The 93,225-nt window shown below is 69.0% G+C and carries 94 protein-coding genes and 3 tRNA genes; 22 read left to right on the forward strand and 75 right to left on the reverse strand.

Annotation, left to right across the window (positions count from 1 at the left end):
- The first annotated feature begins 50 nt into the window (after positions 1–50).
- Complete coding sequence (locus ACFVIM_RS00380) at positions 51–845, forward strand: VOC family protein (protein ID WP_384296883.1); 795 nt, start codon at positions 51–53, stop codon at positions 843–845.
- A gap of 128 nt (positions 846–973) precedes the next feature.
- Here ACFVIM_RS00380 and ACFVIM_RS00385 read toward each other — a convergent pair whose 3' ends face one another.
- From ACFVIM_RS00385 to ACFVIM_RS00405, 5 genes are all read right to left on the reverse strand, one after another.
- A complete protein-coding gene (locus tag ACFVIM_RS00385; RefSeq protein WP_384296885.1) occupies positions 974–2,914 on the reverse strand; it encodes an ABC transporter permease in 1,941 nt (646 codons plus the stop codon).
- Between the two features lie 55 nt (positions 2,915–2,969).
- Entirely contained in the window at positions 2,970–3,749 is a 780-nt protein-coding gene (gene modA / locus ACFVIM_RS00390) for a molybdate ABC transporter substrate-binding protein (protein WP_384296886.1), read from the reverse strand.
- A gap of 136 nt (positions 3,750–3,885) precedes the next feature.
- Positions 3,886–4,281: a molybdopterin-binding protein gene (locus tag ACFVIM_RS00395; protein WP_384297021.1), complete on the reverse strand. Its 396-nt coding sequence runs from the start codon at positions 4,279–4,281 to the stop codon at positions 3,886–3,888.
- 200 nt (positions 4,282–4,481) lie between these two features.
- A complete protein-coding gene (locus ACFVIM_RS00400; RefSeq protein WP_384296887.1) occupies positions 4,482–5,831 on the reverse strand; it encodes a glycosyltransferase in 1,350 nt (449 codons plus the stop codon).
- 35 nt (positions 5,832–5,866) lie between these two features.
- On the reverse strand, positions 5,867–6,028 hold the full coding sequence (locus ACFVIM_RS00405) for a hypothetical protein (RefSeq protein WP_384296889.1): 162 nt from the start codon (positions 6,026–6,028) through the stop codon (positions 5,867–5,869).
- 221 nt (positions 6,029–6,249) lie between these two features.
- Here ACFVIM_RS00405 and ACFVIM_RS00410 point away from each other — a divergent pair, with 221 nt between their 5' ends.
- Positions 6,250–6,543: a hypothetical protein gene (locus ACFVIM_RS00410; protein ID WP_384296890.1), complete on the forward strand. Its 294-nt coding sequence runs from the start codon at positions 6,250–6,252 to the stop codon at positions 6,541–6,543.
- A gap of 504 nt (positions 6,544–7,047) precedes the next feature.
- On the opposite strand, the gene ACFVIM_RS00415 is transcribed toward ACFVIM_RS00410, so the two are convergent.
- From ACFVIM_RS00415 to ACFVIM_RS00615, 41 genes are all read right to left on the reverse strand, one after another.
- Positions 7,048–7,866 (reverse strand): hypothetical protein, encoded by an 819-nt coding sequence (locus ACFVIM_RS00415; RefSeq protein ID WP_384296892.1) that lies wholly within the window; start codon positions 7,864–7,866, stop codon positions 7,048–7,050.
- A 70-nt stretch (positions 7,867–7,936) separates the two neighbouring features.
- On the reverse strand, positions 7,937–8,125 hold the full coding sequence (locus ACFVIM_RS00420; protein ID WP_384296893.1) for a DUF4314 domain-containing protein: 189 nt from the start codon (positions 8,123–8,125) through the stop codon (positions 7,937–7,939).
- A 168-nt stretch (positions 8,126–8,293) separates the two neighbouring features.
- Positions 8,294–9,337 carry a hypothetical protein gene (locus ACFVIM_RS00425; protein WP_384296894.1) on the reverse strand — a complete coding sequence of 348 codons (1,044 nt, stop codon included), beginning with the start codon at positions 9,335–9,337 and terminating at the stop codon, positions 8,294–8,296.
- An 89-nt stretch (positions 9,338–9,426) separates the two neighbouring features.
- A complete protein-coding gene (locus ACFVIM_RS00430) occupies positions 9,427–9,720 on the reverse strand; it encodes a hypothetical protein (protein ID WP_384296896.1) in 294 nt (97 codons plus the stop codon).
- 38 nt (positions 9,721–9,758) lie between these two features.
- The gene (locus tag ACFVIM_RS00435; RefSeq protein ID WP_384296897.1) at positions 9,759–10,106 is read right to left on the reverse strand and encodes a hypothetical protein; all 348 of its coding nucleotides are present in this window, start codon (positions 10,104–10,106) and stop codon (positions 9,759–9,761) included.
- A gap of 255 nt (positions 10,107–10,361) precedes the next feature.
- On the reverse strand, positions 10,362–11,072 hold the full coding sequence (locus ACFVIM_RS00440) for a hypothetical protein (protein WP_384296899.1): 711 nt from the start codon (positions 11,070–11,072) through the stop codon (positions 10,362–10,364).
- A 182-nt stretch (positions 11,073–11,254) separates the two neighbouring features.
- The gene (locus ACFVIM_RS00445; RefSeq protein WP_384296900.1) at positions 11,255–11,608 is read right to left on the reverse strand and encodes a hypothetical protein; all 354 of its coding nucleotides are present in this window, start codon (positions 11,606–11,608) and stop codon (positions 11,255–11,257) included.
- Between the two features lie 22 nt (positions 11,609–11,630).
- Positions 11,631–12,080: a hypothetical protein gene (locus tag ACFVIM_RS00450; protein WP_384296902.1), complete on the reverse strand. Its 450-nt coding sequence runs from the start codon at positions 12,078–12,080 to the stop codon at positions 11,631–11,633.
- Positions 12,077–13,573 (reverse strand): DNA cytosine methyltransferase, encoded by a 1,497-nt coding sequence (locus ACFVIM_RS00455; RefSeq protein ID WP_384296903.1) that lies wholly within the window; start codon positions 13,571–13,573, stop codon positions 12,077–12,079. Before ACFVIM_RS00455 ends, ACFVIM_RS00450 begins: the two co-directional genes overlap by 4 nt.
- Before the next feature lie 63 nt (positions 13,574–13,636).
- The gene (locus ACFVIM_RS00460; protein ID WP_384296905.1) at positions 13,637–14,122 is read right to left on the reverse strand and encodes a hypothetical protein; all 486 of its coding nucleotides are present in this window, start codon (positions 14,120–14,122) and stop codon (positions 13,637–13,639) included.
- A gap of 207 nt (positions 14,123–14,329) precedes the next feature.
- Positions 14,330–15,166, reverse strand: coding sequence for a hypothetical protein (locus tag ACFVIM_RS00465; RefSeq protein WP_384296907.1), 837 nt, complete (start codon positions 15,164–15,166; stop codon positions 14,330–14,332).
- Positions 15,167–15,351: 185 nt separating this feature from the next.
- Positions 15,352–16,323 carry a helix-turn-helix domain-containing protein gene (locus ACFVIM_RS00470; RefSeq protein WP_384296908.1) on the reverse strand — a complete coding sequence of 324 codons (972 nt, stop codon included), beginning with the start codon at positions 16,321–16,323 and terminating at the stop codon, positions 15,352–15,354.
- 82 nt (positions 16,324–16,405) lie between these two features.
- On the reverse strand, positions 16,406–17,527 hold the full coding sequence (locus ACFVIM_RS00475; RefSeq protein WP_384296910.1) for a PD-(D/E)XK nuclease family protein: 1,122 nt from the start codon (positions 17,525–17,527) through the stop codon (positions 16,406–16,408).
- A gap of 29 nt (positions 17,528–17,556) precedes the next feature.
- Positions 17,557–18,642: an AAA family ATPase gene (locus ACFVIM_RS00480; RefSeq protein WP_384296911.1), complete on the reverse strand. Its 1,086-nt coding sequence runs from the start codon at positions 18,640–18,642 to the stop codon at positions 17,557–17,559.
- A gap of 28 nt (positions 18,643–18,670) precedes the next feature.
- Positions 18,671–19,018, reverse strand: a complete 348-nt coding sequence (locus ACFVIM_RS00485; RefSeq protein WP_384296912.1) for a hypothetical protein — start codon at positions 19,016–19,018, stop codon at positions 18,671–18,673.
- A 254-nt stretch (positions 19,019–19,272) separates the two neighbouring features.
- Positions 19,273–19,860 carry a hypothetical protein gene (locus ACFVIM_RS00490; protein WP_384296914.1) on the reverse strand — a complete coding sequence of 196 codons (588 nt, stop codon included), beginning with the start codon at positions 19,858–19,860 and terminating at the stop codon, positions 19,273–19,275.
- A gap of 210 nt (positions 19,861–20,070) precedes the next feature.
- Positions 20,071–20,955, reverse strand: a complete 885-nt coding sequence (locus tag ACFVIM_RS00495) for a peptidoglycan-binding protein (protein ID WP_384296915.1) — start codon at positions 20,953–20,955, stop codon at positions 20,071–20,073.
- A 45-nt stretch (positions 20,956–21,000) separates the two neighbouring features.
- Positions 21,001–21,321: a hypothetical protein gene (locus ACFVIM_RS00500; protein WP_384296917.1), complete on the reverse strand. Its 321-nt coding sequence runs from the start codon at positions 21,319–21,321 to the stop codon at positions 21,001–21,003.
- A gap of 54 nt (positions 21,322–21,375) precedes the next feature.
- On the reverse strand, positions 21,376–22,710 hold the full coding sequence (locus ACFVIM_RS00505; RefSeq protein WP_384296918.1) for a glycoside hydrolase family 6 protein: 1,335 nt from the start codon (positions 22,708–22,710) through the stop codon (positions 21,376–21,378).
- A 12-nt stretch (positions 22,711–22,722) separates the two neighbouring features.
- The gene (locus ACFVIM_RS00510) at positions 22,723–24,993 is read right to left on the reverse strand and encodes a hypothetical protein (protein WP_384296920.1); all 2,271 of its coding nucleotides are present in this window, start codon (positions 24,991–24,993) and stop codon (positions 22,723–22,725) included.
- Positions 24,994–24,997: 4 nt separating this feature from the next.
- The gene (locus tag ACFVIM_RS00515) at positions 24,998–26,089 is read right to left on the reverse strand and encodes a hypothetical protein (RefSeq protein ID WP_384296922.1); all 1,092 of its coding nucleotides are present in this window, start codon (positions 26,087–26,089) and stop codon (positions 24,998–25,000) included.
- A gap of 2 nt (positions 26,090–26,091) precedes the next feature.
- Entirely contained in the window at positions 26,092–27,018 is a 927-nt protein-coding gene (locus ACFVIM_RS00520; RefSeq protein WP_384296923.1) for a hypothetical protein, read from the reverse strand.
- A 15-nt stretch (positions 27,019–27,033) separates the two neighbouring features.
- On the reverse strand, positions 27,034–27,924 hold the full coding sequence (locus tag ACFVIM_RS00525) for a phage distal tail protein (protein ID WP_384296925.1): 891 nt from the start codon (positions 27,922–27,924) through the stop codon (positions 27,034–27,036).
- A complete protein-coding gene (locus ACFVIM_RS00530) occupies positions 27,924–32,744 on the reverse strand; it encodes a phage tail tape measure protein (protein ID WP_384296927.1) in 4,821 nt (1,606 codons plus the stop codon). Before ACFVIM_RS00530 ends, ACFVIM_RS00525 begins: the two co-directional genes overlap by 1 nt.
- A 336-nt stretch (positions 32,745–33,080) precedes the next feature.
- The gene (locus tag ACFVIM_RS00535; protein ID WP_384296928.1) at positions 33,081–33,683 is read right to left on the reverse strand and encodes a hypothetical protein; all 603 of its coding nucleotides are present in this window, start codon (positions 33,681–33,683) and stop codon (positions 33,081–33,083) included.
- A 14-nt stretch (positions 33,684–33,697) separates the two neighbouring features.
- A complete protein-coding gene (locus tag ACFVIM_RS00540) occupies positions 33,698–34,195 on the reverse strand; it encodes a hypothetical protein (protein WP_384296930.1) in 498 nt (165 codons plus the stop codon).
- Between the two features lie 145 nt (positions 34,196–34,340).
- Entirely contained in the window at positions 34,341–34,646 is a 306-nt protein-coding gene (locus ACFVIM_RS00545) for a hypothetical protein (protein ID WP_384296931.1), read from the reverse strand.
- A gap of 196 nt (positions 34,647–34,842) precedes the next feature.
- Positions 34,843–35,259, reverse strand: coding sequence for an HK97 gp10 family phage protein (locus tag ACFVIM_RS00550; RefSeq protein WP_384297023.1), 417 nt, complete (start codon positions 35,257–35,259; stop codon positions 34,843–34,845).
- Positions 35,243–35,659 carry a hypothetical protein gene (locus tag ACFVIM_RS00555; protein WP_384296932.1) on the reverse strand — a complete coding sequence of 139 codons (417 nt, stop codon included), beginning with the start codon at positions 35,657–35,659 and terminating at the stop codon, positions 35,243–35,245. The genes ACFVIM_RS00550 and ACFVIM_RS00555 overlap by 17 nt, the downstream gene beginning before the upstream one ends.
- A 41-nt stretch (positions 35,660–35,700) precedes the next feature.
- A complete protein-coding gene (locus tag ACFVIM_RS00560; RefSeq protein WP_384296934.1) occupies positions 35,701–36,123 on the reverse strand; it encodes a DUF6093 family protein in 423 nt (140 codons plus the stop codon).
- The gene (locus ACFVIM_RS00565; protein ID WP_384296935.1) at positions 36,120–36,557 is read right to left on the reverse strand and encodes a DUF6093 family protein; all 438 of its coding nucleotides are present in this window, start codon (positions 36,555–36,557) and stop codon (positions 36,120–36,122) included. Before ACFVIM_RS00565 ends, ACFVIM_RS00560 begins: the two co-directional genes overlap by 4 nt.
- A gap of 204 nt (positions 36,558–36,761) precedes the next feature.
- Positions 36,762–37,910 (reverse strand): glycosyltransferase, encoded by a 1,149-nt coding sequence (locus ACFVIM_RS00570; RefSeq protein ID WP_384297024.1) that lies wholly within the window; start codon positions 37,908–37,910, stop codon positions 36,762–36,764.
- Between the two features lie 50 nt (positions 37,911–37,960).
- Entirely contained in the window at positions 37,961–40,147 is a 2,187-nt protein-coding gene (locus ACFVIM_RS00575; protein ID WP_384296937.1) for a B12-binding domain-containing radical SAM protein, read from the reverse strand.
- Positions 40,144–41,061 (reverse strand): TauD/TfdA family dioxygenase, encoded by a 918-nt coding sequence (locus ACFVIM_RS00580; protein ID WP_384296938.1) that lies wholly within the window; start codon positions 41,059–41,061, stop codon positions 40,144–40,146. The genes ACFVIM_RS00575 and ACFVIM_RS00580 overlap by 4 nt, the downstream gene beginning before the upstream one ends.
- A 291-nt stretch (positions 41,062–41,352) precedes the next feature.
- The gene (locus tag ACFVIM_RS00585) at positions 41,353–42,411 is read right to left on the reverse strand and encodes an MvdC/MvdD family ATP grasp protein (protein ID WP_384296940.1); all 1,059 of its coding nucleotides are present in this window, start codon (positions 42,409–42,411) and stop codon (positions 41,353–41,355) included.
- On the reverse strand, positions 42,390–42,644 hold the full coding sequence (locus ACFVIM_RS00590) for a hypothetical protein (protein ID WP_384296941.1): 255 nt from the start codon (positions 42,642–42,644) through the stop codon (positions 42,390–42,392). The genes ACFVIM_RS00585 and ACFVIM_RS00590 overlap by 22 nt, the downstream gene beginning before the upstream one ends.
- Positions 42,645–42,677: 33 nt before the next feature.
- Positions 42,678–43,655: an endonuclease/exonuclease/phosphatase family protein gene (locus ACFVIM_RS00595; RefSeq protein WP_384296943.1), complete on the reverse strand. Its 978-nt coding sequence runs from the start codon at positions 43,653–43,655 to the stop codon at positions 42,678–42,680.
- Positions 43,656–43,863: 208 nt separating this feature from the next.
- Positions 43,864–44,457, reverse strand: coding sequence for a DUF6624 domain-containing protein (locus ACFVIM_RS00600; RefSeq protein WP_384296944.1), 594 nt, complete (start codon positions 44,455–44,457; stop codon positions 43,864–43,866).
- Complete coding sequence (locus ACFVIM_RS00605; RefSeq protein WP_384296946.1) at positions 44,454–45,038, reverse strand: hypothetical protein; 585 nt, start codon at positions 45,036–45,038, stop codon at positions 44,454–44,456. The genes ACFVIM_RS00600 and ACFVIM_RS00605 overlap by 4 nt, the downstream gene beginning before the upstream one ends.
- A 145-nt stretch (positions 45,039–45,183) precedes the next feature.
- Positions 45,184–45,660 carry a DUF6415 family natural product biosynthesis protein gene (locus ACFVIM_RS00610; protein WP_384296947.1) on the reverse strand — a complete coding sequence of 159 codons (477 nt, stop codon included), beginning with the start codon at positions 45,658–45,660 and terminating at the stop codon, positions 45,184–45,186.
- Entirely contained in the window at positions 45,657–46,091 is a 435-nt protein-coding gene (locus tag ACFVIM_RS00615; protein WP_384296949.1) for an ATP-binding protein, read from the reverse strand. The genes ACFVIM_RS00610 and ACFVIM_RS00615 overlap by 4 nt, the downstream gene beginning before the upstream one ends.
- 218 nt (positions 46,092–46,309) lie before the next feature.
- Between ACFVIM_RS00615 and ACFVIM_RS00620 the strand changes: the two genes are divergently transcribed.
- The 3 genes from ACFVIM_RS00620 (at position 46,310) to ACFVIM_RS00630 (ending at position 48,646) form a co-directional block, all read left to right on the forward strand.
- Entirely contained in the window at positions 46,310–47,095 is a 786-nt protein-coding gene (locus ACFVIM_RS00620) for an aminotransferase class IV family protein (RefSeq protein ID WP_384296950.1), read from the forward strand.
- Between the two features lie 9 nt (positions 47,096–47,104).
- On the forward strand, positions 47,105–48,016 hold the full coding sequence (locus ACFVIM_RS00625; RefSeq protein ID WP_384296952.1) for a formylglycine-generating enzyme family protein: 912 nt from the start codon (positions 47,105–47,107) through the stop codon (positions 48,014–48,016).
- Between the two features lie 318 nt (positions 48,017–48,334).
- Positions 48,335–48,646, forward strand: coding sequence for a hypothetical protein (locus tag ACFVIM_RS00630; protein WP_384296953.1), 312 nt, complete (start codon positions 48,335–48,337; stop codon positions 48,644–48,646).
- 47 nt (positions 48,647–48,693) lie between these two features.
- Here ACFVIM_RS00630 and ACFVIM_RS00635 read toward each other — a convergent pair whose 3' ends face one another.
- Entirely contained in the window at positions 48,694–49,068 is a 375-nt protein-coding gene (locus ACFVIM_RS00635) for an ATP-binding protein (protein ID WP_384296955.1), read from the reverse strand.
- Positions 49,069–49,267: 199 nt separating this feature from the next.
- Here ACFVIM_RS00635 and ACFVIM_RS00640 point away from each other — a divergent pair, with 199 nt between their 5' ends.
- The 5 genes from ACFVIM_RS00640 to tgmC all read left to right on the forward strand — a co-directional run bounded on the left by ACFVIM_RS00640 (position 49,268) and on the right by tgmC (position 53,319).
- Positions 49,268–50,023, forward strand: a complete 756-nt coding sequence (locus ACFVIM_RS00640) for a GntR family transcriptional regulator (RefSeq protein ID WP_384296957.1) — start codon at positions 49,268–49,270, stop codon at positions 50,021–50,023.
- Positions 50,024–50,549: 526 nt separating this feature from the next.
- On the forward strand, positions 50,550–50,735 hold the full coding sequence (locus ACFVIM_RS00645; RefSeq protein ID WP_384297025.1) for a DUF397 domain-containing protein: 186 nt from the start codon (positions 50,550–50,552) through the stop codon (positions 50,733–50,735).
- 168 nt (positions 50,736–50,903) lie between these two features.
- The gene (tgmA, locus tag ACFVIM_RS00650) at positions 50,904–51,176 is read left to right on the forward strand and encodes a putative ATP-grasp-modified RiPP (protein WP_384296959.1); all 273 of its coding nucleotides are present in this window, start codon (positions 50,904–50,906) and stop codon (positions 51,174–51,176) included.
- Between the two features lie 2 nt (positions 51,177–51,178).
- Positions 51,179–52,135: an ATP-grasp ribosomal peptide maturase gene (gene tgmB / locus ACFVIM_RS00655; protein WP_384296961.1), complete on the forward strand. Its 957-nt coding sequence runs from the start codon at positions 51,179–51,181 to the stop codon at positions 52,133–52,135.
- Entirely contained in the window at positions 52,132–53,319 is a 1,188-nt protein-coding gene (gene tgmC / locus ACFVIM_RS00660) for an ATP-grasp peptide maturase system methyltransferase (protein WP_384296963.1), read from the forward strand. Before tgmB ends, tgmC begins: the two co-directional genes overlap by 4 nt.
- An 89-nt stretch (positions 53,320–53,408) precedes the next feature.
- On the opposite strand, the gene ACFVIM_RS00665 is transcribed toward tgmC, so the two are convergent.
- The 10 genes from ACFVIM_RS00665 to ACFVIM_RS00710 form a co-directional block, all read right to left on the reverse strand.
- Positions 53,409–54,221, reverse strand: coding sequence for a hypothetical protein (locus ACFVIM_RS00665; protein WP_384296965.1), 813 nt, complete (start codon positions 54,219–54,221; stop codon positions 53,409–53,411).
- Between the two features lie 2 nt (positions 54,222–54,223).
- Positions 54,224–54,547 carry a hypothetical protein gene (locus tag ACFVIM_RS00670; RefSeq protein WP_384296967.1) on the reverse strand — a complete coding sequence of 108 codons (324 nt, stop codon included), beginning with the start codon at positions 54,545–54,547 and terminating at the stop codon, positions 54,224–54,226.
- A gap of 67 nt (positions 54,548–54,614) precedes the next feature.
- Complete coding sequence (locus ACFVIM_RS00675; RefSeq protein ID WP_384296969.1) at positions 54,615–54,887, reverse strand: hypothetical protein; 273 nt, start codon at positions 54,885–54,887, stop codon at positions 54,615–54,617.
- Positions 54,887–55,942 (reverse strand): major capsid protein, encoded by a 1,056-nt coding sequence (locus tag ACFVIM_RS00680; RefSeq protein WP_384296971.1) that lies wholly within the window; start codon positions 55,940–55,942, stop codon positions 54,887–54,889. Before ACFVIM_RS00680 ends, ACFVIM_RS00675 begins: the two co-directional genes overlap by 1 nt.
- Positions 55,943–55,955: 13 nt before the next feature.
- Entirely contained in the window at positions 55,956–56,375 is a 420-nt protein-coding gene (locus tag ACFVIM_RS00685; protein ID WP_384296973.1) for a head decoration protein, read from the reverse strand.
- Positions 56,376–56,522: 147 nt separating this feature from the next.
- Positions 56,523–57,143: a hypothetical protein gene (locus tag ACFVIM_RS00690; protein ID WP_384296975.1), complete on the reverse strand. Its 621-nt coding sequence runs from the start codon at positions 57,141–57,143 to the stop codon at positions 56,523–56,525.
- A gap of 103 nt (positions 57,144–57,246) precedes the next feature.
- Entirely contained in the window at positions 57,247–59,139 is a 1,893-nt protein-coding gene (locus ACFVIM_RS00695) for a hypothetical protein (RefSeq protein ID WP_384296977.1), read from the reverse strand.
- A gap of 9 nt (positions 59,140–59,148) precedes the next feature.
- Entirely contained in the window at positions 59,149–59,535 is a 387-nt protein-coding gene (locus ACFVIM_RS00700; protein WP_384296979.1) for a hypothetical protein, read from the reverse strand.
- 84 nt (positions 59,536–59,619) lie between these two features.
- Positions 59,620–61,158 carry a terminase large subunit domain-containing protein gene (locus tag ACFVIM_RS00705; protein ID WP_384296981.1) on the reverse strand — a complete coding sequence of 513 codons (1,539 nt, stop codon included), beginning with the start codon at positions 61,156–61,158 and terminating at the stop codon, positions 59,620–59,622.
- The gene (locus ACFVIM_RS00710) at positions 61,155–61,694 is read right to left on the reverse strand and encodes a hypothetical protein (protein WP_384296982.1); all 540 of its coding nucleotides are present in this window, start codon (positions 61,692–61,694) and stop codon (positions 61,155–61,157) included. The genes ACFVIM_RS00705 and ACFVIM_RS00710 overlap by 4 nt, the downstream gene beginning before the upstream one ends.
- A 431-nt stretch (positions 61,695–62,125) precedes the next feature.
- Here ACFVIM_RS00710 and ACFVIM_RS00715 point away from each other — a divergent pair, with 431 nt between their 5' ends.
- Positions 62,126–62,305, forward strand: a complete 180-nt coding sequence (locus tag ACFVIM_RS00715) for a hypothetical protein (protein ID WP_384296984.1) — start codon at positions 62,126–62,128, stop codon at positions 62,303–62,305.
- A gap of 567 nt (positions 62,306–62,872) precedes the next feature.
- Here the strand turns inward: ACFVIM_RS00715 and ACFVIM_RS00720 are convergent.
- The 8 genes from ACFVIM_RS00720 to ACFVIM_RS00755 form a co-directional block, all read right to left on the reverse strand.
- Positions 62,873–64,318, reverse strand: coding sequence for a ParB N-terminal domain-containing protein (locus ACFVIM_RS00720; RefSeq protein ID WP_384296985.1), 1,446 nt, complete (start codon positions 64,316–64,318; stop codon positions 62,873–62,875).
- Entirely contained in the window at positions 64,315–64,974 is a 660-nt protein-coding gene (locus tag ACFVIM_RS00725; protein ID WP_384296987.1) for a ParB N-terminal domain-containing protein, read from the reverse strand. The genes ACFVIM_RS00720 and ACFVIM_RS00725 overlap by 4 nt, the downstream gene beginning before the upstream one ends.
- A 200-nt stretch (positions 64,975–65,174) precedes the next feature.
- The gene (locus tag ACFVIM_RS00730) at positions 65,175–65,474 is read right to left on the reverse strand and encodes a hypothetical protein (RefSeq protein WP_384296988.1); all 300 of its coding nucleotides are present in this window, start codon (positions 65,472–65,474) and stop codon (positions 65,175–65,177) included.
- Between the two features lie 249 nt (positions 65,475–65,723).
- Positions 65,724–66,578, reverse strand: coding sequence for a class I SAM-dependent methyltransferase (locus ACFVIM_RS00735; protein WP_384296990.1), 855 nt, complete (start codon positions 66,576–66,578; stop codon positions 65,724–65,726).
- 15 nt (positions 66,579–66,593) lie between these two features.
- Positions 66,594–66,860: a hypothetical protein gene (locus ACFVIM_RS00740; RefSeq protein WP_384296991.1), complete on the reverse strand. Its 267-nt coding sequence runs from the start codon at positions 66,858–66,860 to the stop codon at positions 66,594–66,596.
- On the reverse strand, positions 66,857–67,168 hold the full coding sequence (locus ACFVIM_RS00745) for a hypothetical protein (RefSeq protein ID WP_384296992.1): 312 nt from the start codon (positions 67,166–67,168) through the stop codon (positions 66,857–66,859). The genes ACFVIM_RS00740 and ACFVIM_RS00745 overlap by 4 nt, the downstream gene beginning before the upstream one ends.
- Before the next feature lie 67 nt (positions 67,169–67,235).
- Positions 67,236–68,375, reverse strand: a complete 1,140-nt coding sequence (locus ACFVIM_RS00750) for a ParB/RepB/Spo0J family partition protein (RefSeq protein ID WP_384296994.1) — start codon at positions 68,373–68,375, stop codon at positions 67,236–67,238.
- A 166-nt stretch (positions 68,376–68,541) separates the two neighbouring features.
- Positions 68,542–68,772, reverse strand: a complete 231-nt coding sequence (locus ACFVIM_RS00755) for a hypothetical protein (protein ID WP_384296995.1) — start codon at positions 68,770–68,772, stop codon at positions 68,542–68,544.
- A gap of 230 nt (positions 68,773–69,002) precedes the next feature.
- Between ACFVIM_RS00755 and ACFVIM_RS00760 the strand changes: the two genes are divergently transcribed.
- Complete coding sequence (locus ACFVIM_RS00760) at positions 69,003–69,524, forward strand: hypothetical protein (RefSeq protein ID WP_384296996.1); 522 nt, start codon at positions 69,003–69,005, stop codon at positions 69,522–69,524.
- Between the two features lie 3 nt (positions 69,525–69,527).
- Positions 69,528–70,292 carry a hypothetical protein gene (locus tag ACFVIM_RS00765; protein ID WP_384296998.1) on the forward strand — a complete coding sequence of 255 codons (765 nt, stop codon included), beginning with the start codon at positions 69,528–69,530 and terminating at the stop codon, positions 70,290–70,292.
- Positions 70,293–70,295: 3 nt separating this feature from the next.
- On the opposite strand, the gene ACFVIM_RS00770 is transcribed toward ACFVIM_RS00765, so the two are convergent.
- Positions 70,296–71,249 carry a recombinase family protein gene (locus ACFVIM_RS00770; protein WP_384296999.1) on the reverse strand — a complete coding sequence of 318 codons (954 nt, stop codon included), beginning with the start codon at positions 71,247–71,249 and terminating at the stop codon, positions 70,296–70,298.
- 490 nt (positions 71,250–71,739) lie between these two features.
- On the opposite strand from ACFVIM_RS00770, the gene ACFVIM_RS00775 reads away from it, so the two are divergent.
- Positions 71,740–73,320 carry a tyrosine-type recombinase/integrase gene (locus ACFVIM_RS00775; protein ID WP_384297001.1) on the forward strand — a complete coding sequence of 527 codons (1,581 nt, stop codon included), beginning with the start codon at positions 71,740–71,742 and terminating at the stop codon, positions 73,318–73,320.
- 138 nt (positions 73,321–73,458) lie between these two features.
- Here the strand turns inward: ACFVIM_RS00775 and ACFVIM_RS00780 are convergent.
- The 3 genes from ACFVIM_RS00780 to ACFVIM_RS00790 all read right to left on the reverse strand — a co-directional run bounded on the left by ACFVIM_RS00780 (position 73,459) and on the right by ACFVIM_RS00790 (position 73,870).
- Positions 73,459–73,532 (reverse strand) — tRNA-Ile (locus ACFVIM_RS00780).
- Positions 73,533–73,719: 187 nt separating this feature from the next.
- Positions 73,720–73,792 (reverse strand) — tRNA-Asn (locus tag ACFVIM_RS00785).
- 5 nt (positions 73,793–73,797) lie between these two features.
- A tRNA-Asn gene (locus ACFVIM_RS00790) sits at positions 73,798–73,870 on the reverse strand.
- Positions 73,871–74,043: 173 nt separating this feature from the next.
- On the opposite strand from ACFVIM_RS00790, the gene ACFVIM_RS00795 reads away from it, so the two are divergent.
- The 4 genes from ACFVIM_RS00795 to ACFVIM_RS00810 all read left to right on the forward strand — a co-directional run bounded on the left by ACFVIM_RS00795 (position 74,044) and on the right by ACFVIM_RS00810 (position 79,982).
- Positions 74,044–74,343, forward strand: a complete 300-nt coding sequence (locus ACFVIM_RS00795) for a YtxH domain-containing protein (RefSeq protein ID WP_384297002.1) — start codon at positions 74,044–74,046, stop codon at positions 74,341–74,343.
- 68 nt (positions 74,344–74,411) lie between these two features.
- Positions 74,412–75,845 (forward strand): FGGY family carbohydrate kinase, encoded by a 1,434-nt coding sequence (locus tag ACFVIM_RS00800; RefSeq protein ID WP_384297004.1) that lies wholly within the window; start codon positions 74,412–74,414, stop codon positions 75,843–75,845.
- 457 nt (positions 75,846–76,302) lie between these two features.
- Entirely contained in the window at positions 76,303–78,036 is a 1,734-nt protein-coding gene (locus ACFVIM_RS00805; RefSeq protein WP_384297005.1) for an ABC transporter ATP-binding protein, read from the forward strand.
- Positions 78,037–78,059: 23 nt separating this feature from the next.
- Positions 78,060–79,982 (forward strand): ABC transporter ATP-binding protein, encoded by a 1,923-nt coding sequence (locus ACFVIM_RS00810; protein WP_384297027.1) that lies wholly within the window; start codon positions 78,060–78,062, stop codon positions 79,980–79,982.
- Positions 79,983–80,156: 174 nt separating this feature from the next.
- On the opposite strand, the gene ACFVIM_RS00815 is transcribed toward ACFVIM_RS00810, so the two are convergent.
- The 4 genes from ACFVIM_RS00815 to ACFVIM_RS00830 form a co-directional block, all read right to left on the reverse strand.
- Positions 80,157–81,458, reverse strand: a complete 1,302-nt coding sequence (locus tag ACFVIM_RS00815) for a sigma-70 family RNA polymerase sigma factor (protein ID WP_384297006.1) — start codon at positions 81,456–81,458, stop codon at positions 80,157–80,159.
- 111 nt (positions 81,459–81,569) lie between these two features.
- Complete coding sequence (gene dnaG, locus ACFVIM_RS00820) at positions 81,570–83,498, reverse strand: DNA primase (RefSeq protein WP_384297008.1); 1,929 nt, start codon at positions 83,496–83,498, stop codon at positions 81,570–81,572.
- Positions 83,499–83,620: 122 nt separating this feature from the next.
- The gene (locus ACFVIM_RS00825) at positions 83,621–84,883 is read right to left on the reverse strand and encodes an NAD(P)/FAD-dependent oxidoreductase (protein ID WP_384297009.1); all 1,263 of its coding nucleotides are present in this window, start codon (positions 84,881–84,883) and stop codon (positions 83,621–83,623) included.
- Between the two features lie 311 nt (positions 84,884–85,194).
- Complete coding sequence (locus ACFVIM_RS00830) at positions 85,195–86,748, reverse strand: deoxyguanosinetriphosphate triphosphohydrolase (RefSeq protein ID WP_384297011.1); 1,554 nt, start codon at positions 86,746–86,748, stop codon at positions 85,195–85,197.
- 210 nt (positions 86,749–86,958) lie between these two features.
- Between ACFVIM_RS00830 and ACFVIM_RS00835 the strand changes: the two genes are divergently transcribed.
- Positions 86,959–87,549, forward strand: coding sequence for a TIGR03086 family metal-binding protein (locus ACFVIM_RS00835; protein WP_384297012.1), 591 nt, complete (start codon positions 86,959–86,961; stop codon positions 87,547–87,549).
- Between the two features lie 120 nt (positions 87,550–87,669).
- Here ACFVIM_RS00835 and ACFVIM_RS00840 read toward each other — a convergent pair whose 3' ends face one another.
- Positions 87,670–88,269: an NADPH-dependent FMN reductase gene (locus ACFVIM_RS00840; RefSeq protein WP_384297014.1), complete on the reverse strand. Its 600-nt coding sequence runs from the start codon at positions 88,267–88,269 to the stop codon at positions 87,670–87,672.
- Between the two features lie 292 nt (positions 88,270–88,561).
- On the opposite strand from ACFVIM_RS00840, the gene ACFVIM_RS00845 reads away from it, so the two are divergent.
- Together ACFVIM_RS00845 and ACFVIM_RS00850 are read left to right on the forward strand one after the other, a co-directional pair.
- The gene (locus ACFVIM_RS00845; RefSeq protein WP_384297015.1) at positions 88,562–89,251 is read left to right on the forward strand and encodes a hypothetical protein; all 690 of its coding nucleotides are present in this window, start codon (positions 88,562–88,564) and stop codon (positions 89,249–89,251) included.
- A 190-nt stretch (positions 89,252–89,441) separates the two neighbouring features.
- Entirely contained in the window at positions 89,442–90,080 is a 639-nt protein-coding gene (locus tag ACFVIM_RS00850) for a class F sortase (RefSeq protein ID WP_384297017.1), read from the forward strand.
- Positions 90,081–90,111: 31 nt separating this feature from the next.
- Here ACFVIM_RS00850 and ACFVIM_RS00855 read toward each other — a convergent pair whose 3' ends face one another.
- On the reverse strand, positions 90,112–90,915 hold the full coding sequence (locus ACFVIM_RS00855) for a sulfite exporter TauE/SafE family protein (RefSeq protein ID WP_384297018.1): 804 nt from the start codon (positions 90,913–90,915) through the stop codon (positions 90,112–90,114).
- Positions 90,916–91,185: 270 nt separating this feature from the next.
- On the opposite strand from ACFVIM_RS00855, the gene ACFVIM_RS00860 reads away from it, so the two are divergent.
- Positions 91,186–93,150 carry an APC family permease gene (locus tag ACFVIM_RS00860; protein ID WP_384297020.1) on the forward strand — a complete coding sequence of 655 codons (1,965 nt, stop codon included), beginning with the start codon at positions 91,186–91,188 and terminating at the stop codon, positions 93,148–93,150.
- Positions 93,151–93,225 lie beyond the last annotated feature (75 nt).

Consider the following 93,225-nt stretch of genomic DNA (forward strand, 5'->3'; position numbering starts at 1 on the left):
GCGTGGGAGGGACGGGCGCACGGCCAGTCGTCCCCGGGAGGCGGTTCCCCATGCCCACAGCACCGGAAGGCACACCCTGCTGGGCGGACGCGATGTTCCCCGATTTCGAGGCCGCGAAGCGGTTCTACGGGGAGCTGTTCGGCTGGACCTTCGGCGAGGCGGCGGCGGAGTTCGGCCAGTACACCCAGGCGTACGTCGGTGACCGGGCCGTCGCCGCCCTCTCGCCCCGGCAGGAGGGCTCGGACACCCCGCCCGCCTGGAACCTCTATCTCGCCACGCCCGACGCGGCGGCGACCGCCGCGAGGATCCGGGAACACGGCGGCGAGGTGCTCGTGGACCCCATGCGGGTCGCCGACTTCGGCACGATGGTCGTCGCCCGCGACCCCAGCGGCGTCCACTTCAGCGCCTGGCAGCCCGGCACCCATGAGGGCTTCGGGGTGACGGGCCGCCCCGGCTCCTACGCCTGGGCGGATCTGTGCACCCGGGAGGTGGCGAAGGCGGACGCCTTCTTCCCGGCGGTGTTCCCGTTCGGCGTGCGGCGGCTGGACCAGGAGGAGGTGGACTTCCGGCTCTGGGACGTCGGGGGCGACCCGGTGCTCGGCCGGATGGCGATGGGGTCCGACTTCCCGCCCGATGTGCCCCCGTATCTCAACGTCCACTTCGCGGTGGGGAACGTCGACGCGGCGCTGACGACGGTCGACGGCCTCGGCGGACGGCTGCTGTACGGGCCGATGGACAGCCCGTTCGGGAGGTTCGCGACGGTCTCGGACCAGCAGGGGGCCGTCTTCACCGTGATCGACCCGGAGACCCGGGTGGGCGAGGTCCCGCCGTTCGTAACGGCGTGAGCGAACGGCGTACGGACCTCATGAGGCGTACGGGCGGCGCGGAGAGGCGTACGAGGCTGGTGAGGCGCACAAGACCGTCGCGAGCCCGGTGAGGCGTACGCGGCCGGTGCGGCATACGGGCCCCCACCTCACACCTCCACCACCCGCACCTCCGTCGCCTTCACGCTCACCCACACCCGCGAGCCCTCCCCCAGCCCCAGCTCGGCGGCGGCGCCCGGGGTGATCTCGGCGACCAGCTCGGCGCCGTCGGCCGGGTCCTGGAGCACCACCAGGACCCGGAGCCGTCCGCCGCTCGCGGTGATCTCCCGTACCCGGCCCGGCCAGTTGTTACGGGGGCTGCCGTCTGGCCGCTGCCGGTGGACGGAGACCGCCTCCGGCGGGATCACCGCGAGCCCCGGCGCGCCCTCGGGGAGCGGCTCGGCGGCGGTGACCGCCCCTCCCCCGTCCCGGATGAGACCGTCCCCGCTGGTCGTGCCGGACCAGGCGTTGTGGCCCAGCATCCGGGCCACCCAGGGGGACCGGGGATGCCGGGTGACCTCGGCGGGCGGCGCGTCCTGCACGGGCCGCCCGTCCTCCAGGACCAGTACCCGGTCCGCGAGGGAGACCGCCTCCACCGGGTCGTGGGTGACGATCAGACAGACCCCGCCGAAGCCGTCCAGATGGGTCCGCAGGGTGTGCCGCACCCGCGCCCGGGTGGTCTGGTCGAGCGCGGCGAGCGGCTCGTCCAGCAGCAGCAGCCGGGGCCGGGTGGCCAGCGCCCGCGCCAGGGCGACCCGCTGGGCCTGCCCGCCGGAGAGCCCGGACGGGCGCCGGTGGGCGAGCGCCCCCACCCCGAGCCGGTCCAGCCAGAGCTGGGCCTCCTGACGGGCCCGGGCGCGCGGGACGCCGCGCGCGCGGAGCCCGTAGGCGGTGTTGGCGAGCGCGCTCATCCCCGGGAACAGGGCACCGTCCTGGGGCACCCAGGCCACCTGGCGCCGGTGCGGTGGCAGCCCGGTCACCTCGTCCTCGCCGTGCTCCCCCAGCCGGAGTTCGGCACGGGCGCGGGGGGTGAGCCCGAGGAGCGCGCGGAGCAGGGTGGTCTTCCCGGCGCCGTTGGGCCCGACGACGGCGATGGTGGTGCCGGGCTCGGCGTCGAGGGTGAGCCGGGTGTAGCCGGTGACCCGGGCGTGGAGGGCCGAGGTCCCGGTGGGGAGGGGGGCGGCCGTCGCGTCGCCGCCCTCGTCGGGGGCGGACGCGTTCCCAGGACCCGTACCCGTACCCGTATCGGCGGTGGCACCGCCACCGGTCCACCGGCCCCGCAGCGCCACCAGGACCGCCATGGCGACGGCGAGGAGGAGCAGCGAGACGGAGGTGGCGGCCTCCGGGTCGCTCTGGAGCAGCAGATAGACCTGGAGCGGCAGGGTCTGGGTGGCGCCGGGCAGGTTCCCGGCGAAGGTGATGGTGGCGCCGAACTCACCGAGCGCCCGCGCCCAGGTCAGCGCCGCGCCCGCGAGGAGACCGGGGGCGACCATCGGCAGGGTGACGGTGGCGAAGACCCGGACCGGTGAGGCGCCGAGGGAGGCCGCGGTCTCCTCGTACCCGGGGCGCAGCCCGCGCAGCGCGCCCTCCAGGCTGAGGACGAGGAACGGCATGGCGACGAACGTCGCCGCGACCACCGCGCCCGCCGTGTGGAAGGGCAGGGTGAGGCCGAAGGTCTCCTCCAGCCAGGGCCCGAGCAGCCCGCGCCGTCCGAAGCCGAGCAGCAGCGCCACTCCGCCGACGGTCGGCGGCAGCACCATCGGCAGCAGCACCAGACAGCGCACCACCGCCTTGCCGGGGAACGGCACCCGCGCCAGCACCCAGGCCAGCGGCACCCCGAGCAGCAGCGACAGCCCGAGCGCCGAGAAGGAGACGGTGAGCGAGAGCCGCAGCGCCTCGGTCACCCGGGGGGTGCCCAGATGGGATCCGAGTTCGCCCCAGGGGGTGCGGACGAGGATCCCCGCCAGCGGCAGCGCGAGGAAGACGACGGCGAGCAGCGCGGGGAGGGCGAGCGTGAGCGGGGGGCGGGACTGCTTCACGGCCGCGGCCATCCGCCCCCGGCGCGGCGCCGCGCCGTACGAGGCCCCGGCCTGGGCGGTTCGCCGCTCACGGGCGCTGGAAGCCCGCGGCCTCAAGGATCCCGCGCGCCTGGGGCCCGGAGAGCCACGCCACGAAGTCCTTCGCCTGCTCGGCGTGCTCGGAGCCCTTCAGCGCGGCCGCCGGGTACTGGGCGACGGCGTTCTGCGCGTCGGGGATGGCCACGGCGTCGACGGCGTCCTCGGCGGTGGCGGCGTCGGTCCGGTAGACGATCCCCGCGTCGGCCTCGCCCAGCTCCACCTTGCTGAGCACGGCCCGGACGTTGGGCTCCTGGGAGACCGGCTTCACGGTGAGCTTCTGCGCTCCCAGGACCTTGGCGCTGTAGCGGCCCACGGGCACCTCGGGCGCGGCGAGGACCACCTTCAGCTTCGGGTCGGCGAGGTCGGCGAGCACGTCGACCTTCTTCGGATTGCCCTCCGGAACGGCGATGACCAGCCGGTTCTTCGCGATCACCGTGGCGGCGGCGGTCTCGGCCCGCAGTCCGTCCATGGTGGTGGTGTCGGCGGTCACCAGCACATCGGCGGGCGCGCCCTGCCGTACCTGCGCGGCCAGTTCCTGTGACCCGGCGAAGGAGAAGGTGAGGGTGGTCCCGGGGCGCGCCTTCTCATAGGCGGCACCGGCGGTCTCGAAGACGTTGGTGAGCGACGCGGCGGCGAGCACGGTCAGCTTCGCCCCGCCCTTCTTCTTCGCGTCGTCCTTCTTCTCCTCACCCCCACAGGCCGTGAGCGGTACGAGCAGCCCGGCGGCGAGTACGGCGACGACGGCACGGCGGACGGAGACGGCTCTCATCGAGAACGCTGCCCTTCTAGGAGTTCCAGGAGTTCCAGGAGTTCGAGGGGTACGGGACCGGCGGACGGCGGGCCCGGCGGCACCGACAGCGGGGACGGCGCCGGAGCGGACACCGACGGGGTCGCCGGGGGACCGCTCACGAGGGGTCGATATGGACGTTGGTCGCCTTCACCCGGGCCGTGGCCCGCATCCCGACCTCGATCCCGAGCTCCTCGACCGCCTCCCGGGTCAGCAGGGAGACCAGCCGGTGCGGCCCCGCCTGGATCTCGACCTGCGCGGCGACATCGCCGAGCTTCACGGCGGTGACGATCCCGGGGAACGCGTTGCGCACGGACGTCCGCGCGCCCTCGTCCTCCTCAGCCACCCCCTGCGCCACCTCCACCGCGAAGGCGGCGAGGTCCCGGCCGTCGACGAGTCTGCGCCCGCCCTCGTCCCGATGGGTCGCCACCCGCCCCGCGTCCGCCCAGCGGCGCGCGGTATCGGGACTGACGCCGAGCAGACGCGCGGCCTGACCAATGGTGTACGACTGCATATGCGCCACCCTAGGCACCTGAACATGGTATCTACAAGGTGCTTTCGCTCATAAACCTCGCAGATGCGAGCGATGTCCGGGTGTCGGGAGGACTCACACCACGCCGGAGAACCCGGTCGCCGCACCCGGCGACTTCGCCACCGCCGTGGCCAGGGAACACACCGGCGAGGGGCAGTCCACCGTGACCTCCGTCAACGACGTCAGAGCGCGACTTCCACGCCTCGCGCGCGGGTGCCCCAGGAGTCGATGCGCCAGAACGTCGCCAGGGCGAACAGATGCATGGGGCGTACGACGAGGGTGCGCCAGATTCCGGCCAGCGGTGTGCACAGGACCAGGGCCAGCTGATAGCCCAGGCTCTCGTCCGAGCGGCGCAGCGCGAGATAGCGCAGGGAGGTGAGCCAGTTGATGCCGAGGCCGACGAGGACGGTGGACAGCAGGAGCGAGCCCGCGGCGTCGCGTACGCGCGGGTCGGCGAGCAGGAGCACCGGAGCGCAGACGGCCAGTGCGAGTTGGATCAGCTCGATCAGCGGGATCCAGAAGACGGGCGAGAAGACGCTACGGGCGTAGCGGAACCACCAGAAGGTGCGGATGAAGGTGCCGCGCATCCAGCGCATCTGCTGGCGTCCGTACTGGCCGAGGGTGTCGGGAACCAAGGTGTACGCGACACAGGTGGGCTGGTGGACGGTGCGGCCGTGGAGCAGGCCGTAGAGCGTCATCAGGGAGTCGTCGTTCATCTGCATCGGCCGGCCCCGGAACGTCTCGTGCGCGTAGGCGTGCCGGTAGCGCCGCAGGACATCGCCGCGGTAGAGGGCGAGCGTGCCGGAGTTGATCATCACGCGGCCCAGTACGGACTGGGCGGAGCGAAATCCCCGGGTGAAGGGGATGTAGAGCATGGTGGTGAGCCGGGTGAGCCAGTTGCGACGGGTGTTGAGGACCGCGACGAGCCCGGCGACAGAGGTGGTGCGCGGGTCGGCGAAGGGCTTCAGGCCCTCCCGCAGCGCATGGCGGTCCAGGATGCTGTCGCTGTCCAGCGTCACCACGACATCCGAATCGTCGCCGGTGAGCGAGGTCATCTGGGCATGGCGCTTGCCCTGGTTGGCGGTGCGCCGCCAGCGGGCGTCGACAGCCGCGGCTCGCGCCCGGGTGAGAAAGTCGTCGCGGACGGCCTCCAGCGGGTCCGCCGAGCCGTCGTCCAGGACGCGGACGCGCTGCGGACGTCGGCTCTGGTCGAGCACGGACGCCAGACAGGCCCGCAGGGCGGCCGGGTCCTCGTTGTAGACGGGGACCTGGACCACCACCGTGAGCTGGTCGAGCCGGGCATCCTGTTCGGGTGTCGTGCGGGCGGGACGCTCCCACCAGGACAGCGGCACCCACCACAGCAGGAGGAAGGAGACGGCGAACACCACGGCCAGTCCGCCGCCGTTGCCCGCGACCGGGACGAGGACCGCGTACAGGTGCAGGCACGCCCACACGGTGAAGCCGAGGACGGGCACCGCCGCCAGGCCCGCCAGGGCCGAGCGCGGGATATGCCGGGACACCGGCGGCGCCAACGTGCCGGAGTGTGGCCTCGCGTTCTCGGACCCGCTCATTCAGCGGGGCTTCGACGGCGCCGGAAGCCGACGCGCACCAGCAGGGCCCCCAGCAGGACCGGGAGGGCGACGACCAGCAGAATCTGCCAGCCGGAGATCGCCGCACCGCCGATCGCCACGGTCAGCGCGCCCGTCTTGGCCAGATGGTGGTCATACATGCACCCACTGCTCCGCTCTCCGCCCGCATCCACAACAGATCGGCCGAAAAGTACCAAAAGCTGATAAATAGCGGCGTGATTCATGGAACGTGTCGTGTCAGCGGTGGCCGCGAACGGGCACGCCCAAGGCCCCGGCGCTCCGGCCCCGGCCCCGCGCTGATCCGGGTCGCCCGCCGGGGACACCCCCTTGGCCGCCTCAGCCTGACGCCGATCTCCCCGGCGTGATCACCCTCGCCCACCATGGGCGGGACGCCACCGCGAACGCGGCCGTGAAGTGGAGTGGAGTGGAGTGGATACGCGATCACCGCGCCGCGAACGGCCTGGCGCTGGTCCGGCCCGAGAACGTCGACGACCGGTACGCGGAGGAGCGACGAGCGGACGTCTCGCTCACCCGCTTCACGATCGCCCGCTCCGGGCTTGCCGACGACAACGGCCGACCTCCGCCGACGGACCTGACGTCCATGTCGGACAGATCACATCGTCATTCTTCCGCCAAGTGGTGGAAGGGTGTTTGAGGCTCCCGCCGCACCGTGGTCCGGCCCCGTGTGCCCGGCCCGTCACCCGGCTCTTGATCTGACCGGATGAGCGGGGGGCGCCGCCTCGGCGTGTCACCCCCCGCATCCGCGTTTCCCCAGGTAGGAACGGTTCTGTGACACGTTCTGCCTGGTGGGGCGGGTGGGACTCGAACCCACGGCCGACGGATTATGAGTCCTTTGAGGATCTTGGCGGCCCTTGTCGATCAATGCTCGTCCGGGGCGTTTTAGCAGGCCAGAAGGGGTGCCCCATGTCGGCGCCCCGTCGCCTTTGCCGACCTGTTCATGTCCTTGCGTCCCGACCGCGTCCCGACCGCGTCCCGCATGACCCGCGATTCTCCGGTTACAGCCCCATCCGCGCCAGCTCAGCGAGCCGATTCGAACTCTGCACCAGCGGATTCCCCTTCCAACGCGCAGAGGCTCTGCCCCTGAATCCGGGGCAGAGCCTCAGTGGCCTTTTCCATAGGCCAAACGCCACTGCTCAGCCTATCCGGTGGCGCTGACCTTAGGGTGGCGTTTGGTGGTGCGCTTGCGAGGTCGGCCGCTCATGACCGTGGCGGGAGGTTCGTCACCTTCTTCTGCGGTGGGTTCCTGAGCCGATTCAGACGCAACGTCGACTTCCCGGCCGACTACTTCCGAGGCGGGTTCATCCACAGGGGCGGGACTTTCCGGGGTGCCCTCATCCGTGGAGTTACCCGTCCCAGCTTCTCGCCTGGTCGACGGATCGGCTTCGAGCTCCGGCTCGGGCTGCTCCTCGGGCTCATTGCCGTTCTCCGGTTCAGCGTCATCGCCGTGAGGGCGGAGGTGGGCTTCGGGGCCACAGGCGCGCAAGGACGTGCCTGGAGTGACGTTCACCGACTCGTCGTTCAGCGCGTCGAGCGCCTCGCCGAAGGCTTCGACCCACGGGCGGTGGCCCACGTAGTGAGGCTTGCACAGGAAAGCGGGGAGGAGGTGCTCGCGGAGAGTGCGCAGGATGATGGCGTCGGGATTTTCGTCTTCTTCGGTGATGAGGGTTGTCGCTTTGTTGTATCGGCGCCCTTCGGGGAGGAACATACTTTTGCACGCTTCATAGGCGGCCCTATCAGCGGCGGTGGCGTTGCCTGGCAGAGTAGGTGCGGTTCCGGTGATCCACAGTTGGACGCTGGTTCCGCCGAAGATGGATCGGAAGCTGATGGCTCGCCCGTCGGGGTGGTTGAGGCGGGCTACGCCATCAGTGGGCAGCACCGAGTCGATGACCCAGCCTCCCCCAAGATTCTGGGCGACGGTGATCGCCGTCTCCTGGACTGCCGTGTCTGTAATAAGCATGCGCGTTTCTCCAAGAGGTCAGTTGATGAAACTGCGGTCCCGCCGCTTTCGGAGCGGGACCGCAGTTGGCTTACACGGGGTGCACCTCGTCGCCTTCGTCGAGCAGCATGGAGAGAGTGGAGCCGTCGTCCCATTCCACGGAGAGCTGGGATATGGCGGGGTTGTATCTCTTGACCGTGCCCTTGGTTCCGGGGGTGAGGTCGGTGTACTGGTCGGTGGTGTGGACGAGAACGATGCGGTCGCCCTTCTTGTAGGTCATGAGGTCTCCAGTTGCGTCGCGGTCCCGGGAGGAAGCGGTGGGCGCCTTGCGAGCAGGCGCCCTCGGCGGTGGGTCGCGGGTACCCACCCCCCTCCACCTAGTTCCATTCTATATGCATTCGATCTGTGGTCAAGATATTTTGGGTAGAATTTCTCCTATTTGAGCAGGTCAGGCCGCTATTCTCCTTATCAGGGCCTCGGTCTGCTTGATGGCTGCGAGGAAGGCAGCCTGCGAGTGGAGCCGATCACGTCGCTCGATGGACTCTCGCGCATCCTGAGCCGCCTTCGCGTAGGGGTTGGCGTCCTGGAGGGTGTCGGCGCAGGCGATCAGCACGTGCGGGCCGAGGTCCCACACGATCGCGTTGACGGCGGCCCCTGCCGCCGCGAGGGGGTCAATGTCTGTCAGGGCCCACCCGAAGTCGTGTGGGTTGCATGCGCGGTCGCGCATCGCTTGTGCGAGGGCACGATACATGGCGCCGGTCCCCCCAGTGGGCTCATCGAACCTCATACCAGGTTCGAGCTGCATATCGGCGAGCAGCATGACGGCCATCATCTCGGCGAGGTCGGGCGGCGTGTGAACCTCCGCGAGGGCGGCGGCCCTTCCGGGAGAGCGCATCACCGCGAGCAGCGAGCCCATCACGTCCGCCGTGGAGCGGAAGTACGCGTCCTCGCTGCTGGTCAGGTGGAGTAGCCCTCTGGTGAGTGCGGCTCCGACGACGGCTCGCACGGCTTTGACGCGCCTGGTGTCGAGGGTCTCTTCGTCGATCCACTTGTGAAGTGGGGTGGCACGGTCGATGAGGTCCGGGCGCATGATCCACCACCGGGCCCAGCATTCACGGAACGCTACGAGGAGCTGGTCATCGTTGAGGCTGAGCCACCAGCTGGCGGCAAGGGGGGCGTCAGGCCCTCTGAGGGGCCAGAGAGCGAGCGTGGCGACGACACCCAGGGGGACCTCGATGGCGCTTCCGCCATGAGCCTGGTGCCATGCGGAGCTGACGGCTTCGGCGATGTCGAAGGCGACGGCGCCGGGTCGGCCGATTTGGGCAGGGAAGTAGCTGCGGAGTTCGGTTTCGACGGCAGAGAGCCTGCGGCGAGGTTGCGCAGTGATTGTGACGGGTGCTGGCGCCGGGGGAAGGTGAGCGGGGAGCTCACGTGGCGGAGCGGGGGGCTCATCAGGGGTATCGGCGTCTGCGAACAGGTCGAGTTGAGCCATGCCAGGTGCTCTCCTTAGACACTGGGCCTGTGCTCGGCTCTGTGCCGATCCGCAAGCCTGCGGGTCGGCACAGAGCCGAGGGGTGGCCATCAAGAACGCTGGCTGCGCGTCCGGTTGGCGGCGAGGTGGGCATGGGCGGCAGCGACGCGCTCTGGATCAGAGAGGAAGGCCTCTGCCCAGCATCGTGCGGCCAGGTAGTACGCGATGTCCTCGTTGGGTGCGTCCGGGATGAGGATTACAGAGAGGTGCTCTGCCGCGATTTCGGCGTGGCGCCGGTCGAGAGACGCCTGATCAGCGGGAGCGGGCTCGATGGAGGCGACCCTCATCTCGGTCAGAGCTTCCTGGTAGACGACCCACCAGGGCTTTTGGTCTTGCTCGTTCACACGGATCTCCGTTGTGGTGTTGCGCCTGAGCTGAGGGCTCAGCCGAGGCGGGGCGGCGGCGGGTAGTGGGCGATGAGCTCGGCGATGAGCTCGGCGATGAAGTCCATGAGGTTGCGGATTCGCCTTCTGTCACCCCCGAGGTACAGAGCGAAGTCGAGGACGCAGGGGGCGGCGGTGTGGTCGAGGAGCTGCTGGTACTGCTCGACCGTGAGGCTCGCGAGGTCGTGGGGGCGCAGCGCCCAGGAGGCGATGGCGGCGTGCTCGGCGAGCCGGAGCGCGGCTTCGAGGGCGTCGTTGCCAGGGGCGCGGGTGATGATGATCAGCGCCATGGCTGCGAGGTGGTGCTCGGGCGGGGTGATGACGAGTGGTGAGTTGTCTTTGGGCACGGTGTCTCCGTTCTGAGTGGTCACCCTCACCTCGACGCTTCTTTTCTATGTGCAATCAAGGTAAGAGCTCCCGCTCTGTCAGGTGGAATCGAGGGGCGGCCCCAGGTTCGGCGCGAGCGCCTTGCCGACTGCCGGAGCGACCCGACCCCACGGGGTCGGGCCCTCCAGGAGGTGAGCACCCCCCGATAGTTCTATTCTATATGCATTTATGGAGGGTTCAAGATTTCCGGCGATCGTTTTTTCGCAGTAGGTGACCTAACATCGCAGGCCGGAAGCTCGCGGTAGCGCCAGTTCGCGTATATGCAGGACAAGTCGCGCACCTTTGACCACGTGCCCGATCCGCATGTCCGGGCCGACGACGCGCGTGTGGTCGTCGTCGTCGAGAACGCCCCGGTCGACGAGCCCGTCCAAGAGCGCCTTGAAGCTTGGGTACCAGTTGGCTGGATCTCTCCGCTGGCGGTCGGCGGGATGCAGTACGCCGATGATGTGAGCCCGTTCCAGTCGCGGGACGTCAGCGGAGGCTGCCCAGGCAGCCCTCCGCAGGACCTTGGTGATCTCGGCGCGGCGGAAGTGGTGTGGTCGCTGATTGGCGCTCAGCAGCGTCAGCCGGGGCGGAAGAGCCACCCTGAAGCGACGACCCGGCGCCCCCTCAAACCAGTCCGGTTCCTCTTGGACCGATTTCTCGGCATAGCGGGCGACGAGCGTCGAATCAGCGGGAGCGTATCCGCTCCTACGCCGGTCTCCAGTACCAGTGGTCGGCGACTGATAGAGGCTCGACACGAGGATAAAGCGCGGCCTGGCCCCGGTGCCGGCGTCAACGACCAGCGCACGCGCGTCCCCGCTCTTGTACGACTCGACCCTGATGCGGATGTTGTCCCGAGGATTACAGGCCACGAAGACCTTGCCCGGTTGGATGTGCGGCTCGGCCGATGCCTGACCGCGTGGGCCGGGGGGCCGGGTGCTCACAGGATGCCGCCCGGGGTGGCCTTGCGTACTGCCTCAGTCACGAGGCTTCCGGTGACTGATGACGTCATGGGTGTGCTCCAAAGCGACGTGGTGGGTGGTCCGTTCGCGCTGGGCTTCGGCGCGAGCGTGCGCCGGGGACCACTCGCTCGTGGCGGAGATGGTCCCCGGCTCGGGGAGGGCGGTCAGCTCACGGTGGCCGCGGTCGCGGCGGGGATGTCGGGAAGGTAGGCGATGACCTCGATGGGGACGCACCCGTAGGTGCCGAAAGTGCGGCGGACCACGTTGCCCGCTCCGGTTCTCAGGCGGCTGGTGTGGGAGTCGGGGTCGTCGCTGCCGACCAGGTTCGCCCATCGCTCGTAGATCCCGTCTTCGGGCCAGTGCATCTGCAGGCGTATTCCGGTGCCGAGGTCCTTCCTGTCCCGGATGATGGGCGCGACCTCGATCACGGGCGCTGGCAGGTCGGGATGAGTCTGAGCGATGAGCGCGACGGCGGCGACGGGGTTCAGGAGGTCGCGCACGGTGCGGTGGCCAGTCATGTGGGTGTCTTCTCCTTCGAGGTCAGATGGAATCGAGGAGGAGGAACTGCTCTGCCTCTTCCTCGGTCACCGGTCGGGGTACGGGGTTGCGAAAGGGGGCGCAGTTGGGACACTGCTGCTCCGAGGCCCGTCGGTGGGCGCGTGATCCCTCCGAGGAACCGCATGCCTTGCGGATGACGGGAGGTGGGAGTTCCGTCGGGTCAGCGGTCGGTAGCGCGCGGACGATCACACCGTTGAGCCAGATCCGTCCACCGCAGATTCCGGCGAACGCGCTCTTGGTCGGTACGACCTGCCTGATGCAGGCGGCCCGGTGGGGGCAGCCGCCACACACATAGAGCACGGGTTCGCAGATCTTGAGCAGGTCCTCGACCGTCTTCCAGCGGTCGTCGGCGACGGCGAAGTCGAGATCGCCGAAGCATGGTGCGTGCCCCTCGAACTCATTGGCGGAGTGCAGGGTTCTCATGCCGGTCACAGGACCTCCAGGAGGCGCTGGCCCAGCCAGGCCGCGACGTTGACGCTGACCGCGTTACCGGCTTGCATCGTCTGTTCGGCCTGGGTGCCGTAGACGACGTACTTGGCGGGGAACCGCTGCCCCGCCAGTTGCTCTCTGGGCTTGAGCATCCGGAAGTAGCAGTCGTCAATGCTGGGGGCGCTTCGTACGAGCGCGGCGGAGTCGCGGGTGGACAGGGTGTGGACCGGCGCCGCCGCCGTCTGGACTGCCGCCTTGCGGTAGGGCACGACGAGGGTGTTCCGTGCGGTGGCGGGCACGAGGCTGTGCGTGGGGAGACCCTGGTGGCCGCCCTCGTCGCGGACGGCGTCGAGCCGTTCCTTCACCGGGCTGGTAGCCGCGTTGTTCCGGAACTCGATGATGTGCGGGTCAACGGTGACGAGGGCTTCGCTCTCACGGGTCAACCGGGTCCGCAGGGGAACGTCGACCGACGCAGTGTCGGTGTTCCATGAGCCTCCCGTGGGCACGAGGAGCGCGTCGCCCTGTTTGACGGTGCGAGTGGGCAGCGGGCGATCCTCGACAGCGAAGGCCCGGTCGCTGCCGCCCTTGCCATGCGTGAGGGTGATGGAACTGGGGCGATGGGGGAACTTCCGCAGGCCGGTACGGATGCGTTCCATGGTCGTGGCCGCCAGCGGCTTCTTGCGGTCTCCGATCCTCGTACCGAGGTCGTTCCAGTTGATGATGTCGCTGGCAGGGCGGACATACGGCTCGACCATGGCATGTCGGCACCGGGTATGCGGGCAGCGGTAGATGTAGTCGCGACGGTACTTACCGATGCGCATGCCTTCGACATGCCAGGACTGCACGGCGCGTACGTCCTCACCGCACTCAACGCACGGCGCGAGAGGGCGCAGCTCCAGATCCGGTTTACGCATGGCCTTGACGGTGAGAACGATGTACAGCCGATCGCGCCACTGAGGGGCGCGGAGGTTGGCGTCGTCGCCGACATGGGCGCTGCTGACGCACACGATCTGGTGGCGGTATCCGAGCTGGGTGAAGGCGTCCAGCCAGACTGGGAAGAGCCTCCAGTCGAGGCCGAACTCGACGACGTTCTCGACGATGATCGCTTTGAACTTCTTGGCCTCCGCCGCCCGTACGACGCACCAGCCCGTGACCCGGGTCCGCTCGAAGGCGTCCTTCGTCAGGCTCTCCCATCCCTCCCCTTCCTCCAGGAGGCCGCTGAGATCCAGTTGGTTGGTCTCGCGTCGTCGCCCCCCTGCGGGACTGATCTCGGTGCAGATGACCGAGGCCGACAGCACGTCGGCGTTGGGGAGGGAGCGCATGGGGAAGCCGCTGATGTCGATGCAGGCGTGCTCGCACTCGGGGTGGTTGGCGGCGTGCGTCTCGATCGCCAGTTTCCAGTGATTGATGCCGAGGACTACGTCGTATCCGGACTCGACGAGGCCGGTGGTCATACCGCCGGCGCCGCACAGCAGGTCGATGACTTTGTTGCCCATGGTGTTCTCCAAGAGGCTCTGTGGCTGTCCGGCCCCGCTCTGCGGGGCCGGGCAGGTGACGGATCAGTGGGTGCGGAGACCGCCGTGCTCCTTTGCGCGGCGCAGGAACGCGATCCATCGCGGCCAGGTCTGATCGCCGATGGGTATCTCGGCTACGGCTGCGTGCGGGTGAGCCTCGTAGGCGGTGAGGGCGGCGGTGATCTCCGCCGCGGTCGTGAGGAAGCCCTCGTGGTGGGTCAGCTTGTAGCGCGGAATACCGGTGGGCTGCGGCTCTGCCGCGTCGAGGAATGACTGATAGGCCGACCGGAACTCGGCGACTCGGCTCGCTACGGCCAGGTCGGCTCGGTAGCCGGGCTGGAAGTGCTCAGGGCTGAGACCGTAGGCGGACGGTCCAGGCGGGGTCGGGAAGGCCAGGTCCACAAGCATCCCGAAGTTGTTCATGGCGTCGAGGTGACGCGGCATGTCGAAGTAGGGGACGTGGAAGTAGTTCACGCACTCTTCGGTGGCCCTGCGACCGTCGGTGGTTTGAATGAAGATGTCGTATCCCATGGGGATGCTCCAAGAGGCTCCACGGATGCCCGGCCCAGGTGTGGGCTGGGCATCCACTTCAGTGGTGGGGTGGACGAGGGTGTTGCTGCCGACTGCGTGTGGCGCGTCGCGGCCTGGTGCGGGCTTCCCAGCGCAGTTCGCTGATGGCGAGCGCCACGAGGGCTAAGGCGTAGACGAGGCCGAGGCCGAGGACAACGTGAAGGGCGGTCACCAGGCAGAGCGGGGCTGGTCGCGCGCCGTGCAGGGCTGCATCAGTTGCATGGCGGCGACCAGCACCCCGTGTGCGTCACCGGTCGTCAGGGCGTTGTCCAGAGCGGCAGAGACTCTGACCTTTTCGGCAGCGTTCTGCGGGTGGGCGATGACGTGGTTGCACCGGTCAGCGGGACTGTCGCGCTGGAGGGAGGGAGGCGGAGTCGGGCAGACGTGCGCGACAAACACCGTGAAGACCTCGTGCCCTCGCGCCAGGACTGCAAGGGGCCATTCTGCGCTCACCCGCTCGTGGACGCGTCGGAACCCGCTCTCCTCCAGCTCGCCGACAGCGCGGCCATACGTCGCGACAGCATCAGACCGGTCCTCGGTCACCCTGCCGCGAGATCGGGAGCGTGCCTTGTGGCCAGCATTGGCTCCGACGACCTTCACCGTGAACAGTTCGGCGGGAGCGTCTACAAAGTGGCGCTCAGTGATGAACGCGGTGATGGCCTGGATGAGCGGGACGATGGTGGAGCCGTGCTCGCGCTGCTCTCCGTCAGGGGTGGAGTCGTAGACCACCTCATCGACGGTCGGGTTGTCGTCGTGTGACCGGGTGACGCGGAAGCCCTTTGCTTGCCTCAGGTCGACGGGCAGGTCTCCGTCGGAGGTGATCCACAGGTGTGATCCGTCGGCGAGTTGCGCGACGATCGCCCCGCAGGGTTCCACGTTGGTGACGAGCGGGATGCAGCGCAGGGGTGTGATGACGGGCTCGTAGCTGTGCCACCTCTTCTGCCACAACGGATCGTTGGTGCCGTGTGCCGGTATGGGTGCCATCGGGCTGATCTGACTGCTCACGAGTCTCTCCAAGAGGTCGAGTGTTCCAACACATTACAGAGTTGGCATCTATCTTCAAGCGGCATTGGGCGGGCGCGCGGCCCGCTCGATCCCCCGCCCGACGAGAGAGACCCCCTCCGACTTCATACTTCTATTCTATATGCATTAGGTGAGGTGGCCAAATTTCCGGGCGCCTTTTTCTGGCGCTAACTCCCTTTTTCTACATGGCATTTCGCGCGCATCGCGGCCTCCCTCGCCTCCCTGCGCGCCTGCGCCGTGGCCTCGGCTCTCGCGCCCGCTTGTCGTACGCGAGCGTCCGTTCCTTCGTGCCACTCCTTCCAGAACTGACGGTTCTCGGCGCGCTGTTGGGCCTTTACGCGGTCCTCTTGAATCTTCCGCTCCGCGCGCGGATTGGTACCGCAACCCCGGCACGAGGCAGCAGGGCGCCCCCGGTGCCTCGCGCAGCCCTCTATCGACTCCGCAGCCTCCGGTGAGGGCCCTTCGTCTGGAGCGGACGCATGCTCCCCTGCGGCGTCAGCCGCGGGGGGAGGGGGGAAAGGAAGGGCAGAGGAAGAACCAGGAAAGGAAGGGGTTTCACCACTGGAACCCAGTGGGTTCCCCCCATGAAACCGATCGGGTTCCACCGGTGGAACCCTGCCTCCGTCCTCCGGGTTCCTCCCGTGGAACCCTGCCTCCTCTGGGTTCTCTTCGTGGAACCCTGCATCTACCTGCGCACTCTCCCTGCGCTGCCGCTCCGCCACGCGTGCCTCGACGTCCCGGTAGGTCATCGCGGGCCGCGCGGGAGCCGCGCGCGCGACACCGGAGCGAGCCTTGCGAGGGTTCTTGGGCCCGCTTCGACGTGCCTCTGCGGCCTCCTTAAGCTCCAGCGTGGTCGGTGTGGGCGGCACACCGAGCGGAAAAACTTTGTAGGTCGCCGACCGGCCGGCCTTGCCGGTCTGCACCCGCTCCACGAGTCCCTTGGCGATGAGCTCCGTTACGAGCGTGATCGCGCGCTTGTCGGTGACGCCGACCCACGCGGCGAGGCGTACGAGTCCGGGCCGGGACAAGCGCGTCTCGTCGTCCGCACTGTCGGCGAGCTTCATCAGCGCCAGCTTCTGGCTGGGGTTGAGCACATCGGGCGGCAGGTAGGCCGCAGCGATCATGAGCTGGATGGACACGACGTTCCTTCTGGGCGCACAGGAGGGCAGGACGGGGTGCCCCGCCCGGTCGGACCGGGCGGGGCTGTGAACGCGGGGCCGATCAGGCCGGGGAGACGCTGATCGAACGCGTTGTCTTCTTGCCGTTCTTGCGCCTCGGGATCGGCAGTCCGGCATCACTGAGGTTGCGGACCATGCGGTTCCCGTCCGGCTTCATCGGCACCGGGATTCCGGCTACCTCGTGGAGGTCGACCATGGCCTCCAGGTCGTCCTCCTCGGCGTCGTTCCCACCGTTCCAGGCCAGCTGGTTCGGGCCGTAGATACCTTCCGGGGACCGGTCGAGCTTCGCGCGCGCCATCTTCTTGATCTTGTCCCCTTCGCTGACGATCTCGTGCCCCCGGACGTAGTCGATGAGCGCCTGCTCGCGGTCCGCGTCGTTGCGGATGAGCATCGTCTGAACGGGGGCCCCGGGTTCGGTGCCCGGCCAGCACAGGCTCCGGAAGGGGCAGAAATCGCAGATCGGGTCGAGACCGGGGCCGTCGAAGTCCCGGGGCATCTCCTCAGGGGCCCCGGTCTCACTGACCCTCTGAACCCACCACCGGGCCTCGGCCGCCCGCTGTGGGTCAAACTCGATCTCCTGAACGTGTTCCTGGCCGTTGTCTCTGTTGATGAAGCGGAAACGTATCCGCGCGACCGGCAGCGGACCAATACGGGAGAGGTACCGCTGCCCGGGGACATCCTCGAACCCGGCCTCGGCGAGAAGCGCGGCGTAGAGATGCACCTGGCGCAGTTCGCCCGCCGTCGCTCCGTACCGAAGGACCCGGTCCCAGAGGTAGGTGGACTTGGTCTTCACATCCTCCACTGTCAGGGCAGGGGCAGGAACGGCAGGCCGGTGCCGCGCTGGGAGCCGGGCGGAGGTGGCTTCGTCGAGCTGGACGACATCGACGTGCCCCCGGATCATGTCGTCCTGGACGCTCCGCTCGACGAGCCATCCGTACTCGGTGCGGGCGGACTCCAGGAGGCCGGTGTGGATGTATGTGCCGAGGATCGCGGCCCGCTTGTCGCTGGTGTCGCTCGGCGCGACCCTGTGGAGGATGTACGCGGCACGTCTGCCGCAGACGGTGTCGGACGCTCCGAGCTGGGTCTGGAGGGAGCGCGGCCGACGAGCATCGACATCGTGGGCGGCCGTCCACAGCGAGGGCGCGGCCGGTGTGGTTGTGGACATGGGTGTGTGCTCCAAGGAGGTCGTACGGGTCATTGCTCGGCGTCGTCGTCCTGCTCGGCGGCCTTCCGCTTGGCGGCGGCTCTGAGCTTGTCGGCGTTGGAGAGCCCATCTCCCATGTCCTGGCGGGGGCTTTCCAGCTCGGCGGCCCGCCGTTCGGCGGCGGCCCGGATGGTCAGGATCTCCTCGTGTCCCAAGCGGTTCTCCGGACTGGGGACGGAACGCCAGAGCGCGGCGATCTTGCCCTTGTCCTCCATCTTGGCGATGCGGTTCAGCCAGGGCTGGACACGGTCACCGGCGAGGGCGGGCATGATGCGCGGCTGTGACTCGACAGAACAGCCGAGCCGGTTGAAGACCAAGTCCTCGATGCTGAAGTCGTCCAGGGTCAGCGGCCTGCGCTGCTCGACACGCATTCGCAGGGAGCGGACCTTGATGATCTGAGGGTTGGCGTTGCGCTTCATCCGCACCCAGCAGGTCGAGTCGAAGCCCAAGTCCTTCTGGGCCGCGACCTTCCACTCGCTCTTGTTCCGGATCGGCTGACCGTTGTCGTCGGTCGCGCTCACCTCCTTCCCGCGGGCCAGCACGATGGCGATGCCGGGCAGCGTGCGGAGCAGGTAGATGATCCGGTTCCACCGCTCCAGAGCGTCGTTCCAGAGGTTCCGGCCGATGTCGTAGGCGGCGTCGGGGTCACCCTGGAGCAGCGCCCGGTTCTTCGTGGTCCTTCGGCCCCGCTCGTATGTCCAGTTGGTGAGCATCCGCCACAGTGCGGACCCGGAATCAATGGCCAGAACGACGGGGGGTTCACCGGCTGCTGCCGCCCGTCGGGCCTCCGCGTGTACGGCTTCGACCTGTTCGAGGATGTCCCGGTAGGTTCCGTCGTGTTCGATGATCAGGTAGTTCGCACCCTCGATGGCCGCGTACTCGTCGGCGCTTCCCTCGTCGAGGTCCATCCAGAACATCTGACCGATGCGGTCACTGGCCGAGAACTCGGCTGCGGCGTAGGTCTTTCCGGCGCCTTCCTCGCCCTCGATGAGGAGCAGGGGCCAGGGCACGATGCCGGTGGGCTTTCGGGTTTTGAGCTTGATGGCGGGCGGCTTTGCGCCCGCAGGGGCGTTCACGATCTGTCTCCAAGAGGTCGTGAGGTGGTCAGTCCGCACGCAGGGCGCGGATCTCGAAGAACGGGGCCCACTCCGGGCGCTCGTCCAGCAGGAGCCGGACATACCGGGAGCGGTAGTCGTTGTTCAGCGCAAACTCGTCACCCGAGGTAGCCGCCCCATAGCGGTAGCGAAGAACCTCGAAGAGCATCCCGATGCCAATGCGAGCGAACCCCTGCTCCACGCAGTCGGCGGTGAGCCGGGCCAGCGCCCTGAGCACCCATGGGTTGAGGGCATGGAACGCCTCGAACCTCTGCTGGATGGTCAGGTCGCCGACGACGGCTGGGTGCCGTACGGGCTGGACAGTGCCGAACAACGGCGGCTGCTGGTGCTCGAGCAAGACTCCCCCCTCAGAAAAATACCATCACTAATGAGTGTTGGTATCTATTTTTTGATATGAGAGCGCGTCGATCAAGAGCAGCAGCGAGCCCCGAAGGGCGGGCCCCGCGAACGCGGCCCAGTCGGCTGACGTAAACCCGCACCAACCAGCGCAACTCGCCCCACGATGCCCCCATTCAGAGTGCACCCCTTCAGATGCACTCCCATTCTATAGGCATACGAGGTCACGATCAAGAAAATACCCGACCATATGCCCTACTCTGCGGCTTTACGGGCAGCCGGACCGCGCGGAATGATCTTCGAGCCAGGGCCTTCGTACGTACCGTTCCGCAGCGCAGCCAGGGCCTCCTCCTCCAGTTCCCACTTGACCTCGCGCGCTCCGGCCTGAAGGGCGGGCGCGTCCTCGACGACCGGCTCCATAAGCCAGATAGGAGATCCGGAGAGGGTGTAGTCGGGCTGGCGGAAGCGGCCTGTGCTGATCGCCTTCCGCAACAGAGCGGCCGATGGGAGCTGAAACAGCGCCACGAGCTCACTCTGCCCGACGAGTGGCGGAAGCTGGCTGACCTCCCCGACCCAGCGCCCGGGTGACTGCTCCTTGATCAGCCGCTCAAGCTCGGCCTCGTTCACATGCTTCGGGCGAGGCGTGGTCTCGCCGAACCCCTTGGCGAACTGGAGCAGCCAGTAGGGCGAGCCGCTGATGATCTTGGCGTACCGGTAGTTGAGTGTCTGGTCGCGACTGATCCACTGACTCACCTGGAGTCTCTTCACACCGTAGAGCGCGGCAAACTCCGCCCCACCGACCAGGTACGGCTTCCGTACCGCCGATGTCTCATTGCCTTCCACTCCGCCGCCTTCCACTCACAGAGTCTATGCCTATAGATTCTAACCAGCGGAGCGGTGTGGCCAGTGCAAAGTTCTCGGCCCCTTGAGGCTTGGTAGAGTGAGGACTTCCAAGAGGTCGAAGGCCCCCGCCAAGGCGGGGGCCTTCTTCCATGCTCGGCTTCCGAGGGGAACTACGGACAGCGGCTGGCCGAGTTAACGATAGGCATGATTTCAACCGAAAAGACGCCGCCAGGTATCCGGCCCCGGCAGGCCATCCGCGCCCGACCCTGTCCAGCCCTGAGCACGCTGGAACGCCTCTACGTTCCGACGATCAGCCTCACTCCAGGTCGGGGATGGCCCCACCTTGTAGTGATCACCGTAACCGCGCTTCACGAGCTGCCGCCCGAGCGTGAGCACGTGGTCGTTGACCTTCCCAGGCCCGAAGGCTCCCCTGCCTGGGAACAACGGCCGCGCAGGGACCGGCTTCCCTGCGGTCGGCGGCTTCGTCCCGCCCGGCTTGCTGTCGGCGAGGCGAGCGTGGACCCGGGCCCTGAAGTCAGCCATGCTGAAACCCTTGGGGTCAACTTTGCCGCGCTGCCATCCAAGATGGCCGATGATCGACCGTTCGCTCCATCCATGCGCCCTGCACAGGGCTGCGGCCCATCGGACCGCAGCGTCGAGCTGGGCGGCTGGCCAGGGGTCACGGCCGTCACCCCGGTTGATCAGCTCGACGCCGTAGAAGTAGCGGTTGCCATCGGTATCGATCCTCTGGGCCGCAGGTACCGGCCGCTCCGCCTTCACTGCGGCCAGGACCGCCGCGTCGCCGAGGCCAGCGTGGTTGCAGCGCCCCCAGCCCACCATGTGCGCTGTGCCGGTCTTTCCGATCACGGTGTGGCACAGCGGGCCGGGCAGGTCGGAGCGGCCGTTGTAGCAGAGGCCAACCATCCCTGCCTCGGTCGAGTACCTGCCGGTGTGGTGGATCATCACCCCGTGGGCGGGGCCCCAGGGCCCCACGTGGTTCCGATTGTGCGTGCGCCAGCCCGGGGATTCCCGGACGTTCAAGCCCTCGGAAGTGAAGGCCCGCAGCGCGACATCTGCGCTGAGTGGTGTTGCCATCGTGCGCTTCCTGCTCTCCCCCGCGCCAGATGGGTACTGCTTGGTCTACTTGGTGCCGAACTCGGCAAGCAGCACGGCGGTGATCAATACCACGAGGGTTGGGGCGACGAAAGCGGAGACGGCCAACCTCCTGTTGGTCCGGGCCTCTGCTTGCTCCTTCTCACGGTCCTGCCGCAGCTCGGCGAGGTTGGACTCCAAAGCCCGGAGCCGGACCTCGTCAGTGCGGCGATCGGCGGCGTACGACTCCTTCGTGACCGTCTCAGCCAGCCGGGCGGCGAACGCGGCGAAGTCCGCACGAAGGTCATCTCGAAGCGACTGCATCGCCCGCAGCAGCTCCCACGGGGTGGGGTCTTGGGTGGGAGACACGGTGCTCCTCGAAGTCGGCCCCGCGCCGCGTGCCTCAGTCTACGGCCCCTCCCTTCACCACCCCTCGATCAGACGCTGCGCCAGATACGGACTGAACGTTCCAGCCGGAGTGCCCGGTGGTGCGACACCGCACTGCCCGTCCGAGTCCCCGGGGGCCTTGATCCACAGCAGGTACTCGGCTCCGCCGACGCCGATGCTGGACGGCGGTCCGAGCCGTCGTCCGGCCGGGTTGCAGTAGTCGACCTGCGCCCCGTCCTGGTCCAGTCCCCCGTTGCCGTTTCGGCTGGTGTCGACGACGAACCGCGCACCAGGGACGCCTTGGCCCGCAAGGGCTTCGGCAACCTGCTGACCGTAGAGACAGGAGACATCCGTCGCGTGGAAACTGGCGACGCCCACCGCGAAGCCCCGCGCCGCCTCGACCCCGGCCGCCTTGAGACGCGCTGCCTGTTCTGCCGGGTCGGTCCAGGTCGCGTGGCCGCCGTCGAGGTACACCTGGGTGAAGGGGAGCGCCGACAGGGTCTGTGCGGCGTACGCGACTAGGCCGTACCGCTCGGTGCGCTCCTCTGGGATGGGCAGGTGTCCGATCTGTGCGAGGGAGTCGGGCTCGACGATGACGAGGGCCGGTCGTCCTCCGATCCCGGCCGCGACCGACTCGATCCAGGTGCGGTACAGGGCCGGGGTCGCGGCGCCGCCGCGAGACTCGCCTCCGAGGTCGCGGTTGACCATGTTGTAGACCGTGAGAATCGGGAGCTTCCCCACTGCGGCTGCTCCCGTCACGTGAGCGTCCACTGCTGACTGGATATCGGCCGTCCAGTCCCCGAACCACTTAGCGATGGGTCGTCGGGCCAGAGCGCCAGCGATCTGAGGGGCGCGAGGATCAGCAGGGTTGTCCGCCACCCACTTCGCCGGATTGGACGCCGGGTCTACGAAGAAGCCCTCCCGCACTGTGGAGCAGGTGAGCCGCACATCGGTGAGGTGCACGGTGACCGGGCTGGCCTGCCCAATGTGGAACGCCACCTGTCCCGCCGCAGTGTCGAGCGCCGCCGTAAACGGCAGGACGAAGTGGGTGTCGACCATGGGGAGAGACACGGTCTGCTCGATCGCGACTGTCCACGGGACGGCCCCGAGACCGACCTTGGCGCGCAGGACGGCACCGGGCTGGGAGGCGCGGGCTGTGAAGGACAGAGTGTAAGAGCATCCTGTGCGCAGGGTGACGCCGTCTTGGCCGAAGGGGGCGTCCCAAAGCTGGACGGCGTCGGTGGAGGCTGTGGCGTCCACTCCGGCGCCGGGTGCGTCGATGGTGATCATTGCCGGGTCGCCAGCCCACCAGTTGGTGAGGCCGCTGGTGAAGTCGCCGTTGGCGACGAGATCGCCGTACAGGCTGGGCATTCTGGGTTCTCCCTATTTGACGTAGGTGACGCGGAGCCTCGGGCTGTAGGTCTCTCCGACGCCTCGCGCAACCCCGTAGAAGGCCCGGTCAGCACTATCTGGATCAAGCGCGATACCGCGCCAGCGGACACTGTCGAAAACCTTGGTCACGTCGACCCATTTACCCGCATTTCTCCCCCATGTGATCATCATCGCTTCCGCGTCGGCGGTGAATCTCGCCGGTCGAGTGGCGTGCGCGTGGGCCTTGATGACCGCTCTACCCCCACCCGCCGAGTGCCAGTGATCGAAGTAGAGGTACACCTCCGCCCGCTCGATCACCGCTCCGGCCAGGTCCGTGGAGAGCGCAGCCGGGAAGCCGATCAGAGCCGCGTGGATCCCGCTCGTCGCATCGACGTACCCCTGCACCGCCTTGGGCCCGAAGTACGCATTGTGCCCGGCCCGCTTGGCGTAGGAGGCGGACCACGACGCGCTGTAGGTCTTGGTGTACGTCCGCTTGGGTGGCGCAGTGGTGCCGCCGCCGTCGTTGTAGCCGCCCGTCTGAGGGAGCTGACGGCCGATGTCCTCCACGTAGAACGTACCGAGCCGACTTGCCTGCCCGAAGAGGTCCACAGTGCCCGTCGTCGTCAAAAACGTGATCAGCAGCCTGCGCGTACCAGCCCCGATGTCCCGCCCAGCCCGAACCATCTCCATATGCAGGGTTTGATACCCAGAGAGAGCCAGCGAGTGTCTGTGCTCGTACAACTGGGGCGAGCTGATGGTGGGGGACGCCGTGCCGCCGTCCCGGACCTTCACCCGCAGCTCCCCTCCCGTCACGTCGGGGTTGGCCAGGCAGGTGAGCCCGATCCGGTACATACGAGTGGGGTCACATTCGAAAGCCAGCTCTACGAAGCCCATCTCAGTGGTGCCAGCAGTCCTGCTGCTGGAGATGTGCTGGACCGCGACCAGCCCACGAGCGTGGTCCGCCAGGAGTTCGGTGAGCGGATCTCCACCGACGGACAGCGTTCCCGCAACGGACACGTCGCCGAAGGCGGCATGACCGGCGGTGTCGATCGTGGCCACGGGGACGCCTTGGGAGCGCAGCGTCAGATACTGGGGGGCTCCCGTGACCAGCGAGACGGATTCGCCACCCGTCTCGTCGTACAGCCGCAGGCCCTGAGGTCCGACTTCCGCGCGGGAGCCTCCAGTGGCCCGGCCGAAGGTCGGTACGGCTTCGGCGTTGTCGAAGACGACCTGGCCGCGTGTCGCGGCCGACGCTTCCAGGCAGATCACCGCTCGGACCGTACCCTGCGGGGCTGTGACCTGGCCGGTGATGCGCTGCCACCTGCCAGCCACCGGTGCCGTGCTCTCAACTACCCCGTAGCCCAGGACCTCGTCAGCCACGCCCTGCCAGCGGGCGTGGATCTTGATTCCGGCAGCGGCGAGGTCGGCGGAGACAAGGATGTCAACGGCGAGCCACAGTTGCGCGGAAGGCAGCATCGGCACGGTGGCCAGGGGCAGAGTGAGGTAGGCGGGCACCTCCGAGTCGCAGTCCGCACGCACGCCGACCCCGGTACGGGCACCGGGTGCGAAGGACCACGGTGCGCCGGCCGCGGCAATGCGCTTCGCCGTGGCCGCGCCTTCGAAGGAGGGATCCGGTACCAGGTTCGTCCCCTGGCCCACTGCGAGCTGCTCTGGAGTGATCGCGCCGATAGAGATGTGCGCGGTCTCCACCGCTCCCGCTGCCAGCTTCCCGGTCGTCACGCTGGCCGCCGCCAGGTCCGACCCGGCTACCAGAGCTGGCCCGACCGGCCCGACCACGTTCGACGGCTCACCGGCAGCCCCAGAGGTGGTACGGGCTACCAAGCGCACGAACAGGGGCGTGCTGGCCCTCGTGGAAATCACCGTCGTCCCGCCCTGCGGGGATTCCATCGTCGTGCGCAGCGTGCCCCTTCCGGGGACGAAGCTGGAGGTGGGCGCGGTGTGGATCTCAACCCGGGCGATGTCGAGCGGGGCCGCGAGCGCGTCGGCCCACGTTCCGTCCCACCTGACGCCGATGCCACCGAGCACCGATGTGACGAGCGGGGCCGTCGGCCGCGGCGGCGGCGGACCGTTGACGATGTTCACGCCCGTGGTCCCATCGGGCTGGACGCCGATGATCCCGGTGAGCTGGCCAGCGTCATCATGCACCTCGATCGCCCCGTTCTCGATCGAACTGTAGGCAAGCTGCGCGGTGCGGGAGGCACGGTCGAGTCGTCGCTCGACCTGGGCTAGTCGCGCGGCGAACTGGCTGAGAGAGTGCGCCATGGCGTCAGCCTCCGTACGTGAATCGGTCGGCGCGCTGAAGTTGTACGAGGACGTGCTCCTGCTGTTCTCCGGTTGGTGGCTTGATCTGCCAGCCGACGATCCGGGCCCAGCCATCGAAGTCCACCCACTGGTCATGCAGGCGCAGCCGGACATCGTCGCCGACCTGGAAGGAGCCGATGCGGGCGGACGGGTGGTCCCGTACGACGATCTCCGAGACCTCGCCCATGACCTGGCGCGCGATCCTCTCGGTCCGGGCGCGGGCGGCGAGCCGATCGTTCCCCTTCTCTGACGGGATCTCCACGACGTGCTCCAGTCGCAGCCGGCCATCCCTCACCGCGTCCGTGGCTCGACGTCGGCCTCGACCCTCACCGGCGCCGAGAGCGATGACGACCTGGGCGAAGCCGTCCGCGTCGTACTGCACCGGCACGGACGTGGCGATGTTGACGCCGCTGGTGAAAGAGAGGTCATGCCGCCGGGTGCCGAGGCGTGGCCAGCCGAGGCGGATCCGTGCGGCCGGGAGACCGTCCTTGCCCCACGCGACGGTTTCGGTCCACTCCGGTGCGGACTCGACCGCGGTCATGTCATCGATCACGGCGCCGAGGGTCGGTGCTTCCCACCAGTCGATCGCATACGGTTCGGCTGGCGTGCCGACGGTGGCCTTGGAGGTCGTGGAGTCGACGGCCACGTGGAGGTCGCCGTCCGGCTGTTCCTGGCAGTAGTTCCACGCGTCTCGCATGATCTTGCAGGGATCCGTGTGGATGTAGGGCCCTCGGCCTCCGAGGTTCCCGTGGAGGTCGTGGCGGCGGTGGAGGTAGGAGCCGTATCCGGCTGCCTCGACGCGAAGCCTCTGTCCTTCCGGTTCGGCCCGCCAGACGATGCCGCCCCAGAGGAGGGAGCGGTCGCGCTCCACGAAGAGCAGGGTGTTGCCGGGGTCGAGCTGCTGGCGGGCCAGGTGAGCGAGGCGGGGCTCCACGACTGCGGTGAGAGATCCAGCCCCGTTCAGTTCGGGCCCGAACTCGACCTGGGACATCGGAATGTCGGGCGCGACCAGGGCGCGCGTCAGGGCGTTCTGAGCCAGATAGCGATAGGACGTCATCGTCAGATGACGCCTTCAGTGAACTCGATCTGGCAGAAAAACGACGTGCCGTCGTCGACGGTCAGGTCGCCGCTCTCTGACCTGTGCATGTAGGTCTCCAGAGAGAGGCGCTGGGTAGTACCGCGAGCGGATGCGGAGATGGAGACCGTGTCGCCGAGGACGACCGTGCTGCGCCTGATGTGGGCCTGGTCATCGTCAATCGGGGTCTCCTGGCCGACGTCGGAGCCCAAGCTTTGGCGCATTCGCGCGTAGACGTTGCCACCGATCATCCGTAGTCCGGCGACGGTCACGACGATCTTCGCGGTAGTGGCCCAGGAGGGAATGGTGATGTTCCAGGCCCCCGCCGAAGGCCACTTGTGCCATTTGTTGTCGTTGTACTTGAGCGTGCTGGATGCGGTGGGGAAGGAATTGAGGAGTGTGCTTTCTCGACGCGGGTTAGCAATTCGCCGTAGATCTCTGATCATGGCTGAGGTGATGGTGGCCGTGTTCGCGGGAATGTCGAGCCGGGCGAGTGGGATCGCAGTCATTCCGGCTGGCGTAGCGGTCATCGTGCTGGACACTCCGCTGACCACATGGAAGTAGCCGATGTCCTCGGTTGCGGGGTTCCGGTTACCTTCGTACTCGGGATCCTCCACTCGGAGGCAGATCAGATCGGAGCGGGGCTTGGCCCCGGTGGGCGCGATCGGGACCGTGGCGTCGCCGACGTTGTACTGGGTGTAGGAGCCCTGTCCCCAGGTCGCGCCTCGGATGACCGCCGACCCGTCGCCGACACGGACTCCGGCACCAGGCGTGGACAGCGGGCTGACTCGCAGATCGTTGCCTTCGGTCACGCCCGCGCTTCCACGAGCCAGGTCCCGGATCATCATGCGCATGGCGCGGGCGGGGTGGGTTCCGCCGTGGACGAGCATGGGGGGCTGGATCAGAGCCATGGTGCGTACTCCTCTTCATAGGGCGGTGTGGGCGTCGCGCCACTGGACGGTGAGTCGACAGGTGTTGGTGTAGTCGGTGGCAGTCCAGCGGAGTTCTGAGCGGCCGGATGGAATCGTGAACCGGTCGAGACGCGACGCGCCGGCCAGCGCGGAGCTCGCGTTACCTGTCCCGTTGCGCAGCACCCACCGCGTCCCCGGCCGTGTGTCGATGTCGACCCATTCGCCTTGGCCGAGGGTGATCGACAGCTCTAGCGATCGGCCCGTCTCGACGATCCAGATGCGCGGGTTGGTGATCGGCCCGGTGATGCGGAGCTTCGGGTAGGCGGGGAGATCACCGTCGTTGTGAACCCACCCGGGCCGGGTCGACGGGTTGGCCACGCCCGTGGTGAGAGGCGCGGTCAGCGGCGCTTTGAATCCCTGCCTGTCTTGCGAGATGTCGAGTGGCAGCGTGAGGGTCTGCTGCACGTCGCCGTGGAAGCGCGGATCGGCGGCGAACTCGATCTCCAGCGGTATCCACCCATAGATCGTCTGGGCGGTGGAGATGGCGTCCGCGCGTCTGACCCGGCCGTAGAGGCGGCGTGCCTCGCGCCCAGGCCACTTCAGCCGGAGGACTGCCAGAGCTCCGGCCGTCCTCCGCACGGACGGGCGCGCGGCGGCTTCATGCAGGCGGGCGAGGGCATCGGTGGCCGCCGCAGGGTCTCCGGGCGTGCGGATCGCCGCCTCGATGCGCACGAGGCGCTGGCCGTAGTAGTCGACGCCGGGGTAGGCCCCGTCGTCTACGGGGTTGTCGACGTCCTGGGTGCGCAGGGGCGGTGCGCCGAGCCCTGTCACGTCCGCGAGGACGTACGGCGAGCCAGGGCCGAGGATCAATCCGGCGACGTCGATCTGCCAGTCCTTGAGGCTCATCAGATTCGTCCGCCGCGCTGGGCGTTGCGGAGCCTGCGCATGATCTCGGTGCCGAATGCGTCCGCAGCGTCGCTTCTGCCGTCTGCGTGCACGGTGACGGGCATGTTCTCGATGAGGGACTTCGGCTGCTCGCGAACCACGACGACCTGGACGCTGGCAGTGGGCCGGGCGTCGACCATCCGGGAGGGCCCGGTCGACGCGGGTGTCAGCCGGTAGCCGAAGCGTTGGGCGACGTCGGCGAGGACTCTGGCCGCAGACCCGCGCGTCCCGGCGCCGAGAGGAATGTATGCCTCTCCCTGGGTGCTGGGCTCAGCGAAGCGGATAATGCCGTTACTCGTGGCGTAGAGGCCGGGGGTGAGGATTCCCCCTGTCTCAAAGGCGAGGCCCCGATTGGCCCGGCTCAGGTCCTCCAGGAATGTGGCTCCCTTGGCACCGAGAGCCTTCTTGATGTGCTTGAGCGCAAGGTTGGCGATCTCGATGACGCGGTCCACCTCGATGCCCGTGGAGTCGACGACCTGGTGGATACCGGTCTTGCTGCTCTTGATGGCGGAGATGATCGCGACGAGGTCGGGGAGGTCAGCATCCGGGACTGCTTGGCTCGCGGCTTTGGCTTGATCATTAGCGGCTTGCGCGCTCTTCTTGTCCTTCACTGCTGCGGCAGCCAGGGTCTCGGCGTCTGAGTCTCCCTGCTCGGCGAGCATCGTGGCGAGGTCTCCGTACCCGCTGGCGGCGAGCTGCGTGAGGTGCTGCTCGAAGGCGATCTGGTCCTTGACCGCCTGCTTCAGCTGGCTGGTGTACGAACTGAGGCTGGCTTTCGACGCTGCCGCGAGCTTGCGGAGATCAGCAGCCATGGCGTTGACGTACTTCGAGCTGCCGGTGGCCATCTTGCGGGTCAGCGCGATGCCGTCCTCGCCCATGTCGGCCAGCGCGTCCGCGACGTCCTGGCCGGCACGCCGCGCCACAGCATCCAGATCCGCGCGCCACCGGGCCGCAACGCCAGTGGACTTGTCGAGGTTCTTGGCGAACAGCGCGAGGGAGAACGTGCCCTTCTTCGTCTTGGAGTCACCGGCGATCCCGGACAGGGAGAACAGTTCCGGGGCCTCGTACTGGAAGCCGGTGAGACCACCATTCGCGTACCAGGCGACCTCGCCTCCGAAGCGGCGGACGACCTCTTCCACAATGGCCTTGGAGCGCGGCCGCTTGGCCTCGGCGAGAGGTACGTAAGCCTCCCCGTGAGTCTCCGGCTCACCCCAGATGCGCCAGCTTCCGGCCGGCGCGATCTGCGCGACGTGCTCTTCCTTGCGTATGCCCCCATTCGCGAAGAACGACAGGACTCCGCCGTCAGCCTGCCGAACCGGAGCCTGAATCAAGTCCGGAACGCCGTTGGCGTCCTTGTCGTGCGCGCTCGCCCGCCGCTGGAAGAGGATCGGCACGACGACGGGCGGTGGCTGGTTCGTGGTGACGTTCACGCTGATGTGCTTCTGACCGGGGATGGCCTGAACCGAGAGGCCGATGGAGTTGAGCATCGCCTTCACCGCCGCCATGTCGCCCGACAGCAGAGCGGACGTGAGGCTACGCGCCGCGGCGGCGCCCTTGGTGGCTGCGGTGACCTGGATGAGCGACAGGGCCCCTGCCCACTCCATATTCGCCTGGCCACCGGCCTGCTTGAACGCCGCGACGACACCGGACAGGTCGGGTGCTTCGATGGGCAGATCCGCACCGAATGTGTGCGCCAGTTGGGTTCGTACCGCCTCCAGGTTCCCCGTGAGGAGGCTGGTCTTCAGTGCCTCGGCAGCCTCCTTGCCGCCGCGGGCCGCCACGTCTGCGAGCAGCCTCATCCCTTGTTCCATCGACGATCGGGCTTCCTCTGGCAGGCGTCTGGCCACGCGTCCGAAGTCCGCGAGGGCCATGCGCTGCATCGCGGCGGCGAGCTTCCCGGGGTCGTTGGTGGACGAGGCATCAGCCCAGGCTGCGGCGATCTCCTTGCCGTACCGGGCAGCGATGCCGGGCAGGTTCTCCAGACCTGCCCGAAAGGCGGGAGTCGCGCGGGCCGCGCCTTCCTGGATGATGCTTTCGAGTTCGTCTGCCACCTTCGTGCTGCCAGCGCCGAGCTGCCGGACCAGCTCGTCGAGCATCGGGGCTGCGTCGACCCCGAGTTCCGCGAAATGGTCCACGAGATCGAGACGGCCTGATGCCGCGAGGCGACCGAGGTTCGTCTGCCACTCTCTCTGCGCCGCCAGCTGCTTTCGGAGCTGGTCGAGGTAGTCCGAGAGGCTCGCCTTCGCAGCGTCGGCGGACCTGCCCGCCTTGCGGTTCGCTTCGGCGACCTGGTCCTGGGCGGCACGCCATGCTTTCGCGGGGTCGACGATGTCGGCCAGGGCCTTGCCCATGGCTTCCATCTCGGCTGTGTACTGAATCGCGCCCACCCGGTCGGTAGGGAGTTGGGCCGTCAGATCCCACAGGCCCGCCATCTCCAGGCGCTGGTTTTTGATCTTGGCGTTGACGACCTCCATGCTGGCTGCGAGCGCCGACTCCTTCTTGACGGCGTCCGACCACACCTTGTGCTGCTTCTCCAGCACTGCCTTGGCGCGGTCGAAGGAGGCATCGTAGGTGTAGGCCCGGCCGGACACCTCCCACGACGCCGCCTTGCCGAACTCCATCTCCGCCAAGAGGTCCTTGTACTTCTTGCCCCCGCTGGTAATCGCGTCGATGGCTCGCTCGATCTCGACCCCGGCGTCCTTGAGCTTCTTCACGTCGCCGCTGCTGGTGAGCTGCTCGGCGAGTTTGCGGATGCCAGCTCCCTGCTCGCCCTCTTCACGCTCGGCGCGCAGCGCGGTGATGAGTTCCTCGGTCGTCGCTTTGGCCTTCTGCTTGCTCGCCGAGTAGGCGGCGTAGGCGGCCACGCCGATCGTGAGCACGGTCGCCAGACCGGCCACAGCGATGCCAGCACCCGACAGGATGGCGGGAAGCACGGCGCCGCCCGCGCGGGCTGCGGTGACCTGCTGCCGGAAGGCGACCAGTTGGAGGCCGAACTTCATGAAGGCCGCGCGGGCCAGCATCCCGGCTGCGGCTACCGCGATCAGGACCCCAGCCAGGCTCTTCACCGGGCCCGGCAGGTCGTTGACCGCACCGACAACGACGCTCACGTACTCGCCGATGGTCTGGAGAACGGGCAGGAGGCCGCGGGCCAGATCGATACCCAGAGCCGAGAGCTGGTTGCGGGCGAGAGCCCACTGCCCGGCCGTGGTGTCCATCTGGATTGCATAGGCCCGCTCCGTCGCGCCAGCGCGCTGCACGGCTACGGAGATCCCCTCGTAGGTTTCGGCGTAGTTCTTGCCCTCAGCCGCCGACAGGGCCAGCATGGCCCGGGTCGCGCGAATGTCCTTGGTCATCCGGGAGATGCCGTCCGCAGATCCGCCAGTAGCGGCGCGGAGCTTGTTCACCACGACGTAGAGACCGTCCTGCCTGATAGCCGCAGCGACGGACTCGTAGCCAGCCTCCCGGATCGCGTCCCGCATCTCGCGGGTCGGCGTCAACATGCGAGTGAAGAGCATGTTCAGCGCCGTCGCGGCTTCCGCTGTCGGGATGCCAGCGAGGGTGATCGCCGCCATCGCGGAACCGATGTCGTGGAACTCGACGCCAGCCGCCGCAGCCATGGGCACGACGTCTCCGAGCTCGCTCGCCAGCTCTTCGAAGGTGATGACGCCCAGATTGACGGTCTGGAACATCGTGTCCAGGACGTCGTTGACGGCCGACGCGGGCAGGCCGTACGCCTTGAGCACTCCGAGGGCCGCCCGCGCCGCGACCTCGGTCGTCGTCAGGCCCGCCGAGGCGCCCTTCGCCGCAGCGTCCAGGATCCACAGGGCTTCCGCGCCGTCGAAGCCGGTGGACACGATCTGGTAGAGGCCATCGGCCAGCATCTCGGCGGACTGCGGGACCTCGGTCGACAGGCGGATGACCGCGTCCGTGTACTGGTCGACGTTGCCCGAGTCGATCTCCTGGGAGATCGTCAGAACGTTCGCCATCGCCTTCTCAAGCTGGATGGCGTTGGCGACGCCGAGGCCGAGGGCCGCTCCGATGACCAGGCCGCCCTGGGCGAAGGCGGCCGCGCGGGCGTTCACCGCGGCGATGAGTTCCGATTCGGCGCGCGCCACCTGCCTCGCGGACGCCTGAGCGTTCCGGGCGGCGGTGCGCTGGGCCTCGTCACGGGCGCCCACCGCGTTTCGGGCCCGTGTCTCAGCGTCGGCCAGCCCCGCCGAAGCCCGCTGCGAAAGGGCGGTCGCTCGGGCTGCCGCCTGCTGGGCGGTGACCGCGCGGGCCTGCGCGGCGGCATGCTCCCGTGTGGCGCGGTCGGCGGCGTCCTGCGCTGCTCGTGCGGTCCGCGCGGCCGCCTGCGCTCCGCGGCCTGCTGTCTCCTGGGCGCGCGCAGCCATGGTCTGGGCGAGTGCCTGAGCGCGTGCTGCCCGCTCACCCGCGAGGACAGCAGCGGTCTGTGCCTGCTGTGCCCGGGTCGCCACCGAGGTCGCGACGGCAGAGGCGCGGGCCTGAGTGCGCTGGGACTGTACGACCGCCTGCTGAGCGGCAGCCGCCCGTTGGTTCGCCTGCACGATCTGGGCCTGTGAACGGATCGTTTCCGCGCTGGCGGCGACCTGGGCTCTGGCGAGCCCGTCCGACGCGGCCTGGAGCGCGGCCATCCGGGCGCCAAGACCCGCAAGGTCCCGATCGAGGCCTCGAACGTGCCCCGCCGCGCCCCTGAACCCGGCGGCGAGGTTGCCCGTGTTGGCGATGAGGTTGACGTAGAGGTTGTACGCGCCGCTCACGGCGTTACACGTCCTTCCGAGGCCGGAGCCCGATCTTCATCCCACGCCCCTCTGAGCCATCCGGAATCTGCTCGCGTTCCATCTCGATCAGCTCGCACCCCGGGCACCTGTGCGCCTCAGGCACATACGCGAACCGATCGCCGCCCGCCGCTTCGTCCCATTCAGCTCCGCGCGTGCCGCAGCCGTCGCAGACCGATCTGGTGAAGGAGAGGTGGGCGATCGCCTTGGCTCGGTCGAGTGCTGACCAGCGGCCGTCGCCTGCCCCCAGGAACTGGCTGTGTGGGATTCCGTAGTCGGCGCACAGCTCCATCTCGGCGCGGAATCCTGCGTCGGTCGTCAGCCTTTTCCCAGGTCCGTCCTGGGTGTCTGATTCACCAGAAGCGGGGCAGTGAACAGCGCCTTCGCGTCCGAGTCCGCCCAAAGGTCAAGAAGCTCCTGGGCTTCAACCTCCGTCATGCCCGCGACCTCCGTCCCGGTCTCGTCGCGCTCAATGTGGCAGGCAGCGATCAGGGCGGCGGGGAAGGTCTCGACGTTGTACTCCATCCCGCTGTCCGCCTGCGCCTCAGTCGGCGGGTGATCCCGGAGTAGCTGCTCCCACGCAGGCCGGGGAAGGGCTCGGAAGATCAACTGGATGGTGGCCTCGTCGAGCTGGCGCTGTGCGTCGGCGAGCCTCCCCTCGGCGGCAATGACCTCGGGGACACTCTGGACCCAGTCCTCACGCTGCTCTTCGGGAACGGCCTGATCGATAGAGCTGGCCTGGGCCTGGGTGCGTGCCTTCGCCAGCCCGAGCGCGGCTTCGGTGACGCTCGCCTTGAGGGTGGGCTCATCGCAGATCCGCACCGTCCTCTCGGCCAGTCGGCGGGCTCGGAGCTTGGCCATCTTGGCGGACCAGTGCGGGTCTCGGGCAACGGCAGCCGGAGGTGGAGTGATGGTGGACATACGACACCCTCTCGTCAGGGCCCGGGGACGGCCGCAGCCGGTACAGGCGAGTCAAGGACTGGCTGGTCCGTGATGACGAAGGACACTTTGAACTTGGCTGGCTCAGCGGCAGCCGTGTACGAGGCCGACCGGCTGCCGACGCGAACGGGGAAGGTGTCCATGCTCTTGCCGCCAGGGATGTCTCCCTTCCGCAGGATGACAACGAAACCCTCGACGCCCTTGGACAGCAGTCTCTCCAAGGAGTCATCCACCTGGTCCTCGTAGAAGGTGAAGCTGGAGCTATCGGCCTTGTCTTCACCGTCGATGCTGGTAGTGAACTTGGACCCCATGTCGGGGGTATCGATAGCCGCGTTCTCCAAGGCCCAGCCCTCGATGTCACTGATGGCCTCGGAGAGTTCCGTGGCCGTGGTCAACTCCGTCCGAGAGGGGACCGGCGGGGTGGCGGTGACCTTTGGGAGGAAGAAGAACTTCGTTACCCCGCGCCGCATGAACCGCTTCTGCGTGATGGCCATGTGCTCCTCCGGGGGAGCGACCCGTGAGGACTCCACCCGGACCGTCCCCCAACTCGTCGCCGACAGGCGATGTGTAAGGGAAATCGGCCCGTACCGGTGGTGGCCGGGCGTCCGCGAGGAGTCTCCGCGGTGAGTGCGGTGGTGATCAGGAGTTGAGCGTGGTCAGCTCGATCACGTACCGCTGAACGTAACTGTATACGCCACTGGATACGGCCACGCCTTCCTCTTTATCGACAAACCGCTGCATGACAGAGCAGCCAGTCACGATGATCGGCCTCGCGTACGAGCCGTCCTTCTGCCGGGACACCATGGCCGACCGGACCCTGTCAGCCATCCATTCGACCTGTTCAGCAGTCGTCGCCACCGACGTGAGCTGAAGCAGCACCCGGGCGTCCGCATCGGGATCCCCATACGGCGGCCCACTTGTGGTCACTCCGAGCGGGTAGAGCACGCTGTAGGGAATCTGCGCGCCCGAGGGCAAGCTGGAGGTAGTCGGCGCGACTCCATATCCACAGCTCCGAGTGGTCGCTGTGGACAACATCTTCTGGACAGCGAGGGACACTTCTCGCCCTGAAACGGGCATATCTCTCCAACGGTTCGTCGAGTCGGATGAACCGCCGGTGGCATGCGGGCGAGTTTCCGACCGCTCAGCGGTCAGCGATCGAGTCGGCGAGTGCCGCGATGAAGAGAGGCCGGATCTCCTCAACGGCCGGACCCACGTGAGGGAAGGGCGGCTGGTTGTAGATGCGCCCGAGACTGTCGGCTCCCACGAAGCCGAATTCGAGCCTGCGGGCCTGAGGCTTGTTGGTGCCGACGGTCCCGACGACCAACGCGCCATTGGTTGCGATCTGATGGGTCCAGCTACGTCGGTAGTCGCCCGTCGGGGCGTTCGGCCCCGGGCGCCCCGATGCCTTGGCCTTGATCCGAGTCTCCAGGAGCATGGCGTAGTGCTGGACGATCGCAACCGTCTCGGGCAATGACCTCGCAGCACGCGCGTCGAGTCGAGCGGCGATCTCCGCAGCGTTCCCGGACGCGCCAACGCGCGAGCTACGCGGCGATGTCATCACTGCCTTCCGATTCGCCGAATTCGCCACGGGCCCACTCCTGGAGCTGCGTGAGCACCGAGGCGGTGTACCCGTGCTCGTCGCTTCTCAGATCCGGTCGCGCCATTGCAGCCCTCTCCAGGAGGGAGGGGTCGATGGCGGAGAGGAATCGCGCGGCAGCTTCGCCGGGCTCGTACGGCACCCCTACGGCGACGCGGGCGCATCCGTCGAAGTGAGGCGATACCCGAGCGGGTGCCAGTTCCACGACGAGCAAGGGTGGCTCACCAGCGGTGTGCCTGAGCGCGTACGCGGACACGTAGCGAGAGCAGTCCACACCATCGATCTCCAGCGAGCCGATGGTTCCCTCCGAGGCGATGCGCACGCGCTTCACCTCGGTCTGCGATTCCTTATCAATCTCCATACGTCGAGCGTATGCGCGAATCAGATTCGCCCAACCTGCCCTCAGGGAGGGGTGATCTCATCGAGCCGCGTGACGCGGACCAACTCCACAGTGCTGGCCTCCGATGAGTCAAGGACCTGCCACGTTCGCCCCAAAGTCGCCGAACTGCCCGAGTACGCCGTCACCACTTCGACACGATCCGACCGTGCAGGTACGGCTGCGCCAAGGGGAGTCAGAAGCCGGTACCACGAGACGGTGTCGTCCAGCCATTGGCGTCCGACGATGCCCTCAGCCGTCACCTGGCCGTGTCCGGAAAGGACAGCCCCCCGTCCCTCGTAGATCACCGCCGCGGGAACAGGGCCGACGAGGCCGGTCACAGGATCGAGCACGGCCGTGCCGGTGACCCGGGAGATCCTGATCGTGTCCTTGAGGAGCTTGTCTTCGAGCTGCCTCTGGACTTCTGCGGGGTCGATGCCTGTGGTCACCGTGCCGCACCTCCACTCGTCTGGGTGACCTGATCCACCCACGTGATGCGCACGACGCTGAGAGTGGACGTCTCGCCGAGGTCTGTCACCCGCCATGTGCGCTTCAGCGCGGACGGGTCCTCAGACTGGACGACCGTGACAGTGTCTTCCCGTGATGCCACGGGCGCGACCATCGGCGTGAGCACACGGTAGCGGGAGGGGGTGTCGTCTACGTATGGCTGGCCAGCCAGGTGGAGGACGAAGGACGGTCCTCCGACTGGAGTGATCGCCCCGCGCCCTTCGTAGACCAAGACGGGAGGGCCGGGCTCATACTGCCCCGTGTCAGGGTTGAAGACGGGCTCACCTTTCCGCTCGATGCGGATTCGGTCCTTGAGGATCCGACGTTCGACGAACTCACCGACGCTCCCCAGCGTCAGCCCTTGGGAAGTGGTCATACGTTCGACCCTAGCCCTCCCTCTGGGTACACCCACTCGTGCTGGGGCTGGGTTCCAGTTGTGGAACCCAGCCCCAGCGGTGACAATCGACAGCTGAGTCGGTCGCCGTGGCACTCGCGTGGTCCGTTCAGCCGACGCTATGAGAGGTGTCGGACACCCTCGTAACCACGGGAGGGCCCTGCACTGAATCCCGCCGCCGTACGGCTACTTCAAGCCGCCGAGCGCGACGTTCAGCAGCACGTCGACCAGCCGGGACGCGGCGTCGGGCTTGCCCATCGCGCGGGCGGCCGTCGCCATGGCCTCCCGGCGCTGTGGGTCGTACAGCACCGGTTCGAGGGCCGCCCGGAGTGCGCGGGCGTTCACCTGTTCCCCAGTGAGTGCCACAGCAGCCCCAGCCTGCTGGAGATGCAGGGCGTTGTGCTCCTGCTCGTTGCCCGCCGAGGAGGCAAGGGGGATGAGGATGGACGGTTTGCCGAGCGCGGTCAGTTCGGAGATGGTGCCCGCGCCGCTGCGGGAGACGACGACGGAGGCGAGCGCGAGGACGTCGGGCAGCTCAGGGCCGACGAAGCCGTCCACCCAGTACCGGGCGTGTAGCTCGGGCGGCAGTCCGGCGGCGGCCTGGCGGGACTTGTCCACCCAGGCCGGTCCGCACTGGTGGATGACGTTGGCGACGGACAGCAGCCAGGACAGGTTCTCCCGGATCATGCCGTTGATCTGCTCGCTGCCCTGCGCGCCGCCCGTGATGTAGGCGGTGGGGAGCGCCGGGTTGTACCCAGCCATGCCGAGGGCGGGCGCGGCTTTGGCCGCCTGGCCGGTGAACACGGTCGGGCGGACGGGGTTGCCTGTGACGACGGCGTTGGCGGCCACGGAGTCCGGCAGGAGGCTCAGGGAGTTCTCGGACGAGAGGGCGACGGCGGTCGCGGAGCGGGCAAGGATCCGGTTGGCCAGGCCGAGCCGTACGGTCTGCTCGTGGATGACCAGGGGGGTCTTTGTCGCGCGGGCGGCGAAGCCGACGGGTACGGCGACGTAGCCGCCGGTGGAGAGGATGACGTCGGCGCGGACGCGGCGGGCGATGGCGCGCGCCTCCAGCACGCCCTTGGGCACGCGGCCCATGTCCCGCATGTTCTCGGCGTTGATCATCTTCAGTGGGTTGCTGGACCGGCGCAGTTTGCCGGTCGGGACGGTCTCGAAGGGGATGCCCTCGGCGGGGGCGACGCGGGATTCGAGTCCGGTGGCGGTGCCGACCCACAGCACGTCCACGCTCGTGCCGTGGTTGTGCAGGACGGTCTGCATCTCGCGGACTGCGGTCAGGGCGGGATAGGTGTGCCCGCCCGTTCCGCCTCCGGTCACCATCAGTTTGAAGGGACGGCGGAAGGAGGCGAAGCGGGCAGCGAGGGCATCGGTCACGGCGTGACGGCATCCGTTCGTGAGGGCTCCGCATCCGACGAGCCGGAGCCGACGGCGGTCATGCGAACCTGCCGGACGATATCAGGCATTCTGACCTTGGTGAGGAGCCAGCCGAGCCCGGCGGCCGTCGAGCCCATCTCCCCCATGTAGGTGCGCAGCGTGGACCGCTGCTGGTCGGTGAGCACGAACGTCCGCTTCATCCGCTCGGGCAGGCGGTAGCGGCGGATGTCGGGTGACTCTGCCCCTGTCCGTGCGTCCTCCAGCAGGAGGTCGATGTCGAAGTAGGCCGTCTGGCGGAGGACGGCGGGAGGCTCGGTGGTGAAGACCTGCGACAGTTTCAGCCGGTGGTACGCGGCGCCCTCCCGGACGAGACGGGCCACGAGCGAAGAGGTACCAGTGGCCGCCCCGGCACGGCGCAGGACGGCGAGCGCGGCCCGGACGGCGACGGCGGCCAGGTTCTCCAGGGCTTCGGAGATCATCCGCATCCGGTAGGTGTAGAGCAGATTGTTGCCCAGCTCGCCGCCAATGTAGCGGTCGACGTGCGCCGTGGCGAAGCGCATGAGGTCCTGCCGGTCATCCCACAGCTGGGTATCGGTCTCCTGGAGGAACTCGTTCAGGACGCGGGCGAGGCTCTCGCCGTGCGGCTGGCCGAGGCACTCCTCAAGCCACGTCATCGGGGAGACGTTGTGGGCGCGGAGTACGGCGAGGAGTGCGCCGAACACGCCGCCGTTGTAGAGGGAGGCGACGAGCAGGTCCATCACCCGGCACTCGCGGTACTCCTCGTACGACAGGTTCGGCAGTTCGACGCACACCTCGTCCAGCTCGGCCGCGCGGACCTCCCTGCCCAGCACGGTGTAGCGGCCGAAGCAGCGCGGGATGACCCGCCACCGCGTGCCCAGCCCCCACCGTTTCCGGTACGCCGGCGCGTACATCTCCGAGGAGGGCAGGAGGGTGAGCTGGAACATGTTGAGCCGGTCAAACCGGGCGTCCATCAGCCCTTGCAGGCTGTCGACGTGCTTCTTCTTCGAGTCGTCCGGCAGGGCGAGGATCACCTCGCTGTACGACGGGGTTCCGGCCTGCGCGGACTGGAGCGCGATCTCCATCATCTTCTCGGCGGAGATGTTCTTGCGCGCGACGGCGGCGAGGACATCGGTGTCGAGGGACTGGACCGATCCGGACAGGCTGATGGCGCCGGGTACCTGGAAGACGGCGTCCAGCACGCGTTCGCGCTGGTTCTTGCCGGTGGTCACGTTGACGACCCGCGGCCAGCCGTAGACCTGCTGGCATACGGCAAGGGTTTGGCAGGTGTGCTTGTCCTGCGGGAACATCCCGAAGTTGCTGTCGGTGATCAGCAGCTCGTTGCGCGCCGTGCCGGCCTGGACGAGCGGAGCCATCTTCTGGCCGATGTAGTGGAGCTCGTCTTCGATCTCGGCACGTGGGCGCCTGGCGACGCGGGAGAAGTAGTGCTGGCCCTCGGTGCAGAAGGTGCAGGCGAACGGGCATCCGCGGGTGGTGGTGATCGTCGGCACGCCGCCGCGCTCGAAGAACGGGTCGAGCAGCCCAGCCGTGTAGGGCGAGGGGACGTCGGCCAGGTCGCGGATGCGGTCGCGCGGGCGGGGCGTGAACACTTCGCGGCGGTCTGGGCAGAGGGAGTGCACGCCGGGGATCGTGTCGCGGACCGTGCCACCCGGCTTGCTGTTCAGGTGGAGCAGCAGGTCGGCGAAGGCGATCTCGCCCTCGCCGTCGACGTAGAAGTCCACGGCCCCGGCCAGCCGCTCGTACCAGAAGCTGACCTGGTCGGCACGGAGCAAGGGGTAGTGCGGGCCTCCCATGACGACGGTGGTGCCCGGGAACTTCTCCTTGATGACGCGGGCGAAGCCGATCGACAGGTGGGCGTTCCAGATGTAGTGGGAGAACCCGATCACGTCGGGGGCCCCGCGGGTCTCCAGGGCGTGCGCCAGGTCCTGGGGGAACTTGAAGATCCGGGGGATCCGCTTGAAGTCCATGATCGTCGCGGCGTAGGTCGCGAGTCCGGCGACGGCCTGCGGCATCGTCTCGGCGGACACGGCCTGCTGGGTGTAGGTGAGGTCGCAGAGCCAGACCTTCAGAGGCATCGTCGGCCGCTCAGCGGCGGCCGGGGATACCGCCGCCGGGAGTGGCATCCCCAGGTCGGTGGTCGTCATCGTGCCACGGCCTCCCCAGCCCGCAGGAACATCTGCCACAGCAGGCGCCGCCGCTCCTTGGGCACCTCCTCCTGCCCCTCTCCCAGGGCCTCACGGCCGTGGACGCACACGTGCTGGTTCACGACGATCAGATCTCCGAAGCCCAGGCGGAACGTCCGCTGCTCGGCGATCAGCTCCCGCTCCAGCGCGCGTACCGCGCTGGTGTGCGGGTCGAGGTCCATGCCGGGGAGCATCTTCGCGGTGAACCGCACGAAGCCCTTCGTCGGCGGCAGGCCGTCGAGCACGGGGAACGGGTCGAACTCCGTGCCGACACCGGTCAGGTCGTAGAACGCGCCGTCGTGGAACACCGGCTCCGCGAGGAGGGCGCGCTCATCGTCGCTGAGCCGGTCCACCGCGCGGCGGAGGTGGGAGACGATGCTGTACCCCTCGCCCCGCGGGTCGGGGCGCACGCACAGCAAGGCGCTGTAGTCCGGGGGCTCGGTCGCGTTCACGACGTCGATGTGCAGCGGGTTATGCCCCGCGCCCGTGGCGCGCATCGGGTCGATGGCCAGGTTCGTGCCGAGCGGCTTCCACAACGGCCACCTGTCGAAGGCCCGCAGCGGGACACCGAGCCAGGACAACAGGACGGTTGCGGCCTTCTGTCCGTCGTCCAGGCCGTAGCGGTCGAGCAGCGGGCTGGCCTCCAGGACGGCGAACCCATCCCCGTGCGGGTCGTTGAGGAGGTCACGGCAGCGGTGGACGACGATCTGCGCTTCGGGTGACTCGGCGCGGACCCGGTCGTAGGCCATGTGTACGTCGCCGCGCAGTAGGCCCCCTTCGAGTCCGGGGGCCGGAAGGTCGATCACCTTCCGGCCGAGGAGTTCGACCAGGGTGTCGGGTAAGGGGACGCGGAAGGTGCTGGGTGCCGTGGTCATACTGGCTTTCTCCTATGCCTTCGGAGCTCTGTGGAGCGGATGGAGGTACCGGCGCGGGGCGCTCGCGCGCCCCATGCGGAGAAGGCGGGTGGTGCCGCGTTCTCCGGACGCCGGACGGTGGGAGCCGTCTCCCGGCCCACGCCCGGTGAAGCAGCGGGCCGGGAGACGGAACTTCAAGCGGCTGGCAGCGCCCGTGGCTGGTGAGGCCAAGGGCCGGAGGGCAGAGACAGCGAGGGGAACCGCTTCGGGTGGGGAGCGGCTACCGGATCTCCGTGATCTGCCGAACCGCGGTCACGGCGGCCCCGAGGCCATGGAGGGTGTGGGTGTTGGCCAGGGGTGTGGGCTGGTGGTGCCGTGAGTCAGGAGGCGGGCCATGGCGGGGACGATCTCCAGCTCGGGCAGCTCGGCGGGAATCCAGTCGAACTGTCCGGCCGGGTTCAGATCGACGAGCCACCACTGACCGTCGTCGTCGACGATCAGGTCGATCGCGGCGTAGTCGAGGCGGTAGTGATCCATCAGCGCCCACACGCCCGACCGGACGTGGCCGGGAAGGACGGTCGGGGTGTAGGTGAGGTGGTCATAGTCAGAGCGGAAATCCGCTGCCGCAGCGGCGCTGTGGGCGTCGATCCGGGCCGCGAACATCTCGCGCCCGACAACGGCCAGCCGGACCTCGAACGCTTTGTCGATCTCTGACTGGAGCTGGTGGGCGCATGCGGTGATCGACTCGTTGAGGATGTCTGGGTCGAGTCGGGTGGTGTAGAAGGTGGCGTTGTGGCCGTCGTGGTAGTCGATGACGGGGCTGACCAGCGACTTGACCACCACCGGGCCGTCGAGGCCGGTCGCGAAGCGATGGGCGCCGTCGACACGGTTACCGACCCAGGTCGGGGGAACGGCGAGCCCGGAGCGCGCCGCTTGGACCAGCACGTCGGGTTTGATCTGGGCGGCCCGGGTGGCGACGGGGTGGTTGAGATGCAGGCAGTCCAGGGACGCCAGCGTTCCGGCGACCCCGGCGACCGTCTCGTTGCGGACCCACTCCGCTTCTTCCACCGCCAGGGACTGCTTCGAGACATCCGGCAGGCCAGGGTGCCACCACCAGATGCTGCCGATTTCCTCCAGCCGCACGGTCCGCCCCCGTGCGGTGAGGGTCCCGGCCCACCGGGCGCCGTCGAAACTCGCGTCCAGACGCGCACGGGAGGGGAAGTCGGCGAGGTCGAACCGGATGACCGGCACAGCCTCGGCCAGCTCCAGGACCACGCGGTCCGCCGTGATGTCGCCGTCCGTGGTGATCACACAGACCGGGCCCGATCCGGTCCGCACCACTGGTGAGGTCAGCACAGCGCGGCCGGCCATCCGCCCGTGACGAGCACGGACCCGATCTCGTGCTCCGACTTGCTCGTCATTCCCCTGCGGGTCATGGAGCGCCCGTCGGGAGCCTTCGGGTCGGCGGCGCGCAGCGTTCCGTCCACGAGCACCGACACCTGGAGGTTCGGGTCGAACGACGCCTCTGACCGCTGGGCCAGCAGCGTCGGAACGGTGAACAGTTGCAGCGCAAGGGCAACGGGGGTGGAGGTAGATGAGGTCACTTCTCAATGTCCTTCGTTGGAATCACAGGATGATCAGACAGTCGTCGAAGAGGCCGCGCTGGTGACCTCAGGCCGCTGAGGCATGGTGCTCTCGACGGCGGTCACACCGAGATCGTTCGGCGGCCGGTTGAGGACGTCCGCGAGCCGGTCACCGTCGAGGGAAACGCGCACGAGGTGGTGATCTGACATCTCCGGGCCGATGCGGATGACGTCCATGTCGGTGATGGCGGGCAGCAGTTCGTCGGTGACGTACACGCGGTCGATCCGGGCGTCGGGGCCGTGTGTCTCGCAGGCGTCCACGGTGGGGGCGAGCGCGGCAACGCTGCCTCCCGGCCGGTCGGCGCGGTGGACGGCGACGTCGCTCAGTCCGGCGGTACGAAGAATCTCGTCCGGGCGGGTGTCCATCCGTCGCCCCTTCGTTCCGGGGTAGGAGCGGTGGGCCCGGTGCGGCTCGTCGCGGATACGGTCCAGCTCGGGGAGTGTGGGTTCCTCCAGTCCGGAGGGCTCGGGGTAGCTGTTGGTGTCCCCTCCGAGCAGCGCCGGGATACGCACACTCGCGCCGCCCGCCGTCGTCCACCGCTTGTCGGCCCAGGTGGTCAGCCACTCCGTCTCAGCCACGCGGATGGTGCCGGAGGCGTAGTTGAGATGGAACGACGAGACGATCAGGGGCAGGGCGTCCCGGCCCGCAGGCAGATAGCGCATGGTGAGGGCAGTCGGTGGCAGAACCCACATCGGACCGGTCTGGGGCCATTCCCGTACGGTGCGGAACACGCTCTGGTCGGCGAAGACTGCCGTGCAGGAGCGAGGGCCGAGCCAGCCCCGCATCCCGAGAATTTCCTCCAGCTCGTACTTCACCGTGGCGCCGTTCTCGTCCGCGCCCCACATCTCCTGCCTCAGCACGAGGTGCGGCCTGTGCTGGGCGACGAGTTCGTGGGCCAGACGCCGTAGCTGGGGGTCGTCCTTCCCATTCCGCTCGAAGTTCCAGCAGATCACAGTTCTCTGATTGCCCATCCGGCGATTCCTTTCGTTGGGGAGGCGGTGGGTGGTGCGTCGCTGCGCGAAGGCTGGGACCGGCGTCAGCCAGGCCCTTGGCAGCGGTCTCAGGGAGCGCGCGGTGCGGATCAGGGCTTGCCCGCATTACTGGCGAATGCGACGGAGCCCGAGGCGCTGGTAGGTAGGGCGTGCGGTGATAGACGTTCGGGCCGCGCGCAGAGCAATGTCATGCCGACACCCCCGCGAGCAGAGGGGCAGGCTCGGCGAACAGCAGGCGGCGCGGTTCCTCAGGTGGTGGCCAGCCGAGTCGGCGCCGCAGATCGGCTAATGCCTCCCCGTGCGGGCGCAGCCCCACCGTCGCGCGGCGCGAGTCGAGGTCGCCGGGGGCGTCCACCGGTACGAGCTCCGGACCGTGAAGTTCGAGACGGTACTGGGTGCCGAAGGTCTGGCGGCTACCGGCGTTGATCGCGCACCGGTCGTGGAGGTGCGCCCACTGCCCGACCGTCGCCTCTCCCTGCTCGACGGCGGTGACCAGCAGCCGCAGGGCCAGGCGCTGAAAGTCGGCCATCGGGTCGGCGTGGAGGACGATCTCCCACGCCGCCCAGACAGCGGCTTCCCCGACGAGCGCCCTGGTGGGCCACCCGTACTCGGCGACGATCCGCCGCAGCACGTTCGCGGCGGCGATGTCGAAGTGCCGTGCGCGGCCCAACTCGGCGTCGGGGAGCTGGGCCCGGAGGAGGCGGTGCCGGTGCTGCCGGGCATCGGCGACGCGCCGAAGGAGGTTCCCGGCCAGGTCCGGTCGTTCCACTGCTGGGGTCACGCTTGCCCCCCGTATTCCAGGGCTTCGAGAAGCAGTCGGGCGGTCCCGACCGAGACCGCTCCGGTCGAGATGGCGGGCTTCGATCCGCAGCGGGAGCAGTCGGGCTGGAACGCCAGGTCGATGAACTTGCCCGTCACCTCACGGAACGCATGACCTAAGCGGGCCGCGACCTCCTTCCCCTGGGGCCAGTCGGCCAGCTCGCTCACCGGCTCCGCCTCCGGATCGCGGGCGGGCGCACCGAGCACCTGGGCGAGCCGTTCGGCATCCGGCACGGTGAGATCCCCCAGCATGATCTCCCCGGCCACCACGCTCAGATCCGGGACCTGCACGCCGTGCGCCGCGACGGCGCCGCGCAGCGCGGCCACGGTGTCGTAAGTGCGCGTCATGCTGGCGCGCAGCAGGTCCGTCAGCTGGCGGACCGTGGCCGGGTCGGCCGTTCCCAGCACGGCCTCGCGGCCGGGGTCATCAGGGCTCGGGCAAGCCACGAGGCGCAGGCCCACCTCTGAGCACGTGGCGTTGAGATCCCGTATCGCGTCGGTGAGGACCGACCGGTCGGGACATCGGAGGTCGGGGGCAGTCACGGGGTACTCCAAGAGGTGCACTGATGAGGTGGCGGTGGAGCAGGGGTGCCGGACGTGGACTGCGGATCCGGTAGCACCGAGGGTCGGAGGGGCGAGAGTGCCCGGAACGAGCTCGTGGCACGAAGGTGCGGAGGGGCGTCCCGGCTCATTGGGGCCTCCCGGCCTCGAAGCCAGGGCCCGGTCCGGTGTCCTGGTCGTCGCTGACGAGGTCCATCAGGTCGACGATGAGGGAGGCGAGCAGGCGGGCGTGGCTCTGCGTCGGGATGAACTCCGTCGCGATACTCGTGGTATCGAGCCGTCCTGCGGCGGCGACGAGCTGGCGGAGGTAGCGGTCGGGGTGGCCGTCCGCAGCATGGAGGGCGTCGGTCACCAGGGGCCAGAGGCAGGAATGGAGACGATCGACCAGCGTCTGAAGCTCCAGCGGCCCCAGCGGCCTCGCTTCCCAGCTGAGAATCCGGTCGAGGAAGTCGTCCACACCGTCCTGGATGATGGACGCGTGCAGGCGGGCGAGCAGCCCTGCGAGGGCTTCCGGAGCTGCCAGACGTGCCCGCTCGACGGGCCTCGCGCGGGCCGCGGCGGCGTCACGTACGGGCAGACCATGAACGGTGGTCGGTGTGCTCATGCCGCACTCCGATCGTCCGTTGCCGAGAGGGCGAGGGAGCACCACGTGGTCCCGGCGTCGGAACTCACTCCCCAGGCATCGGCGATGGCGGCGACGAGGTAGAGGCCCCGGCCGTGTTCGTCATCGTCGCGGGCGTCGTGGAGTGTCGGCAGCGTGGAGGTCCCGTCGGTGACGGCGATCCGAAGCTCCGTGGTGTGATGCTCGACGCGGAGCCGCACCGCGCGACCGTCCCCGTGCCGGATCGCGTTAGTGACCAGCTCCGACACCATCAGCGTGGCGTCGGGAGCCAGAGGGGCCAGGTCCCAGTACCGGAGGCAGGCCCGCGTGATCCTTCGCATGTACCGGACGCGGGACTCGTGAGGGGCAAAGGCGACGGTGAAGGCATGGACCGCGGGTGCCGCCGTGGGGAGCCCTCTGGTCATGGAGATCATCGGCGTTCTCCGAGCAGGGGAAGAAGGTGGAACGGGTGAGTGAAGGCGCGGTCCTCCCGCGCTACGCAGCACACCTCTTTGATCACCAGGTGTGTCGGTGTGGTGACCAGCTGACACCCGATGAGCGGTGGCGGGGAACGAAGTCCCGCTGAAGTTGACTCGTCAGTAATCCCGAACGAGGTAACGGCGGAGGTGAGAGCGGTGGCATGCTGACGGGCATGGCGACACTCAGCGATCAGCCCGTAACCGCCGACGACTTGATGCCGCTCGCGCTCACCTCGTACGGACACTTCACGTCCATGCGGGTCGACGCCGAGGGCCGCATCCGGGGACTGTCCCTGCACCTCAACCGCCTGACCCGAGACAGCCGGCAAGTCTTCGGCACCGCGGTCGACCCCGACCTCGTACGTGACCTGGTAGGCAGAGCCCTCACGGACCAGTCCGGCCCGTGCATCGTCCGCGTCACCCACTACGACCCCACCGTGAACCTCGGACGACCCGCCGACGCCACCCAACCGGAGCTGCTCGTTACCGTCCGCACCGCCGGGCAGCTCCCGCCTCCGCCACTGGCCGCGATGAGCATCCCGTACGAGCGGGACCTTCCCCTGGTGAAGCACTGCGGCCTCTTCGGCGCGCTCCACGCTCGCCGCGCCGCACAACTCGGCGGCTTCGATGACGCCCTGTTCGTGGGACGCGACGGCCTCATCTCCGAGGGCGGGACCTGGAACGTGGGCTTCATCGACGCCGACGGGATGGTGGTGTGGCCCCAGGCGCCGGTCCTGCCCGGCGTGACCATGGCCCTGCTCCAGGAGCAGCGCGCCAACTGGAAGGTCGCACCGGTCACCGTGGACGAGGCCAAGCAGATGGCGGCGGCGTTCGCCACCAACACCTCGATCGGCGTCCGTCCGATCTCGGCCGTCGATGACCAGCCGATGGCGGTCGAGCACCCTGTCCTCACCGAGCTGCGCGACGCCTACCTGTCCATCCCTGGCGAGGAGCTGTAGGAGCCGCTCATGACGGGGGTGACGCGATGGACAGGCCAGGAAGTCGCCTTGCTGCGTCGCGCGATGCGGCAGACCGGGCGGGACTTCGCGGCGATGGTCGGGGTCAGCAACCGGCAGCTCACCACCTGGGAGAGCCGGGGCGCGACGATCGAGTTGCGGCCCGGCAACCAGGCCGCACTGGACACGCTCCTCGCCCGTGCCGGGACCGCCATTCAGCAGCGGTTCGCCGAGCTGCTGACCGAGCGCGCGGCCGCCGCCGAGGACGAGCGCACCGAAGAGCTGCTGCGCCGCGACGCCCGCCTGTTCAAGCACCCGCTCGACGGCAAACTCATGGTCCGCATCGAGGAGGGCATCTTCCTGTCCGGCCCGCGCAACGTGCCGACCTGGGTGGACAGCTTCCTCATCGACATCTACCCGACCACGAACGCGGACTTCGCGCGCTTCGTCCAGGCCACCAGCCACCGGCCGCCCCGGCACTGGCCGGAAGGACGGTACCCTGAAGCCCTCCGCGATCACCCGGTGGTCTGGGTGGACTGGAACGACGCCGCCGCCTACGTGCGCTGGTGCGGCAAGGGACTCCCGACCTCGCAGCAATGGGAGAAGGCCGCCCGCGGCCCGAACGGACGCGAGTACCCCTGGGGAGACGAACCAACCGCCGCCAAGTGCAACACCGCGGAAGCCGGGATCGGACAGACCACACCGGTCACCCGGTACCAGTCCGGCGTCAGCCCGTACGGCGTCTACGACCTGTGCGGCAACACCTGGGAGTGGTGCGCCACCCAGGAACAGCCCGGCCGGTTCGAGCTGAAGGGCTCGGCCTTCACCTCGCCGTTCGACCGCGCCCGCCCCTCGCTCCAGAACGCCGCCAACACCACCATGCAGGACAACGACACAGCATTCCGCTGTGTGACGACGGCGTGACGAGGGTCCGTCTTCCTCGGTTATCGATACCGAGGGGACACAGATACGTTCGTCTGTGACGGTGCGCGCTGCTGGGAATGCGACCGGCATGCCTCGGCCCTCCACGGTGAATCGGACTGATGCACGCTGAGGAATGAGCACGGGGAGACACCCGAATTGGCGGCATAGTCCGGACAGAGAAGGGCCGCCGTTACCGAGGCCGCCAGTGCGCAGGACCTCCTGGAGGCCGGGCGCGACGACGAGCTGCCCTTCTGGGCCCTGTCCTGGGGGCCGCCCGCCGCGTCCGTCTACTCCCGTACCGCGAAAGTCCACGAGACGATGGGCAACCACCGCGCCGCCGCCGAGCAGTACGAGCATGCGGCAGCGTCCCGGCCCGCCCCGACGTACGCGCGGATCGTCGCGCTCGACCTGGTCGCCAGCGCGGAGATGCAGCTCAAGACCGGAGGCATCGAGCAGGCGTGCGCCACCTGGCACCGCGCCATCGACCACATGACCGGCGTCGAGTCCGTGCGCACCCGCAAGGCCGTAACCCGCCTGCGCCGCGACCTGGTGAGCTTCCGCGAGCGCGGCGTCCGCAGCGCCGCCGAACTGGACAAACGCGCAGCCGACTTCCTCAGCAGCGGGCCCTGACCGGCCCGCTGAGCAGCGGTGAACGGCATCGGGAGCCACGGCGGTCATCACGCGCCGTCCGGAGTGAGGGAGAGAGTGCACCAGATGGTCCGCCCGTCGCCGGAGGTACCCCATTCCTTGGCGAAGGCGTCCACGAGCTGGAGCCCCCTACCGCCCTCCTCACCATCTGCGGCGTTACGCAGCACCGGCTTCTGGTGGCTGCCGTCGGTAACCGCGATCCGCAGCTCGCAAGGGCGAACCTCTACGCGAAGTTCGACCGCGCCCTCACCGTGCTGGATCGCGTTCGTGACCAGCTCGGCCTTGGTAATCCGCCGCATGTGCTCGACGCGGGAGTCGGCGGGCTCGAAAGCAACCGCGAAGGCGCAGGTGGCCTGGGTGTGGGGGTGAGGCTGCCCGGTCTGTAGGGGCCGTGCTGTTCGCATCGCGTACCTCCGTCGTAGGCCGCCCTGTTCGCGGGGAAGGGGCGGCCGCCGTTGAACCCAGACGGTAGGGATCCTCCAACAGACTGTCAATACAGATAGCGTCTGTATTGACAGTCGCTTGTGCGGGTGTCCCTCTGGCCGCAGGATGGGCTGTCAGGACACACTGGTAACTGTCCTGACAGCCCACCAGGAGGGGACTATGGACGCCCATTCGATCGCGGCGGACCTCCGCCGGCGCATCATCGCCGGAGAGCTCCCGCACCAGAGCCGCCTGCCGTCCGTGCGCGACCAGGTCCAGCACTACAGCGCGAGCCAGCAGACCGTCTCCGCCGCTTACGCGGCGCTGGCCGCACTCGGACTCATCCGCACGGACAGCACCAGCGGAAGCTACGTCACCGCAGCCCGCCAGTCCGACGCGCACCTCGGCACCTTCACCCCGCCGGACCTCGCCGCGGCCCAGGCATGGCAGCCCACCGCCGACGGCGAATCCCGGTCGCAGACCACCCTCGTCCAGCAGATCACCGCGCCTGCCGGACTCACCGGGTGGGGGATTGCCGAGGGTACCGACATAGTCGAGCGCACCCGGATGCGCTACGTCGACGACGTACCCGTCCAGCACAAACTGACGATCATGCCCTACAGGATCGCCGCCTGCGTCCCCGAAGGCCACGAGGGCACGCCACCGATGCTCGCCCCGGCCGGAGCCGACAGCGCGGCGCCGCCCTCCGGGATCCGCGTGGCCGACTGGCTCGGCTGGGACGTCACCGGCGGCACCGACGTTGCCATCACCATCGAGCCCATGGACACCGCCGCCGCAACCGCACTCGGCGTACCCGAAGGATCGCCCGGCTACCGCATCGTCGGCATCACCCGCGACGGGGACGGGAACACCGTGTGCGTCACCGTGACCACCGCACAGCTCCACCACCGCATCACGCTCAGCATCACCGGCTGACAACACCCTCCATCCAGGCCCGCGCACACCCGTGCGCGGGCCCAGACAGCTTCGCCACCCCGCCAAGAACACCGGACTGCCGAAGCAAAAGAACCTCGGGCCCGCCCCGGCGCTGCCGTCGCCGGTCACCGTGCAGCCCTCCGAGCGACCCCCGGAACGGCAATCACGTACAAGGCCCGTGCGCCGCCCGCGCTGACGCCCCAGGACCCGGCGACCGAGTCGGCCAGAGGCATCCCCCGCCGTCTTTGTCCCACGGCCCGGCCTCGGTGACGCGCGCCCGGCCAGCAGATCCATCCTCGACCTCGATCACCACCATGTCAGGGACGGCGGCGAGCGGACACTCGGCCCCGCTCTCAGGTGACCTCCATCGACAACTCTCTCGGCCGATGTGAGAGCCCTCTCGCTTGTCTTCGACAAGATCGCAGAACTCGCACTTCCCGCGAACGAGTCGCGGGAGCTCATCAAGACCCACTTGAGGGAGAAGTTCTGATGACCGGATACAGCTACCGCGAATGAGAAGCACGGCCTGACCTGGCGAAAGTCGTCATACAGCGGTGGTGACCAAGGGCAGTACGTAGAAGTCGCCGATGTCCGTGCCCATGGCGGTATCGCCGTCCGCGACTCGAAGAACCCCACCGGTCCCATGCTGATGGTCTCTCCTGACGCGTTCACCCGCTTCATCGACGCCCAGCGCGATCCCAACGGCATCTGAACGTCCGAAGACGGTAGGACCCGCGTTCCCTAATCGGTAGGCCGGGGACGCGGGTCGTACTGTGTTGGCGAGCTGTCCGTCGTGTCTGAAAACACCCTCGTGTCCTGTTGATCGCTGCGGCAGGCGTGGAGAATGCGGCGATCTGACAAGCCCGGCCTGAGGAGAGGCATGAGCCGAGAGACCGCTGTTCCGTGGGGGCTGACGCGTATGGAGCCCTACCCGACGCTCAGCAGGCAGACCGCGACGCTCGTTGGGCTGGACCCGGACACGCAGACCGCGATCTATCACGACGCGGAGGGCCGCCGAGTGGAGATGGGCAAGCACTCGACCCACAAGGGGGTCGAGACCGCGACCACCACGAATCCGGGCGACGGTGCCGGCCCCAGCGTCAGCGACGACGACCACGACCAGAAGACGGAACAGGACGAGTCCAACAGCTGATCATGAGCACTCACCGACCGGTCGTGGTGCTGACCGAGCTGGCCGACCCCACCGCCGACTGGGTGATCACCGAGCTGAACGAACGGCGTGTCCCCGTCGTCCGGCTCGACCCGGGCGCGGACGCGGTCGACTTCTCCGCGCTCGCTCTGCCCGGACGTCCCTGGGCCGGGACCCTCACCGCCGACGGCCGCGCCTTCGACCTCCAAACCGTGCGCTCCGTCTACTACCGCAGACCCTCCCCCTACGGTGCGCCGGACGACCTGGACCCCCAGGAGCGCGCCTTCATCACCGCCCACGCCCGGCATGGCCTGGGCGGTGTCCTGGGGGCGCTGGACTGCCTGTACGTCAACCACCCCCACCGCAACCTCGCCGCTGAGTTCAAGCCGCGCCAGATCGTGGAGGCCGCGCGCGCCGGCCTGGCGGTTCCGCCGACCCTCATCACGAACAACCCCGCCGAGGCCCGCGCCTTCGCCAAGGAGTACGGGCCGGTCGTCTACAAGCCGCTGCGGACCACCGCGTACGTCGAGGACGGTGAGCACCGGACGATCTGGGTCCGGCGGGTTGATCCGGACGAGATCGGGGACGGAGTGGCCGCGTGCCCGCATCTGTTCCAGAAGGCCGTGGACAAGACGGCGGACGTCCGGATCGCCGTCGTCGGCGACCGGCTGTTCGCCAGCAGGGTCACCGTGGACGGCGACCATCTCGACTGGCGGTGGGACTACGACCGGATCGCCTTCGACCCCATCGAAGTGCCCGCCGCCATCGGCGACGGCATCCGGGCCTTCATGAACCGGCTCGGCCTCACCTACGGGGCATTCGACTTCGGGCTCGGCCACGATGGCCGCTGGTGGATGTACGAGATCAACCCGAACGGGCAGTGGGCGTTCGTGGACCGCGAAACCCGGGTCGCCATCGCCGCCGCACTCGCCAACGTACTGGAGAAGGGACTCTCCGCATGACCGACCCCAACGGGCTCGCGGCCCATCTGCGCGAGCGGCTGGCCGACGGGCTGGAGGACGCCGGACAGCTGCGCTCGGCCGCCTGGCGGGCGGCCGTCACCACGGTGCCCCGGGAGGTCTTCGTCCCGGAGTTCTTCCGCCGCAGCGACGGCCCCCAGGGAACCAGGTGGACCCCGGCGTCCCCCGACACCGGGAGCACCGACGCCTGGCTGGAAGAGGTGTACAGGGACGAGACCCTGGTCACCCAACTCAACGGCGATGTCCACCCCGGTGACGTGGACGGTCCCGTCGGCGGGGACCCCACGTCCTCCTCCACCCTCCCCGGCCTCGTCGTGCGGATGCTGGAGGACCTGGACCCCAAGGACGGAGCCCGCGTCCTGGAGGTCGGCACCGGCACCGGCTACTCCACCGCCCTGATGTGCCACCGCCTCGGCAGCGACCACATCACCTCCATCGAATACGACCCGGCCACCGCCACCCGCGCCCGCACCGCGATCACCACAGCCGGATACACACCCCGGCTCATCCAGGGCGACGGCCTCCAAGGAGACCCCGAGGGCGCCCCCTACGACCATCTGATCGCCACCTGCTCGGTACGCACCATCCCGCCGGCCTGGCTCCGGCAGGTCACACCGGGGGGCACCATCCTCACCACCCTCTCCGGCTGGCTCCACGGCTCCGGCCTCGTCCGCCTCACCGTCGGCGAGGAAGGCACCGCCGAGGGCCGCTTCCTGCCCGGCACCGTCTCCTTCATGATCGCCCGCCCCCACGCCTCCCCGGACCTCGGCGACTTCTCCGCCCTGGTGCGGCAACCGGCAGACGAACGCCCCGCACGCTACGGCCGGGACGTCTTCCGGAACTGGGGCCAGGTGTTCCTCGCCCAGCTCGCCGCCCCCGCAGCCCAGCACCTGGCCACCCGCGTGGACGGCGGGCCCTGGATGGCGCACGCCATCGACATCGGCAGCGGCTCCTTCGCCACCCTCACCCCCGACCACGACGGCGACGGATACCGGGTTCGCCAGGGCGGGCCCGCCCGGCTCTGGGACGACGTCGAAGCCGCCATCGACGCCTGGGAAGCGGCTGGCTCACCCCCGCAGACCGCCTTCACCGTCACCGTCACGCCCACCGAACAGACGGTACGTCTCGACGTTCCCGGCGGGCCCAGCTGGACCCTGCCCACCTGACCCGTCCACCCGGCACAGCCCGGACGATTCCGACTGGGGAGCGGGCTGGGACCTGTCCGCTGGCTCCTCCTCGAAGGCTGCTCGCCACTTCACCACTCCACGTCCGGGCGGGGGCCGAAGCCGCGACGGCACCGCGGGTGCGAGATCGGCCATTCCGCCGCCTCTTCGACGTGCCGGAGGGTCCGGTTCGCCTTGTCGGGGTCCCGGTGCGAGGTCCAGCCGCAGTCGGAGCCGTCGAACACCTCCACCACGGTGACACCGGCCTCCCGGGTCCGGCCGAGGGTACCGGCGTTGTAGGCGACCGCCGACTTGGCCAGAGTCGCCGCCTCGGCCCACGCCCGTATGGGGACGCGCGCCCCGTTGCGGTAGACGACGTGGCTCAGCTGGTGCTCGGCGGCGAGACGGTCAGCAAGAGCCCTCGCGGCCTGCCGAGCAGTGACGTTCCCCGTGCTGAGCAGCGGTACTTCCTGACGTGCGGCGAGACGGACCGCCCGGTAGAACTGCTGGGCCGTGCGGTCCGCCTCCTGGGAGCGGCGCAGGAAGTCGGCGTACGAGTCGGCGGCGAGCGCGAGAACGGCGTCGCGGTGGAGCGCGCTCCAGGTGAACTCGCCGCCCAGGGCCGTGGCGGCCGCGCGGGCGCCGCGCTCGTACAGGTGAGGGAGCTGTCGGCGGACGAACGCCTGCGCCTCCTGGTCGACCTCGCGACGGAAGGCGTTGATGGCGCGCTGGAATTCCTCCAGCCGGACAGCAACGTCCCGCCCGCGGGGCCGGTGCTCCAGGGCGCGGAGGACAGCTCGCTGCTGGTCGGCGAGCTTCTTTGCCGCCTGGTCGAGCACGGCCGCGACCCGGCGGGCGATCTCGTCCGGGTCGCCGGGGATGAGCGGGGGCCACTTGTACGCCACGGCTATCGGCGCCGACGGGCGGCGAGCGGCGCGGTCACCAGGTCGATGCCTGGCTCCCCCGCGGCCGGGTCATCGGGCGCGAGGAGATCGGCGAGCGCCGCAAGTTGCCGTTCCACCCCGGCCAGGTTGTTGCTCTGGTCAACGGTCACGACGCCGTCCACCGTCATCCGCAGCGGCTCCGCCAGCAGCCGCGCGCGGCGTTCGGACAGCACCTCGGCGGCGACATCGCGCGCACTTCCCAGTCGGGCGTACCGGGCGGCGAGGTCCAGTTCGTCGGTGGCCGTGCCGAGCTGTGCCCGCAGCCAGGCCAGAAGGGTCGGGTCCATCAGCACTCCGTACGGGTCGGCCCGCCCGCGCCCGTGTAAGGGGCGGGGCGGGCTCGGGGATCTCGTTCTACGCGCCGGCGTCGGTGGGCTTTCTGCGCCGCCGGGGTGCGGTCGGCTCCGGCTCGGGCTCGACCGGTTCAAGCTCGACAGGCTCGGGCTCGGGCTCGTCGGGCTCGGTCAGGTCCGGTCCGGGCTCGTCGGCCGCCACAGGCTCCCAGGCGTCCGGGTTGGTGATCTCGGCGGCCAGATCGTCATCGGGTTCGTCTCCCGGCTCCAGGATGATCCAGTCCCGGGTGACCGGGTGCTGGATGTGCACGGCGGCGGCGAGGCGGCGGCTCATCAGATCACCTTGGCCACGATGTGGGCGTCCGGCGTGTGCAGGACGGGCATTCCGACGGCAGCGCCCTTGGTCCAGATCTGCACCGGGTCGTCCTGCGCACCGCGAGTGACGATGATCCCGGGCCGGTCCTCCCGGGTGATCGCGGGGTTCGAGCCTCGCGAGAGAGCAAGGGCCTCGGCGGTCACGCCGTAAATCGTCTGGCCCCACTTCGTACGGTCCGGGGGCAGCATGATCCACCGGTCCTCGGGCAGCACCCGCGTCTGCGTCCCGTTCACGCGGACCTGGCCCTTGTAGAAGGTGACCGGGGGCAGGCCGTAGTTGTCTCGGACGACGTTGATCTGCTGCGGGGTGAGCGTCGCCGTCGGGGTGTTCGAGGGGGTCACCGACCCGTAGTACGCGGCACGGTAGGCCGCATTCCCAGCGAGGTGGCTGAACGCCTTCCTGCTGGTGACCACGAGTTCGGGGTACGGTGCACCGCGGTCATCGAGGTACTGGATCCAGGCAAGCTCGTCCGCGATCGGGTCGGAAGTCGGGTCCGACCACAGCTTGGGCACGGTCGGCATGTTGCCCGCCGGTACGCCCCAGTCGACCTCGATCGTCAGACCGTTCTCAGCGTTGAGGGAGAACTTGCCGTCCACCAAGACATCGCCCCAGGCGAGTTCGATCCGGGAGCGGATGGCTTCGACGTGGCGCTCGGTGTCGTCGTACAGCAGCTCGATGAGCCGGTCTTCGTCTGCGCCCCGGGATGCCTCCAGCAGGATCTGTTCCTGCTCGCCCACCAGGAGCTTCTGGCCAAGCGGCGGGAGCATGCCCTCGCGCGTGGTCTGCCACGCCTCGCGGGAGGCGAACGGCACACTGGCGTCGAAGGCGCGGTACTTGGCGACGTTGACGTACCGGCCGTTGTCCTTGATCTTCCACTTGACCTCGTCCATCTCCAGCGTCGGGATGATCCCGCCGGACTGGCTGAGCAGGTGGTCCTTCTGTGAGGGGATGGCCCGCGCGAACGCGGTCAGGTCGTGGGCGCTGACGTTCTTGATCAGGTCCTGAATGGTCATCGTCGGCGGCCTCTCACACGAACCGGATCTGCGGTCCGGTCACGGACGGCGCGATCTTGCTCGGGTCGATGCCTCCGGGGACCTTCGCGGCGACGACCGTGCCGTGCCACAGCAGTGCGGCGGGCGTCTTCGTCGCGGCCGGCGCGAACAGCACCTCCGCGAAGACGAGTCCGGCGAAGGTCTGGCGGCCGTCGACGGCGACCGGGTCGTACGCGCCGTACAGCCCGGACGCCGTGATCTTGCCGACCGGTACGCCGGACAGGACTCGGCTGTAGGGCTGGGTGGTGTCGGTGGATGCGGCCGTGTGCGTGCCCGCGGTGAGCTTCGTGAGGTCGAGGGTGATGGTCTCGGTGCTGTCGGTGCCGTGCAGAGCGCCGAGCCAGGCCCGGTCGGCAGTGTGCGACGACGACGTGGTGATGGGCTGGAGTGTCACAGCCGGTCTCCCGTGGACGTGAAGCGATGGATCGCGCGCTCACTGGGTGGTGGCACCGTCCACGGGAGAGGTGAGGGGCGTGGTCCCCGGGTCCGGCCATCCCGCCGGTGGGGTCACGGGCTGTGCCGTGACTGCTGTTTATGCAGGTCAGTTGGTGATGTGTCCGCGACGGCGGGCCATGTCGAGTCCGGCCGCGCCCGGCTTGGGCGGTACACCGCCGCGCGGTGGTGGCCCACCGGCGGGGGACCCTCCCGGGGCGGGCGGCGTGGCCTCCCGGGGCGGGCTGAACAGGTCCGGCCGTCGCTCGGCCAGTGACTCGGCGGCAGCGGTGACGGCGTCCTCGCCCGTTTCCGCCTCGTCCTTCAGTTCCTTGTCGATGAGGAACATCGCGTATTCGAGACCGTCTCCGGCTGCGCCGAGTCCGGCCAGCGCCGAGCGTCGGATCGCTGTTCGTTCCCGTAGTGCGGCCTCGACCTCGCGAGCCTCCGCCGCCTTCAGCTTCTCCTCGGCGGCCTGCTCACGTCGTTCGATTTCCGTCAGCGCCGCTTGGTCGGCGTCCCGCTTGGTGGTGACGAACGCGTTCAGGGCGTCGGCGTCGGCGAAGCCGAGTCCTTCGAGGAGCTTCTTCACGGCGGTCCGGCCGCCTTGCGACTTCTCCCGGGCGAGCAGCCGGGTCAGGTCTTCCTGGGTGAGGCTGCCCTTGGTGCTCTCGTTGGGATCGTCATCCGGCGAGACCTCAGGCGTGGGTGGCAGCGGGGCGCGCGTCATACGAACTCCAAGACCTTCAGCGCCCCCACGCCGGAAACCAGTGTACGTGGCCGGTGATCTTTGAGACTCGGAGTTCACGCCGACCCTCTTGTCGGCCTCTTGCCTACGAGGACACCGGGTTGGTGTCGGTGGCCGCAGCCGGTGGGCCGCCACGGTTCGGGAGTGAGAACGGCTGCTCAAGCTGCACGTCGGGCAGGCCAAGGTATCGGCGGACTGCCGCAGCGTCGCCGGTGGCGTCGGCGAGCCGAGCAGCGGCGTCGAAGGCCCTGGCCTCGATACGGGCGATCTCTGCTTGGGCGTCGTCTATGGGGTATCCGGCGTCCATGAGCATGCGGACAGCGGTCTCCACGGACAGCACACCGGCCCCGACGCCCTTGACCACCTCGTCCAGGACGGCGGCGCGGTCGGTAGGGGTGTGCGGCCCCCACACCAGCCGGGCGGGCAGCGACTCCCCCGCAGGCCAGCCGTCGGCGTGTCCGGCTTGGTGGAGCCGCTGCACCATGCGCAGCAGGATGCCGTACTTGTGGTTGCGGGCCAGGTGCATCGCGGAGACGAGTGCGTCGAGCGGGCCGAGGGCGAGTTTGAGGGCGTAGCCGGATGGCAGGGCGGTCGGGTCGAGGGTTCCGAGGCCGGCGGCGGTGAGGCCGGTGTTGGCGGCGATGCGGTCGAGGACGTGATCCACGCGGGCTCGGAGTTCGGCGAGTTGGGGGGAGGTGTCGAGGACGTCCATGCTTCCGCCCTCGTTGAGCTGCCACACCGTCCCGGCCCGGACCTTGACCGGAAGGGGCTGGCCGGTGGAGCGGTCGATCGGAAGCCGGGCGCCGGACAGCCCGATGATCGGCGAGCCGGTGGTGGCTGAGGCGGCGGAGCTGTCGGTGTCGGTGGCGGACAGCTCATCGAGGCCCTGGAGGACGGTGGCGAGCAGAGGCTTGCCCCAGTGCTCACCGCTGCCGGGAATGCTGTTGGTCAGGTGCACCAGGGGGATGAAGTCCACCATGAGGTCGAGCCGGTCGAGGACTTCGCCGTCCGATCGGACGCGGAAGGTCGCCTTGTGGAGCGGCAGGTCGTACACCAAGTCGGACCCGGTGAGGTCGTCCAGTTCCCACTCGGCGTCGGTGAGGTAGCAGGTGTAGGCGGAGGCCCGGCCCGGTGACCACGGGTAGGTCCGCAAGACGGTCCCGGTGCCGGGGTCCACTGTGTCCCCGCGGGTGAGCAGCGGGGTGCCGTCGCCGGCGGCGACAGGCTCTCGAACAGCTCGGCCGTCCTGGTCCCGTCCGGCTTGGGTGGAGGGACCGATCAGCCCCAGCTCGTAGGTGACGCGCCGGATCCGGGCCTTCGTCCCGCGTCTGCGGTCCTCGGGGATCTCCCAGGCCAGATGGACGCGGGCAGGAAAGTCAGCGGCGTCCTGGGCCTCGTCGTCCAGCCACTCCGGGAAGTACAAGCCGGGGTCCCAGGTGCGCAGCAGCACCCTGCCCTTGGCCGGGTCCCAGGCCAGGGTGTAAACAGTGTCGCCGGTGAGGATGGCGGTGCGCTCGGCCTGCTGAAGCCGGTAGGGCAGCAGCTCCTTCTCGGCCCAGTTCCGCAACTGGGCCTGGACGGTGGCCGCGGCAGTCTGTTCGGGTGTCGGCTCGTCGTCGGCCTGCTCGGCGCCGGGCACTGTGATGGTCTGGTCGGCGCCGAGCAGGTAGCCGAGAGCGGTGTCGACGAGCTTCGACGCGTCTCCGAGTTCGCGGCGTTCGCCCCCGGTCTCGTCGTCGCCAACGATCTCGGCGAACTGTCCGGCCTGGTTGGAGTCATAGGCAGCGAGGAGTCGGTACGCAGCGAGGCGGCGGAGGTCTTGGTCGGGGATCCACGAGGCAGTCAGCTCGGCCCAGGCAGTATGCCCCGGACGGCGCGGGGCGGCCATGGCGGGCTTGTAGTCCAGCCAGCTCCAGGCGTCGGTGATCAGTTCGCGCAGGCGCACAGAGTTCTCCCCGGGCAGTCGGCCCCACGCCACGTGATCAGGTTACGGCGCCTTCGTCCCGTTCTCCGCTTCCTCTACCGCCTCGACGTACCCGGGGAGCCCCGGTACCGGGAGGGTGGAGCAGATGCTGACGAAGGTGTCACGGTCGCCAGCCGTCTGCTCCTTCTCGCCGATGGCGGTCCATCGTGCCCCGCACTCGGCCTCGGTTGGTGTCGAAGCTGATCGCGGTACGCCGTCGGCGATCTTCTTCCGCTGCATGGCCAGGGCCTCCCGGCGCGCAGCCTGCCCCACCTCCTTAAGGCGGTCATAGTGGGCGGCTCGCTGCTCCTCGAATGACGGCTTCGGCGGCGGCTCGGTGCAGGCGCTCACTCCTGCCCCCAGCGTGATCACGACGGCCAGACCGAGTACGCGTTGCCCCCAAGCGACCATGATCGCGAGGCTAACAGCGGGGCACGGGTTCTGGGCGACTGTTGGGCAGTTTCCTCTTCGGGCGGTTTCTGCCCAGAGGAAGCGTCAGCGGCGGCCTCCGAAGCGGTCGTCGTCGGTGCCCGGCGGAAGGGTGTCGAGCTGATCGGGATCGGCGAGTTCGGTCAGTCCGTGAACGAGGGCGTCCATACGGTCGGGGCTGTCCATCCCTTCGACCCAGGTGGCCATCTGGTCCTCCAGCGTGTCGTATTCACCGACGTGGTGAACGAGCTGCTGCTCGTAGAGCTGGGCGACCGGTGCCGCGCGCAGCCGTTTGCCAATCTTCGCGGTGACTTCGAGGACCATGGGCATGAGGAGCCCTTTGGTGTCACCGTTCCGGCGAAGTTGCTCCCATGCCTGGGTGATCACCTGCCTTGCCATGTCACCGCCGTAGTTCTTCTCCACCACGATCCCGTCGGCCTTCAGGTCGAGGGCCAGGCGGCACGCGGTGAGCCCCCAATCGTTGGCGCCCATGGACCCAGAGTGGTCAGCGACGACGTAGAGATGGCGGTCGAAGCCCCTCGCTACGCCGACGACGCCGGTCTCATCTCCGACCGTGGATTCCCCGCCGGCGGGATCGACGGCGACGACGATGCGGGCCATGTCCAGGCCGGAGAACTGGATGGGGGTGATGCGGGCTGTGCTGATCCATCCACGCTTCCACACACCTCCCTCGGGTGGTCGCGGCTTCTGCTGGTAGAGAGCGCCCCAGACGCGCTCGCCGACGCGTTTCTTCGTCTTGCGGTGGTGTGCTTTGTCGAAGCGTGCGGGCCAGAGGGGTTCGCCGAGTTCACGGCCGAGTGGGTCGTCAGGACTGTCGGCGAGTGCGGGGAGGTCGATGACCCGCCAGGCATCGCGCTCGGTCGCGAGGATCCGGCCGGCGAGGTCGTCCTCGTGCCAGCGCGTCTGGATCAAGCAGATCGCTCCGACGGGTTCGAGGCGGGTCTGGAGCACCGAGGTCCACCAGTCCCAGGCCCGCTTTCGCATCGTCAGGGAGTCGGCGTCGGCCATGTCCTTGACCGGGTCGTCGACGATGGCTATGTGGGCGCCGCGGCCGGTGAGTCCGCCGCCGAGGCCAGCCGCGAGGAGTCCGCCTTCCCCGCCGATGATGTCGAACCGGTTCGCGGCCTGGCTGCCGGGCTTGAGCTGGAGGCCGAGATCGTCGCCCCAGGTGTAGATGGCGTCCCGGATCCATCGGCCGTGGTCGTCTGCAAGGTCGGCGCTGTAGCTCGCGATCATCATGCGGTGGCCGGGGTTGCGCCGGAGGTACCAGAGCGGGGCCCAGCGGGAGGCACGTCGGCTCTTGCCGTGCCGCGGGGGCATGGTGAGCATGACGCGGTCGCACCGGCCCTCGGCCATGTCGATGAATGCGCGGTCGATCAAGTCCAGGTGCGGGGCCTGCATCTCGCGCCCGCCGGTGAGTACGGCGGCGAGTGCCCCTGGGGAGCGGTCCATGGCGAGCTGGCGTTCAGCGCGGGCCAGCTCGGGCCGCAGCTTCGGGGAAGCGGATCGGGCGATGGCGCGGCGCTGCGCTGGTGGCAGCGTCTTGTAGTGGGCGACGGCGCTCGCGGGGTCCCGGGGTGTCATCCGGCGGCGTCCGGGTCGGTGAGCGTGATCAGGGCGTCGAGTTCGTCCGCTGTGACGTTCTCGATCTGGACCGCTCCGCCGCCCGCGCCCGTCAGCTCAGTACGGACGGGCATGTCAAGGCCGAGCAGCCGAGCTCGGCGTTCCATGATCCGCAGCGTTCGGTCGACGGCGTGGAGGTCCTGGTCACGGACTGCCTTCTTGTAGGCGACGAAGAACAGCCGGTCGAGCCGGTCGGCCTCCAAGGAGCGCAGTTCGTCGACGTTGTCGTTCAGCTCTGCGCGGCGGTCGGCCAGGGCGGTACGCACGTCCCGGCAGGCGGCGTGGATCAGGGTCTCGTCGCTCGGGGGGTCCTGACTTCTTCGGTAACGCTCGATGCCGTACCCCTGTGGGTAGGCGATGCCGTCGCTGTTGACTGCGGGGTCGGCGGCGAGTTTGCGGGCGATCGTCAGCCAGTCCACCCCGGCGGTGCGGAGGTCGATGGCGTCCGAGCGGCGGCGCGCGATGGCCGCACGCGTGGCCTTGTCGGGGCGTCCCACGTCGGTCCTTCATGGCTCGGGTGCGCCCCCGCGCCCGCCTCCATGATCGCACCGCCCGACGATGAGCCGTTCGTTGCGACTTCTCGTGTTCCCCGGACGACGCCGCCGGGGATGACTATCGTGCCAACTGAAAGTCCGAGGGGGGGGAGGCCAGCTGCGCCTGGCCTTGGAGTGAGCCCTCAGGTGTGCTGACAAGGCGAGCGGATCCAGCGACCTGCTCGACACCGATAGGTACACGGACGAGCAACCACTTTCACGTGCTTGCAAAAAGAACCGAGATTTCCTGAGTTTCTATCGCTGGTACGGAACTCAGTTCAGCCACAGGTCGTGGCCGAGCTGAGTACGCGTGCCCGCATCCAGTTCGGCCCTGAGCAGAAAGGGATCGAACAGTGGACTCGTCTGCGGTTCTTTGGATTCTCGCTTGGTCGGGCGTGGCCTCGATCGCGATCTTCGTCTTGACCGGAATCCTGGGACAGTTGCTCCCCTTGATTGAGGCGTGGCGCAGGTTGCGCAATGCCTTTCGGTGCGACACCGCGCAGGAGAGTTCGGTGTCGCCGACCGCCGACCCCGAGCAGCTCGAAGCTTCTGAATCGACGGTCGGCGTGGAGTAGCCTGACGAGACGGATTCGACGGCGCCAGCGCCGTCGTCACATCAGTGACATTTGCTCACCTACACCCGGTCGCTTGGGCGGGACGAACTCCGGCGGCGCGTCCGGCGCGTCGCGGTGGTTGCGCAGCCACCAAGCAAATTGATAGTTGCGGCAGGTCCGGAACCGGACGGAGTTCCGGCGAGGCTCCGTAGCAGGGATGTCACGCTCGCCCCATCCCGTGATGGGGCGAGCGTTCTCCAGTTGGACGTGGAGGCCGGGTACGAGGGCGGGGCCCTCCCAGCTCTCCCCCAGCGCGACCTCAAAGGCGAGATGCGCATTGTCGCTCCACTTCCAGGGGTTCGGCAGTGCACAGAGATACCAGGCGAGTGGCTGATTGACTGCTGGCAGTTCAACGCTCTGATGTCGGCGCTTCGGATCGACTCTCAGTCGGTCCGGTTGCCCAAAGGTCCGCAAGCAGTGCTGGTCGAGGGCCACGTGGCGCACTCCGGCGAGCCACATGATGTGGTACCGGGACCGCGACTCGATACCAACCCTTATTTTCTGCGACATGAATTCCCCACCGATCCCTCAGCTCCCGAGAGAACCATTCCTCTCAATAACCAATTTTATCAAATTTCCCACCAATTCCAGATGCCTGCCATGTCGGAAGCCATTCGGGTAGGGCATATTAAATTCCTCCTCGAACGCCTTTTCGTACTCTTCTTTCGCGAGCGGAATAGGGCGGCGGCAGGTGGCCTTGAGGTTGGAGCCGCTGAGGTCGCTTAGCTGAACGTCTGCGAAGTATCGCCGGAGGAGGCCTTCCAGGGTTTCAGGGGTGTGGAATCTGAGTTTCTGCCATTTCCCTTTGACGAAGTTCATCTCGACGTTGTTCTCGTCGAGGAAGCTCATCTTCGTGGTGGCTGTCTGGCTGGTGACGCGCTTGGCCTGCTCGTCGCGGAGTTCACGGGCGAGGCTTCGGGTGCCGAGGCAGACAACTCCATCGGCGGCGCACAGGGCGTTTACGGTGGCGAGCACCCAGTGCTGGTACTCCAGGCTGGTGGTGGCGTTGATAACCGAGTCGAGAACCACCACGTCGTAGAGGCCGACTTGCTGGATGTCGGTGTTGATGTCGCGGATCATGCCGACAACGGCTCGGATGTCGACTGCGTACGAGCCGTCGCGGCAGCGGTAGGGCTCGTAATCGCGGATGTTGAAGCCCTTGGCCCGCAGGTGCTTGGCGTAGTCGCCGTACCCAGCGCCGAAGTCCACGACCCTGTGTGTCGGCTTGAGCCAGGGGGTGACGAGCTGGTCCCAGGTCTCGGAGCCGTAGGCGAGCTTCCCGGCCTTTGCCTTGGAGGAGAACTTGCGGAGCCTCTTGGGCTGGACGATGTGCTGGTTCCAGACCGGCGCCTTGCCTTCGATGGCGGTCCAGTCGTAGACGCCGTACTCACCGGTGAGGTCAGCGTGCAGCTGGGCGGCTTCGGCGGAGGGGACGGTCCAGGCGAGGAGGTCGAACCGGTTGATGGCGGCGACGACGGCGTACTCGGCGTTGAGGACGATGCGGCCCTGGTCATCGATGACGACGCTGCCCCACGGGCCGTGGCCGGCGGTCATGTGGCCGATGGCGTTGACGAAGCTCAGGTTCTTGCGTTCGGCGACGCGGATGGTCTGCCAGGGGATCCAGGACCAGGCGCCGAGTTCACCGGGCTCGGCGTAGACGACGCTGGCTTCGGTCTCGACGCGGTTGTGGAGGAGGTTGAACTGGATCTCGTCCTGGAGGCGGACCTTGGTGCCGAGCACGACCGCGGGTGTGTGGGTCATGCCGATCGCCTTGAGCCCCTTGGTTCTCTGGTGACCGGCGACCAGGGTCCCGTCGGCGTTGAGGATGACGGGCTTGACGACGCCGTGCCGCCGGAGGGACGCCTGGAGCCGCAGGAAGGCGGTCTCGCTGAGACGGCGGGGGTTGTAGTCGGCGGGGCGGAGCTGGTCGAGGGGGTACGACTCGTGGAACGTCGTCGCGGGGGCGCTGCTCATGCGGCATTCGCCTCCTGGTGGGCGTGCTGAAGGACGTGCCAGCCGAAGCCCATGTCGCTGTCGGTGTCGTCCACGAACTTGGCGTAGATCGCGTTGAGGGCATCGACCTCCTCGGAGGTGATCCGGACGCGCTTGGACTCCCACTGGAGGTAGCCCCACTGGAGGTAGTCCACGGTGGCGGCGGCGCCGGTGCCCGCCCCGTCGGAGGTCAGCTCCAGCATCTCGGGCAGGGAGGTGTCGTCCAGCAGCCGGTCGACGCTCTCGCGGTCGTAGCCGGTGCCGACAAGGTCCGGGATCTCGGCGAGGACTTCGGCGAGCAGCGCGGTGTCGTACCCCGCGAGGTCGTTGGTCCGATTGTCCACAACGACGATGCGGGCCGCCGCCTCGTCATCGACATCAAGCCAGGTGACGGCGATCTGGTCCCAGCCAAGTTGCTGGGCAGCGGCGACGGTGTGGTTGCCTGCCAGGATCTCGTTCGGTCGCCCGGTGTGGGTGCCCTTGTTGGCGACGACGGGCCGGTACTGGCCGTTGACCGTCAGCGATTCGGCGATGGCCGGGAGGTCACCGGTTCGGGGGTTACGGTGGTAGGGGGCCAGCTCCGAGATCGCGACGGCGAGCGGGAGGAGCTGTTCGGGGATGTTGGCGAGCGCGGTCACGGGCGTCGTCCCTTAGGTAGGCCGTACCCCGCGCCCTACGCCCGTCAACCCTAGACGATCACGGCAACTGTCGATGCGGGCCGTGGGGCCGACTGTGCCCCGCTGCCGCCAGACCTACGCACAGGGGCACGAAGAGGGCGGTGAGCTGATCGTTGCCGACCGGCTCACCGCCCCTTGACGCACGGTGGGGCTGTTCGTCGCTAGCGGTTGTTGCAGCCGCAGATTCCCGACGGCATGCACCAGGATCCACAGGACTTGCACCATTCCGCTCCGGGCACGGGCGGCGTGCGGTGCTCGGCGGTCTGTTCCTCGGTCACGGGTTGGGTTCTCCTTTGACGTCTGGCGGGGATGGCTTCGAGCTCGGCGCGGCGGCGGGCTACTTCGGGGTCCGGTTCTCGGTTTCTGGGAAGGCCCAGGCTCCTGAGTGCGAGGCCGTCTCGCTCGGCGAGAAGGCGGTAGTACAGCTCGCGGTCCTCGGGGTGACCGGTGAAGTCGGTCATGGCGCTCCTGGTTGCGCGGAACCCGCCCCCGGCGTGGAGCCGGAGGCGGGTCCGGTCATAGACGTGGATTCGGCGGCCCAGTGGCTTCGCTTCGGCGCGGAGCCGGTGTCTGGCAGGCAGGGCGCGGGGGATTGGCCACCTGCCAGACACCGAGGGATGCCGCATGCCACGGCGTGTTGTCGGGCCGGTTCCTCGGCTATGGCCGTTCCCGACAACGAGATAGACCGTATCACTCTCTAGTGTTGGTATCTATCTTTCGGGTTTGCGTGGCTGCCTGATAGTGAACAGGCCCTGCTGAACTACCTCAGGAAGTGGCGTGGGTTGCTCGCGTGACGGTTCAAACGGGTCGCCGTGGGCCCCTGCCTCGTCGCCGTGGACCGGAAGGACCACGATCACCGTGCGGACGCCCACCGCAGGGAACGCGTTGTCTGGTAGGGCCGTGATGGTGCCGCGCGCTTCTCGGACGCGTGCCCGAAAGTCCTGGCTCAGCCGGTCCTGCCGGAAGGTGAGACCGGCGGACATGACCGCGACGAGCAGGCCCCCTGGGCGTACGAAGCGCAGGGCCCGCTCGACGTGCCGCAGGTCCTGCCGGTCGGCGAACGGAGGGTTCATGACTGCTCGGTGGTATCGCCGCTTGACGGGCATCGAGAGGAAGTCAGTGTTCGCGACCTTGCGGGCATACCCGGCTGCGCGAATGTACTCGGCACTCCGAGGGTCAAGCTCGACGCAGTCCACGATCGCCCCCTGGGCTGCCGCTGGTTCGGCTATAGCGCCACGTCCCGCCGAGGGTTCCAGCACCTCACAACCCGGTTCGAGGCAGGCAAGTTCAAGGAGCTGTTCGACGACGGGCTGCGGTGTTGGGTAGTAGCCCCGGTCTGCATCGGCGATCACCTCCCCGGTCGCAAGCAGTCCCGCGATGGCGTCGACGGCGTCGAGAGGGAAGAGATGGGCGCGCTTGTAGCGGTCCCACTTGCCGCCGACCGCCGCGAGGGCCAGGTTCACACGCTGGTAGAGCTTCCGGTCCAGCTCGCCAGGTAGTCGCAGTTCTGCCCCTTCAACCGTGCCCGAGCGGATGACGTCAAGGACATCGGAGTCGATCTGCATTCTCGCTTCTCCTGATCACGCGTACTGGGTGCAGTTGACGGCGAGCGGGTGGCCCTTATGGTCGTCGCAGACGGCATCGCCTGTGCCGGGGTCCGTGCCGCCGTCACACAGCTCGCAGATCCAGTAGCCGCAGACGACACAGATGGCGGAGGCGAGCTGGTTATGGGTGTTGGCCAGGTCGGCGTCGCACCGGCGGCAGAATTGGGGCGGCAGCGTGCCGTCGTCGGGCCAGGTCTTCAGGCCGCTGATGTGCGCTGGGCGCTTAGCGCCGTCGGCCCTCACTCGCTCGCCTTGGCGGTGAGCAGCGCCGCTTCGAGTTCCACCAGCCGGGCGGCCAGCATGATCGGCAACCGGACGTTGACGGACCGGCCAGCTCCGTCGAGGAGGTGGGCGGCAGCGTGCCGTGTCAGGCTGTCCGCCTCCTCAAGAGCGGCATGGTCATTGGCGCTGCGGGCCTGGACCAGCTGCTGGGCTGCCTCTCGGACATACCATTCGGCATCCGAGTCATACTCGTTCAAGGCATTCGCTGAGGGGTCGCAGTCGAACAGGTTGTTGTTGATGTTCCGCATGGACTGGATGTCGTTGGGCACCGTGAAGCTCCTGATGAAGAGGAAAGGAGGGTGGGCGGCCGATCGGCCGCCCACCCAGGTTGTTCTGTCAGGCCTCGTCGGCGTCGGCGTCGGCAGCGACCACGCTGGGAACGCGCTCCGTCTCCGGCTCCGCAACCGGGTCGGGCTCGGCCTGGACCGCCTCCTCCGCATCGGCCTCGGGGGCCACTGCTCCGCCGTCACTCGACGCCTGCTCCTCCGCTCCGGAGGCGGGCTCGCCGGTCAGCCGTGAGAGCGCGGCGTCAGCCTCCGCGAGGAGGTCGGGGGCGGCTGCTGCGGGAGAGACCATGATCTGGCTGGCGTCGGCGTGCGCCTTCGCCTGACGGAGCTGGAATCGGGCCTTCTGAAGGTAGGTGGACACGCGGTCCATCTGGTCCAACCGCGCTCCAACCTGCCCCTCCAGGAGGCGGGCGAGGTCCATGGGGTCCGTCTTGGCGATGCCGTCGAGCAGCTCGCACATGCGCTCGATCTCATCGAGGTCGTTGCGGGTCTTCGTCTGCGCCTGGCCACGCTGGGCCTTCTCCTCGGGGGTCATCTCCTCGACCTCGACCATGGAGTCCTGCTGGGCTGCCTTCTCCTGCTTGCGCATCGCGTAGGCGATGTGGACGAGCTGGTTGTCGGTGGTGGCGCCCTTCTTCCAGTTGTCGAAGACCGCCTTCTGGTTGTCCCGGGAGAGCGCGGCGATCTGGACGGCCGCCTGGGTTCCGATGTGCCCCAGGTTGACAGCCTCGGCGACCTCCGGCCGCAGGGACAGAAGGGCCAGACGCTGGGTGACATAGGGGACGGACTTGGCGAAGGTCTTGGCGACGGTCGCGACCGTCGCGCCCTCCTCCTCGTCCATGACCTTCTTGAAGCCCTTCGCCTCTTCGAGCGGGAGCATGTCCTCGCGGTTGAGGTTCTCGGCCATGGCCTTCTTGAAGGAGTCGAGGTCCGTGATCTCGCCGTCGGAGAGCAGGACCTTCGCCTCGATGGTGAGGTTGCCGGCCTGGGAGTTGGCGCGGAAGCGGCGCTCGCCAGCGACCAGCTCGTATCCCTTCTGCACTCGACGGACGACGACCGGCTGGAGCAGCCCGTGCTGCTGGATGGACTCGGCCAGTTCCTTGAGCGCCTCCGGCTCGAAGTGCCCGCGGGGCTGGGTGGGGTTGCGGCGGATCTGATGCATCTTCAGAGTCGCGTACTTGTGCGCCATCTCGGTCTCCAAGAGGTCTGCGGGGGTCTCTCCTCCCCCCTTCCTTCTGGTTCTATTCTATATGCATTTAGGGGGAGGCTCCATAGATTCCTTAAGCAATTTCCTGGGCCAAACGCCCGAGCGCGGACCCCCGTCAGGGTCCGCGCTCGATGGGTGGATCAATAGGTCAGTCGACCACGGCCGGACTCAGTCGATCTGGGTGACGACCCACCAGTCTCGGGTCGACGATCGACAGGGCACCCAGGATCTCCAGCGCCCCCTCCTCCTCTACGGAGGCATGTACCGCCCCTTCGGACTCCCTCAGTCGGGCCATCACGCGCTCCACTTCGACCGCCACCCTTACCCTCCCGTACAACACCTTCAGCACCACCGTGAGCTGGAGGTCATTTATGTCCAACACTGCATAAGTAAAGGCACACCTTGAACACGGCCACGACTCCGATCGCGCTCCCCTGGTCGGCGCATAGCGAGGTCGGCGCACACCCGAAGCGCCGCCCTACGTTCACATCCCCCACACGATCTTGCTGGGGTGGTGACTGATTGTCAACCAATCTAGACAATAGGCTAGTGCGGCACACTGGCCCAGCCGTCGACGCCGCCCCAGCACCACCGAAGGAGCATTAGTCCATGCCGATCGGCTCGGACATTTCCCTGTCCAGCAAGCTCGCCATCCTCGTGCGCGCCGCACGCGGGGCGGACGGACAGGCCCTGAGCGCGCGCGCCATCTCGGCCGCCACCGCCGAAACCCCAGGGGGGAAACCGGCGATGACGCATCAAGTGGTGAATGAGCTTCTAAATGGGACTAAAGGCAACCCAACCACCTCACAGATGGTGGGCCTCGGAAGGGCACTAAAATCTCCGGTAGCTTTTCTCCTGCCGGGGTACAACGGCCTGACCTCCCTGCGCGCCTACGAAGAGCACCAAGACGCCCGCGAAGCTCTGCGCCTTATACACGACCTAGGCGCCGACGGAGCTGCCGAACTTCTGGAAGCCGCCCGTGAAATCCGATCGCGCCACGGCCTCGACCTCAGCGTGCCAGAAGTTCCAGACCCGCTTCCCACCTCCGACCGGCCGCGACCCGGCCGACGTAGGCGGCTTAGCTTCGACGAAGCAGCCGAGCGGGCTGTCGCCGATCTGGAAGGAAACTGAGTAATGGACGGCGTCGTGTTCGGCTTGTGCGTATTCGTCGGGATCGTAGGCGCGGGGCTTTCAGCCCGGGAAGCGTGGAGGCAGCGGATCCGCCCCGAATACCGAATCGCCCGCATTGCACGCACTGCGGCCTTCGGTGTATGCACCGTGGGCGTGGCCTTCGCCATTCCAGCGGTGGAATCCCTCGTAGAGTCACTGACAGGGATGAACAATGCGGCCAAGATCGGGGCACATCTTTGCGCCGTCTTGTGGTGCGGAAGCCTGCAACTCATGCTGGTGGACTGGTCCTACAACCAAGAAGTGATGAAGGCCAGTCTGTACGCCCGCATGGCTCTTATGGTCTGCGTCCTCGCCGCGATGCTGCCTCTCTTCGTCGCGGCGACAAGTGAGAGCGTCGAGTTCACCACCGAGTTCGCGTCGGTTCCAGGAATCACGGTGTACCTGCTGATCTATCTGGGATACGTGGCCATCACGTGCGGCGAAATCGCTTTTCTCTGCTCCGGAATGGCCCTGGCTGCGCGGCAGGGTAAGCACGTCTGGATCGCCCGCGGTCTGGCCACATCCGCGATTGCGGCGGTGCTGGGTGTCGCCTACGCGGTCAGCAAGGGGTCGTACCTGGTGACGTACTACCTGCAACACCCTTGGCCGCTCCGCATCGAGGAGATCGTCTCCCCCGCGCTGGCTGGCCTCGCCGTGGTTGCGTTGATCACGGGGCTGACCATGGCCATGGTAGGCAAGAGGCTTTCGGGCCGGAAGGCAGGGGCGTAAGCCTCAAACCGAGATACTGGCGAGCTTCCGCCACCGGAGCACAACACGCCCAGGCTCAATGGTACGGATGCCACGCGCACTCGCACGGAAGACCACGATGCCTTCCAGAAGCAACTTGATGATCGCCTTCTTCGAAGCGGTCGGCGCGGTATTCCACCACCTCACAAGGTCCTCAGCATCCCCCAGCGAGAAATTCGCCATTTGCTCCGCATACCGAAGCCGCGCCTTGGCTTCCTTAATCTCTGCGGCTACTTGGTTCTCAACCACCACGAAAGCCTCTCTACTGATACTTCGAGAGGCATAGAGGGTCGCCGCCTCGTCGCGGCGGCCCTCCAGCTCTTTAATGTCCTTCTTCAGCTTTTCCACCTGAACGCGGACCGACTCCTGCGCCCTGGAGATCTGCGCTCGAATTCCAGGCTTAAGTATTTCTGCCACTACATACTCACCGACATAGGTGTCTAGCAGTTCGCTGTCTATCCGCACCTCGCCACAACCACCATGCCCGGACTTATCCTTCGGGCGGCACCTATATCCCGGCGTCCCGGCATTATTGCGAGCCCCTTCAAATGAGCGCGAGCAGTTTCCGCATGTACTGTCGCCGTCGGCTAGCAGATAATCGTGGGCGTCATTTTGTGGAGCGCGCTTTTGCGACTTCCGCTGCTGAAGAGATTTGAACTCTTCGGGCTCGATCATCCCTGGATGATCGGCGTCGACGAGTTCCCCGTCGTCGTCATACCTCAACCCCGCAATGGCAGGGTTGGCAAAGAGCCGCCCGACTGAAGCGTCCCTCCACTCGCCGCCCATGGTCCCCCGGTAGCCGACGGCGTTCGCCCACACGGCGACATCCATGTCGGACTGACCTGCAAGGGCACGGGCCGCCATCTGCCGTACCGCGTCGACTTCGTCGTCCCGCAAACGGCGACGTGACATGTCCTCGAAACCGTAGAGCCGTGGCATGCGGGCCCGTCCATTCTCCTCATGCGCCCCTAGCCGTCCGATCCTAGGCCACTGCCCTCGCGGGGGGGGTTGCCCTGGGAAGGCGGGTGCACCCAGGAGGCCGAAGATCACTGCTCCGGTGGAGTCACCTCCAGGACTCTCCACAGAGCAGCGGTAGGGACTTTCACCGTGCCGCCCAAGGTGAGGGTCTGCACGGGGAAAGCCCCAACCTTGATCAGTCCGTATGCCTTGTGCACCCCGATACCCAGTGCTCGCGCTGCCGTCGACACAGACACGGTCGGCGGCAGCGCCAGCAGCTCGCCCTGAGTCATGGCTCTGACCCTGGACCCTTCGGCTGAAGCGTCGTTGCTTGTCATCTTCGTTGTCGCGATCTCCCCCACGCCAACGTGACTTAAGGATACGCCAACACTGGAGTGTTGGGGCAAGATGGGACATCGGTTCGGCAAAGATCTACAACAAGCCGATCCAGTGACCACGCGAAGGGATGCTCATGTTCGACCCCAGCTACAAGCGGCAGTGCGCCTGCCGAGGGCCAGTCTTGGACGCCGACGGCGCTCCGATACTCGACAGTAAAGGCGCCCCGAAGCTCCGCAAGCTCGGCGCGAAGTGCCCTGAACTCCTGGCCGGCAAGAAGGGCCACGGCACTTGGTACTACTACTTCGAACTCGAACCGGGCGAGGGCGGAACCCGTCAGCGCGACCGCAAGGGTGGATTCGCCACGAAGGACGAGGCGAAGACCAAGGCGGAGGAGGCATACCGCCGGATCCTGGGCGGCGTCGACATCCTCAGCAAGGCCACCGTGGGCGAGGACCTGCACGCATGGCTCAAGAGGAAGAAGGCCCTGGCCCGTACGACCCTGCACGGGTACGAGGATCACGTCAGGCTCTACCTCGAACCACACCTCGGGCACATCAAGCGGCGAGACCTCAAGCTGCGCCACGTGGAAGCCATGTACGACGCGATCGAGCGGGAGAACGCCGAGCGCCTACTCCACCACGCCAGAGTGATCGAACTGCAAGAGGCTCGTGATGCTGCTCACACAGCATGGGTCCGCGCCGCTGGAAAGGGTGAGGAGCGCCGCAGCGCGCGCCGGGCCTACCTGGACGCCAATGCCGCCCTCCGCGAGGGCCAGAAGGGCAAGAAGAAGATCACCAACGCCGCGACGATGCACCGCATCAACGCGACGCTCAGCTCGTTCCTGGGCAGCGGCATGAAGCGCGGCGACTACGCGACCAACCTGGCCTCGCTCGTCGAGCTACCGCCCGCGAAGCGGCCCAAGGCGTTGGTCTGGACCCCGGAGCGGGTCGAGTACTGGAAGCGCACGGGTGAGAAGCCCAGCCCCGTCATGGTCTGGACCCCGGAGCAAACCGGCCAGTTCCTCGACTTCGTGGCAGATGACCGGCTCTGCGCCATGTGGCACGGATTCATCTTCCGCGGCCCCCGGCGTGGCGAGATGTGCGCATTGCCATGGACCGAGGTCAGCCTGTCCGGCTCGTGGTTCCGTATCTCCGCGCAGATCGTCGAAGTCGCCTACCGGCTATACGCCGAGGCCCCGAAGCAGGACAGTGTGCGCACTGTGACGCTCGACTCACTGACGTGCGCACTGTGGGCAGCGTGGCGACTCACCCAGGGGAAGGAGCGCGAGCAGTGGTCTGGCGAAGAGGCGTGGGTCGAGACCAATCGGGTCTGGACCCATGAGAACGGCGAGTCCCTCCACCCTGACTGGGTAAGCCGTCGGTTCCAGCGACTTGTCGAGCTGTCCGGCCTGCCGCCGGTCCGCCTTCACGACACACGGCACCTGTCGGCGACGCTGGCACTGCTTGGTGGAGCCGACATCAAGGTCGTCCAGGAGCGGCTGGGGCACAGCAACCGACAGATCACGTCGGACACCTACACGAGCGTCCTGCCTCAGCTGATGACCGCTGAAGCCGAGTCCACGATTGCCGTCGTGCCGCGGTCCGGAAACGCTGCCCCCGCAGACCATGCGGCGCCCGAGGAGCAGGAGGCCCAGGAGGCACAACCGGATGCCGACGACGACAACCCGGACGAGGAGCTGCGACCCGCCGCGTGACCCGCGTCCCGAATTTGTCCTGCCGATCATGAAAACATGACCGGGACGGCCCGGGTACGGGCCGCCAAGATCCTCCAGAGATCGCCCCGACCAGACGAAAGTGCTGGTCAGAACGATTCTCTCGAACCACTTGCGCGGTGGGGCGGGTGGGACTCGAACCCACGGCCGACGGATTATGAGTCCGCTGCTCTAACCGGCTGAGCTACCGCCCCTAACGGCGCGTCGCGCACAAATGTGCGCGCCGTGTGCCGCAGCATAGCCGCTCATACGATCTCCTGCTCCGGATGGTCGGCAACGCCCAACCACCAGGACCGCGCCACCCCGGACCCGGTTCCCGATGTCGTGCAGAACACACGAAGCACACGAAAAAGGACCCTCAAGGGGTCCCATTTCGCTCTGCTCCCCCGGCTGGACTCGAACCAGCAACCCTCCGGTTAACAGCCGAATGCTCTGCCAATTGAGCTACAGGGGATCGCGCTCCCCCGACTGGACTCGAACCAGTAACCTGCCGGTTAACAGCCGGCTGCTCTGCCAATTGAGCTACAGGGGAAAGTGCCTCGAACAGACCCGGCCGGTGCGTTCCGGAGGGCGTGCGCTCGCTGCGACACATACATTAGCGCAAGCAGGGGGGTGCTCCGCCAATCGGTTCGGGGGCCGGGTGATCAGCGGCCTCGCGGGGTAGGCGGGCAGGCACCGACGTACGTCAGGGAAGGTGGCAGCGCCATGCGGTACAAGCTCACGTTCGTCCTCGGGCTCGCCGTGGGTTACGTGATCGGCACACGGGCCGGACGCGAGCGGTATGAACAGCTCAAGAAGTCCGCGCGCCAGATCTCCCAGAACCCCGCCGTGCGCAACGCCGCCGAGTCGGCGGCCCTCAGCGGGCGCCAGGCCGCGGGGAAGGCGCTGCACGCCGTCAGTGACAAGGTCGGCGACCGGGTACCCGCCTCCGTGGCGGACCGGGTCCGTTCCCTGCGCGAACGCGGCGGGGACACCGGGGACGACTGGGGCACCACCAACACCTGAGGCTCCCGGAGCACCCGGCGTGGGACCTGACGCCGAGGGCGGCGCCCCGTGGGGCAGAATCTCTCCCCATGGGGATAGTCGCCGGATTGGACAGTTCGTCTGCGTTCACACAGATCGTTGTCTGTGACGCGGACACGGGCGCCGTGCTGAGACAGGGGTACGCGCCCCACCCCGTCGACGCCAAGGCGGGCGACGTCGATCCACAAGCCTGGCTGCTCTCCCTCGGCGAAGCCGCGGGCGGTGGACTCCTCGAAGGCGTCCAGGCGATCGGGGTCTCCGCACAGCAGGGGCTCATCCCCCTGGACCAAGGCGGCGCCCCCGCCCGTCCCGCGCTCGTCGGCGGCGACAAGCGGGCCCAGGTCGCCGCCGCGGACCTGATCGACGCGCTCGGCGGACGCCAGGCCTGGGCCGAGGCCGTCGGCTCGGTGCCCCAGGCCAACCACCCCGTCGCCCGGCTGCGCTGGCTCGCCCAGAGCGAACCCGAGGCCGCACACCGGGTCGCCACCCTGCTCCAGCCCCACGACTGGCTGGTCTGGCAGCTGCTGGGACGCCCGCACCGCCGCACCACCGACCGGGGCGGGGCCTCCGGCACCGGCTACTGGTCCGCCGGGACCGGCGCCTACCGGCCCGACCTGGTCGAGCTGGCCCTCGGACACCAGTGCCTGCTCCCCGAGGTACTCGGCCCCGCCGAGGCCGCGGGCACCACCCCGGAAGGACTGCTGATCTCGGCCGGGACCGGCGAGACCATGGCCGCCGCCCTCGGCCTCGGCGTCGCGCCCGGCGACGCCGTGATCTCCCTGGGAGCCTCCGGCTCGGTCATGGCCGTCCACCACGAAGCCCTCGCCGACCCCAGCGGAATGATCACGTCATACGCGGACGCCACCGGGATGCACCTGCCGGTGGTCCACACCCTCAACGCCGTACGGGCCCTGCGCGGCACCGCCGAACTGCTCGGGGTGGACGATCTGGAGAGCCTCTCCGACCTCGCCATGAAGTCGACCCCCGGCGCCTGCGGACTGGTCCTGCTGCCCTACCTGGAAGGCGAGCGCACCCCCCGGCTGCCCCACACCGCGGGCACCCTCAGCGGACTCCGCCGGGAATCGATGAAACCGGAACACCTGGCGCGGGCCGCCTTCGAAGGCATGCTCTGCTCGCTCGCCGACGCCCTCGACGTGCTGCGGGGACGCGGAGTCGAGGTACGACGGGTCTTCCTGCTCGGCGCCAGCGCGGCCCTGCCCGCCATCCGCGCGGCCGCCCCCGCGATCTTCGGCGCCCAGGTCCTGGTGCCCCAGCCCGCCGACTACGCGGCACTCGGCGCGGCCCGACAGGCCGCCTGGGCGCTCGGCGTCTCCCAGGGCACCCTCTCCCCGACCTCCCCGCCACCCTGGCGGGACGCCGCCGTCCAGGTGCTGGAACCGGGCGACGACCTCCCCGTCGGCCAGGCCATCCGCCAGCAGTACACCGCGACCCGCGACCAACTGCATCCTGGTGCTTTTCTTTAAGCGGTTCTTCGCCTCCGGGGCGCTCTAGTCGAGATTCTCAGGCGCGACGTGCTCAGCCGCTCGTACCTCGCGGCTTCCGCGCGACTCACCTGAGAACTCGACGCGCCCCTTTGGCTCAGAACCGACCTCGGGTAGAGCGAACCGTCACACGGAGCTACTCACCGGCAGAGCACCTTGAGCGAATCCGGTGGCGGGGCTCGCACGGGGAACCCGGGCGAGGATCTGCGCGGAGCTGCTCGCCAGTAGGCCCACGCACGGAGCCGGTCACCGGGAACCCAGGGCGGAGGTCCCCCATTCGGCCGCCGGGGGTGGATCCGCCGCAGGGGGTTCCTTGGGGTGGGGGGCGGGCGGGCTTGACTTGGGTTTGGCGGAAACGGGTGGGGATTCCGGCGCGCGGTGACGCAAGATGGATGGGCCCCCGACGTCCCCCCTCTGCCGAGCCGGAGTGACAGCGCACGTGCTGATACGACTGCTACGGACGTACTTGCGCCCGTACAAGAGAACGATCGCCCTGCTGGTCCTGTTGCAGCTGCTGCAGACCAGCGCCAGCCTCTATCTGCCGACCCTCAACGCCGACATCATCGACAACGGCGTGGTCAAGGGAGACACCGGCCACATCCTGCGGATCGGTGGGGTGATGGTCGCCGTCAGCCTGGCGCAGGTGGTGTGCAATGTGGGGGCCGTCTATCTCGGCGCGCGCACGGCCGCCGCCGTGGGGCGGGATGTGCGGGCGGGGGTCTTCGACCGGGTGCAGCGGTTCTCCTCGCGTGAGGTGGGGCGTTTCGGTGCCCCCTCGCTGATCACCCGGACCACCAATGACGTCCAGCAGGTGCAGATGCTGGTGCTGATGGCGTTCACCCTGCTGGTCTCCGCGCCGATCATGTGTGTCGGGGGCATCGTGATGGCGCTCGGCCAGGACATCGCGCTGTCGGCGGTGCTGCTGGCGGTGGTGCCGGTGCTCGGGATCTCGGTGGCGGTGATCGTCTCCCGGATGCATCCGCTCTTCCGGATCATGCAGGAGCGGCTGGACACGGTGAACCGGGTGCTGCGGGAGCAGATCACCGGGATCCGGGTCATCCGGGCGTTTGTCCGCGATGAGTACGAGAAGGAACGATTCCGCGAGGCCAACGCGGAGCTGACGGACGTCTCCCTGCGCACCGGACGGCTGATGGTGCTGATGTTCCCGACCGTGCTGACGGTCGTGAACGTCTCCTCCGTCGCCGTCGTCTGGTTCGGCGCCCAGCGGATCGACAGCGGCGCGATGCAGATCGGGGCACTGACGGCCTTCCTCGCCTATCTGCTCCAGATCGTGATGGCCGTGATGATGGCCACCTTCATGTTCATGATGGTGCCGCGCGCCGAGGTCTGCGCCGAGCGGATCCAGGCGGTGCTCGACACCGAGTCCAGCGTGGTGCCCCCGGTCGACCCGGTGCGGACCCTGGACCAGCGGGGGCGGCTGGAGCTGCGGGGCGTCGAGTTCCGCTATCCGGGTGCCGAGGAGCCCGTGCTGCGGGAGGTGTCCCTGGTGGCGCGCCCCGGGGAGACGACCGCGATCATCGGGTCGACCGGGAGCGGCAAGTCCACCCTGCTCTCGCTGGTGCCCCGGCTCTTCGACGCGACCGGCGGCGAGGTGCTGGTGGACGGGGTCGACGTGCGGCGGCTCGACCCCGTGCTCACCGCGCGGACCGTGGGTCTGGTCCCCCAGCGCCCGTACCTCTTCTCCGGCACCGTCGCCACCAATCTGCGGTACGGGGACCCGGACGCCGGCGACGAGGAGCTGTGGCGGGCGCTGGAGACCGCGCAGGCGGCCGACTTCGTACGATCGCTCGACGGCGGTCTTCACGCGCCGATCTCCCAGGGCGGAACCAATGTCTCCGGTGGCCAGCGCCAGCGGCTGGCCATCGCGCGGACCCTGGTGCAGCGGCCGGAGATCTACCTCTTCGACGACTCCTTCTCGGCCCTCGACTACGCCACCGACGCGGCCCTGCGGTCGGCGCTGGCGCGGGAGACCGCCGAGGCGACCGTGGTGATCGTGGCCCAGCGGGTCGCCACCATCCGTAACGCCGACCGGATCGTGGTCCTGGACGAGGGGCGGGTCGTGGCCACCGGCACCCACCATGAACTGATGGAGGGCGACGGCACCTACCGCGAGATCGTCCTCTCCCAGCTGACCGAGGCGGAGGCGGCGTGAGCGGGCAGGGCGCGGGCGCCCGGGTGAGCGGACCCGGCGGGCGGATCATGGTGGGGCCGGCCGACCGGTCGATGGACTTCACCGGCTCCCTGAAGCGGCTGCTGAGACGGCTGGCGCCGGACCGGGTGCTGCTGTGGTGGATGCTCACGGCGGGCGTGCTGTCCGTGGCGACCTCGGTGATCGGGCCCTGGGTGCTCGGCAAGGCGACCGACCTGGTCTTCGCCGGGGTGGTGGGCCGGCGGATGTCCGAGGGCACCAGCAAGGCGGAGGCCATCGCCGGGCTGCGGGCGCGCGGTGACGACGGGCTGGCCGACATGCTCTCCGCGGTCGACTTCACCCCCGGGCGGGGCATCGACTTCGGGGCCGTCGGCGAGGTGCTGCTGGTGGCGACGGTGCTCTTCGCCCTCGGCGGGCTGCTGGCCCTGGTCTCCGCCAGGCTGGCGACCACGGTCATCAACCGGACCATGTACCGGTTGCGCGAGGACGTGCAGGCCAAGATGGCCCGGCTGCCGCTGTCGTACCTCGACCGGGCCCAGCGCGGCGAGGTGCTCAGCCGGGTCACCAACGACATCGACAACCTCTCCCAGTCCCTCCAGCAGACGATGGGGCAGATGATCAACTCGCTGCTGACCATCGTGGGTGTGCTGGTGATGATGTTCTGGATCTCCCCGCTGCTGGCGCTGGTGGCCCTGGTGACGGTGCCGCTGTCGGTGGTGGTGGCGACCCGGGTGGGGCGGCGCTCCCAGCCGCACTTCGTCCGCCAGTGGCAGACCACCGGCAGGCTCAACGCCCATGTGGAGGAGATGTACACCGGCCATACGCTGGTGACCGTCTTCGGCCGCCGGGAGGAGTCGGCGCGCGCCTTCGCCGAGGAGAACGAGGCGCTGTACGAGGCCGCCTACAAGGCCCAGTTCACCAGCGGGCTCATGCAGCCGCTGATGTTCTTCGTCTCCAACATCAACTATGTGCTGGTGGCCGTGGTCGGCGGGCTGCGGGTGGCGTCCGGGACGCTGTCGATCGGTGATGTCCAGGCGTTCATCCAGTACTCCCGGCAGTTCTCCATGCCGCTGACCCAGGTGGCGTCGATGGCCAATCTGGTCCAGTCCGGTATCGCCTCCGCCGAGCGGGTCTTCGAGCTGCTGGACGCCGAGGAGCAGTCCCCCGACCGCGCGGCCCGGCAGGACCCGCCGCGCCCCGCCGGACGCGTCGAACTGGAGCAGGTCTCCTTCCGGTACGAGCCGGAGAAGCCGCTGATCGAGGGCCTCTCGCTGCGGGTGGAGCCGGGCCAGACCGTCGCGATCGTCGGGCCCACCGGCGCGGGCAAGACCACCCTGGTCAATCTGCTGATGCGGTTCTACGACGTGACCGGCGGCCGGATCTGCCTCGACGGTGTCGATGTGACCGAACTGTCCCGCGAGGAGCTGCGGTCCGGCATCGGCATGGTGCTCCAGGACACCTGGCTCTTCGGCGGCACGATCGCCGAGAACATCGCCTACGGCACCACCCGCCCGGTCACCCAGGAGGAGATCGAGGAGGCGGCCCGGGCCGCCCACGCCGACCGGTTCATCCGGACCCTGCCCGGCGGCTATGACACGGTGATCGACGACGAGGGGTCGGGGGTGAGCGCGGGCGAGAAGCAGCTCATCACGATCGCGCGGGCCTTCCTCTCCGACCCGGTGATCCTGGTGCTGGACGAGGCCACCAGCTCGGTCGACACCCGTACGGAGGTGCTGATCCAGAAGGCGATGGCACGGCTCTCCCACGGCCGTACCAGCTTCGTCATCGCCCACCGGCTCTCCACCGTGCGCGACGCGGACGTGATCCTGGTGATGGAGAACGGCTCGATCGTCGAGCAGGGCACCCATGAGGAGCTGCTGACGGTCGACGGCGCCTACGCCCGGCTGTACCAGGCGCAGTTCGCGCAGGCGGTGGCGGAGGTGGAGTGACGGGTCGTTCGGCGCGGTACGGGGGCGGGGCGGGGCAGGGTGGTCGGCGCTCCGCGCGGCCGGGCGGCGGATCCGCCCGGTCCGCGCCATCGGCCCCGCTCCCGCCGGTCGGTCCCGGGACGGGAACCCGTCCGTTCCCGGCCGCCGGACGGTACCGGTCATACCGGGCGGCGGTCAGTCGAGATAGCCCCGGAGCTGGTCGGCGAAGGCGTGGTCGCGCAGTTTGTTGAGGGTCTTGGACTCGATCTGGCGGATCCGTTCCCGGGTCACCCCGAAGATCCGGCCGATCTCCTCCAGGGTGCGCGGCCTGCCGTCCGCCAGCCCGTAGCGCAGCTGCACCACCTTGCGCTCGCGCTCACCGAGCGTGGAGAGCACCGCCTCCAGGTGTTCCCGCAGCAGCAGGAAGGCGGCGGACTCCACCGGGGAGGCGGCGTCCCCGTCCTCGATCAGATCACCGAGGGCCACATCGTCCTCCTCGCCCACCGGGGCGTGGAGGGAGACCGGCTCCTGGGCCAGCCGCAGGACCTCGCTGACCCGCTCGGGCGGCAGATCGAGCTGGAGGGCGACCTCCTCGGGCGTCGGCTCGTAGCCGCGCTCCTGGAGCATCCGGCGCTGGACCCGGACCACCCGGTTGATCAGTTCCACCACATGGACCGGGACCCGGATGGTGCGGGCCTGGTCGGCCAGGGCCCGGGACATCGCCTGCCGGATCCACCAGGTCGCGTACGTCGAGAACTTGTAGCCCCGGGCGTAGTCGAACTTCTCGACCGCCCGGATCAGCCCCAGATTGCCCTCCTGGACCAGGTCGAGCATGGTCAGACCCCGGCCGACATAGCGCTTGGCGACGGAGACCACCAGCCGCAGGTTCGCCTCGATCAGCCGCCGCTTGGCCATCCGGCCCAGCACGACCAGCCGGTCCAGATCCACCGCGAGCCGGGAGTTGTTGATGTCGGGGGTGTTGCCCAGCTTCTCCTCGGCGAAGAGCCCGGCCTCGACCCGTCGGGCCAGTTCCACCTCCTCCACGGCGGTGAGCAGCGGGATCCGGCCGATCTCCCGCAGATACTGGCGGAAGAGGTCCGAGGAGGGCCCCGCCGTCTCGGTACGGGAGGAGCGGGCCGGCCTGACCGGCTGGTCCGCCTCCACCGGTACGGCCGGGGCGGTCGGCAGGCTCTCGGGATGGTGCGGGGGCAGGGTCTGCGGGGGGACGGCCGTCAGCGCGGCGGGTTCGGCCCCACGCTCCGGCCCGCCCTCGGTCAGGGGGACGGCCAGCGGCCCGGCGGCCTCGGCCGGGGGCTCGGTCAGGGTCTGGGTCTGCACGGGGGCGACCTCCAGGGTGATCGCTGCCGAATCGGGGACGTGCGGCAGCGGGACGTCGGCGGCCGGGCCGCTGTCCGTCCCGTACACGATGAGCGGATCCGCGGGGATGAGCGGCCCACCGACGGTGGTGGACCGGCCGCGCTCCGAGGACTCAGGCACCGCCCCCAGTGTGGAGTACGACACACAGCCGCCACGAGGGGCGTGCGAGGACTTTTTGCGTCCGGTACGTGACCGGGCGGTTACCGGGCCGGGGAAGCGGGCGCTGCCGTCCTACAGCGCGGCGGCGCCGTGCAGCCGCAGCGACTGGCTGTACTGCTGGAGCACCCACAGCTCGTTCTGCACGGCGGTGTGGTGGGCGGGGTCGGCGTTGTTGCCGAGGCGGGTGAGATTGCCCTGGACCTCGGCGATCCTGCGGTCCACGGCACGGATACGGACCTGGACCAGCTGGGTGCCCGCGTAGATCTCGTCGACGGCCTTGGCGTGCACGGCCTCCACGGCCAGCTCGGTCACCAGCGCCCGTACGGTGTCATCGGGGGCCGCGTCCCGGACCAGGGCCAGATAGCCCGCCCCGTCCAGCGCCCCCTGCTCGGCGCCGCCCGCCTCGGCGATGGTCTGCCGGACCAGGGCGTACGGCGGGGCGGTGAACTCGTCCACCCCGTAGGCGTCGAAGGCCGGGGAGACCAGCTGCGGATACTGGAGCGCCAGCTTCAGCAGCTCGCGCTCGGTCCGGTGGACGGGGTTGCGCAGATTCAGCGCGGGCCCCGCGGCCACGGCCGGGGCCCGGAGCTGCTCCCCCCCGCCACCTTGACGGCCCGCCCCACGGCCCCCGTCGGTACGGGACGGAGCCGGGCCGCGACCGCCACGGTCCCGGGCCCAGCGGGCCAGCTGGGCCACCCGCTTGACCACGAACTGGGTGTCCAGGATGCCCACGATGCCCGCCAGCTGGACGGCGGACTCATGCTGGATCGCCACGTTCTTGATGGCCGCGACGATGGGGGCGGCCTCGTCGAGCGCGGCGGCCCGCCCCGCCGGAGTCTCCAGATTGTGCCGGGCCACCAGCTGGCGGATGGCGAACTCGAACAGCGGGGTGCGGCTCTCCACCAGCGTCCGCACGGCCACGTCACCCTCGGCCAGCCGCAGATCACACGGGTCCATCCCGCCCGGAGTGATCGCGATGGAGGTCTCGGCCGCGAACTTCTGGTCGTCCTCGAAGGCCCGCAGCGCGGCCTTCTGACCCGCCGCGTCCCCGTCGAAGGTGAAGATCACCTCGGCGGTGGCGTTGTCCATCAGCAGCCGCCGCAGGATCTTGATGTGATCGCCGCCGAACGCGGTGCCACACGTCGCGATGGCGGTCGTCTCACCCGCCAGATGGCAGGCCATCACGTCCGTGTACCCCTCGACCACGACGGCCCGCCGGGTCCTGGCGATCTCCTTCTTGGCCAGGTCGATGCCGTACAGCACCTGCGACTTCTTGTAGATCGCCGTCTCGGGGGTGTTCAGATACTTCGGGCCGTTGTCGCTCTCGTAGAGCTTGCGGGCGCCGAAGCCGACCACATCGCCGGAGATATCGCGGATCGGCCACATCAGCCGCCCCCGGAAGCGGTCGATGGGCCCCCGGCGGCCCTCCTGGGACAGCCCCGAGAGGATCAGCTCCTTGTCGCTGAAGCCCTTGCCGCGCAGAAAACGGGTCAGATGGTCCCAGCCCTGAGGGCTGTAGCCGACACCGAAATGCTGGGCGGCGGCATGATCGAAACCGCGCTCGGCGAGGAAGGCGCGGCCGGTCTCCGCCTCCGCGTCGTTCTCCAGCCGCTCCACATAGAACTGCGCGGCCACCTTGTGCGCCTCGACCAGCCGGATCCGCTCGCCCCGCTGATGACTGGGGTTGTAGCCGCCCTCCTCGTAGCGGAGCGTGATGCCCGCCGTGGCGGCGAGCCGCTCGACCGTCTCCGAGAAGGTGAGATGGTCGATCTTCATCACGAAGGCGATGGTGTCCCCGCCCTCCTGGCAGCCGAAGCAGTGGAAGAGACCCTTGCTGGGGCTGACCTGGAAGGACGGGGACTTCTCGTCATGGAAGGGGCAGAGGCCCTTGAGATTGCCGCCACCGGCGTTGCGGAGCTGGAGGTAGTCGGACACGACGGCGTCGATCGGGACCGCGTCCCGTACCGCCTTCACGTCGTCATCGTTGATCCTGCCAGCCACGCGTGAAGTCTACGGTGACCCGCGCGTCCCTCTCCCCGCCTGTGCGCAAACCCCCCGGACCGGGCCCGGCCCTCGCCGTGGGCCCACAGGTGGGGGCCTGTGGGCCGGTCGGCGGGCCTGGGTCAGGAGGGAGGGGCCGGGAGCGGGGTGGTGGGGTCGCCGAGGGTGTCGGGGGAGACGGGGACGCCCGAGCGGATCAGGGCCTGGATCGGCCCCGTGACATCCCACACGTTCACGTTCATCCCCGCCAGCACCCGCCCCTCCTTCAGCCAGAACGCGATGAACTCCCGCTTCCCGGCGTCCCCCCGGATCACCACCTGGTCATAGGAGCCCGCCGGGGCCCAGCCGGAGTACTCGAGACCGACGTCGTACTGGTCGGAGAAGAAGTACGGCACCCGGTCGTAGGAGACCTCCTGCCCGAGCATGGCGCGCGCGGCGGCCGGGCCGCCGTTGAGGGCGTTGGCCCAGTGCTCCACGCGCAGCCGGGTGCCGAGGAGGGGGTGGTCGGCCGCGGCGACGTCGCCCGCCGCGTAGATGTCGGGGTCCGAGGTGCGCAGCGAGGCGTCGACGGCGATCCCGCCGCCGTACTCCCGGTCGGCGAGGGTCAGCCCGGCGGCCTCGGCGAGGGCGGTGCGCGGGGCGGCCCCGACGGCGGCGAGGACGGCGTGGGCGGGGTGCTCCTCGCCGTCGTCGGTGCGGACCGCGAGCACCATGCCGTCCTGGCCGGTGATCTCGGTCAGCCGGGCGCCGAAGTGGAAGCGGACGCCGTGGCCGCCGTGGAGGTCGGCGAAGATCTGGCCCAGTTCCGGGCCGACGACCTGGTGCAGCGGGCAGGGCTCGGGTTCGACGACGGTGACCTCCGCGCCGTAGCCGCGGGCCGCCGCGGCGACCTCCAGGCCGATCCATCCGGCGCCCGCGATCACCAGGTGGCCGTTGTCCCGGCCGAGCGCGGCGAGGGTCTGGCGCAGCCGGTCGGCGTGGGCGAGCCGGCGCAGATGGTGCACCCCGGCCAGCCCGGTGCCGGGGATGGTGAGGCGGCGCGGCTCGGCGCCGGTGGCGAGCAGCAGCTTGTCGTAGGTGAGGACGGTCCCGTCGCCGAGGCGGACGGACTTCGCGGCCCGGTCGATGGCGACGACCATCTGGCCGAGGTGCAGTTCCACATCGGCCTGGGCGTACCACCCGGGCTCATGGACGAAGACGCTGTCGCGGTCCTCCTTGCCCTGGAGATAGCCCTTGGACAGGGGCGGCCGTTCATAGGGGTGGTCGCGTTCGTCGCCGATGAGGATCACTCTGCCGGTGAATCCCTCGGACCGGAGGGTCTCGGCGGCCTTCGCCCCGGCGAGACCACCGCCGACGATGACGAATGTCTGGTGTCCGTCGACCACTTGCTGCCTCCTCTTGGTACCGCTTCCGCTTCTGCTGTCCTTCGGATGCTGCTCTGGGGTACTGCCGCGGGTGCTGCTCGGGTACTGCTCCGAGATGCCGCCGCGCCTGCTGCTTCGGGTACTGCTCCGGCGTGCCGCCGCGGGTGCTGCTCCGCGGCGGTGGCCGAGGGCTCACCGCGCCGCCCGCCGGGTCCACCGGGCCCGCTCCCGCCAGGGCCTTCAGGGGAGCGTCCCGCACGGAGCGTGATGGCGGAAGAGGGAGTCCCCCCGGCGTGTCCCGCCCGTCCGTCCCCGCTGACGGGACGCCCGGCTCAGCGTTCGCCCGTGAGCTGCGCGTGGAGGGTGAGCGCGGCGGCGTCGGTGAGGGAGGCCAGCTGGTCCACAATCACCCGAGCGCGTGCCCGGTCGTCCTGTGCCGCGTCGAACAGGGCCCGGAACTGAGGGTCCAGGCTCCGGGGCGCGCGGGCGGCCAGCAGCTCGGCCAGTTCGGCGAGGACGATCCGCTGGTCGGCGCGGAGCTCCTCCTGGTCGGGGCGCCGCATCACATACAGGTCCGCGACGGCCTTGAGCGCCGCGCACTCCAGCCGGGTCTCCCGGGGCACCACCAGCCCGGCGGCGTAGCGGGTGAGGCGTCCCGTACCGTACGCGTCCCGGGTGGCGGTCTCGGCGGCCAGACAGAAACGGCCGATCAGCTGGCTCGTGGCGTCCTTGAGCCGGGCCTGGGCGACCGCCGAGCCGTCGTAGTGGTGGGGCCACCACTCCTGGTCGAGCAGCCGGTCGAGGGCGGCGGAGAGTTCGGCGGGGTCGGTGCCGGCGGGCGCGTACCGTCCGGCGGCGACCTGCCATATCCCGGCCCGCTCGGTGTCGGAGAGCAGCGCCGCCGGGTCGATATGCCCGGCGTGCAGCCCGTCCTCCAGGTCGTGGACCGAGTAGGCCACGTCGTCCGACCAGTCCATCACCTGTGCCTCGAAGCAGGTCCGCCGGCCGGGGGCGCCCTCGCGGAACCAGGTGAAGACGGGCAGGTCGTCCTCGTACACCCCGAACTTCACCGAGGAGGGGTCGGTGGGGTGCGCGCCGCGCGGCCAGGGGTACTTGGTGGCGGCGTCCAGCGCGGCCCGGGTGAGGTTGAGGCCGACGCTGACCGGCGTGCCGTCGGCAGCGTGAACGAACCGCTTGGGTTCGATACGGGTCAGCAGGCGCAGCGACTGGGCGTTGCCCTCGAAGCCGCCGCAGTCCTTGGCGATGTCGTTGAGGACGGCTTCCCCGTTGTGGCCGAACGGGGGGTGGCCCATGTCGTGCGAGAGGCAGGCGGCCTCGACCAGATCGGGGTCGCAGCCGAGCGCCGCGCCCAGCTCCCGGCCCACCTGCGCGCACTCCAGGGAGTGGGTCAGCCGGGTGCGGGGGCTGGCGTCCCACGCCCGCCCCCGCGCGCCGGGCTCCACGACCTGGGTCTTGCCCGCGAGGCGGCGCAGGGCGGAGGAGTGCAGCACCCGGGCGCGGTCGCGCTGGAACGCGGTGCGACCGGGGCGTTTGTCGGGCTCGGGGGCCCAGCGGGCGGTGTCCTCGCTGTCGTAGGGCGGCCGGTCGCTGTCGTAGGGCGAGCGGCGGCTGTCATGGGACGGTCGGTCGCCGTCGCGGGGCGGGAGGCCGCTGTCACGGGGTGGGAGGCCACCGTCGCGAGGTGAGCGGCCGCTGTCACGGGGTGGGAGGCCACCGTCGTGGCGCGGGAGGCCGCCGTCGCGAGGTGGGAGGCCGCTGTCACGGGGTGGGAGGCCACCGTCGTGAGACCCCCGCTCGCTGTCATGGGACGGTCGGTCGCCGTCGCGGGGCGGTCGGTCCTGGGAGCTTCCGGTGGTGCCTGCCATGCCCCGACGTTAACCCGCCGCGGCCCGCGCGCCGTCATGGCCCGGCCCGCCCCGTACGGCTGTTTCCCGAGCTCCCCGAGCTCCCCGGGCCACCCGGCGGTGAGCCGCGGGCCCCGGCGCGGAGGGGTCGCGGGGGCCCGGCGCGGAGGGGTCGCGGGGGCCCGGCGCGGAGGGGTCGCGGGGGCCCGGCGCGCGCGGGAGAGTGGGCGCATGGGTCATACGAAGAAGGACACGGTCGCCCTGCTGGCCCGGCACGCCGAGGCCCTCGCCCTCTTCGGGGAGCGGGTGCACGCCGTCCGCTCCGACCAGTGGGACGACGCGACTCCCTGTGCCGCGTGGTCCGTCCGCGACCTGGTCAACCATCTGACCGCCGAGCAGCTCTGGGTGCCCGACCTCGTGACCGACGGTGCCGCCATCGCCGATGTCGGCGACGCGTACGACGGCGATGTCCTCGGCTCCCGCCCCCGCGCCACCTGGGACGCCGCCGCCCGCGCCGCCCGGAAGGCGTTCGCCGCGCCAGGGGCGCTGGAGCGGACCGTATGGCTGTCGTACGGGGAGACCCCCGCCGCCGACTACTGCGCCCAGATGGTCACCGACCTGGTCGTGCACTCCTGGGACCTGGCCCGCGCGATCGGCGCGTCCGAACGCCTCCCCGACGCCCTGGTGGGCTTCGCGCTGGACGAGGTCACCCCGTACGCCTCGGAGCTGGCGAAGACCGGGCTCTTCGCCCCGCCGATCGAGCCGCCGCCGGGCGACGGCCACCAGACCCGGCTCCTGGCCCTGCTGGGGCGTCGGGTCTAAAGGCTGTCCGGGACGGCGCGCGGGCGGGTGGTTCCACGCCGTGGGGGAACCGGGCCCACCCCTGTCGGGCCCGGGTCCACCACGGCGTACGACGGCTCGACGAGGCGACGGCTCGCGCGCTCAGCGGTACGGGCGCTGCTCCTTGGCCTCCTTCAGGGCCCGCCCCCACCACTCCAGCTGGTCGAGCATCGACGCGGCGGCCGCCCGCGCCGCCTCGGTCGGGGCGAACCCGAGGTGGACGTTGTGGAAGGACACGGTGTCGCGGACCGTCGCCGCGTGCATCTCGGCGAAGACGTGCCGCAGGTGTTCCACCGCCCGCAGGCCGCCCGAGACCCCTCCGTACGAGACGAAGCCGACCGGCTTGGCCCGCCACTCGGAGAAGTGCCAGTCGATGAGGGCCTTGAGGGCGGCGGGATAGGAGTGGTTGTACTCGGGGGTGAGGACGACGAAGGCGTCCGCCTCGGCCAGGGTGGCCGAGACCGTGGCGAGGGAGTCGGCGACGGCGGGCGGCGGGGTACCCAGGGCGGTCGGCAGATCGGCCTGGGCGGTGTCGACGGTGGTGACGGTGAAGCCCGCACGGGCGCCGGCCTGTTCCAGGAACCAGTCCGCGACGGCCGGGGCGAGCCGGCCCTCGCGGTTGCTGCCGATGATCAGGGCCAGGTTGAGCGTGGCCGTCCGGGCAGGGCTGGTGAGCGGGTTCTCCCGCGTGGTGAGGTTCATACCGGGAAGGCTCCTACCTCAATCAGAGTTGAGGTCAAGCGGTGGCCGTCACGCCCGGGAATCACGCCCCGATAACCCGGCGCGACCACCGTCGGCCCCCCGCCCTCACCCATTCGGCGCGCCTCTCACCCATCGCCCGCCACACCCGCCTGACCTGCGACGACACCGGCCGTCCAGTGCGACACGCCGTCACCATCCGTCCTATCTGATGAACCATCAGCAGGCGCCGGGCGGCACACCCGCCTTTTCTCGGGAGGGACGGAACACACACCGCGCCGACCGGAGGAGCACCATGCGCACGACCGCCCGCCTGCTGACCTGTGCCGCACTGGCGGCCGCGACCATAGGTGTCGGTGCCCCCGGGGCGTACGCCGGGGACCGCGCGTCCCTGGAGATGTTTCCGTCCACGGCCGCCCCGGGGGCGACCATCACCGTCAACACCACGGCCTGCGGCCCGGACGGTCAGGGGGTCGGCGATCCGCGTTCCCTCGGGGTGCGGGAGTTCCCGCTGATGACCGGGGCGCACGAGGAGACCGTGGTCGGCCAGTTCCGGATCCCTCATGGCATCGAGCCGGGGAACTACCGGATCGGGGTCCGCTGCGCCAGCGGTGAGCTGGCGAACGGAACCGTCACGATCCAGCGGGACGCCGCCCGTACGGCCGGGCAGGCCACCACGGCCAACCCCGCCGACCGCAGTGACCACAGCAACAACGATGAGCGCGACAAGGACAGTGGTAACGAGCGCGACTCCAACAGCAGTGGCAACCACAACAGCGACAACGGCAACCACAACAACAACAGCGGAAGTGACACCGGCGGGCAGCGCCATGAGCAGCCCACCGGCCATGTCCGCACCGGTGTCGGCGGCAGTGTCGGTCCCGACACCACCCGTGTCGCGGCGGGAGTGGCCGTCCTGGCCGCCACCGCCGTCGGCGGAACCCTTCTGCTCCGGCGCCGGGCGAGCGGCGCGCCAAGGAGCTGAAGGGCCGGGGCGCCCCTCAACCGGCCGCCTCTGAGCGTGGTCGGCCCACCCGCCCCGTACCGCCGTAACCCGTTCCCCCGGCAGACGACGTCCGCCGGGGGAACCGGGCGTACGGAGGGACAACCGGGCGTACGGAGAGAGACAGAGCGGCCGCCGCGAGACAGCGCGGCCAGGGAGACCAGGAGGAGCGATGAAGGCGAAGGGCTGGGGGCTGGCGGCCGCCGCCTGTCTCGGGGTGTGGCTGGTCCAGAGCGGCTCGCAGCACATCACCCCGCCGATGCCGTCGGCCGCCCAGGCGTTCGCGGCGGGGCCCCGCGCGCACACGGACGCCGCCGCCGATCCCCTGGCGCCGTCGGCCCCGCTGCGGCTGCGGATCCCCGACATCGACGTCGACACCCCGCTCACCGGCCTCGGTCTCGGCCGGGACGGCAGCCTGGACGTACCACCGCCCGCGAACGGCAACCTCGCGGGCTGGTACCGGGACGGCACCACCCCCGGCGCCCGGGGGACCGCGATCGTCGCGGGCCATGTCGACAACGCCAAGGGCCCCGCCGTCTTCTACGCCCTCGGCGCCCTGAAGAAGGGCCACCGCGTCGAAGTGGTGCGCGCGGACGGCCGTACCGCCGTCTTCACCATCGACGCGATCGAGGTCTACGAGGCGGAGGGCTTTCCCGACCGGAAGGTCTACGGCTCCCGCGACCGGGCCGAACTCCGCGTGATCACCTGCGGTGGCGGCTTCAGCGAGAAGACCGGCTACCGGGGCAATGTCGTCGCCTTCGCCCATCTGATCGGGGTACGGGAACGCCTGGGACGGGTCGAGAACGCCTGACGGCCCCGGATACGCACCGGGGCCCGCCCCCTCACGCCCACTGGTCCAACGCCAACTTCGCCACCAGCGAGAACACCACCACCAGCAGCACTCCCCGGACGAACCCGCTCCCCTTGCTGAGCGCCATCCGCGCCCCGATGGTCGCGCCCGCCAGGTTGAAGACGGCCAGCGCCGCCGCCAGCTGCCAGTAGACCGAGCCCTGGGCGGCGAACATGGCGAGGGCGCCCAGATTGGTGCAGACATTGACGATCTTCGCGGTCGCGGAGGCCGTCAGCAGGTCCAGCTGGAGCACGGCGGTGAGGGCGAGCACCAGGAAGGTGCCGGTCCCGGGGCCGAACAGCCCGTCGTAGAAGCCGATACCCCCGCCGACGAGGACGACGGCGGTCACGGCGCGGGCCCGGGTCACCCGGCGGGCGGCCGCCTCGCCGGAGGTGTCGGCGCCGCCCCGGTCCGTACCGAAGGAGGGGCGCAGCAGCACGAACGCGGCGACCGCGAGCAGCGCCACCATGATCACCGGCCGGAGGACCTCGCTGCTGACGCCCGCCGCGAAGAACGCGCCCGCCATGGACCCGGCGAGCGCGGCCAGTCCGATCCGTACCGCCGTGGCCACCTTCACGGGTGCCCGGCGGGCGTAGGTGACGGCGGCTCCGGTCGTGCCGACGATGGCGATGGCCTTGTTGGTGCCGAGGATATGGGCGGCCGGGGCCTGGGGCAGTCCCAGCAGGAGCGCGGGGAGCAGCAGCAGTCCGCCGCCGCCCACGACGGCGTCGATCCAGCCCGCGGCGAACGCGGCGAGGGCGAGCAGCAGAAACGTGGTCAGGGTTATCTCAGGCACGGAGGACGACCTTAAGGGCTGTCCCGTAATCCCCAGCGGCCTGCCCGTCCATGAACCTCCGTGGGTGATGGGGCGAGTGAGGCGCGGCTCACCACCGAGGCACCGGGGCGCCCCGCCCTGGGGAGGGACGGACCGGCGTCAAGAACGCGTGAAGAGAGGGCCGCGGGGCGCAAGAGACACGACAATGCGGCCCGCGACGCCGAACGCGCCCCCTCACGCTGGGGCCTGCCCTCGCCCGAGGCGCATCCCCAGCGGAGGTAACCAGCCACGATGACCACTCTCTCGACGCCTCCCGGCCAGCCCCCGGCGGAGGACACCGCCCCCGAGGGTCAGTCCCCGGTGGAGGACACCGCCTCCCGGGCCGCCCCGCTCACTCTCCCGGTGGAGGACACCGCCTCCCGGGCCGCCCCGATCGCCCTCCCGCCGGGCGTCCTCACCAGTGAGCGGCACCGGCTGACCTCGCTCCAGGGCCTCGCCGCGCTCTCCCTCGACGCGATGGCCTCCGTCGCGTACGGCCCCGAGGCGATCGTGCTCGTCCTGGCGGCGGCGGGCGCGGTCGGGCTCGGGTACACCCTGCCCGTCACGCTCGCCATCGCCGCGCTGCTGGCCGTGCTCGTCGCCTCGTACCGCCAGGTGATCGCCGCCTTCCCGGACGGCGGCGGCTCCTACGCCGTCGCCCGCGCCCATCTGGGGCGGCGCACCGGACTGGCCGCGGCCGCCTCCCTGGTGCTGGACTACGTCCTCAACGTCGCGGTCTCGGTGACGGCCGGTGTCGCCGCGCTGACCTCCGCCTTCCCCGCGCTCTACGACGACCGGCTGGCGCTCTGCCTCGGGGTGCTGATCCTGGTCACGGCGGTGAACCTGCGCGGGATCGTCGACTCCGCGAAGGCGTTCATCGTGCCGACGGCCGTCTTCGTCGGTTCGATCCTGACCCTGATCGTGGTGGGGCTGTTCCGGGACGGCCCGGTCTCCACCGAGGCCGCCGAGGGGCACGCCTCCGCGCTCGGCGAGAGCGCGACGACCGTCGGGGCGCTGCTGCTGCTCAAGGCGTTCGCCTCGGGGTGTTCGGCGCTGACGGGCGTGGAGGCGGTCGCCAACGCCGTCCCGTCCTTCCGCGCGCCCGCCGCGAAGCGGGCCCAGCGCACCGAGTTGGCGCTCGGCGCGCTGCTCGGGGTGATGCTGATCGGCCTCTCGGTCCTCATCGGCCGCTTCCACCTCCAGCCGGTGGAGGGCGTGACGGTGCTGGCGCAGCTCGCGGACGCCTCCCTCGGTCACAACGCGGGCTTCTACGTGGTGCAGTTCGCCACCGTCGTCCTGCTGGCGCTCGCGGCGAACACGTCCTTCGGCGGGCTGCCGGTGCTGATGTCCCTGCTGGCGCGGGACAACTACCTCCCCCATGTGTTCCGGCTGAAGGCCGACCGCGAGGTGCACCGCCACGGGGTGGTGGCGCTGGCCGCCGTGGCCGCGCTGCTGCTGCTCTTCTCCGGCGGGGACACCAACACCCTCGTCCCGCTCTTCGCCATCGGCGTCTTCGTCGGCTTCACCATCTGCCAGACGGGGATGGTGATCCACTGGCGCGGGGAACGCTCCCCCGGCTGGGTCCGCAAGGCGCTGCTCAACGGTCTGGGGGCGGTGCTGACCGGCCTGGCCACGGTGGTCGTGACGACGATGAAGTTCACCGAGGGCGCCTGGCTGATCGTGATCGCGCTGCCCGCGCTCGTCCTCCTCTTCGAGCTGGTGCACCGCGCGTACGGCCGGATCGACGAGCGGATCGGCCTGGGCCGGGTGCCCGAGACCCCGCACCGGGACCGCTCACTGGTGATCGTGCCCGTCTCCCATCTCTCCCGGCTGACCTCCGAGGCCCTGACCGCCGCCGTCTCCCTCGGCGACGAGGTACGGGCGGTCACGGTCACCCACCCCGGCACCGAGGACCGCGCCGCCGCGCACGCGCTGCGCCGGGACTGGGAGCGCTGGAACCCGGGCGTGGAACTGGTGGAGCTGCACTCGGAGCACCGGACGATAGGGCGTCCGGTCTCCGCGTACGTACGGCGGGTGTACCAGTACCACCCCGGGACACGGGTGACGGTGCTGATCCCCGAGGTCGAGCCGGACCGGCTGTGGCAGCGCCTGCTGCAGAACCAGCGCGGCGCCGTCCTCGCCCACGCGGTGCGCCGGGACACGGAGGCCGTGATCTGCCGCCTCCGCTTCCGGCTGGCGGACCGTGCGCGGCGGTAGCGGGGAAGGGTACGGAGCAGAAGGGTACGGAGGGGCAGGGTACGGAGGGGAAGGGGCCCGGCGCCGGGATGATCG

This window comes from Streptomyces sp. NPDC057638 (genome assembly GCF_042800315.1).
GTDB lineage: Bacteria > Actinomycetota > Actinomycetes > Streptomycetales > Streptomycetaceae > Streptomyces.

Excerpts from the sequence above, each read along its gene's own strand:
- ACFVIM_RS00380 (WP_384296883.1), top strand. The coding sequence starts at position 51 with ATGCCCACAGCACCGGAAGGCACACCCTGCTGGGCGGACGCGATGTTC.
- ACFVIM_RS00385 (WP_384296885.1), bottom strand. The coding sequence starts at position 2,914 with ATGGCCGCGGCCGTGAAGCAGTCCCGCCCCCCGCTCACGCTCGCCCTC.
- modA (WP_384296886.1), bottom strand. The coding sequence starts at position 3,749 with ATGAGAGCCGTCTCCGTCCGCCGTGCCGTCGTCGCCGTACTCGCCGCC.
- ACFVIM_RS00395 (WP_384297021.1), bottom strand. The coding sequence starts at position 4,281 with ATGCAGTCGTACACCATTGGTCAGGCCGCGCGTCTGCTCGGCGTCAGT.
- ACFVIM_RS00405 (WP_384296889.1), bottom strand. The coding sequence starts at position 6,028 with ATGTATGACCACCATCTGGCCAAGACGGGCGCGCTGACCGTGGCGATC.
- ACFVIM_RS00415 (WP_384296892.1), bottom strand. The coding sequence starts at position 7,866 with ATGCTTATTACAGACACGGCAGTCCAGGAGACGGCGATCACCGTCGCC.
- ACFVIM_RS00420 (WP_384296893.1), bottom strand. The coding sequence starts at position 8,125 with ATGACCTACAAGAAGGGCGACCGCATCGTTCTCGTCCACACCACCGAC.
- ACFVIM_RS00425 (WP_384296894.1), bottom strand. The coding sequence starts at position 9,337 with ATGGCTCAACTCGACCTGTTCGCAGACGCCGATACCCCTGATGAGCCC.
- ACFVIM_RS00445 (WP_384296900.1), bottom strand. The coding sequence starts at position 11,608 with ATGACTGGCCACCGCACCGTGCGCGACCTCCTGAACCCCGTCGCCGCC.
- ACFVIM_RS00455 (WP_384296903.1), bottom strand. The coding sequence starts at position 13,573 with ATGGGCAACAAAGTCATCGACCTGCTGTGCGGCGCCGGCGGTATGACC.
- ACFVIM_RS00460 (WP_384296905.1), bottom strand. The coding sequence starts at position 14,122 with ATGGGATACGACATCTTCATTCAAACCACCGACGGTCGCAGGGCCACC.
- ACFVIM_RS00475 (WP_384296910.1), bottom strand. The coding sequence starts at position 17,527 with ATGTCCACAACCACACCGGCCGCGCCCTCGCTGTGGACGGCCGCCCAC.
- ACFVIM_RS00495 (WP_384296915.1), bottom strand. The coding sequence starts at position 20,955 with ATGGCAACACCACTCAGCGCAGATGTCGCGCTGCGGGCCTTCACTTCC.
- ACFVIM_RS00505 (WP_384296918.1), bottom strand. The coding sequence starts at position 22,710 with ATGCCCAGCCTGTACGGCGATCTCGTCGCCAACGGCGACTTCACCAGC.
- ACFVIM_RS00510 (WP_384296920.1), bottom strand. The coding sequence starts at position 24,993 with ATGGCGCACTCTCTCAGCCAGTTCGCCGCGCGACTAGCCCAGGTCGAG.
- ACFVIM_RS00515 (WP_384296922.1), bottom strand. The coding sequence starts at position 26,089 with ATGACGTCCTATCGCTATCTGGCTCAGAACGCCCTGACGCGCGCCCTG.
- ACFVIM_RS00520 (WP_384296923.1), bottom strand. The coding sequence starts at position 27,018 with ATGGCTCTGATCCAGCCCCCCATGCTCGTCCACGGCGGAACCCACCCC.
- ACFVIM_RS00525 (WP_384296925.1), bottom strand. The coding sequence starts at position 27,924 with ATGAGCCTCAAGGACTGGCAGATCGACGTCGCCGGATTGATCCTCGGC.
- ACFVIM_RS00535 (WP_384296928.1), bottom strand. The coding sequence starts at position 33,683 with ATGTCCACCATCACTCCACCTCCGGCTGCCGTTGCCCGAGACCCGCAC.
- ACFVIM_RS00540 (WP_384296930.1), bottom strand. The coding sequence starts at position 34,195 with ATGGCCATCACGCAGAAGCGGTTCATGCGGCGCGGGGTAACGAAGTTC.
- ACFVIM_RS00550 (WP_384297023.1), bottom strand. The coding sequence starts at position 35,259 with ATGACATCGCCGCGTAGCTCGCGCGTTGGCGCGTCCGGGAACGCTGCG.
- ACFVIM_RS00555 (WP_384296932.1), bottom strand. The coding sequence starts at position 35,659 with ATGGAGATTGATAAGGAATCGCAGACCGAGGTGAAGCGCGTGCGCATC.
- ACFVIM_RS00565 (WP_384296935.1), bottom strand. The coding sequence starts at position 36,557 with ATGACCACTTCCCAAGGGCTGACGCTGGGGAGCGTCGGTGAGTTCGTC.
- ACFVIM_RS00570 (WP_384297024.1), bottom strand. The coding sequence starts at position 37,910 with ATGGTGACCGGAGGCGGAACGGGCGGGCACACCTATCCCGCCCTGACC.
- ACFVIM_RS00575 (WP_384296937.1), bottom strand. The coding sequence starts at position 40,147 with ATGACGACCACCGACCTGGGGATGCCACTCCCGGCGGCGGTATCCCCG.
- ACFVIM_RS00580 (WP_384296938.1), bottom strand. The coding sequence starts at position 41,061 with ATGACCACGGCACCCAGCACCTTCCGCGTCCCCTTACCCGACACCCTG.
- ACFVIM_RS00585 (WP_384296940.1), bottom strand. The coding sequence starts at position 42,411 with ATGGCCGGCCGCGCTGTGCTGACCTCACCAGTGGTGCGGACCGGATCG.
- ACFVIM_RS00595 (WP_384296943.1), bottom strand. The coding sequence starts at position 43,655 with ATGGGCAATCAGAGAACTGTGATCTGCTGGAACTTCGAGCGGAATGGG.
- ACFVIM_RS00610 (WP_384296947.1), bottom strand. The coding sequence starts at position 45,660 with ATGAGCACACCGACCACCGTTCATGGTCTGCCCGTACGTGACGCCGCC.
- ACFVIM_RS00615 (WP_384296949.1), bottom strand. The coding sequence starts at position 46,091 with ATGATCTCCATGACCAGAGGGCTCCCCACGGCGGCACCCGCGGTCCAT.
- ACFVIM_RS00620 (WP_384296950.1), top strand. The coding sequence starts at position 46,310 with ATGGCGACACTCAGCGATCAGCCCGTAACCGCCGACGACTTGATGCCG.
- ACFVIM_RS00625 (WP_384296952.1), top strand. The coding sequence starts at position 47,105 with ATGACGGGGGTGACGCGATGGACAGGCCAGGAAGTCGCCTTGCTGCGT.
- ACFVIM_RS00630 (WP_384296953.1), top strand. The coding sequence starts at position 48,335 with ATGGGCAACCACCGCGCCGCCGCCGAGCAGTACGAGCATGCGGCAGCG.
- ACFVIM_RS00635 (WP_384296955.1), bottom strand. The coding sequence starts at position 49,068 with ATGCGAACAGCACGGCCCCTACAGACCGGGCAGCCTCACCCCCACACC.
- ACFVIM_RS00640 (WP_384296957.1), top strand. The coding sequence starts at position 49,268 with ATGGACGCCCATTCGATCGCGGCGGACCTCCGCCGGCGCATCATCGCC.
- tgmA (WP_384296959.1), top strand. The coding sequence starts at position 50,904 with ATGAGCCGAGAGACCGCTGTTCCGTGGGGGCTGACGCGTATGGAGCCC.
- tgmB (WP_384296961.1), top strand. The coding sequence starts at position 51,179 with ATGAGCACTCACCGACCGGTCGTGGTGCTGACCGAGCTGGCCGACCCC.
- tgmC (WP_384296963.1), top strand. The coding sequence starts at position 52,132 with ATGACCGACCCCAACGGGCTCGCGGCCCATCTGCGCGAGCGGCTGGCC.
- ACFVIM_RS00670 (WP_384296967.1), bottom strand. The coding sequence starts at position 54,547 with ATGGACCCGACCCTTCTGGCCTGGCTGCGGGCACAGCTCGGCACGGCC.
- ACFVIM_RS00675 (WP_384296969.1), bottom strand. The coding sequence starts at position 54,887 with ATGAGCCGCCGCCTCGCCGCCGCCGTGCACATCCAGCACCCGGTCACC.
- ACFVIM_RS00680 (WP_384296971.1), bottom strand. The coding sequence starts at position 55,942 with ATGACCATTCAGGACCTGATCAAGAACGTCAGCGCCCACGACCTGACC.
- ACFVIM_RS00690 (WP_384296975.1), bottom strand. The coding sequence starts at position 57,143 with ATGACGCGCGCCCCGCTGCCACCCACGCCTGAGGTCTCGCCGGATGAC.
- ACFVIM_RS00700 (WP_384296979.1), bottom strand. The coding sequence starts at position 59,535 with ATGGTCGCTTGGGGGCAACGCGTACTCGGTCTGGCCGTCGTGATCACG.
- ACFVIM_RS00705 (WP_384296981.1), bottom strand. The coding sequence starts at position 61,158 with ATGACACCCCGGGACCCCGCGAGCGCCGTCGCCCACTACAAGACGCTG.
- ACFVIM_RS00720 (WP_384296985.1), bottom strand. The coding sequence starts at position 64,318 with ATGAGCAGCGCCCCCGCGACGACGTTCCACGAGTCGTACCCCCTCGAC.
- ACFVIM_RS00730 (WP_384296988.1), bottom strand. The coding sequence starts at position 65,474 with ATGACCGACTTCACCGGTCACCCCGAGGACCGCGAGCTGTACTACCGC.
- ACFVIM_RS00735 (WP_384296990.1), bottom strand. The coding sequence starts at position 66,578 with ATGCAGATCGACTCCGATGTCCTTGACGTCATCCGCTCGGGCACGGTT.
- ACFVIM_RS00750 (WP_384296994.1), bottom strand. The coding sequence starts at position 68,375 with ATGGCGCACAAGTACGCGACTCTGAAGATGCATCAGATCCGCCGCAAC.
- ACFVIM_RS00760 (WP_384296996.1), top strand. The coding sequence starts at position 69,003 with ATGCCGATCGGCTCGGACATTTCCCTGTCCAGCAAGCTCGCCATCCTC.
- ACFVIM_RS00765 (WP_384296998.1), top strand. The coding sequence starts at position 69,528 with ATGGACGGCGTCGTGTTCGGCTTGTGCGTATTCGTCGGGATCGTAGGC.
- ACFVIM_RS00770 (WP_384296999.1), bottom strand. The coding sequence starts at position 71,249 with ATGCCACGGCTCTACGGTTTCGAGGACATGTCACGTCGCCGTTTGCGG.
- ACFVIM_RS00775 (WP_384297001.1), top strand. The coding sequence starts at position 71,740 with ATGTTCGACCCCAGCTACAAGCGGCAGTGCGCCTGCCGAGGGCCAGTC.
- ACFVIM_RS00795 (WP_384297002.1), top strand. The coding sequence starts at position 74,044 with ATGCGGTACAAGCTCACGTTCGTCCTCGGGCTCGCCGTGGGTTACGTG.
- ACFVIM_RS00800 (WP_384297004.1), top strand. The coding sequence starts at position 74,412 with ATGGGGATAGTCGCCGGATTGGACAGTTCGTCTGCGTTCACACAGATC.
- ACFVIM_RS00830 (WP_384297011.1), bottom strand. The coding sequence starts at position 86,748 with ATGGCAGGCACCACCGGAAGCTCCCAGGACCGACCGCCCCGCGACGGC.
- ACFVIM_RS00835 (WP_384297012.1), top strand. The coding sequence starts at position 86,959 with ATGGGTCATACGAAGAAGGACACGGTCGCCCTGCTGGCCCGGCACGCC.
- ACFVIM_RS00840 (WP_384297014.1), bottom strand. The coding sequence starts at position 88,269 with ATGAACCTCACCACGCGGGAGAACCCGCTCACCAGCCCTGCCCGGACG.
- ACFVIM_RS00845 (WP_384297015.1), top strand. The coding sequence starts at position 88,562 with ATGCGCACGACCGCCCGCCTGCTGACCTGTGCCGCACTGGCGGCCGCG.
- ACFVIM_RS00850 (WP_384297017.1), top strand. The coding sequence starts at position 89,442 with ATGAAGGCGAAGGGCTGGGGGCTGGCGGCCGCCGCCTGTCTCGGGGTG.
- ACFVIM_RS00860 (WP_384297020.1), top strand. The coding sequence starts at position 91,186 with ATGACCACTCTCTCGACGCCTCCCGGCCAGCCCCCGGCGGAGGACACC.